Genomic DNA, 111,343 nt, shown 5'->3' on the forward strand with positions numbered 1-111,343 from the left:
TCCAACACCGTCACCCTCCTCGTGTCCGGCGGCCGCCTCGTGGGGGCGTTCGACGCCTGCGTCTTCGCGCCGGGAACCCGGCACGGCGCTCTCGACGTCGACGCTATCAGAAAGATCGACCGGGGAGAATGCACGGCAAACGAGGCGTTCCTCCGTGCCGGCGTGGACTACGCCTGCCCCCCGGAGCACCGGACCGGGACGCTCGCCATGTTCGCGGCGATGGAGTGCGCCGCGATGCTCCTCATGAGTCCCGATGCCGCGGTGGCGCTTGCCGGTTCGATGGGGCCGATGATCGCGCCCGGCGTCCGGGACATCCTCGGGCGGCCTGTGGTCGTCTACGACGAGTGGTGCGCGGCACGCGGCCTGGTCAGGATCGCCGCCGACGTCTTCGGGGGGAAGAAGGAGATCCTCGGTCTTCCGGTCGATCTCTGATGTCCTATCTGAGGCGCAGACGGTAAATAGGTGAAGAACAGATGAAAATACCAGGGATTCGGGTACATGAAAACGGACTGTTTCAGTATTCTTGATCTTATGCTGCACACGGCGTCGCGGGTGGAAGAAACCGCCCGATTGGTAGACCAGGACGAGGCGGCGCGCTTTCTCGACGAGGTCATCTCGGCGAAACGGATCTACGTCGTCGGCGCCGGCCGGTCGGGGCTCGTAGCAAAGGCGTTTGCCATGCGGCTCATGCACCTCGGGTTCGAGTCGTACGTCGTCGGGGAGACGATCACCCCTGCTTTCACGGGCGGCGACCTGCTGGCGGCATTCTCGGGCTCCGGGGAAACAAAGTCCGTGGTGGAGACGTGCGAGATAGCCCACGATCTCGGCGGGCGCATCGCCCTCGTCACCGCCACACCTGAATCATCCATCGGGCGCATTGCCGACACCGTCGTGACCCTTGGAGAGAACCATCTCCGGAGACCGGACGTCCCGCACGACTTCGAGGTGCGCCAGCTGACCGGACAGTACCGCTCTGCCTCCGCCACTGCCACCACGCCTGCAGAGACGATCTTTGAGACCGCCGCTCTCGTCTTCGCCGATGCTATCGTGGCCGCCCTGATGGAGGTGCGCCACTGTACGCTCGACGAGATCAAGGGGCGCTGGGCGAACGTACAGTGAACGGGCGGAAAAACCCGGCAGAACCATGGGTTTGTGCGGGTTTCGCGGGAGGCCTCTCTCCGGTGGAGGTGCCAAAGCACTCTCCGGGGTGGATGCCTGCAGGGTTGGGATCCTCCCTCGCCGGCAGCAGTCTGGCCGAATAAGGCGCTCTATCCGCAGTTTCACGGATATCTGCCCCGCCGGGGGCTTTCCGCGCCTTTTTTATACTATCCCCCTCTGATAGGGCTCTGCCTGCAGATTATTTATATTATTAATCATGTAAAATTATGAGGGGTTTCCATTGAGAGAGCTACGTATCCATGGGAGAGGTGGTCAGGGCTCTGTCACAGCGGCCGAGCTGATCGCAGTCGCCGCGTTTGAGAGCGGCGTGTACTCGCAGGCGTTCCCCGCCTTTGGCGTGGAGCGCCGTGGAGCGCCTGTTCAGGCGTTTGTCCGCTTCAGTGACAGTAAAATCCGGCTTCGCAGCCAGGTATACGAACCTGATTACGTCATCGTACAGGACAGCACCCTGATCAAGGATGTAAACGTCTTTCAGGGGCTGAAAAAGGGTGGTATCGCCATTATCAATACTGAAAAGGCTCCTGATAATCTTCCGGAAGACGTCAGGGTGCTGACCCTCGATGCAACGAAGATTGCGCTTGAAGTGCTCGGCGTACCGATAACCAATACCACTCTGATCGGTGCGTTTGCCGCGGCGAGCGGCGAGATCGAGCTCGATGCCCTTGAAAAGGCTCTGCGCCAGCGGTTTGCAGGGAGCCTGGCGGATAAAAATGTTGCAGCCTCCCGGCGTGCATACGACGGAATCGGAGGTGGTGCCTGATGGCGCTGAACGTCGGTTGTGCCGCCAGGCCCGGCAAGGCCCGGAAGAACAAGACCGGTTCGTGGCGGGTGTTCCGGCCGGTCTTCGAGTCTGAACAGTGCACGAAATGCGGCATGTGCGCCCTCGTATGCCCGGAAGGGTGCGTCATTGAGACCGAAGAGGGAGAGTTTGTGCCCGACTACGAGTACTGCAAGGGCTGCGGCATCTGTGCGGAAGTCTGTCCGAAGAAAGGAATCAGAATGGAACAGGAGGAGAAGTAAATGCTGCAGATCACCGAAGGTTCCCACGCAGTCGCAGAGATCGCAAAGTTCTGCCGCCCGCAGGTCGTCGCCGCATACCCGATAACGCCGCAGACGCACATCGTTGAGGCGCTCGCCGATATGGTGGCGAACTGTGAGCTCGATGCCGAATACATCACCGTAGAGAGCGAATTTTCCGCGCTTTCGGCCTGTCTCGGGGCGAGTGCGGCAGGCTCGCGCGTCTACTCGGCTACCACCTCGCAGGGGCTCGCCCTGATGTTCGAGGTCTGTTTCAACGTCGCCGGGATGCGCCAGCCGATCGTGATGTCGATCGTCAACCGGTCGCTCGGTGCCCCCCTCTCGATCTGGAACGATCAGCAGGACTCCATCTCGCTGCGTGACTCGGGCTGGCTGCAGTTCTACGCCGAGGATAACCAGGAGGCGACGGACCTGCATATGATCGCCTATAAGGTCGCCGAAGATCACGACGTCCTTCTGCCGGCGTTCGTCTGCTTCGACGGTTTCATCCTCTCGCATACCTACGAACCGGTGGATATGCCCTCGCAGGAAGAGGTGGATGCATACCTTCCGGCGTTCACCCCGTATCACCGGCTCGATGCAAAGGATCCGATCAGCATGGGGATGTACGCGACTCCCGACTACTACATGGAGTTCCGCTACGAGCTCGAGCGGGCGATGCAGCGGTCGATCGATGTCATAAAGCGTGCTGGAGCTGAGTTCGCCGAACAGTTCGGCCGCGACTACAGTGCGCTCGTCGAGAGTTACCGGCTCGACGACGCCGAGATCGCCTTCATTGCCATGGGATCGATCTGCGGCACCGTCAAGGACGCAATCGATGAGATGCGGGATGCCGGCAAGAAAGTCGGCCTTGCAAAGATACGCACCTACCGGCCGTTCCCGACCGAGGAACTCACCCGGGCGCTCGCCGGTGTTTCGACGGTGGCGGTGCTCGACAAGAACATCTCGCTCGGCAGCGGCGGCGCCGTCGGCACCGAGGTGAAAGCGATGCTTGCCGGTTCGGGCATCACCGTGCTCGACTACATCATCGCCCTCGGTGGCCGGGACGTGCGGAAGCGGGACATCGCCGCGATCGTCGATCTCGCAGATAAAGGAGTTGGAGATATGTTCTACGGACTGCGGACGGAGGTGCTCTGATATGGCGGAGCATGTAGCGGGATGCGAACTCTTTGAGTCCGGGCACCGTGCCTGCGGCGGCTGCGGCCCTGCCCTTGCGGCCCGGCTTCTGCTGAACGCGACCGGCGAGAACGCGATCGTCGTCGCCTCGACCGGGTGTATGGAGGTCTTCTCGACGCCGTATCCTGAGACCGCGTGGAAGGTCCCTTGGATCCACTCGCTCTTCGAGAATGCTGCTGCCGTCGCCTCGGGCATTGAGGCGTCGCTCAAACGGCAGGGGCGCTCCGAAAAGGTTCTCTGTGTCTGCGGCGACGGCGCCACCTTCGATATCGGGGTGCTCTGCATCAGCGGCGCCTTCGAGCGCGGCCACGACATCACCTACATCTGCTACGACAACGAGGCCTACATGAACACCGGTATCCAGCGCTCCGGTGCGACGCCGTACGACGCCAGCACCACCACAAGCCCTGCAGGTGCGTGCTCGACCGGAAACCAGAGGCCGAAGAAGGACATGCCCGCGATCCTCGCCGCCCACGGGGCGCCGTACGTGGCGACTGCGTCCATCTCCTACCCGCAGGACTTCATGAAGAAGGTGGAGAAAGCGCTCAATACCCCTGGCCCCTGCTATATCCAGGTGCACGCACCCTGCTGCACCGGATGGGGCTTTGAGGCAGGCGAGACGCTCAACATCGGCAAGCTCGCCATCGAAACCGGGATGTGGGTGAACTTCGAGATGGAGAACGGTGAGGTCACGAAGGTCAAGAAGGTGAAGAGAAAGCCGGTTGAGGAGTACCTGAGCCGCCAGAAGCGGTTCCGCCACCTCTTCAAACCCCAGCGCCGTGACGCCGAGATCGCCAAGATCCAGGCGATCGCCGATCGGAATGCCGAGAAATACGGCATCGATATCAAGAAGAAAGAGTGACGGGGTATACCCGACCCCCGAAACCATCTGTTTTCTCTGTTTTTCGTCCGGGAGAGGAGCGGCCGTTACTCCTCGCGTATCCGGGTGAGGAGATAGGGGAAGAGCAGCACGATCCCCATCACCACCCAGATGGTGCCGAAGGTATTGAGGAGTATTTCACGTCCTGGATCGTAAAACCGCAGTTCAGCAAGGGTAGTCCTGTCCCAGACAACCTCGATCGTCTCGTTCTTTGTCATCTGCACCGCTCCGCCGGGGCTGATCATGCCGAGCAGCGGGTTTCTGACGTCAAGGCCGGGAGGGAGCGTGACGGTGACGGCATATGGCTGGCTGAAGAACGCCTGCAGGTGGTTGTCCCGGATAAGTCCCTGGTAGGAGACGGTATAGTTCCCCTCCGGAAAGGTGATGGTGCCTGCATCGGCCTGCTGGAAGTCGACGGCGCCATCCTCGCCGGTCACCGAGACGTCCTCGACCTGGAGTGGAACGCGTTCGCCGAGCGTCCCGAAGCCCCAGAACGCATACTCATCTCCTGAGGTCTCAACGGTCGCACGGTATGCGGTTCCGTTCTCCAGCACCCGGTACTCCGCAGAGAGGGCGCCGGCCGGAGCGGCCAGGATTATAAGTGCAATGCAGAGAGCAAGGACTGCAGATCTGCATCGATCTCGAGGGGAGGTTCGCACTGTTTCACCACGGTTTCAGGGTCTTTCAGCAGGTGCCCGGTGACCACGCAGACGATCCGCTCGTCACGGTCGATGATGCCGCTCTCGACCAGTTTGCGCACGCCTGCAACCGATGCCGCCGACGCCGGCTCGACACCGATTCCTTCTTTGCGTGCGAGGTCGCGCTGCATGGCGAGGATCTCTTCGTCCGTCACCGATGCCGCCGCGCCACCGGTCTGGCGGATGGCCGGGAGCGCTTTTTCAGCGTTGACGGGAGCGCCTATCCTGATGGCGGTTGCGACGGTCTCGGGGTTTTGTTCCGGGATCAGTTCGGCGAGGTTCTGCTCGATGGCGTTCACGACCGGGCGCGACCCTTCTGCCTGGATGCCGGTCATCATGGGAAGATGGTCGATGAACCCGAGGCCGACGAGTTCCTGCAGGCCCTTGTGGACGGCTGAGATGTTTCCGGCGTTGCCGACGGGCAGCACCATGCGGTCGGGAACATTCCCGTGGAGCTGGTCGATCACCTCGAACCCGATCGTCTTCTGGCCTTCAAGCCGGAACGGGTTGACCGAGTTTAAGAGATACAGCCCGTGCGAGATGCAGAGGTCGTGCACCATCTCGAGAGCACGGTCGAAGTTGCCGCGGATGGAGATGACCCGGCCGCCGTGCATCAGCGCCTGGGCGACTTTGCCGAGCGCCACCTTCCCGGCGGGGAGGAGCACGACGGCGGGGATTCCGGCCTTCGCGGCGTAGGCCGCAAGGCTCGCGGAGGTATTGCCGGTGCTGGCGCAGGCGACGCTGGTCTTGCCGAGCTGCAGCGCCATGCTGACGCCGACGGTCATGCCCCGGTCTTTGAACGATCCGGTCGGGTTCATGCCTTCGTGCTTGGCATAGAGTTCGGAGAGCCCCATCTCCTCGCCGAGACGCTTGAGGTGGTACAGCGGCGTCCCGCCCTCGTGGAGCGTGACCGGGTCACCCCTGACCGGGAGGAGTTCGCGGTACCGCCATACGGAGAGAGGCCGCCGGTTCCACTCCTCTCTGCTCACGCTGATGGTATCGATGTCGTAGGAGACGGCCAGCAGGTGGCCGCATCGCTCGCAGGTATAAATGATCTGGTCGGGTGCATATTCTGCATCACAGTGAACGCAGACGAGACGGTACATAGAGAAATGTTGTGCGCAGGGATACGTATAGATATGGGCGCCGGTGTGTGCCCGTCTGTATCTAATGCTGATCAGGCGGTTTCCCGCTCCCCGCCGTACCGGACGCGTGCGGCGGCCAGGAAGAGCAGCCACAGGAGCATGAGCCCTGCGGCGGCGGTGAGTGTCAGGTGTTCGGGCCGGACGAGATCCAGCAGCCCTGCAGCGATCGTCGCCGCCACGGTCAGGGCAAGGAGGACGGTAAATGCTCCCGGCCTGATATCGAAGTTGCTCGAGGTGCGGATCGTCCCGCAGGCACGCACGCGGCTGAAGGGGTAGAGCCAGGCGACGCCGGACGGGGTGCAGGTATCCTCCATAAGGTGGAAGAAACACCCGCAGAAGAACGCGATGCCGAAGGCGGGCAGCACCGGGAGCGGCTCCCACCCGACGTACGCGAAGAGCGCCCAGATGTAGGCGAGCAGTATGCCGGTGGTCAGGCAGATCCCGGTGATCGAATGGAGCAGGCCGCGGTGCTGGTGCCGGTAGCGCTTCCCGAAGATCGCCAGAAAAACCAGCGATAGCGGGTAGTAGATGAGATACCTGATGGTATACCCGAAGATCGGGAGAACGATGGCTGCAGTGTTGATGATCAGGCCGCGGACGCCCGAAACCCCGTGTATGCGGCTGTGAAAGATGGCGGCATCCTCAGCATCGGCGTCCGGAGCGAGAGCCCCGATGAATGCCCCGAGCAGGCTGACGAGGGTCAGCTCGATTCCAAGCGTCGGCACCTGGGGCACCAGGAGAACCCCGGCCGAGAAGAGGCTGATGCGTACATGTTCGACCCCCCGCATAGATCTCTCTATTTATTGACGAGCAATCTGTGATAAAGGTCACTTTTGCGGTCTTTGAGGGCCGGGATGCGACTGCGTGCCGCCCGGATCCGGTCCCGGTCGAGCTCGGTGAAGATCAGCCTCTCGTTCGTATCGCCGCGTGCAATGATAGAGCCGTCCGGATCAGCCGCGATAGATCCCCCGCAGGGCAGATCGGGTTCCTCTCCGCCGGCGGCGTTGATCCCGAGCACGTAACACTGGTTCTCGAGCGCTCTCGCCGTGACGAAGAGTTCGAAGTGCCGGAGCCTGCTGCACGGCCAGGCCGACGGGACGAGGATGCAGTCCGCTCCTGCATCTGCGTAGATCCGGAAGAGTTCGGGGAACCGCAGGTCGTAGCATACGGCAATGCCGAAGGTCATCCCGTCCACCGTGAACGTGGCGGTCTCCTCGCCCGGCGTACAGGAGCGGTCCTCCCCGCCGGGAGAGAAGAGGTGGATCTTTGCATACGTGGCAACGACCGTGCCTGCATCATCGATCGCGACGGCGGTGTTGCGGGGTTTTCCGCCCGTATGCTCCAGGAACGAGCCCAGAACGGCGATACCGTGATCGCGCGCCGTCCGGCGAAGAGCGGAGACGGTCGGCCCTTCCAGTCCTTCTCCGCTCCCTGACGGCACGTGCGGCGACCATCCGGTGGTGAACTGCTCCGGGAAGCAGACAAGCGCCGCTCCCGCGTCGGCGGCCCTGCCGGCAAGCACGTCCGCCCGGTGCAGGTTCTCGGCCGGTCTGTGGCCGAGGCCTGCCATCTGGGCGATGCCGATCGTCGTCATCGCTGTACCGGGGTTTTTTCGGACTCCCTGCTCCCCAGGATCAGGGCGATTGCCCCGATGACGACGAGGCCTGCCAGCACGACCATGATGTACTGTGCAAAGGGTATGGATATCTGGAAGATCATCGCTCCGATGATGATACCCCCGGCGATGATGCTGAGACTGGTGAGTATTGCCCCCTGTGTTGTCAGATCTGATGTATCCATGGTGTTATCCTCCTTTGAGCAGCGGGAAGGCTGTCTGGATGCCGAGTATGACGAACTGGACTGCAATCGCAATAAGCAGCATGCCCATCAGCCGGTTGATCGCCCTGTACTCCCGCTGCCCGATGTGTTTGGTAATGGAGTCGGCGTTCTTCATCATGTAGTACGTGATGAGAACCGATACGATGACGGAGAAAGGCACGATGAGCAGTGCGAGGGGGTTTGCGGCCATCGCTTCGTTCATCAGGACAATTGCGGTGGTGATGGCGCCGGGCCCCGTGATCATGGGGATGGCCAGCGGCATGACGGCGATGTCGTCCGCCTCCTGCCCTTCGTACTTCTCGGTTGCCGTCATCTTGGTACGGGATGTTTTGGCATAGACCATCTCCATCCCGATGCCGAAGAGCAGCAGCCCTCCGGCAATCCTGAACGCCTCGATGGTAATGCCGAAGAGTTGCAGGATCCAGCCCCCTGCGATGGTGAATACGAGGAGAACGATCAGGGCGAACCTGCTCGATTCCCATGCAATCCGGATTCTGCTCTCCCGGTCCATCGTATCGGTGAGTGAGACGTAGATCAGCGTGGCGGTGAGTGGATTGATGACGATGATCATCGAAGAAAAGCTTAAGAGCACAAAGCTCAGCAGATCATCCGCCATTATCCATACGTGCGGCAGATTTTGATAAAGGGTTTTTGGTTCCGCGAGGTCTCCTGCGGGAAAAACTGGGTGTCGGCGCAGCTCCCCGCCCGAATGCAGCGGCGTGCCGCATCTCTGCCTCCTGCCCCCTCTCCCCCGCATGCGATTGCTCCTGCGGTCACCGGATCGGGGGCGGCCGGAGAGGTACGGCTTCTCGCTTCACATACCGTCAATCGGACTGAGGAATCTCCCGTACCGTGAACAGACTCCGAGAGGTGTGATTGGTGCGGTGAGCAGGGACGTATATTCCCGGTCGGGATGAAAAATAGTGGAAACGTCCCGCCGGAGCGGGACTGACGATGCGCTTACTCGTAGAGTACGCTCTCGTCGATCCGGGTATAGTCGACCAGCTCGGCGGGGGTGAAGTGGATGCCGATCTCGCGGTCGGCGCTTGCCGGCGAGTCGGATGCGTGGATCACGTTCCGTCCGATATCCAGTGCGAGATCGCCGCGGATGGAGCCGGGCGCCGCCTCGGCGGGGTTCGTAGCGCCGACGATCGTGCGGACGATCGGCACCACGTTCCTGCCCTCCCAGACCATCAGGAAGCAGGGTCCGCTCATGATGTACTGCTTCAGGCCCGGAAAGAAGGGCTTTTCGAGGTGTTCGCGGTACTGGTCGGTGACGCGCTCCTCGGGGAGGAGCTCGAGCTTGGCGCCGACCATCTTGAGGCCTTTTGCCTCAAAGCGGGAGACGATATCTCCGACGAGGCCGCGCTGCACGCCGTCGGGTTTCACCATGACGAAGGTGCGATCCATCGCAGGGTCACTCCTTTCCGCGTGCCTTGCGGCCTGCTGCTGTCCACTCTACCCGGCGGGGCACCCTGCGGAGCGAGTAATTGCTCTGGCACTTGGCGCTGCAGAAGTAGAAGATCGTCCCGTCCCGGCGGACGTACATCTTGCCGGTGCCGGGTTCGAGCTGCTCGCCGCAGAAACTGCAGACATACGTTTCAACCATTCTCTTCACCGCCTCGAGAGTTTCTTGGCTTCGCGCTCGGTCTCGAGCAGCGAAAGGATGTCGCCTTCCCGGATCGGGCCGACCGTGTTGCGGGTGATGATACGCCCTTTATTCGGCCCGTCGAGGATGCGGCACTTCACCTGCTGTGCCTCACCGTGCATCCCGGTGATGCCGATGACCTCGATCACTTCTGCGGGCGTTCCGTCGATTGCCATAGTAAACTACCTCACTCTCTCAGTGCGCTGACCTGCTTGGCAATCTCTTCAACGAGTTCCTTTGCCTTGCCGGGTTTCACGATTGCAGCAGCCGCGGAACCGACGTCGAGGCCGCTGGCAGCGCCGATGTCGTTCTGCTTGCTGATGTAGATGTAGGGGATCTGCTTCTCGTCGCAGAGCGGCGGCAGGTGCATCACAATCTCTTCGGGCTCAACGTCTGCGCCGATGAGAACCAGCTGGGCAACGCTGCGCTCGATTGCCTTGGTGGCCTCGTTGGAGCCCTTCTTGACCTTGCCGGTATCTCTGGCGATCTCGAGGGCTTCGAGTGCTTTATTCTGGATCTCATCGGGAATCTCGAATTTCACGTATACTTTTGCCATAACTCACCTCATTCAGGAGCGTAACTCTCCGTCATCATTCATCAGCTGATGATCGAATGTAGCTGTATTATTTCAATGAGAAGAGGGATAAAGGTTTGTTATTGCCCGCATCCACGGGCACCGGAATTTCGCATGCACGCTTCCGGGACGGCGGCAGCCCCGTCAGATGACGAGCCGGTAGATGCTGACGCCCTGCTCGTCGTAGATCTTTTCGAGTCCCTCGTCCGGAAGAGAGACCTGATACTTCTCCCGCTCGGCATCGCCCACGTAGAGCAGCGTTGCGTTGTACTTTCGCATCAGCTCCGTCGCACGCGCGGGCTGCTCGTATATCGCCCTGACGTCCCCGGTCCGTTCATTGATGACCGCCCAGTCGTTGCGCCACATATACTCATGGAAGGGCATGCCGATGATCGTCGGAATCCCGGTGAACGAGGATATGCGCGAGTAGTAGGTGTAGTCTCCGCCTTCGGCCTCGACGATCTGCACGGCCCCGTCAAGCCCGCGCAGATATGCCACCGCCGCCGCGTCTCCGGGATGCGCCTCGTCGAGATAGGCGAGGCCGTCGAGCGTGTGGGAGCCGTAGCCGAAGTCGACGTTGATCGCGAACGGGGCGGCGAGCAGGAGCACCACGGCGATCGCCGGGATTGCCCGCCGCGAGCGCTCCGAAATCCTGTCCATGATTCCCGACGCATCCAGCCACCCGGCGACGATGGCGAAGCTCGCGGTGCCCATCAGGATCCAGGCCGGGATATAGAACTTGAAGATCGTGTTCATCCGGAAGTAGGTCTCGCCCATGTTGTCCTTGAGGTAGAGGATCTCGGTGATGAGGACGATTGCAAGACCGAGAACGGCGAGCACCTCCGTGACCGAGTGCCGGCGGCGGGCGATGAGGTACGTCAGCGGGACCGCGGCGATGGCGGCAGCGGTGTAGCCTACGAGCAGGATCGGCACCGCGGCGAGGAGCAGGTAGAGCGGCTTTTTGAAGATGTCGCGGACGCAGTAGGCGATCAGAACGGCAAGGAAGAAGCCGTGGACGAGGAGAAACTCGGACGGCACGGACGGCGTCTGCACAATCCCGATTCCGCCTATCCCGGCGCTCTGCAGCTGCAGGTAGTAGGGAAGGTAGAGCGCCACCGCGAGCGGCGGGACGGCGGCGAGCAGCATCCACGGCCGCTCCGCACCGAAGGGATCGCCGCGGTAGCGCCACAGGATGAGCAGGCCGAAGACGACGGTGATCGGTGCGTAGATCAGCACGTCCCATGTGTTGATCCCGGGCATCGAACCGAGGCTCACCGCCGCAAGGCCGCAGACGAGCCATCTCCCCCTCGCCGCAAGATCGCCCCACCGGAGGAGCGCGAAGACCAGGATAAAGAGCAGGAAGATCTGGTTGAAGATCCCGATGACGTGGGGATGCGTGTCGCCCCAGAGCATCGAGAAGATCGGGTACTCGTTGATGGTGTTCGTGATCGTCCGCGTGCTCTGCCAGAGAACGTCGAACCAGGTGCTGCCGATCAGGATCTGGTAGATCGCGGAGGGGTTCGGGATGAGGAGGACCAGAAGCGGAAGCCACCGGTGCCGCTCCAGGATCAGGTGCCCGAGCGCGTAGAGGGAGACGGCGGCAAGACCGAAGACCGTCGGGAGGATGAGGTTGAAGGTCACCGGCGACGGGACGGCGGTGACGATGCCGAATGCCCCGAAGATCCAGTAGCCGAGATAGTAATACATGCTCAAGGAGCCGCCCGAAAACCATGGGTCGAGCGGCGGCACCGTCGGATCGCGCATGATCGACGCGAGGAAGGCGTGGTCCATGAACTTCTCGGCGTACGAGATGGTCGGGTTGATGTAGCGCACCTCGAGCATGAAGAGGAACGGGATCAGAAAGACGAGATCCCACATCGCACCGCTCTTCAGCCGTTCCCGCGTATAAAATCCCCTGTAGCCGCCGTGCCCGAGCATTGCTGCGAAGGGGGCGAGGGCGAGCCATACCGGGAGGTGGGCAAGACCCAGGTACCAGGACGCGGCGCTGAAGAGCAGGATCGCCGCCGGGTACGCGGCGGCGGGCGCCAGGCGCCCGAACGTGCGGTCGAGGGCCGGCCATATCGCGAGCTGGAGGGTTTTTACCCCGATCAACCAGGCCAGGACAAACAGAATCTGCGCGTCACTCACCGAATGACTCCTCCACGGTGATCTCTTTGTGGAATGCCCTGCGCATGAGGGCCACCGACCAGTCGCCGAAGTAGTAGATGGATGCAACACCGCCGACCAGTGTGACCATGTTCTTGATCAGGTGGTCGACGACCGCAATCAGGGTCGCCGTTGCGGCCGCTGTTCCCGCAAGTTCGAAGGTGAGGGCGAGCGCGAGCTCGTAGGTGCCGACACCGCCGGGTGTGAGAGGGACGGCCTTGACCAGGTTCCCGACGACGATGGCGAGCACGATCACCGCAAAGGGGATGGTCTCCTGAAACATCAGCACGACGGCAACGCAGACCAGAACGTCGATGATCCAGATGAGGAGGGACGATATGCTGAGCACGGCGAGCGCTCTGGGGTGAAGCGACGCCGTCCGCACCTCGTCGAGCATCCGCAGGAGTATCCCGAGGTACTTGTTCTCGGAGCTGAGCCTGCCGGAGAAGAGGAGGAAGGCGAAAAATGCCCCTCCCACCGCGATCGGCAGCACAATGACGGTGATGAACCAGTCCGGCACGTTGAGGACGAACGGCAGTGCAAGCAGGCCGAGAACCGCCACCATCAGGACGTCGAAGATCCGCTCCACCACAATGGAGGAGAAGCCCTGCGAGTAGGTTGCATCGTCCTCGTGCTTGAGGATCAGCATCCGCACGAGGTCGCCGAGGCGCGCCGGAACCACAAGGTTCGCCGTCTGCGAGACAAAGATACAGGCGGTCGAGAACCCGAGGGTTTCATCGATATTGAGCCCCTGCAGAATGTAGCGGTATCGCGCTCCGCGCAGAACCCAGGCGGCCAGGCAGACGATGATGGCGAGGAAGAGGTAGGGGAGGACGATATGCTCGAGGGTGAGGAGGAGGTCGTCCCAGACCCGGTAGAACATGTAGGCGAGAATGCCGACTGCAATCAGGGTGGGGAGGACTATCGCGCTAATTCTTTTCAGCATGGAGCTGCCACCACAGGTGCAGAATCGCCGATCCCATCTCAAGGACATCTTTCGGCTTTACCGTCGTCCCCTCGCCCTGCCGCCAGCGGACCGGAAACTCGCTTATTCGGTATCCGTTTCGCTGTGCACGCACCAGCACCTCGGTGTCCCAGAACCAGTGGTTCGACTCGACCGACGGGAGCAGGGTGAGGAGGCGGGCGCGGTTGAATGCCTTGAACCCGCACTGGTGATCGTAGAGGTGGCTTTTGAGGATCGTCCGGACGAGCCGGTTGTATCCCCTGCTTGCGATCTCCCGGTCGCCGGTCCGGACGATGTTGCTCTCCGGAAGCAGACGGGAGCCGGTAGCGATATCGGCGCCGTCACGGATTGCCGCAATGAGCTCGGCGAGGTGCTGCATATCGGTGGCGAGGTCGACGTCGTAGTAGCAGACGATCGGCCCGTGCGCCCCGGCAAAGGCGCGGGCGAGTGCTTTCCCCCGTCCGAGCCGCTCGTCGCCGTGCATGAGCCTGACGCGCGGATCGCTCTCTGCACATTCCCTGACGAACTCTGCACTTCCGTCGCTGCTGCCGTCTTCGGCGACGATCAGTTCGAACCTGCCCGGCGCGATCGCTTCCAGATGTTCGATCGACCGGGGAATGGCAATGGTGAGTGCCTCGCGGTCATTGTAGACGGGAAGGACGCTGCTGACTTCGATCTCGCTCATGATTCACGCTTCTCCATGCGCCTTGCGACCTCTTCGGCTGCTATCACCGACCCTTCCATGCTCCGTTCCGGGTAATTCGGAGGGCTGAACATGCCTGCCATGAAGAGTCCGTGCTGTTCATAAGCAGGGAGCCTGTCTGCAAATCCTGTCGTATAGATGGGGCCTGCGAACGGATCGACCGTCATCCGCGTCCAGCGGACTTCGCGCTCTTCGACACCGAATCGCCTGCAGAAATCCGTCAGCATCGTCTTTTCGAAGCCCCCGGGGAGGGTCCCGGTGAAGTAGGACGCAAGGTAGATGATGCAATCGCCATTGTACCACTCCTGCGGGGCGAAGTTTGCATGTGCGACCACGGCGCCGTATGGCGCAGGGTCTTTCATATTCAGCCAGTAAATACCTTTCGTAACATCCCGGTCGAGAGCAAGGGTTATACAGGCCGCACCCTGGTAGGGTACCGGTGCGATGGGCAGCCCTGCTATGCGTGCCGTCTCCTGCGGCGGTATGGTGGCGAGGACGCGGTCGTAGGGTATGCCGTTCACGAGCCACCCCGACCCCTGCCGTTCGATAGTCCCGGCCGGTGTGCCGGTGGAGACCGTGCAGCCTTTCTGCCGTATCTCCTCCTCCAGGCGGTCGATGAGGAGCTGAAATCCGCCTTTGAGATAGCCGAGCCGCTCTCCCCCCGCTCCCCGGTCCGACCTGATGGCGATGCGGGAGATGAGCCAGGCCGCCGAGACCTCGTCGCGGTGGTCTCCGAACTTGCTCCGCAGGAGCGGTTCGAAGAAGGATGCATAGATCCCCTGACCGAGGTGTTCGAGGATGAACTCCCGGGCGGTGATCGAGTCGAGCGAGGCTGCATCGAAGCGTTTCGACCTGAGAGTGAGCCATGCGAGCCGTGCTTTGTCGAGCATGGAGAGATAGGGGTACTGCAGGATCTCTTTCGGGGTGGTCAGCGGGTAGATGGTGCCGTCGGCGTAGTAGCCGGTGGTTCCGGCCAGCCATTCGAGGCGATCGCCGATACCGAGGTCATCCAGGAGAGCCATGAGACGGGTATCGCCGGCAAAGCAGTGGTGGTAGTACTGTTCGATCCGGTAGCCGTTGATATCGTATGATGCCAGACAGCCGCCGAGGTCAGGTCTGCTTTCGAGGAGGTCGACCTCTGCGCTCCCGGCCAGTCTCCGTGCAGCCACGAGCCCGCATAATCCTCCGCCAATCACGCAAATCTTCATGTTTCACCCTGGATGTATAAAACCATGAGAAGGTTTTTGAGGTATATAATATAAAACGTCTTTATACATAAACGTCAATATTACCTGTTAGCCGAATAGAGGGTGTGTAACCAGATGAGGGTCTTTTTCATAGGATTCGGTCAGGCCGGTGGCAAAATTGTCGATATGTTCATGGAACAGGACAAAAAGATGCCTACCCAGAGTTTCCGGGGAATCGCCGTAAATACGGCGCGGACTGACCTGATGGGTATTAAGAACATCGAGATGAAGGATCGTCTCCTGATCGGGCAGACCGTGGTGAAAGGGCACGGCGTCGGCACCGACAACGTCACCGGTGCCAGAGTGACGGCCGACGAGATCGACAGCATCATCAACGCAATCGACTCCCGGGGCACGCACGATGTCGATGCGTTCGTCATCGTTGCGGGTCTTGGCGGAGGTACCGGCTCCGGGGGATCGCCGGTGCTTGCCCGGCACCTCAAGCGGATCTACCGCGAGCCGGTCTATGCTATCGGCATCCTGCCGGCGCCTGAAGAGGGGCGGTTGTACTCGTATAACGCCGCGAGGAGCCTCAGCACCCTTGTGAACGAATCGGATAATACGTTCATCTTCGACAACAGTGCCTGGAAGAACGAGGGCGAAAGTGTCAAGGATGCATATGCCCGCGTGAACGACGAGATCGTGCGCCGGTTCGGGGTACTCTTCCGCGCAGGCGAGGTCGGCGTGGCCGGGGTCGGTGAGATGGTCGTTGATTCGAGCGAGATTATCAATACCCTGCGCGGCGGCGGCATCAGCAGCATCGGGTATGCCATCAGTGAGCGGATCAATCCGCGTGTCAAGCAGAAGCAGGGCTTCCTCGGCGGTTTCATGAAGAAGAAGGAGAAGTCCGAAGAGCTTTTAACCGGCGAGGATAAGTCTGCCAAGATCATCGCGCTCGTGCGGCGTGCCATGCTCGGACGCCTCACGCTGCCGTGCGACTACTCGTCTGCGGAGCGGGCGCTGGTGCTTCTGGCAGGCCCTCCCCAGGAGATGGATAGGAAAGGCGTTGAGAAGTCGAAGAGCTGGGTCGAGGAGAACATCGCCGGTGTTGAGGTACGCGGCGGCGACTACCCGGTAGCGAGCGACTACATTGCAGCGGTGGTCGTCCTTGCGACCATCGAAAACGCCCCGAGGATCAGCGAGCTTCTGGAGATAGCAAAGGCAACCAAAGAGGATGTGATTCGAGCGAAGGATAAGCGCTCGTCTATGTTTGACGAAGGTATCGAACCGTTATTCGAATGAGGTGACGCGTGTGAGAGGACTACATAGAGCAATTATTCTCCTGCTGGCACTCGTCTGTGTCGCGCAGGCAGCATCGGCATTTACTATCAAGACGGAGACGATCACCCCCGCCAGCGGTCCACTGGAGCCGGGGCAGCAGGTGACGGCCCACTACACGATCGACTATGCAATGCTTACCACTACGGGAAGCAATAGTGGTGACGATGAGGAATTTGTTTTCCACACCGAACTCCAGAATCCGGTCTGGAAGTTCACCATCTACCGTGACGGTGTCGCGATAACCTCGTTCACGCGGGGCGGCTTCGCCCCGAAGGTGACGGAGTTCGAGCTCGATTACGGGGGTAATGCCGAACTTGACCTCCAGTTCAGTGGAACCGTGCCGTCGACGACCACCGGCACGGTGGAGGTTATCAAGATTGAACATGTCAGGAGCAGCAACGTAGAGGATACGCACGTCGTTACCCGTGACGTCGTCAGCCAGGCGGATGTTCAGAACCAGCTCACGCTCCGTGAGAACCAGCTCGCTGACCTGAAGGCAAATATCGATCAGAGGGCTGCCGACGGCGTCGACGTCTCTGCCGCCCAGGCGAAGTACACCGAAGCGGCTCAGGCCATCGACAGCGCCAAGGTAGCAGGCGCAGCGCAGGCCGCAACGCTTCTTGCCACCGCCAAGACCAATATGGACGAAGCCACGACCCTGCTCGACAAGGCCTGGGCGGAGAAGGATGTCGGCGATGCTGCAGCAGTGATCAGCCAGGTGGACGAACTGATCACCTACTTCAAGGATAACCGCTCGATGGGCAGTGACGCGAGGGTCGTTGCCATCATCACCCAGCGGGAGAGCGCCGTGCAGTATTATACCACCGCCTCGGACGAACTCGGAAAGGCGAACTATGCTGCTGCCAGGACAAAGGCAGTCGATGCAGAGAATAAAGCAACCGAAGCGTACAACGACGCTACTGCCCTGCAGAAAGAGATCGGCGAAGGGTTTTCATTCAACTTCGGGAGCAGTCTCCTCTACATCGGTGCCGGCATCGTCCTGGTACTGATCGTCGTGGGCGCTGTTTTCGTCTATCGCAAACGCGGAAAGTGGGACGAACTCGGATAAATACGAAGACTCCCTCTATTCTTTTCTGAAATCTTTCCCGCGATCTGCACGGGGCGGCGATCGCGGTACTGCTCCGGGAAACATCCGGTCATCCTCGTGCAGGTGATCGCATGGGTTGTGTGCGTCCCCCTCCACGAAGGTTCTCGTATCGGTCTGGGATCCGAAACTGTCGGAGCAGATCCTGTCACCGTCCAGAGACGCAGGCATGGTACACCGGAACCAGAAAAACCGGAGCAACGATCGCCATCGGTCGAGCCGCTACCCTGCATTGCTTCAGTTCTGCTGAATCCGCTCTCATCTCCGGAGACCTCCTCCTCCGCCGATATGATGCGATTCTTCCGGCCGGCCGGCAGCATGGCTTTGTTCTGCTCCCTTCCCCAATAACGGCAACGGAAAAACCTCGTGGTGTTCCTCACGAGACCGTCTCCACAGTCCGTTCTCATCCCGGTGATACGTGCCGGCAACCCTCTTCGTGCATTGCGCTCTTCTAGAGCAGATCCCACAAGTATTCGTGGATGGGACGATCGATCTGGATCGGCGCATTCCTCTCGGGTATATCAGGAAAAAGGAGGTGCATCAGAGGCAGAACCTGCAAGCACGGAGACCCCCGGGGGTATCGCGTGGGGGGGAGGATGCGGGAGGGGGCAAGCCCCATATACGCTACCGTACCCTATGGGTGCACCGAAATTCCTGTTGCTATCGGCGGGGTCCAGGCACGTGATGAGATCCCATTTATTGCTCCGGATGGCCGCAATCCGGGGTATTCGGGGCACGGCTTTCCCCTGGGTATCGTCATGACTGCCCCCGCCCCGTGAGGGGCAGGGTTGATGAGGTCTGTGGATCTTCGCGGGAGACAGGGGGGGAGACCCCCACCCCGGGGGCGATAGTCGCCACGGTCCACGGCACGGGGAGACGCCCGGGAAAAAGGTCGTCCCCGGGCCAAGCCTCATCAGGGGAAAAACGCTTGGATCCCCTTACTTAAGGTTAGCGCTAATGGGGACAAGCCCCCTCCTGCCAGAGAGTATTGGGATAATCTCCCAATCAGAATGCCGCGAGAGGGGAGTCTTTGAGAAGACACCGCGGATGGCTATCCGAGCAGAACCAAAAAAAAGTGAGTGCGAGTGATCAGCCTGCAGCGTTCTCTGCAAGCCCGGGTTTTGTGAAGATCTCGAAGTTCATGCTCCCGAGTTTCCCGGTGCGGGTGACGTAGTACTCGGCCAGTCTGTCCTGGTTGTCATAGTACGAGAACCAGTAGTTGATCTTGTACGGTGTCTTCTCGTATCCGGTGAGTGCAGGATAGGTGTCCTGATCGTAGGTTATCACCATATCGAAGTTCTGTGAATAGATGGAGCCCTCGTCGATCTTGCCGCCGTAGTACTGGAGTTTCTGCGACGCATTCCCGCGGTAGTACCAGGGGAGCGGCCAGTAGTTCTCTGACGCGATGGCGACCCTGTCGGAGGCGTCGATCAGTGCCATCACCGTGCGGAGGTCTTCGGAGTTCTGCACCTGCACGATCGGTTCGTTGATGTCGGCGGGTGTGAACGCGACGTGCCAGGTCATGGTGATGAGGAAGACGCTCAGTGCGACGGCGACGATCGCTTTCCTCGTCGTCATCCGGTAGACGGCCACAAAGATCAGGGGGAGCAGCTGGTGCAGGATCAGCCACGGCACCTTCTCGCCGATATAGGCGTAGGCAGCGAGGGAGAGCACCAGCCAGTAGACGGAGAAGCGCATGAACTCGTCCTGCCGGTCGATGATGCGGGTGCCCGCCACTGCATCCAGGCTCTGGAGCTCTGGCCTTTCCGGGCGTCCGAGGCGCCGCCTGAGGCTCTGCACCAACCTGGCGGCGCGTCCGTCGCCTCCCAGAAATTGAACCGTGCCGAAGACCGCAAGAATAAAGATCGGCACCTCGTACAGGAGGAAGAGGATGATGTACATGAACGGCGGGCCGCCGAGCCGTTCCTGCTGGTGCATCGCGGTCCAGTGTTCGATGGCCCGGAGCCATCCGTCCGCGAGCACATCCGGGTGCGCTCCGAAGGAGGAGTAGAGGGCAGCCATAATGCCCACGGTGACGAGGCCGCCGAGGAGCAGATCGGTCTTCCACTTCCCCGGAAGTTCAAGCCGTCTGGTCGCGATCAGGTACAGGAGATACGACCCGAAGATCACGACGACGATCGGCATGTTCTCCTTGCTCGACATCCCGAGGCCTACCGCTGCGCCTGCAATGAGTGCGTACTTCGTCTCCCTCCGCTCAAAGTAGTAGAGGAGCGCGACGAGGAGCACCATCGTGAAGAATACGATGAATATGTCGTTTCTGAGGAACCGCGAGAAGTAGACCATATCCGGGGATACGGCGATGAAGAGCGCTGCTATGAGTGTCTGCTTCGTATCGAGGTACCCGAGTCTGTAGATCGGGTAGAGGAGCGGGATGAGCAGGAGCCCGAGGAGCGATGGGATGATCCGCCCGACGAGATCGGCGTCGCCGAGGAAGGAGAACATACCTGCTGTCGTATAGTAGAGCAGCGGCCCGTGGTACATGGGGTCATACGTGTACACCCCTTCGGTCAGCAGGCGATACGAAAACCACGCGTGAATAGCCTCATCGTGATGAAAGAGTTTTAAATCCAGCTGGTAGAACCGCAGGAACAGGGCAACCAGAAAAATCAGGAAAAAAAGTCTCTCGTATGAGAGCTGTCCACGGATCCTGTCGTAGAATCCAGCGGCCGTCACGCCGCTCTCACCTCAGCTTTCCAGGACGATCTCAATGCCGATGTCCTTGGGCACCTGAATCCGCATCAGCTGCCGGAGGGCGCGTTCATCAGCATCGATATCGATGAGTCTCTTGTGTACGCGCATCTGCCACCGATCCCAGGTGGCGGTGCCTTCGCCGTCGGGGCTCTTGCGGATGGGTACAACCAGTCGCTTCGTCGGCAGCGGGATTGGGCCTGCCAGATTGACGCCTGTGCGCTCTGCAATCTCTTTGATCCGATTGCATACCATCTCAATCTTCTCAAAGTCCGTTCCGGAAAGACGTATTCTGGCCTTTTGCATGATGTCCACCAAAAATATTGAGAGATTGGGTTATCTCATCTGCTTGGGGGTGATATCCATGCACATGCCTGCGGCGATCGTGGAGCCCATATCACGGACTGCAAACCGTCCGAGCTGGGGGATCTCCTTGACCTTCTCGATGACCAGGGGCCGGGTCGGCTTGATCTTGACGATTGCCGCATCGCCGGTCTTGAGGAAGGTGGGGTTCTCCTCCTTGACCTGACCGGTGCGTGGGTCGAGCTTCTTGACGAGCTCGATGAAGGTGCAGGCGATCTGTGCGGTGTGGCAGTGGAAGACCGGGGTGTAGCCGACGGTCAGTGCGCTCGGGTGGTGGAGCACCACAATCTGAGCGGTGAACTCGTCTGCTACGGTCGGGGGCACGTCGGCCGGGCCGCAGACATCGCCGCGGCGGATGTCGCCCTTGCCGATACCACGGACGTTGAAACCGACGTTGTCGCCGGGGAGTGCCTCGGGCTGCTCCTCGTGGTGCATCTCGATGGTCTTGACCTCACCCTCCTTGTTTGCGGGCATGAAGTTGACCTTCATGCCCTTCTTCATGATACCGGTCTCGATACGGCCGACGGGCACGGTTCCGATACCGGAGATGGAGTAGACATCCTGGATGGGGAGACGCAGGGGGAGGTTGGTGGGCTTCTCAGGCTCGGTGAGCGCGTTGAGTGCCTCAAGGATCGTGACACCCTTGTACCAGGGGGTGTTCTCGCTCTTCTTGGAGATGTTGTCGCCCTGGAACGCGCTCATCGGGATGAAGGGGACGTTTGCCGGGTTGTATCCTACCATCTTGATGAGCTGAGTAAGCTGCTCCTTGACTTCGTTGTAGCGCTTCTCGTCGTATTTGGCGGCGTCCATCTTGTTGATGCCTATGATCAGCTGGGTGATGCCGAGCGTACGTGCCAGGAAGACGTGCTCCTTGGTCTGCTCCATCACGCCGTCGGGTGCGGCGACGACGAGCAGTGCGGCGTCTGCCTGGGATGCTCCGGTGATCATGTTCTTGACGAAGTCACGGTGTCCGGGGCAGTCCACGATGGTGAAGTAGTACTTGTCGGTGTCGAACCTCTTGTGGGCGATATCGATGGTGATACCACGCTCACGCTCCTCCTTGAGGTTGTCCATGACCCATGCAAACTCGAAGGAGCCCTTACCCTTGGACTCAGCCTCTTTCCGGTAGTTCTCAATGATGTGGGGCGGTACCGCTCCCGTCTCAAACAGCAGCCGACCGACGCTCGTCGACTTTCCATGGTCAATGTGGCCAATAACTGCCAGGTTAATGTGCGGCTTCTCAGTTGCCATAATGTATCCTCCACTCAAGATAGGTCTGTCAGCTCGAACAGCCTGCTTAATCGAGTATCTTATACGTAGGACGTTCTGGATATAAAGCATTTCCATCAGCACAACGGGGGTGCAATTTCAAAAAAGTCTGTATAATCGACAGAATCTTATTCTTCCGAGATGTACGTTCTTATTGCGATGAAGGTACTTGAATTTCACCGGGATGAGCAGCGGGACCGTGCTACGGTAACGTGCGCAGGCAGGGAAGTGTCGGTACACTCTCACTGCGGGTACTGCCGGCACTGTAAGGGTGTTCGTGTCGGCGGCAGGACGATACCGACGCCGCAGCAGCAGGCGGTCTCGGGTGTGAAGCAGGGGATGAGCCCGGACGAGAACCTGCTCAATGCCGCCGTCATGTTCAACACCCTGGTCAGGGACGGGTCGGCGATCGAGTGCAGCGACGATGAAAACGCCGGATTCAGCTCGTTATACCGATACTGATTCCGGAGAAAGGCGACGCGGGAGTGGCTAGTTCTATTCCCGAACAGCGCCTTCTCCCGGTGCGATGCCGAACTCCTTTTGGATCTCGTCTCTGAATTTGTCAAATCCGATCTCGTCGAGCTGATCGCCGAGCAGCCTGTTGCTCCAGGCGCTCCGGTAGACCCAGTAAACTATCCTGTCGACGACCTCGACGACCTGTTCCTCGGTCTCCACCTCGATGAGGTTGCGCCCCGTTCGGGGCTCGGCGCCGCGCCGCCCGCCGACGACGATCTGGTAGTGGGCAAACTCCGATTTCAGCAGTTCATAGGGACAGGAGTGGATACAGATGCCGCACTGTACGCACTTGCTCTCGTCAAGCACCGAAACACCGTTTTTGAGAGCAATGGCGCACTCACGGCAGTACTCGACACAGGTGCCGCAACCGGTGCAGAGCCCCTCGATGCGAAGCGGTCGGATCCTGCCGATAATCCCGATCTCGTTTAAGAGAGGGCTGCTGCACATGTAAGTACACCCGGAGATGGAGATGCGGATTTTTGTCGGCACTCGTTTTCCGAATACCCGCTCGTCGATCTTCCGTGCAAGGTTGATCGTCTCGATGTTGGCGTACTTGCAGCGCTCTGTTCCCGGGCAAGCCATGATGTTGACGATCTCGTCACGCTCGGCACCGATCGGCGTCCCGTTCTCTTGCAGCGCGCTGCTCGCATCCTCCAGGCGGTCCGGGTCGACGTGCGGAATCTCGACGGTCTGGCGCATCGTTATGTGGACCGTACCGTCGCCGAACTCTGCAGCGATCCGCGCAAGACCGCTGAGCTGTTCTGCCAACAGAACTCCCGCCGGAATGCGAAGCCGGATGGTTGCAAAATCTGCGTCCCGCTCGGTTATGACTCCTCCCTTTGCGTGGAGACCGAATTCATGCATCATCGTTAGCAGTACTAACTGCTACCTGCATACAAAAAGGTGTTCATAGAAGCGCCAGGAGCACGAGCACTCCGGCGCGGGTGATCTCATGGGTGGCGCCGACGACGTCGCCGTTCACGCCCCCGAAGAGGTGCCGGCCAAGGAGCAGCATGGCGACGACGATCGCACCCGTGGCTGCGATGGCCGCTCCGGGCGTGGCGGGCGGCAGCGGCAGGAGGAGCAGCGGCAGTGCGAGAACGGCGGCAAAGACGAGGAACGACCGCCGGGCGAACCCGTGCAGGTAACTGTGGATGCCCGTCCGGAACGGCGTACCGAGAACCGTCATCCACGCCATCGCAAGCTTGGCGCAGACCTCGGCAATCAGGATGGCAGCCCAGATCGGCGTCGCCGTCTGCAGCCCGGCAAAGGCGAGGAGCGTGACCACAATTCCTGCGGCCACGGCACCGGCGCCGGTATTCCGGTCGGTCATCGCCCCGATCCTTTTATCGCTGCTCCCGTGCGCCATCAGGCCGTCGCCGAGGTCGAGCAGCCCGTCGAAATGGTTTGCCCCCGAGAGGATGAGCACGGCGGCGAGAGCCACTGCCGCTCCCAGCGCCGGCGAGGTGATCGGGAAGACGAGCAGCGCCGCGATGCCGCCGGTGACATAACCGGCAAGCGGGTAGAGGTACGACCGCCTGGCGAACTGCTCGAAGTCTGCGGCCTGCCCCAGCGGGAGTGTCGTGCAGAACTGCAGGAGGGCGAGGATCGGTTTCACATGCATTCACTGTAGAGGCGCGAGGTACACCCGGCGATCAGTCCGGCGACGGCGTCGTCAAGGAACGGGCCAAGCGTTGCGAGAATTCCCGGTTTTTTCTGGTCGTACCGGGTGAACTCGAAGCGTGCATACGTCCCTCCGATCACTTCGGCGATCGCCATGCCGATGATCTCGTCGGAGAGCAGGAAGACCGGGTCGTCCGCGATCTCGGAGTTCTGCCGTTTCCAGTAGAGCTCCTCCTCCAGCAGAAGCGCTCCGAGGAGCAGGGAGGAGACGTTCGGGTCGTCCAGGGCTTTTGTGATCTTCTCGTGGAGCCTGACGGCCGCAGCATCGGCATCGAGGCCATGCGGCACATAGAGCTCCATGGCGGAAGCGACGACCGCGTCAAGCCCGATCCCTTTCTCGAGCAGCCTGCGCTCAATCTCAAACATACTCACCAGTGTTGATGAGCAGGCTATTTGCTCGTTTGCATTTGTGCGAGGGCGCGTTTGGCATGGCAACCCTCTTGTAGCGCGGATAGATACACTGTTAGTGATACGCTATGCCGTTTCTCTCGGAAACTCCTGATATCACGACAAAAAACCCGCTGATGGCGCTGGTCATCGGCAACACGATGCTCTCCACGATCCCCGGGGTCTCGGGGGCCGGCCCGAGTCCGGAGAAGACGCTGCTGACCCCGAATCTCGATGCCGAACTGGTAGCAACCGGTGCCATCACCAGCGTGCCCGCCCGGCCGAACACCCCCACCGGCTGCCCGACGCCGGCGTCGATCACCCGCTCCATGATGGAACTGACCGGTCGTGCACCGCTCTTCATCAATGCAGGCCTCGTGCATCAGCCCGCCGTCCCCTGCCTGGACGTCTACGGCAGCCCCGGCGGCGACCCGCGGCGCGGGGATGCGGTGCCCCTGGCCGGGGACCTCTTCCGGCGCGGCGAGATGGTCGGCCGGCTGCTCTCGCAGTGCAGCGATCTCCTGGTGCTCGGGGAGTGTGTCCCGGGTGGGACGACGACCGCGCTCGCCGTCCTCCGGGCGCTCGGCTACGAAGCCAGCGTCAGCAGCAGTTACGTGGAAAATCCGGTGACGCTCAAAGAAGAGATCTGCCGCGAGGTGCTTGCCCGTATTGAGGCTGCGGGGGTGCACGAGCCGCTGGATATCCTGCGGCTTGCCGGGGATCCGATGATGGCGGTTGCCGCAGGCATTGCCAGCACGTACGGAGGCCGCGTTCTCCTCGCGGGCGGCACGCAGATGCTCGCCGTTGCGGCCGTCCTCAAGGAGCTCGGCCATGAGCCGCCGCACCTTGCGACGACGGTCTACGTCAGGGACGACCCCTCCGCGACCTTCGCCCGCACCGTCGGCGAGGTCGGCACGGTCGCCTACTACGTCGACCCGAACTTTGCCCATCTCGGCCACGTCGGCCTTGCCCGCTACTGTATCGGCGAGGTCAAGGAGGGGATGGGCGCGGGGGGTGCGATGGTGCTCGCCCACCTGATGGGTTTTACACCCGACGAGATTGCCCGGACGGTCTTCGACTTTGTCAGCGCATACTCCTGACAAAGGACTATTTACGTAAATACACGTACATGATCTGCAATGCTTCCCATCTATGTGGTCAATAATTACGGGCAGTTCAATCACCTGATACTCCGCTCGCTCCGTGATATGGATGTTGAGGCCACGATGATCTCCAACGAAACCGCGCCCGCCGAGGTGGCCGAAGGCTGCCGGGGCATCATCCTCGGCGGCGGCCCCATGATCGAACGCGCCGGGCGTGCTGCAGAATACCTCGGCCTCGGCATTCCTGTGCTCGGGATCTGCCTCGGGCTGCATATCATGGCTACCGGGCGGGGTGGAACCGTGGTCAAGGGGGCGAGCGGCGGTTACGGTGCGGTAGGCGTCGATCTCGTCTGCAAGAACGATCTCCTCGCCGGATACCCTGACCGCATCCGTGTCTGGGCGTCGCACGCGGATGAGGTCTCGGTCATGCCCGGCGGGTTCACCCTGCTTGCCCGTTCGAATATCTGCGGCGTTGAGGCGATGGCCGATCTCGAGAACCGGCTCTACGGACTTCAGTGGCATCCGGAGGTCAGCCATACCGAGAACGGTCGCCTGGTCTTTGAAAACTTCGACCGCATATGCCGGGAATAGACGAACTGGCCGCCGCCGTCGGCCGGGCAGGGTTTTCCTGCACGGGGTGCAGCGAGTGCTGCCGGCAGGTCGCGGACGACTCAAACCTGGTGGTGGCAAGCCCGCCTGAGATCCGGGAGATCATGGCCGCTACCGGCATGGCCTGGGAGGATATCGCCGAGCCCTACCCCGACTTTATCGAAGACGAGAAGGGAAAGTGCTATACCTTTGCCTGGTGCATCAGACGCAGCAATGATGCCTGTATATTTCTTGAGGGCGGGCGCTGCACCATTTATACCCACCGCCCCTGGATCTGCCGGACGTATCCGTTTATGCTCGAGGGGGAGGAGCTGCTGATCAGTGAGTGCCCCGGGGTGGGCTCTCCCCTGTCGCCTGGGGAGGCACAAACGATTGCCCGCCTTCTGATATGGCGGCAGGCTGCCGAGCACCGGGAAGAGGAGTGCATCCGTGCACACTTTGCGCGGGACGCTCTCCCCGGCGGCCGGCGGACCGTCATCGATAGTGAAGGGGTGAAGGTGCTCGATGGCTGAGATCCGGATCGTGGGGACGGCGCACGTCTCGGCAAAGAGCGTGCAAGAGGTGCGGGACGCCATCGAAGAGTTCGAACCGGAGATCGTGGGAGTCGAACTCGATCCGGGGCGGTATGCATCGCTCCGGGAGGAGCTGGCCGAGCCCACAATCTCGGATATCCTGAAAGGTGGCAACTTCGCGCGGTTGATCGTCCAGTGGGTGCTTGCCTACCTCCAGCAGCGGATCGGTGCCGAGACCGGTGTCAAGCCGGGCGCCGAGATGCTGGCGGCCGTTGAGGAGGCCGAGGCGCATCAGAAACCGATAGCCCTGATCGATCGCGATATCCGTATCACCCTTACCCGGTTCTGGGGGCTGATGACGATCGTCGAGAAGATCAAGATGATCGTTGTCCTCATCGCATCCGTCATCGGCATCGGCGGCAAGGAGATCGACGTGGAGGCGCTGACCGAGCAGGATGTGGTGAGCGCGGCGCTTGAGGAGTTCCGGCATTTCTCGCCGCATGGTGCACAGGCGCTCATCGATGAACGGGATGCCTACCTCGCTCATCAGGTCATCTCGCTCTCGAAGCGCTACGACCGCGTTCTGGCGGTCGTCGGCGCCGGCCACGTCAAGGGTGTCGGCCGTTACCTCGAGGCGCCGGAGACGCTCCCACCGATGAGTTCTCTCATGGCCGACGTGAAGTCGTTCCCGTACGCAAAGGTCTTCGGTATCGGTGTGACGCTGCTCTTCCTCGTCCTGCTCGCCGCGATTGCCTTCTCCGGCGTCGGGCTCGACGTGCTCATGGAGGCGCTCCTCTACTGGGTCCTGATCAACGGCACTCTCGCTGCAGGGTTTACGCTTGTGGCGGGCGGCCATCCGCTCTCGGCCCTGACTGCGTTTGCGGTCTCCTGGATGACGTCTTTAAACCCGCTCATCGCCGCCGGCTGGTTCGCCGCTATTGTGGAGGCGAAGATCCGCAAGCCCACCGCCGGTGAGCTGCGGAAGATCATCGAAGCGGAGAACCTGACGGAGATGCGGAAGATCCCGCTCTTCCGGGTGGTGATGGTTGCGGCGCTTGCCAATGTCGGGAGCACGATCGGTACGTTCGCGTACTTTATCTTCATCTTCCCCTTCCTCGGGATCGATCCGAAGGTGGTCATCCTCCAGGGCTTCGAAAACATCATGCAGATGATCGGCGGCATCTTCTAATACTTCCTTTCCTCTCCGTCCATCTTCTCCTCCCTGTTTCCGAAGTTTTTTACCTGATGAATTCCCATCATCCAAACATGAGTCCGATTGGCGGAACCATGAATCTCGGTGTTACGGTGATTCGGAGCCGACACAGTGTCAGAAAATACAAAAACGACCCGGTAGAGGATAAGATCGTCACTGACGCTCTTGATTGCGCTCGTCTGGCTCCTACCGCCCGCAACGAACAGCCCTGGCTCTTCGGCACGGTGAAGGATCCGGAGACCTTGCAGAAGATCGCGGATATGGCGGATAACGGGAAGTTCATCGCCGATGCGCCGATCTGTTTCGCGGTCTTCGGGAAGCGGGATGCCAAGTACTACCTGGAGGACTGCTGTGCGGCGACGATGCAGCTGATGCTCGGGCTTCAGGCCTGGGGCGTCGGTTCGTGCTGGGTGGCCGGCGAGAAGAAGGAGTACGCCGATGATGTGCGCAGAATGCTGAACGTTCCGGATGAATATGTGCTGGTTTCGCTGATCCCGGCAGGATATCCGGCAGAGATAACGATTGCGAAGAAGAAGGTTCTTGACGACATCGTCTTCTCGGAACGATACGAAGAAAAGTAATCTCTCTGCCGATATCCTATTTTTCTCTTCTTTTCTGGCAGGACCGCATCCTGGCTGCAGTGCGCCGACATCTGTGGAGCGCCCCTCCCGCAGGTAGCGGACGGCGACGCACAGGGGATGCGCAACCTCTCTGGCGTGAATCTGTCACAAACGGGACTGGATCGTTTTGAAACGCCGCTTTACGGAACGTATGGTGGAGGGGGTTTTGGTCGGGATATTGAATGGCTGGTTGGCGCGGCTCCTTCGCAATGGTTAAATTTATAAATGTTGGAAACTAATTTCCTTCCTACGGTACAGATCCGTGAACCGCTGCCCGTCGGTCTTCGCCGTCGGGCGATGCGGTGCCCGGGATCTGCCGCGTACCGCAAACGGCATCGATCGGCGCTGCGCCGCAATGCTGTCATCCCGGTACGGGTATCCTGCAGAAGGCTGCTCGTGAACCTGAAGGTGCATACCAATGGCAATTGATACAGGTGATACTGCATTTATCCTGATCTGCACGGCTCTCGTCATGCTGATGACTCCTGGCGTGGGGTTGTTCTACGGGGGTCTTGTACGGCGGAAGAATTTCATCTCGATGATAGCACTGGCGTTCATCGCTTTCTCGGTGGTTACGATCCAGTGGGTTGTCTTCGGCTACAGCCTGGCTTTCGGCTCCGATATAGGCGGGCTCATCGGAAGCCTTGAATACGTTGGCTTGAGCGGCGTCGGGATGGACGGCGAGGGCATCCCGGACCTGCTCTTCATGGTCTTCCAGCTCGTCTTTGCTGGCCTGACACTGGCAATCGTGACGTCCGGTGTGGCCGAGCGGGTGAAGATCAGTTCGTTCATCGTCTTCGGTCTCCTCTGGACGACGCTCGTGTACGACCCGCTCGCTCACTGGGCATGGGGCGGTGGCTGGGCAGCTCAGCTCGGCGCGCTTGATTTCGCCGGCGGAACGGTCGTTCATATCAGTTCCGGGTTCGGGGCGCTCGCGCTTGCCCTCGTCATCGGCAAAAGGGTTGGATTCGGCACCTACGGCATGGAGCCGCACAACATCCCGATGACGCTCCTCGGGGGCGCCCTCCTCTGGTTCGGGTGGTTCGGTTTCAACGCCGGAAGCGCTCTTGCCGCCGATGGCCTTGCTGCAAGTGCCTTCGTGGTGACCAACATTTCGGCCGCAGCCGGCGCGCTCGCATGGCTGTTCGCTGCCTGGGTCCGTGGCAAGCCGAGCTCCGTCGGGATGATCAGCGGCGCCATCGCCGGCCTTGTAGCTATCACGCCGGCAGCGGGCTTCGTCGATCCGATGAGCGCGATCGTCATCGGTGCCGTCGCCGGTGTTCTCTGCTACGCTGCCCTGCTCTTCCGGGTCGGCCGTGGCCTCGATGAGAGCCTCGATGCCTGGGCGGTCCACGGCGTCGGCGGTGTCTGGGGTGCGCTTGCGATGGGTGTCTTCGCAGTCGCTGCTATCGGCGGCGTCGACGGTCTGCTCTACGGCAACGTCGGGCAGTTCATCATCCAGGTCGTCGACGTGGTCGTGGTGGTCATCTACGCATTCGGTGTCACGTTCATCCTTGCAAAGATCGTCGATCTGACGATGGGTCTGCGGGTGAGCGAGGAAGAGGAATACGTCGGTCTCGATATCTCCCAGCATGGAGAGTCGACCCAGGTGTGAGGTGGTTCCATGAAGATGGTTGTTGCAATTATCAGGCCCGAGAAGTTCGATGCCGTCAAGTCGGCGCTCGAGGTGAACGGCATCGTCGGCATGACCGTGACCGAGGTGCGGGGACGCGGAGCCCAGAAGGGCATCTCCCTTCAGTTCCGCGGAAAGACGATGCCGGTTGACCTGATCCCGAAGATGAAGATCGAGATGGTCGTCAGTGACGATGCGGTCGAGACGGTCATCCGGACGATCCGGGAGGCGGGGAGGACCGGTAAGTACGGCGACGGCAAGATCGTCGTCATGCCCGTCGAAACGGTCTACAAGGTCCGGAACGACGAAGCCGGGGAACCCTCTGTTTAAGTTTCCTCTCTTTTTTTACGGCGGTTTGCCGTCTTCGTGTGCTGGCCGGGGCGGGGCGGTTTCCGGCGGGAATAAATACATTTAAATCAAAGCGAAAGCAAGTTCCTTCTAACAGAGCACCCGCCCGGTTCTCCTGCGTTTCGCGCAGGCCACACGCATCTATTCGCACGACCCTCCTCTGGAGCGGAGCCTCCGGTCATTGGGTAGGGAATGTGCGTATGTACACGAAGACCCGGCAGTGCCTGCTGCTCCTGGAGTGGTGCTACAATGACAATTGATACAGGCGATACCGCATTTATCCTGATCTGCACGGCTCTCGTCATGCTGATGACCCCTGGCGTGGGGCTCTTCTACGGGGGTCTTGTACGGCGAAAGAATCTGATATCGATGTTTGCCCTCTCGTTCGTCGCCTTCTCGGTGGTCACGATCCAGTGGGTTCTCTTCGGCTACAGCCTGGCTTTCGGCTCCGATGTAGGCGGGGTCATCGGGAGCCTCGAGTACGTGGGCTTGAGCGGCGTCGGCATGGACGGTGACGGCATCCCGGACCTGCTCTTCATGGTCTTCCAGCTCGTCTTTGCCGCCGTAACGCTCGCGATCATCACATCGGCGGTTGCCGAACGGGTGAAGATCAGCTCGTTCATCGTCTTCGGCCTCCTCTGGACGACGCTGGTGTACGACCCGCTCGCTCACTGGGTCTGGGGCGGTGGCTGGATGGCAGAGCTCGGCATCCTTGACTTTGCGGGAGGCATTGTCGTGCATATCTCCGCCGGGTTCGGGGCGCTCGCGCTTGCCCTTGTCATCGGCAAGAGAGTCGGGTTCGGGGAGTACAGCATGGAGCCGCATAACATCCCGATGACGCTTCTCGGGGGCGCCCTCCTCTGGTTCGGGTGGTTCGGGTTCAACGCCGGAAGCGCTCTTGCCGCCGACGGCCTTGCCGCGAACGCCTTCGTGGTGACCAACATCTCGGCTGCGTCCGGTGCCCTGGCATGGATGGCTGCTTCCTGGATCCGCGGCAAGCCGAGCTCCGTCGGGATGATCAGCGGCGCTATCGCCGGGCTCGGTGCGATCACCCCGGCCGCGGGTTTTGTCGGCCCGCTGCAGGCCATTATCATCGGCGTTGTCTCCGGTCTCCTCTGTTACTATGCCCTGCTCTTCCGGATCCGGCAAAGGTGGGATGAGAGCCTTGATGCCTGGGCAATCCACGGCGTCGGCGGTGTCTGGGGGACGCTCGCGATAGGCATCTTTGCGATCGCCGCCGTCGGCGGGGTCAGTGGGCTGGTCGAGGGGAGCTTCAATCAGCTGCTGCTGCAGGCTGTCGGTGCCGGCGCGACCGTGCTCTATGCGTTCGTCGTTACGTTCGTCCTTGCAAAGGTCGTCGATCTGACGATGGGCCTCCGGGTAAGCGAAGAGGAGGAGTACGTCGGTCTCGATATCTCCCAGCATGGAGAGTCGACCCAGGTGTGAGGTGGTTCCATGAAGATGGTTGTTGCAATTATCAGGCCCGAGAAGTTCGATGCCGTCAAGTCGGCGCTCGAGGTGAACGGCATCGTCGGCATGACCGTGACCGAGGTGCGGGGACGCGGCGCCCAGAAGGGCATCTCCCTCCAGTCACGCGGGAGATCGATCTCCGTCGATCTTATCCCCAAGATCAAGATCGAGACGGTCGTCAGGGACGATGCGGTCGAGACGGTCATCCGGACGATCCGGGAGGCGGGGAGAACCGGGAAGTACGGCGACGGGAGGATCATCGTCATGCCCGTCGAGGTTCTGGCGAAGGTCCGGATCGATGAGACGGAGGCCGACTGATACTCGCCCCCGTCTCCCGTTTTATTTTGGTGCGGCAGAACCGCTGCTTACGTGAAGTGCGGCAGGATCTTCTCCTGCGCAAACGCCAGAAACTCCTGCTGCTGCGGGCCGATCTGGTGGATGCAGATGTGGTCGAATCCCTTCCCGATACCGTCCGCAATCTTTTTGATCACGGGTTCGGGATCAGGGCCGCAGGGGACGTGCGCCGCGACGTCCTCCTCGGTCGCCATCCGTGCGATCTGTTCGTAATGCGCCGGTGTCGGCAGGATCCTGTTCATCTCTCCCGTGTTCGCCGCTATCGGCCACTGTTCGTACGCCGTCCGGCGTGCCGTCTCCTCGGTCTCGCCCCAGCAGACCGAGATCTCGAGGTATGCGGGTTTTCCCTCGCCGCCCGTCTTCCTGAAGGCGATGAGGCTCTTCTCAGCCTCCGTCCCTGCATTGATGAACCCATCGCCGATTCTGCCGGCCGCCGAAGCGCTGATAGGGCCCTCGGCGGCGATGCAGATAGGCGGGAGTTCCTCCGGGAGGGTATAGACCTGCGCATTCTCGACGGTGTAGAAGTAGCCGTAGTAGGTCTTCATGCCGCCCTGCCAGAGCGTCCTGATAATGTCCACCGCCTCTTCGAGCATCTCGGTGCGCACCGGTGCAGGAGGCCAGCGTTCGCCGAGGATATGCTCGTTCAGGTTCTCACCGGTACCGAGCCCGAGCATGAATCTGCCCGGCATCATGGCCGCAGCGGTCGCGGCGGCCTGGGCGATGATCGCCGGATGAATGCGCATCGTCGGGCAGGTGACGCCGGTCGCCAGTTTCAAGTCCGCCGTCACCTGCGAGATCCCGCCGATGGCGGCCCAGACGAACGGGCTCTGCCCTTCCCGGTCGATCCAGGGATGGTAGTGATCCGATATCATGGCGAAGGGAAATCCCGCATCCTCAGCCTGCCGTGCGGCACAGACCAGATCCCGCGGCCCGTGCTCCTCGCTTGCCAGCTTGTAGCCTATCTCAACCATGCCGTTCACCTCTCCGAAGGTGCCGCCGGGCCGGAAGGGTGCACCCGCTCTCCAGAGTCTCTGGCGCACGTGTTCGACCCGGGCTTTTCTTTCGCTACCTCCGGCACGGGTATGCTTAATAGTTTCCCCATCCGGGAATTCGCAGCGCTATCTCTAAAATCTCCAGTCAACCCGTGTCGGGAGAACGATCTCCCTGAACCGGTGCTCGAAGTAGCGGTCGGTCATCCCGGCGATGTAGTCCCTGACAATCTCCGGGGCGGCGGCACCGGCAAGGTACCTCCGGCTGGTCCATGCCGTATCGATAAAATCGGTGTAGATCGGTGAGGTCTTCCGCTCATCTTCGAGATCCTCGCAGAACGCGGAGAAGACCGCCTCGTACATCTGCTGGATCTTAGGGTGCTGCGCCGTCACCTGCGGATGGTTGTAGATATTTTTGTAGTTGAACCGCTTCAGCTCCGCAAGTGCCTCTGCAACGGCAGGGCTGTATCCGATGCTCGGCCGGTGGGTGCTGTCGCTCGCTTCGATCACGTCTTTGATGAGCGTATCGATGATGGCCGGGTTGCTCTCGCCGAGCACCTCCCGCACACGGTCCGGCAGCACCGTTGCATCGTCGATCAGGCCGACCTCCTGTGCGTCCTGGATATCGCGGCCGATGTATGCGATCGTATCTGCAAATCGCACGACGCAGCCTTCGAGCGTCATCGGAGCAGACTCCTCACCTCCCTGGATGAGGCTCTCGATCTCCGCATCGAACGAGTCCCAGGTCTTCTCCATCTGCGGCGCAATGCCGCTGTCGTACGCCTCACCGTTGTGGCAGAGGATCCCGTCGAGGACCTGGAGCGTCAGGTCTTGATCCTCAATCTCGTCCAGAAACCGGACGCCCTGGACGTTATGCCGGAACGCACCGATCCCTTCCCGCTCGCAGATGAGAGAGAGGCACGCCTCACCGGTGTGTCCGTAGGGGATGTGCCCGATGTCATGGCCGAGGGCGATCGCTTCAATGAGGTCTTCGTTTAAGCGGAGAGACCGGCCGATGGTCCGTCCGATCTTCGATACCAGCTGGACGTGGAGGACGCGGTGGGTGATGTGGTCGTTCTGCACCAGGTAGAAGACCTGCGTCTTGTCGATGTACCGGGCGTAGGCTTTGGTGTGTACGATCCGGTCGGCGTCGCGGGAGAACCGGGTCCGTATGTCGTCTTCCTTTCTGCCGTGTCGCCGCATCCCGTCTGCGCTCTTCGTGGCGAACGGAGCATACAGAGCCTCTTTCGCCGCGATATAGGACGCAATCTCCTGTTTGGTGCCCGTCGGCAGATCGCGGTGATAGGGTTTCTCCGGATCACGAGAAGTATCTGAAATCATCCTGCCGGTCCTGCGGTGAGGGTTTCATCTGTTCATCCAAAACTGCCTCATGCTCGCCGCCTTCCCGCTCGAGGCCGTAGTTGCGGCGGAGGAACTGCCTGACGTTCTCCGACTCGATGCAGCCGGTATCCAGCTGGGTGACGATCTCATCGATCTGGTGCACCTGTTCGAGGATCTTCGGGGTGCTCGGCGAGTCGTCGAAACTGGTGAGGGCGAGGATGACCTGGAGCGGGTTTCGGATATGGTCGCCGAGAATGGCAAACTGCTCGATGTTGGTCTCTATCTGGGCGTAGGCCTCGCGCTCCCGCTGTTCCATCTCCTTTCGGACGGTGATGTCGTGGGCGACCCCCTGCACGCCGACGATGACGCCGTTCTTGACGATCGGTAAGGCGTCTATCTCCAGGTAACTGATCCTCCCGTCGATCCGCTGCATCTGTGTCTGGAACCCCTCCACGTTCTCGCCCGAAAGAACCTTCGCAAATGCATCCTTTGTCTGTTCCCGGAATGGTGACGGGACAAATACGAGGCTGTTTTTGCCGACGATGTACTCCGGCCGGTAGCCGATGATCTTCTCTGCGGCCGGAGAGATGTAGGTGAACTTCTCCTCGGTATCGAGCATGAAGATCATATCGAAGCTCCGCTGGGCAAGTCCGCGGAACTTCTCTTCACTCTCCCGCAGCCTATCCTCGATCCGTTTTCGCTTCCGGATGTCGCTCTTCTGAAAGAGGATGATGCCGAGGAGGCCGATAAGACAGCCGATAGCGCCGCTGACGATCTCCAGGGGTACCGCAACGGTGGAGGGCGGCCGGTTGATGATACTGCTTCCCGCAGGTATGGCCGTTTCGGCGATGCCGAACCGGTCGAGCTGCTCCTGATCGAGGATGGGGTGCTGCTCGACGGTGTGGACGATGGGGATCGCGGCGGCGTCCTCTCCCTGGAGGATGCGAAGCGCCAGACCGGCTGCAGTCCTGCCCTGCTCCCTCCCGCTGACGATCATGCCGCCGAGGACCCCCCGGCCGAGATACATCTCAAAGACACTGTACACCGGGACGGAGGAGACCGGGGCGATCTCGCTGCACGCATCCCCATATGAGTAGTAGACGCCGTTCGGATCCTGATTATACGACAGCAGGAGGACGATGCTCGTCTTCGGGAGATCTGCCACCTGTTCCCGGATCTCCGGGATCGTCATGTTATCGAGGAAGACGAACTCGAATCTCCCGCGAAAATTCTCGGTATCCTCAAGAAGGCGTTTTCTGTTTGCGATCCCGGTCATCGTTCCGTCGTTGACGACGACGACCTGCGAGACGGCGGGGTGGAGACGCTCGGCAAGTGTGAGCGTTCCCGCGATATCGAGTGTCTCGACCACTCCGGTGACAAGAGAGTCATTCTGGAATCTGCTCGCATCAAAATAATTGACCCCGCAGAAGACGATGGGGATGCCGGCGAAGATTTCGGCGTGATGGGCGAGAGCGAACTCAAAAGCCGGGTCGTCACAGGTGATGATCACGTCGGGCGGCGTGCTCGCGTACTTATACCGGTACAGGTCTGCAAGGTGGTCGAAATACGCGTCGTTTTCGATCCGTTTGGTGTCCATATGCTCGATCCTGAGATTCACCCGGACAGGGGCGCTTTCTTTGAGGACGCTATCGATACCTTCCTGTTCGAGCTCTACGAGATCCATTCCGGGGTGGTATGAGTGCAGGACGAGGACTTCCGCCTCCTCCGCGGCGACCGGCTGGCAGCAGAATGAGACCGCTGTAAGAACCAGTATCAGCAGAAGCGTGGCACGGTAGTGGATAGCGGTGTGTCCCCCCTGCATGCTGGCCTGTGTCTGCACCGTGTCGCCGTTCATGGTTCTGATCCAGGGTGAAGCGGGCAGCCGCTTCTCTAACCTAGTTCTCCCCTTTTGTCAATATATATCTCACGTTTTACGTTCCCGGCAGATATCGTGCTTGCTGTGAAATCCTCTGACAATGCATCGATTGTCCAGGGCTGTACCCGGCAGCCCCGGCAGAACCCGGCCGGATGTATGCTCCCGTTCGCTCTGTTTCCGTTCACCACCGGAGAGCATCGATATGGCTATGGCGGCAACAGGGTGGGCTGGTAAAAACCGATACCTGTTTCCGGGGCGGCTTCGCGCTCATCGGTCAAGTAAAACGTAAATATTCGTAATCAGGGTGTAACCCGGCCTTCTTTCAGGGTCGGGAGAGGGCGGCCTTCCATCATACGCACGGCAGGGCGTGACCGAGCAGCACAAATACCATCCGGGAAAATCTATGCGGTATGGAAAAGCCGTATCTCCAGGTGGCGCTCGACCTGCTCGATCTTCCGCGTGCCGTTGCCATCGCAGAAGAAGCCCTGCAGGGCGGAGCGGACTGGATCGAGGTCGGAACGCCCCTGATCAAGAGCGAGGGTATGGCCGCGGTCAGGGCGATGCGGGAGCGTTTTCCGGGCCACGAGATCGTCGCCGACATGAAGGTCGCCGACACCGGTGCGCTTGAGGTGGAGATGGCGGCGAAATCCGGCGCAAGCATCGTCTGCATCCTCGCAGACGCCGACGACGCGGTCATCGCCGAGGCCGTCCGTGCGGCGCGGAAGTACGGCGTCCGCCTGATGGCCGATCTCATCAACGTCGCCGACCCGGTCGCCCGCTCGCGTGAACTGGAGGCGATGGGCGTGGACTACATCAACGCCCATGTGGGGATCGACCAGCAGATGATCGGCAAGAGCTCGCTCGATCTCCTCGCCCGCCTGGCGGGTGCGGTGCAGATCCCGATAGCGGTTGCCGGCGGGCTCGACGCCGCCACCGCTTCTGCGGCGGTGCAGAGCGGGGCCGCGATCGTCATCGTCGGCGGCAACATCATCCGCTCTGCGGACGTCGCCGGATCGGCAGAGCGCATCCGGTCCGCCATCGACCGCCCGGAGAGCAGGCCGCCGCAGGCGGAGAGCCCCGATGCCGCCGTCCGCCGCCTCCTCGAAGCGGTCTCGGCGCCGAACATCTCGGATGCCATGCACCGGAAGGGGGCGATGACGAACCTCGTCTCGATCTGCGGCAGGGTAAAGATGGTCGGCAGAGCCGTGACCGTCCGGACGATCGCAGGCGACTGGGCAAAACCCGTCGAGGCGATCGACGTCGCCGGGGAGGGCGACGTCCTCGTCGTCAGCAGCGACGGCGTGACGAACGTCGCCCCGTGGGGCGAGCTCGCCACCCTCTCCTGCAGAAACCGCGGCATCGCCGGCGTGGTTATCGACGGGGCGGTACGCGACGTCGACGACATCAGGGCGATGGCATTCCCGCTCTTTGCCAGGACTGCCGTGCCGAACGCGGGGGAGCCCAAGGGCCTCGGCGAGATCAACACTGAGATCGCCTGCTGCGGGCAGGAGGTCCGCCCCGGCGACTGGATCGTCGGGGACGAGAGCGGGGTCGTCGTCGTCCCGAGAGAGCGGGCATACGAGATAGCACGGCGGGCGGTAGAGGTGAAGAAGACCGAGGAGCGGATCCGTGAAGAGATCCGCCGCGGGCGATCGCTTGCCGAAGTTATGGAACTTCTTAAATGGGAGAAGCGGTAACCTCCTTTCTGTGTCCGGACTGAGCCGGCAGGGGGCGAACGAGTGCCGTTCGCCCTCCCGGCCGATATCGGTGTGTGTCTCCGGGAGATAGCAATCATGTTGCGCGACTTTAAAGAGACGTTCAAAGAGGTTGCCCAGGGAGTAGGGCCGATAGCCCTGCTGATCCTGATTGTTGAGGCGACGCTGCTCGAGGCTTCGGCAGCCTCGCTTCTCCAGTTCACGGTCGGCACTCTGATGCTCCTCTTCGGGATCGCTTTCTTTCTTCTGGGGGTGAAGGTCGGGCTGCTGCCGATGGGCGAGGCGATCGGCTCGGATCTGCCGAAGAGAGGGTCTCTCCTCCTGATCGTCGTGATCGCATTCATCTTTGGTTTCCTTGCCACCGTCGCCGAGCCGGACGTCCGCGTCCTGACAGGCCTGATCGAGACCGTCTCCGGGGGAGAGATAGCGCCTGCCCCGCTGATCATCGTGATTGCGACAGGAGTCGGTTTCTTTGTTGCCACAGCCATGCTCCGGATCATCTATGGCGTACCGATCGCGTACCTGTTCGCTGCAGGATACGGCACGGTGATCCTCCTCTCCTTCTTCACGTCGGAGGACTTCCTCTCGATATCTCTTGATGCGGGCGCCGTCACCACCGGCCCGGTCACCGTGCCGTTCATCCTGGCGCTCGGGATCGGTATCAGTTCGGTTCTCGGAGGCAGATCGCAGATATCAGACGGGTTCGGGCTGATAGGGCTTGCCTCGATCGGCCCGATCATCGGGGTGATGGTTGTGGGGGTGCTCTCGGCGTGAGAGAGGTGGCGCTCCTCGCCGGGATTGATCATGTCATGATCAACGTAGCAGCAGCCCTGCTTCCCCTGCTCGTCTTCTTCATCATCTTTCAGGTCACGCACCTGAAGCTGCCGACGGAGTACGTCACGGGTCTCCTCAAAGGCGTCCTGCTCGCCTTTGTCGGCATGGTCCTCTTCCTGCAGGGTGTCGAAGTGGCATTTCTCCCCGCCGGACAGGCGATAGGTGCCTATCTCGGCAGCCTGGAGCAGAAATGGGTCATCATACTCTTCGGCTTCCTCCTCGGTTTCCTCGCGACCTACGCCGAACCGGCCGTGCGGGTCCTCTGCTACCAGATCGAGCAGTCGTCGGCCGGGTCCATCCGCTCCTCGCTGATACTCTATACGCTCTCGACCGGGGTTGCGATAGCCGTCGCCCTCGGGATGGCCCGGATTGTGTACGACCTCCCGTTTCTGGCCATCATCGTCGTCGGCTACCTGCTGGCGATCGCCCTTCTCCGCTACGCCGACCGGGATTTCATCGCCATCGCCTTCGACTCCGGGGGTGTCGCCACCGGGCCGATGGCGGTGACGTTCCTGACGGCGCTTGCCGTCGGGGCTGCCGCTTCCATCGGGGGACGCACAACTATCGCCGACAGTTTCGGACTCGTGGCGCTGATTGCGCTCGCCCCGATCCTGGCGGTTCTCCTCCTCAGTACGCTCTATCGCAAAAAAAGGTGCATTGCATGATCTGTGAAGGCTGTAAAGAACTGATTGTAACGATTGTGAAGAAAGGCTGGGCGGAACAGGTTATCCAGGCATCCCGCCGGGCGGGCGCGGAAGGGGGAACCGTCATCATGGGCCGCGGCACCGGGATCCACGAGATGCAGACGCTGCTCGGTCTTCCAATCGAGCCCGAAAAGGAGATCGTCCTGACCATCGTCAACCCTGAACAGACCGACGCGGTCTTAAGAGCGATCCTTGAGGGCGCACAGCTCGCAAAGCCCGGGATGGGGATAGCGTTCGTCATCGAGCTTCAGCGTGTCGCCGGGCGGGTGCATATGCTGCGGGATGATGAGCCGACCGGCTAGATGCGGGCCGTCCACTCTCTCCCATTAATGGAACGTCGAAGCTTTCAGGAGTTCTCCGCCGCTTCCGAGGATCTTGCGGATGGCATCCTCCACCTGGTCTACGCGGAGTATCAGCACGGCGGCATCCCTGCCGCTGTAGGCGTAGGCGTACTCGATGTTGATTGCGGCATCCCCGAGAACGCCTGCAATCTCCGATAGCCCCCCCGGCTCGTCCCGCATCTTCACCCCGATCACGTCGGTGAACGATACCCGAAACCCGAGATCGGTCAGCCTCCGGTGGGCATCCTCCGGCCGGTCGACGAGCGCTCGCACGACGCCGAACCCGTCGGCCTCGGCGATGCTGAATGCAAAGATGTTGATGCCGGCCTCTTTCAGGGCACCGGCGACCGCTGCGAGCCGTCCCGGTCTGTTCTCGGAAAAGATTGAGATCTGTTTGATGATATACGATTTCTCCATCTACATCGACCTCCTGTCGATGACCTTCTTGGACTTCCCCTCGAACCGGGGAAGCGTTCCCGGCTCCACCAGCTCCACGCCCACGGCGACGTTGAGCGTGCTGCGCAGCCTGTTCTCCACCTTCTTTTTTAAGACCATCAGGTCGGTGATCTTGTCGGAGAAGGCCTCCTCGCTGATCTCCACCCGCACGAGCATGGTGTCAAGCGCCCCCTGCCGGTCGACCACGATCTGGAAGTGTCTGCCGATCCCGGGGATCTCCAGGAGCGCGTGCTCCACCTGCGACGGGAAGACGTTGATGCCGCGGATGATCAGCATGTCGTCCACCCTGCCGGAGATCCGCCGGATGCGCGGGTGCGTCCGGCCGCAGGCGCAGGGTTCGTCCTCGAGCACCGTGATGTCGCCGATCCGGTAGCGCACCATCGGAAGCGCCTCTTTCTGGAGCATGGTGATGACGAGTTCCCCCTGCTCCCCGGGTGCGAGCACCTCACCCGTCCCGGAGTCGATGACCTCGACGAGGGCGAGGTCGCCCCAGATATGGATCCCCTGCTGCTCGGTGCACTCCGAAAACATCGGCCCGGAGAGCTCGCTCGTGCCGTAGATGTCGTAGGCCTTGATGCCGAGCCAGTCCTCGATCCGCTCGCGCATCTGCTCGGACCAGGGTTCGGCGCCGAGGATCCCGGCGGAGAGATCGGTGTCGTCTCTGATGGAGATGCCCATCTTTTCTGCGACCTCGCCCATGTGGAGGAGGTACGAGGGGGTGCAGGCGATCGCCGTGACGTGCAGGTCCTGCATCAGCTCGATCTGCCGCTCGGTGTTCCCGACGCTCGTCGGCAGAACGGTCGCGCCGATCCGCTCCGCACCGTAGTGCGCCCCGAGCCCGCCGGTGAAGAGGCCGTAACCGTAACTGACCTGGATCACGTCGCCCCGGCCGAGCCCGCAGGAGGTGAACGCCCGGGCGAGCGACTCGGACCAGTTCTCGATGTCGTGCCGGGTGTAGCCGACGACGGTCGGCTTTCCGGTCGTTCCCGACGAGACGTGGTAGCGGACGAGTTCGTCCCGGGAGGCCGAGAAGATCCGGTCCGGGTAGTTGTCGCGAAGATCCCCCTTGTACATGAAGGGGAGTTTCGCCGCGTCCGCGAGCGATCTGATATCGTCGGGGTGGACGCCCTGCTCCTTCATCCGGGCGCGGTAGAACTCGCTGAAACTGTAGAGCCGGTAGACCTGCGTCTTGAGCAGCCGAAACTGCAGCCGCTGCAGCTCGTCCCGGGGTATCTCCTCCATCCGGGGGTTCCAGGGCGGCATCAGAGCGCCCCCCGCCGGTCGACGATCCGACGCGCCTTCCCCTCAAACCGGGGGAGCGAGCCCGGCTCGACCAGTTTCACCGTGGTGCGCAGGCCGAGCGCGTTGTGGAGCGCTCCGGCCACATGCTTCTGAATCCGTGCAAGGTCCTGCAGTTCGCCCGAGAAGCCCGCCCTGCTCATCTCCACTTCGATCGTCATCTCATCTAGATGTTTGACGCGATCGATATAAACCATGAACTGTTCCCCGACCTCGGGAAGCCCCAGCAGCACATGCTCGATCTGAGAGGGGAAGACGTTGATGCCCCGGATGACGAGCATATCGTCGCTCCGGCCGGTGATCCGTGCAATCTTTCTCCCCCTGCCGCACGGGCAGTCCTCCTCCATCAGCATGGTGATGTCGCCCGTCCGGTAGCGCAGGAGCGGCATCGCCTCTTTCACAAGCGGGGTTATGACGAGTTCTCCCCGCTCGCCGGGTCCGAGCACCTCGCCCGTCGCCGGGTCGATGATCTCGACGAGATAACTGTCGTGCCAGATGTGCAGTCCGTCGCGCTCAGGGCACTCGAAGGCCACGCCGGGGCCGTACATCTCGGAGAGCCCGTAGGAGTCGAAGGCGGTGACGCCGAGGCGCCCCTCGAGTTCGCTGCGCATGCTCTCGGACCAGGGCTCGGCGCCGAAGATCCCGGTCTTGAGCGTTGCAAGCTCCGCGCCGGTCGACTCCGCAACCTCGGCGAGGTGCATGGCGTAGCTCGGGGTGCAGTGAATGGCGGTGACCCCGAAGTCCTCGATCATCTCGATCTGCCGCTGTGTGTTGCCGGTCGCGCTCGGGACGACGGTCATCCCGACCTTCTCGGCACCGTAGTGGAACCCGAGCCCGCCGGTAAAGAGCCCGTAGTTGACGGCGTTCTGGAAGACATCCTCATCAGAGAGGCCGACCATCACCAGGTTCCGTGCAATGAGCTCCGACCAGCTCTCGAGATCTCCCCGGGTATACCCGACGACGGTCGGTTTCCCGGTCGTGCCGGAGGTCGTGTGAATGCGGACGATCTGCCGGAGCGGCACGGCGAGGAGCCCGAACGGGTAGCCGGCCTGCAGTTCTTTCTTTGTGGTGAACGGAAGTTTCGCCGCGTCCTCAAGGGTTTTGATGTCTCCGGGGGCGACGCCCGCTTCCTTCAGTTTGCTGCGGTAGAGCGCAACGTTTTGTGTCTGATGGAGCGTCCACTTCAGCCGTTTGATCTGCAGCGCCTCAAGGTCCGCGGCGCTGATCGTCTCCATCGCGGTATTCCAGAACATATCGGATTGCACGTCCCTGGTTGTCAGATGGCCCCGCATCGGGAGATATCCGGTCGTCGATACCCCGATGCGCGGGGGCTCATACAGTACAATTGCCCGCCGCACGCAGAAAAGGTTTGTCAAATGCTAACACGGTGCACGGCGGGGGATGCCGCTGCCTCTTCCCTGCTTTTTCCCATAGATCGATGGATTCATCAATGAAAAACCCCCACTTCTTCCGTTAAGAGCGACGGAGATACGAAAAAATGGACGAACCGGCGATACCCTGGCTGCCGGTCTTCGGGTACGGCAGCCACATCAAGGCCACTGCTAAAGAGCTGATCATTGCGCAGGGGAGCAGCAGCAGCCGGTATCCGCTCGGCGCCGTGGAGCATCTCCTCCTTGTGGGCGGGCACACGCTCCATACATCGGCGGTGGTCAACCTGCTCAAAGCCGGTTCCGCCATCTCATTCTTCGACATCGAGGGAAAACCGGTCGGGTATCTCCGTCCGCCCGGCTATGCTCGTGACGAGTGTATCCGCGAAGCGCAGAACCGGGCCGCCCCGCACCGGTACGCGCATGCTGCCGCAGTCGCTGCCGCAAAATCCCGCCTCCTCTTTATCGAAAAGGCCTGTGAGGCGTCGGACGATGCGATCCTCTATCAGGGCGAGCACCTCCTGCTGCACCAGAGCACGGGCGAGCTGGAGCACATGATCACCATGGCCGAGCTCCGCCGCCTGCACCGGCTGACGGCCGACATGTACTACGAGATCCTCTCCCGGATGGTGCCGGGCGGGCTCGGGTACCGGCGCCGGGCGTCACGGCCGTACCGTGATCCGGTCAATGCCATGCTCTCGCTCGGGTACTCCATGCTCTTTGGGAACTGCTGCGTCTCGGTCATCGGCGCACACCTCGACCCGGACAGGGGCATGCTCCACGAAGGGGCGGGAAGCCTTGTGTACGACATCATCGAACCGCTGAAGGTGACCATGGTCGACCGGGTCGTTCTCGGTTTTGCGCGCGAGCTTGCGCCGGAGGACTACGAGTGCGGATTGAACCGGTGCTACCTTGCGGACGGGTGCGCCCGCAGGCTCACCAAGGCGTTCCATGCCTCCATCGACCAGAAAAGCATCGATACCCAGGTTTCTCTCCTGCTGGACGCCCTCATGCAGAATCGCGAGTATCAGGTGCTGTACTGATACGGCTCGCGCACGATCGAAAATTCCTGGTATGCCGTGAGCGGTCTCTCCTGCTGGGAGAGTTCCCGGATAATGGCGCGGGGACACCCATACAGCATGGAGATGAACTTGTCGAGCAGGACGGGCTCGCCCGTCGCGACGATGCGGACGCGCCCGTCGGGGAGGTTCATGACTTCGCCGCAGACCCCGAGGTTCGTAGCGATCCTCCTGATGCACGCCCGGAACCCGACGCCCTGAACCCTGCCTGATATGAAGAGTTCGAGCGTCCTCACAACCAGTGCTCCTGGATGATGCGCATCGAGAGGTCGAGTTCGTCGTAAACCTCGTCCCGGATGGCCGAGTCCCGGATGTTCAGGGCCTCCGAGATGGCCATATCGACGATCTCCCTGCACCGGTTCTCGTAGCGTTCGGCGCAGATCCTGCAGGCCATATCCCCGAGAACGTATGCCCTGCGGGAGAGCGGCCGGATGATCCGCGCCTCTTCGAGGGCGCAGAGTAGCATCCGGTCCGCAAGTTCCTCCTGCCCGGCGCGCTTCGAGAGGAGGAAGAGCTCGGTGTAGTAGGTTGCCCTTTTTGCCCGGTCGGGTGCCGACCGGATGGCGCGGTCCAGCGAGATCATGTCTTTTGTCGTGTACTCCCCGGTGCGGATCTTGTTGCGCGAATCGAGGATCTTGCCGTAGACCGAGTTCTTCAGCGTCGGGGGCATCGCCTGCTCGAGCTGGATCATCAGGTTGTAACGGATCCGGTCGTCCGCAATGTTCGAGACCAGGTCGACCGCACGCTCCTGAACGGCGGGTTTCCCGCTTTTGCGGTAGAGCGCAAAGAGCATCTGCGCCATCCTCTGCTGGGACATGGCGGTGATGAAGGGTATCTGGACATGGCCGCTCGTCTCGTCCATGCCGCTCAGCACGTCACTGATATCCTCTTCGTCCCCGTATGTCTCGGCGAAACGGGCGATCTCAAAGAGCATCGAGAGGCGGACGTAGGGTGATGGAATGCTGACGACCGTATGGCACATTGCCGAGAGGATCTCTTTGCGCTGCGCCGGTTCGGTCACCATATCGAAGACCGCAGCGAGAGCATCGACGTACTCGACGGGATCGGTAATCCTGCCGACCTGCTCGACGGCAGTCTCCACATCCCCTTCCTGCCGGTCTACGGCGTGGATCGCCTTCAGCGCGTATATCAGGTTCTTTCTGACAAACGCTTCACGCTCTTTCTCGACCAGTTCCAGCGTTGCCTGTGCCTCTGCATAGTATGCTCGCGCATCCTGGACGTTCGTGCCCACCATCAGCCCGGCAAGATCGGCGAGCATCACCGACCGGATGTAGGCTTCGGGGATCGTAGCAATCGAACCTTTCAATTTCCGGATTATCTCTTCACCCCGCTGCATATTGCCGAGGGTGGTATAGGCGCTCACGATCCGGTACATCCCCGAATACTGTGCGTAAATGTTCCCGATCTGGTCGAAGAGCCGGTACATCAGCTCCAGCACGGGCGGCGTTGCGAGTGCCCCATCGATCGTTTCGAGGAGGTATGCCGTCACCTCGTAGGGGTCGGCGGAGTCAAACTCCCGCGTGAAGTCACCGAAGTAGGTCAGTATCCGCTGGAGCATTGCGTTCCGCTCGTACTCGCCGTCGATCTCCAGCGAGAAGAACGCCATGGGGATGGCAAAGACCGGGTCGCCGTAGACCTGGGTGTACTCGAGCATGATGTCGACGTAGCTGGCGATCTTGATGGAGATCTCCTCGCGGGGCGTGTTGGTCTTCAGGAGGTGGAGCGCAAGGTCGAACGGCTCCATCATGTGCTCAAAGACCCGGGCTCGCCCCTGGCTGACCTCCTCCGCCATCCGGAGGCTGCCGACCCGCACGTAGCCTTCGATGAGCGGATCGATCAGTTGCCGCTGCAGGGACGGGTCGGTGATCTGGGCGAGGATCTGGGTCGCCTCGTCCAGCGCCTGGAGCGAGAGCTGCTCGATGCCGTACATGATCAGGCCGTGGATGACCTTCCCCATCGCAAAGAGACAGTAGTCCTTCTCGAGGAGCGAACTCGAGAGCACCCGCATGCCGTGCAGCAGGTCGAGGTCGCCGTCCTCCACCGCCAGCACCGCCGCATGATCGATGATCCCTCCCATCGCCTCGGTCCTGGCCTGCGGGTTCTGGATCTCGCAGGTGAGGCCGGTCGCCCGGCGGAGCAGGTCGCGGTTCTTCTGGGTCACGCCGATCCTGGCCATCTCCACGACTATCATCGAGATTGCCTGCTCGCGGAGGTTCTGCTGGTTGATCTGGGCTGCCAGGTTGACGAGCGACGACGGGTCCATCTGCATGATGAACCCCCGCTCGATCAGGATGCTGTTGCATTCCATGAGGAGATGGTCCTGAGCGTGGTGCGACCGGACCAGTTCCTTTATAGCAGGGATATGCCTGATGATATCCTCGAACGAGTACTCCTTGCAGAAGTCCGTCACCGCCTGGTGGATCAGGGAGTCTGCAATATCGATATCCAGCATCGCAAGGATATTCTCTTTGACGAGATCGATCTCGTCGCGGTTGATCCCCTCTTTGATCAGGCGGACGCTGGTATCGAAGAACTGGGCGTTGATCCGCTGGACGCGGCTGCTCGCCTTCTGCATTACCTCGATCGCGTGATAAAAGTCTCCCATCCGCGAGAGTGCGTCGGTGATCTGGCGGTAGAGCTGGGTTGCCTTCGGTGCGTCGCAGGATGCATCGATGAGCGGCGTGATGTCCAGCAGTATCGACGGGTTGCCGCTCTTCTCCACCACGGCGATCCCGGAGAGGACGATCTCCTCGATGGGCAGCTGCCCTTCGCCGCCGTGCCGGGCGTTGAACTCGAACGCCCTCTCCAGGTACCAGCGCTCCCCGCTCCGCTCCGCTTTCTTTAAGAGTTCGAGAACGATCGTCTGGCCTGCGTAAGGCCGCTCTTCGTCGACCTTCAGCAGTTTGGCATAGATCTGCTTCTTGTCCCGCTGCCGGTCGAGGAGGTGCTCGGTCAGGATGGCGAGCACCTCCATGAGCCGTTCTTCGGGCATATCGGAGACCGCGTCGAGGACGTGCTCGATGTCGGCGATCTCTTTTTTCAGGGAGGATTTCCAGGTAGCGTCCACGATATCCGCGATGCAGTGCGTGCGGCGGATCTTCTGGTTGATCTCGGCGGCGCTCCGCAGGCCGGTGATGACGGTGTCAAGGTTCCCCTGCTCGATACCGATGGCGGCGATGGCGCGTGCGATATCTGCATGGAGACGGGACTGTTTGGAGATGTCCCCGATCTCCGCGAGCATCTCGAGAGCGCTGTTCATGATGGTGATGCTCTGCGAACGGGTTCCAAAATCGATGAGGAGGGGGATGATCTCGATGAGGATGGCGGACCGGTATTTGCGGATACTTATATGGTGAAAAGTCTCCCCGCCTTTCTGGATATAGTGAAAGTCACGGGTGTTGACGCCTGCCTGAAACAGGTCGCGGGATACTTCGGCCAGGATCTCCGACTGGTGGCTTTTGCGGTCGAGTTTATCGGCGAGGGTGAAGATCGCATCGAACCACGCATCGTCGGTGGTGTCCCGGTAGACGCCGGCTGCCCGCCGGATGAGGTCGTAGACCTCGGATTTCTCGGGTTCGATCAGCTGGCGTAAGAGGTCGGGCTGGTTTGTATCGAATGCCGCCTGGACGAGGGTGGCGTTCATCTCCTCATAGAGTGTTTTCTTCTCTTTGCGTGTCTGGGTTTCGGATATATCCCTGACAACCTTTTCAATCTCACGCACATCCCCCTTCGAGACTGCGGAGGTTATTTTCTGTTTCATCTGTGGATCACCAGTCATTTTGATCAGCGCTCTCCCGCCAGGTTCTGTATCATGCATGTCCGCTATTGAATAAAAATGTTGCCCTCATACCACTTGAATGTTCGCAGAGCAAAATCGGCCAAATATCGCCGAAATGTTCTGATTACGGGTTTGGCCGGGGCAGAGGATGTCCCGGCCGATCCAAGGTTTCAAGAGGTGGGATCCCGGAGGCGATCGGGTGCCCGCATCACGGCATACCGATGGCCTGCCGTATCTCCCGGTGCAGGCTCTCGGCAACAGCCGCATCCGCAGACTCGACCAGGATCCTGACCATCGGTTCGGTGCCCGACGCCCGGACGAGCGCCCAGACATCCTCCCGGACGATCTTGAGGCCGTCTATCCGCTCCTTCGCATCGTTTGGGAAGCCTGCGTCCACTGCTGCGACGAGCGCCGCCGGGTCAGGAATCCGGATCTTGTCCTTGATGAGGTGGTATGCCGGCAGCCCGTCGGCGGCGGAGGAGAGCCTCTCTCCTCCGCGTGCGGCAAGAACCGCCACCATCATGGCGGCGGTCATTCCGCCGTCCCGGCAGAACTGGTGGTCCGGATAGATCAGGCCGCCGTTTCCTTCTCCGCCGAAGGCGACCTCGATACCCTCGCCGATCAACTGCAGCATCCTCCGGGCGACGTAGATGCTCCCCACGGGGGTGTAATCAATGGTGCACCCGTTCTGTGCCGCCACGTCCTCGACAAGCCGGGAGGTGCTGACCGGTGTTACCACAACACCTTTGCTCTGCTTGCAGACGTAGTCTGCAACGAGGGCGAACTCCCGGTTCTCCTCAACATACCGGCCTTTCTCATCGACAAAGACCGCTCTGTCGGCATCCCCGTCGTGGGCGACGCCGAAGTCGGCACCCAGGCTCACCACCATCTCCGAGAGGCCCTGCAGCCCTTCGGGTGTCGGTTCGGGGAGCCGGCCCGGGAAGGTGCCGTCCATCTGTGCGTTTATGGTATGGACCCGGCAGCCCATCCGTGAGAGGATCAGCGGCGTCGTGATCGAGGCGGGGCCGGAACCGGGATCGACCACAACGGTCATGCCGGCGCCGATCTGCTCCGGGAAGTGACCGACGATGCCCCGGATGTACTCCTCGATCATATGGGGCGCCTCTGCCTCGCTTCCTACCCGGTCCCAGGACACGGCGCCGGCGCCGCCCGAGAAGTACAGGTCTTCAACCCTGACGGTATCCTCGTCGCCCATCTCGGTGCCGTCGGCATCGATGATCTTGACCCCGTTGTACTCGGGGGGGTTGTGCGACGCCGTGATCACGGCGCCGCCGTCGAAGTGCCGCCGGACCACGTACTGGAGTGCCGGCGTCGGCAGCACCCCGAGGTCCACAACGTCGCACCCGACCATCAGCAGGCCGGCCTTCACGGCGTGGGCGAGTGCTTCACCGGACGTCCGGGTATCTCTTCCGACGGCGATACGCCCTCTGCGGACCGTGCCGAGGGCCGCGCCGATCCCGAGGACCAGCTCGGGCGTCATAGTCTCCCCGACCACGCCCCGCACGCCGTTGGTTCCGAATAATCGTTTTGTCGCGCTCATACCGATTCCGTCTCCGGGTTGTGAATCTCACGCTTCAGCCGGTCGATGGCTGCCATAACGGCGGCGAATGCCTCCTGCCGGTGCTCTGCCAGTATAGCAAGATAGGTTATATCTTCTCCGGCATACAGTCTCCCTTTCCGGTGGTGGAAGCGGACGCCGATGATCCCCTCGACGCCCTCCATATCCTTTCTGATAGACTCCATCGTCGCATCGATGCTGTCGTCGAAGTCCATGTAATCGGTCCGTTCGTCGCCGGAATATTCGCGGACGATGCCGTTGAAGGTGAGGATCGCGCCTGCCCGGGAGACGTCGCACGCCGCTTTCAGTTCTTTCACCAGCCCCTCGATGGTGTAGTAATCCTCGAAGCGATCGAGGTCTGCGATGACATCCTCAACGGTCGGGTTTCGCAGCAGGACGTTCTCGGCGGCAAGATCGCCCATGACAATCTTCGGGAACGGTTTCGATTTGAGCCCTTCGATGATGGCGTACTCGATCCCTGCGTCGCAGAGGAGATGGAGCGCCTGGTCGAGGTCGGAGTCCCCGATCACGAAGACGGTCTTCTCTTCATCGATACCGCTTGCTATAGCAGCCCCCGCTTCATAGTACGCGGTCGTGTCTTTTCCGCCCTCCATGGCAAAGGTATGGTGGCCGAGGTGTTTGACCGCACCGACGCGGCCGCGTGTGCTCAGTGCCGCGATGAGGTCGCGGGCAAAATACGTCTTGCCGGTGTTCGAGAGCCCGACAATATGGATGACCTTCATGATGATTCCTCTTCCTCATGCTCTTCTGCAGTCTCTTCTTCGGCGACGCCCGATTCCGTCCGGGTCTTGAGGATGACCGAGGCCGCTTCGGCAACGCCCCGCATGACGTCGGTGATCCGATCCTCGATATCGATCTCGTCGTCGATCTCGAGCGCCGTTCCCTCGACCTCCAGGAGGAACCTGGCGACTTCGCTCGCCTCAAAGAGGATCTCGTCGAGCTCGTCGGCGGTGAAGAACCCGCACATCGCCCCGTAGAAGAATGTCGCTCCTGCTTTTTTTACCTTCTTTTTGAATGCGCTGCGTGCCTGGTTCACCGCCTGGGGCGAGTAGGTGTCGAGCATGAAGGGGCAGAGCTCGGGGAGGTGTTCGCCGATGTAGGTCATCTCGGAACCGTTTATCGTCTTGAAATCCGCACAGAGGCGGGCTATCGCCCATTCCCGTGCGGTGACGTAGGTGTGTTTGCGCAGGAACTGATTGACCCGCTCATAGGTGGCGCCGTCGACCTTCTTGAATTTCTGGTACTTGTTTGGGTCTTTCTGGTCTGCTGGTTCGCTCATTTTCTATTTACCCTCTGTCTGTTTTTGTATTTCAATGGCGGCGGTTTTCGGGTGCGCACTAGTGCAGCAGGATACGGTTCTGCCGGCGGCCGATCCGCCGTGCCGGGCGTCTCCGATGCGGCCCGTGCGCCGGTGGCGCAGAACGGACTGCACTGCTCTATGAAGGTATAGCAGCGCGTGGTTTATACGCTCTTCTGTTTTCGTATGCGGCTGCACAGGAGATCGCTTCCGGATGGGGCTGACTGCGTCGTATTCCCGCGAGTTCTTCCGCAGCGCCATGACCGAAGGGGGCGGTGACCGGGGGCCTTCCGGACATTCGCGAAGATCTTTCCCGGAGTGCATACCGGTAGCACGGCCTCTTCGGCCCGGGACGTTCACGTTTCTCCTGCGGCACTGCACGTGCCCCCGAATAGAACCGAGCAGGTTTCGGAGAGTCCGGCCGATCTGCACTGCCGTTGATCGCGGCTGGCCCGTGGATGCCTCGCTGTTTCGTGGAGCATTCCTGTTCTCCACCCGGGGTGAAAGCGGGCTGCCCGTCTGCCGGGATACCGTTTCTGTGGATCTGCCCCGCGGTGTTCGCGGCGCCGCCGACACTATGGGGGCGGGGCGTTTTCTGCAAAACCCGCGCCGACGGTACGGCAAGGCTTGTTTGCGGAGCTGGATTCGGTTTCACGGTGTGCCGGCCCGGAGGCCGATTCTCCATCTCCGAAACCTGTCCGGGTGCGGTTCCGTGTCTGTCCAATACTTCTCTCCTCATCCATCTTTCGGTCATGGTGCCGGTCTGGATGTCCCGACTTCCGGGTATGGGTGGGCTCTCGCTCTGGCGCCGGTCCTCCTTCGGGTAGGTTCTCTCCGGACATTCGGTCGGCTCCGTGTCTTCTGTTTTCTGGCTGCCTCCGGCATTGAGGTTACAGCGGCGGTTTTCCCACTGCAGTATTCGGTTTATCGACCGGCCGTGCGGCGGCGGGAGATCGATCGACGATCCCTTCATCGTGAACGTATAGCAGCATATGGTTTACCGACCGTCCGATCCGGGCTGCATCGCGATCCGATCTCGTCCGCGATCTGCCGATCGGGCGCATCGCAGCACGTTTCGATCCTGCTATGGCTGCGTGGCCATCTCCTTTTCTCTGGCGGTCCCTCCCTCCGCGATCTGATGGCCCGGAATCGGCCTGCGCGTGAGGTTCCCGGAAGCGAACTGAAACTATTTCGGAGGTTGGCTGGATCTGCGCTGCCATTTCCGGGTGATTCCCGGATCTGCGTGGGGGTGCCCCCTGTCGCTCCTCTCCGCATGCGATCTGCCCCTCCAGCCTCCGGCCGGGGCAGCCTTAGACGCATAAATGCAGGAACCGCCTGCATGAGGGGTGCCGGGTGTTTCCTGGGGCACTGCCGAAGCGTGCTGTGATCCGGATTCTCGTCTTCGATCTCTGAACGCCTGTGCGGCGAGGCTTGCGGTTCGGCATTCGTCCGTGGGTTTCGGGCGGCGAATCGGAGAATTGCTTTCGCTTTTCTTGCGTTTTCCTTTGTCAATTCTCGAAATGTGCCCTTTTTGCCCTGCTCGGCTTTCAGGCAGTTCAACGAGCGAACGGGCGATCTTCTTCGGTCTTTCCGTGTCGCGAGCTCTTTCTCCCTGCCCGGTCCTGAGATCTCCCTTTGCTCTGTGGGGATCGCTCCACCATTTCCGCCCCGTCACAATCGAAACCCGGATCGCGGAACGTCGTCGTCATTCGGTGGACGCCTCGTCTTTCCCGCTCGTCCCGTCCCACTCGGCCTGCTCCGGAAACACGTCCTCATATCGCCTCTCTAACGCCGGATCTCCTTCTCGCCCATAGTCAGGTTCATCCGTACCGCCGATCTGCCCTCTATCGGCTTCTACAGCGATCGTTTATATATGGGCGGCAGGAGCCTCTCGCGTCGGAGCGAAACGTCTCTGCCGGCACCCGATCACTTTCGCTCCGCACGGCCGGGAATTATTATCCCGGGCGTGAATTCTCTTTTCGGGGTCCTTCCCCGGGATCCCAGGGCGACGGCCCATACCTCCTAAACTTCGAATGAAACCACGATCAACTCCGTTCCGGCCATCCCATTCTTTTTCGCGGGATGGGTGTGAATCTCTTCATACTCCCTGCTTTTTGGCGTTTCTGCTGCCGAACCGATGTGCAGTATCAGATGCGCGGCACGGCTGTATCGTGACGGCGCACCACGGCGGGCAGGCGCCCGGACTGCCCTGTTCCGAATCCGGCGTTCGGCTGCGCCGGCAAGTGTCGCAGAACAGATATTCTGCGACAAATTTATGTGCGTTGGAATTTAACCAATTAAACGATGGAAAACGGCTTTTTCGAGGAATGGCTCAATCGCTTCGCATACTACCTCCGGATGCGGAATTACTCGCCGAAAACGGTCGAAAGCTACGACCAGACGGTCCGGCAGTTCGCCCGCTACGTCTGGCTCCGCCGGTCCGCCGACGGCGATGCCGTGTCATACGACGAGGATGATTTTGCGCACGCACGGCTCGATGCATCCGTCGCAGTCACGCCGGCACTGGTCACGGACTTCCTCTCCTACCTCGCCGGGCAGGGGTATCAGCCGCGGACGCTCCACCGCGTGATCTCGACGCTCTCGTCGTTTTACTCCTATCTCTACGCGCAGGGCGCCGTTCCGGCAAACCCGATGCTCGGCACGGAGCGGCCCCGCATCAAGAATCAGGAGCTCAAATACCTGAAGCACAGCCAGGTGCTCCGGCTCATCAACACCATCGAGGATGCCGAGGACCGTCTCATCGTGCGGCTGATCTACGCCACCGGCGTCCGTGTCTCCGAGCTCTGCACTATCGACGTCGAGGATATCGATTTCGAGGAGCACACCATCCGCGTCAAAGGCAAGGGCGACAAGATCCGGGTTGTCTTCATCGACGAGGAGACGCTCGCCGAGGTCGAGCAGTACATCGGCAATACGATCGTCGGCCCACTCTTCGTCGGCCAGCAGGGCAAACACATCTCGCCCCGCACGGTGCAGCGGATCTTCAAAAAATACGCGCCCGACGGGATCACGCCGCACAAACTCCGCCACTCCTACGCGAGCGAACTCTACCGCCGCTCCAAGAACCTCCGCGTCGTGCAGGAGAATCTCGGGCACACCTCGATCAAAACGACCGAGATCTACCTCCATACGGACATCGACGAGCGTAAACGCGTGTATCGGGAGTTCTTCCCCCTCTCGAAGAACGATCGCACTGAGTGATCGATCGTGTGGGATAAACCGGATGCTGCTATATTCGAGGGGGCTATCAGAGCAGATCGCCGTCCCGGTGCCTGCCGGCCGGTCGGCGTGAGCCGTCGCCGCACCGCGGGAGGCCTCGTGAGCAGCATACGGTTTATCGGCTCTCCGCTATGAGCTGTGAGCGCCCGTCAGGCAGGGAGGGCGTTTCTCACGAGCGCTACCCTTCGATACGGGGATTTGCGCGTCTCCCGCGTTCTTCCCCTGACCGCGCTTGTCCCGGCGTCTCCCCATGCCGTGGACCGTGGTGGCTAAGCGCCCCCGGGGTGGGGGCAGTCATGGCGACACCCGGGGGAACGCCGTGCCCCCCGAATACCCCGGATTGCGGTTATCCGGAGCAAGAGATGGAACCTCATCAAGTGCTTGGACCCCGCCGATAGCAACAGGAATGCAGTACACCCACAGGATACGGTAGCGTATATGGGCACGTCTCCTCCCCGCCCTGCGAAGATTCCCGCATCGGTTCCGCTTTCCGGAACGCTCGCGGCGATCCCGGGCCGGCCGCATCTCCCTGCTCTGCCTGCATGATTACTCCTGGCCGGACGCCTCCCGGAAGAGCAACTATGAAATGCATGGACGACCATTCTGTGTGATATGCGCTACATCGTCACCGGCGGTTCCGGGTTCATCGGGTCGAACCTCGCCGACGAACTGGCACGGGAACACGACGTCGTCATCATCGACAACATCTCGACGGGACGGCGTGTGAACAGCGAACACCTCCTCGAAAACGAGCACGTGACCTTCGCCGAGGGCAGCGTCACCGATCTTGCGCTCCTGCAGGATCTCTTCGCCGGCGCCGACGGCGTCTTTCACCAGGCGGCGATCCCCTCGGTCCCCCGCTCGGTGAACGACCCCATCTCTTCGAACGAGGCGAACGTCACCGGCACGCTGAACGTCCTCGTCGCGGCGAAGGACTGCGGTGTCCGCAAAGTCGTCGCCGCGTCGTCCTCCTCGGTCTACGGCGACACCCCGGTGCTCCCGAAGCACGAAGGGATGCAGCCAAATCCCCTCTCCCCCTACGCGGTCTCGAAGCTCGCGGACGAGTACTACGGTAAAGTCTTCTCCGAGCTCTACGGCATCCAGACCGTTTTTTTGCGCTACTTCAACGTCTTCGGGCCCCGGCAGGACCCGAATTCCGAGTACGCCGCCGTCATCCCGAAGTTCATCACCCGGCTCCTCGAAAACCGGCCGCCGACGATCTACGGCGACGGCGGGCAGACCCGCGACTTCACCTTCGTCCGCGACGTCGTGCAGGCGAACATCAGGGCGATGGAGAGCGATGCAGAGGGCGTCTTCAACATCGCCTGCGGCAGGAGGATCAGCTTAAACGACCTCGCCGCCACCCTGATGGATATCATCGGCGTCCGGGTCGACCCGGTCTACGAACCGGCGCGGGCCGGGGATGTCCGGGACTCGCTTGCCGACATCTCGCGTGCCCGCGAGGCCTTCGGCTACGACCCGCAGTACACCGTCGAGGAAGGGCTCGCCGAGACGGTGGACTGGTTCCGTCGGCACTAATCTCATTTGAGTGCGTAGGAGGTGCGGGGCGTCTCCAGTAGCCGGCGGTTCCTGCTCCTCGCCACCATCTGTTTTACCGAGTACGTCAGGCCGCGAAGACTGCCGCGCATCATCCCGAGCGCCGGGAGCGGGTCGTCGAGCGAGAGGATGTCGTCGTAGGCATCCGGGTAGCGGAGAAACTCCCGCACCGCCGCCCCTTTCTTCCTGCTCTTCAGTGAGGAGGCCAGCCAGAGAAGATCCCCGGTGACGAGCCACCGGCACCGCACGCCGACCGGGTACTCCATCGCCGGCGCGACGTCCCCCTCGCAGACGAGCCGGTGGAGGTAGTAGGGAAAATCAACCCCTGCCGCCACCGGCAGGGCGAGCGACCCCCAGAACCTGCCGTTCACCTCCATGAGTTTCGGCGTCCCGTCGCGTGCGTCCACCTTGAACTCCACCATGGCGACGCCGTGCCACCGGAGTTTCTCCAGCAGCCGGACGGCGGGCTTATGCAGGTCCTCACGGTAGATGCTCTCCCGCATGGTGCTCACGCCGCCGGCTACCGGGTACTCCCGGAGCCGCCGGTGCATGAAGAGAACCCGTGGCTCGCCGTGGTGGGTGAGCATCTCGACCCCGTATCCCTCTCCGGGGATGTATTCCTGGATGAGGGGCATCTTTCCACTCCTCTCAAGAATCTTTGCGGCGATCCCGGGGAGCTGCTCCCTGGTCTTCACGTAATTTTCATCGGTGACCTTGAGCGTGAACGGCCTGCCGTCTCTCCAGAGCGTCTTTGACCGCGACTTCACGACGACGGGGTACTCGATCTCGCCTTCGATCTCCGCAAGGTCGTCCATGCTCTCGACAAAATACGTCTTCGGAACCGGAACCCCTGCCTCGATCGCGGCACGGAACGTCCGCGCCTTATCCTGGGTCAGCAGCATCCGGTCGTAGTCCGGGTACGGCACCCGGGTGTACCGCTCGAGCCTCGTCTTGTAGTAGGAGATGGGGAGCGTGGTGATCTCGCGCGACGCATAGATCGCGTCGTAGTCCTCCTGCTGCAGGAAGTCTTCCAGCCAGGTAATGAATGCATGGCAGTCCTCCTGGGGATCCGGATGCACGACGCTCTTTGTGACATGCTTTGAAAGCGACGACGTCGACATCCGGTAGTGTTCGCCGGTATGGACTTCGATGCCTCTCCTGCCGAGCGACCGGGCAATCGCGAGGCTTGCCCGTTCGCCCCCGTCAGTGACAAAAACCCTCATATATGCACCAGTTGTTTGAACCGGGCTGCGCAGAGGCTGTAGCCGTTTGCGAGGAGATGGTTGCTGCACCGTCCGGTACACCGCCGGTCCGCCGAGAGCAGCGCTCTCCTGACCTCCTCGGGGTCGTTGCCGTCGATATCGATCTGCGTCACCACCCTGCCGATCTCCCAGCATGCGTGTGCATCGCTGCCGGTGACCGGCCGTTTGCCTGTGGCGGCACAGAGCGCCTCTGCCCGGGTATTCTCCTCCTGTCGTGATTTTGCATTGATGACCTCGACGAGGTCGACGGACGGGACGAGCGTCGCCGGATCGCAGCGTCTCCGGTAGGGGTGGGGAAGGACGACGAGACCGTCCTGGTCACGGATCCTGTCGACGACCTCGTAGAACGGTTGCGGTGCGATCTCCGTCTCGAGGAAGAGTCCGATGACGTCTCCCCAGTCGGTCTTGATCTCCATGCCGGGAACGACACAGATCTCATAGCGCCGCGATGCTCTCTGGATCTCGGAGCGTGCACTGGCGTATGCCGCCATCGTGTTGTGATCGGTTATCGATAGTACCCTGATATTGCGTTTATCTGCTGTTTTAAGGATTCTCTGTGGGCTTGCAAAAGAGTCGTACGAGTACTTCGAGTGTATATGCAAGTCCATATTCACTGTGATGCTCCTCGCGTCAGCATTATCTGGCTCATTTATATAGTTTTCCCTATATTCTTCTCCCTCGATAGAATCATCCGGCGCCGGGCTGCCCGGGAGGGTGCAGTTTCCTGCACCCGGGGTTTGCTCGTGTTCATCAGGGGTACAGGGCAGCGTTTCAAAACTTTCTGCACGACGGCAGGGGGAGCGCCGTCCGCGGTCTCCATCTCTGCTCCCGGATCGTCACCGTGCTGCCGGCGGAAGGTATCCGTGTATTTTTATTGATCTGCGAAGTATGTTCTATACACCCATCCCCGGAGCCGGACTCTATGAAGACACTCATCCTTGCAGGCGGGAGCGGCACGCGCCTCTTCCCGCTCTCCCGCGAACGCTACTCCAAACAGTTCATCCCGCTGGTCGACGACGAGTCGCTCTTCCAGAAGACGGTGAAGCGTGCACTGCTCTTCTCCTCGCCGCAGGAGATCGCGATCGTCACCAATACGGATCAGACCTTCCTGATCCGCGACCAGCTCGCCGAGATCGGGTGCGATTGTCTCGTTCTCGCCGAGCCGGCAGGGAGGAACACCCTGCCTGCCGTCTACTATGGGATTCGGGAGATCTCGGATCCGGGCGATCCCGCGACCGTTGCGGTGCTCCCCTCCGACCACCTCATCTCTGCGGAGAGCGAGTACAAAACCTGCATCCGGAGGGCGGAACGCCTGGCCACCGACCGGCTGGTGGCCTTCGGCGTCCGCCCGACATCCCCACATACGGGCTACGGCTACATCCGCCCGGGCCGGGACATCGGCGACGGTTATCTGGTCGACGCCTTTGTGGAGAAGCCCGACGCCGAGACCGCCGAGCGCTACGTGGCGGACGGCTACCTCTGGAACAGTGGGATGTTCCTCTTCGAGACCGATCTCTTCTGTGCCGAGTGCGAGCGGCACGCACCGGAGGTCTGCCAAGCGTTCGAACAATCCCTCGATGCTGCCTACGGCCAGACGCCGTCAGTATCCATCGATTATGGGATTATGGAGAAGACCGACCGTGCTGCGGTCGTCCCGCTGGCGGCGGACTGGAGCGATCTCGGGAACTTCGACGCGCTCTATGCGGTTCTCCCGAAGAACGGGGGCGGCAATGCCGTCCGGGGGGAGCATATCGGGCTCGATTCGCAGAACAACCTGATCATCAGCGACCGCCTGGTCGCGACGGTCGGCGTTCGCGACCTGGTTGTTATCGAGACGAAGGACGCGGTGCTCGTCGCCTCCCGGAGCAAGGCGCAGCGGGTTGGCGAGGTTGCAAAGATGCTGAAGGAGCAGGGGGACGATCGTGCCGAGTTCCACACAATGGTGCACCGACCGTGGGGTTCGTACACGACCCTCGAGGAGGGGCAGCGCTACAAGATAAAAAGGGTCACCGTCCCGCCGAAGAAGCGCCTCTCCCTCCAGATGCACCACCACCGCTCCGAGCACTGGGTGGTGGTGAAGGGTACTGCCGAGGTGACCGTCGGGGAGGAGCGCTACCTCCTCCGGAACGGCGAGAGCACCTTCGTGCCTGCCGGGACGCGCCACCGCCTCGCGAACCCCGGGCTGCTGCCGCTCGAGCTGATTGAGGTGCAGATCGGCGAGTACACCGGCGAGGACGATATTCTCCGCTACGAGGACGACTACGAGCGGGCGGATGTGCAGTGATCCCTCGCCGGTTTGCCCGGTTTTTTTTGTGCGGCCGCTCCCAGAACCATTATCTTATCCGGCGCAGATACCATATGACAGAACCAGCGCTCGATCGATGAGCCGGGGGGAGTTACTCTTGGACGTAGGTGTCATTGGTGTCGGGGTCATGGGGAGAAACCATGTCCGCGTCTATTCTGAGTTAAAACGGGTCGGTTCACTCTATCTCTATGATCTCAACCAAAAGGCGGCAGACGACCTTGCCCGGAAGCACGATGCCACGGCCTGTGCGGATCTCGACGAGATGCTGCGCCGGGTGGATGCCGTCAGCGTCTGCGTGCCGACGCGGTACCACTATGCAACGGCACAGCAGGTGATCGCCCGGGAGGTTCCGCTGCTGCTCGAAAAGCCGATCTGCTCGACGGCGGCGCAGAGCCGGGCGCTTCTCGCAGAGATCCCGGAGGATCTCACGGTCGGGGTCGGGCACATCGAGCGGTTCAACCCGATCGTCGGGGAGATCCGGCGGATCGTGACCCGGCCGCTCTACGTGGAGTTCAAGCGGCACAACCCTGCCTCCGGGCGGATCACGGATTCTTCCGTTGTCGAGGACCTGATGATCCACGACATCGACATCATGAGGAACGTCCTCTTCGACGGCGCCTACGGCCTCTCCAGCGTCGGCACCACGGACGTCTGCAGCGCCCTCTTCACCTTCGACGGAACGCCGGTCTACCTCTCGGCGAGCAGAAAGTCCTCCAAGAAGATCCGCTCGGTCTACATCGAGCAGGAGGACATGACGATCGAGGGCGACTTCATGACCCAGGAGGTCTACGTCCACCGTAAGCCCGGACAGTACGCCTCCGAGAACGAGCGCTACGTCCAGGAGAATATCATCGAGAAGGTGCTCGTCAACAAGGTCGAGCCCCTGAAGGTCGAGCTCGCGACCTTCCTCGATTGCGCAAAGCAGAATAAACCGTTCCCGATCACCCCCGACCAGGCCGCGACGAACCTTGCGATCTGCGAGGAGATCGCCCGATCCTTTTGAGCAGGTACCACCATGACATCTCTACTCCAGTCCCAGATCGACAGACGAGGCTCCATCAGAACCATCGGCGTCATCGGCATGGGCTACGTCGGGATCCCGGCGGCGGTGCTCTTCGCCGACGTCCCGCAGTTCGCAAAGGTCTACGGCTTCCAGCGCGCCTCCCCCTCTTCCGGCTACAAGATCGAGATGCTCAACGGGGGCAAGCTCCCCCTGAAGGGCGAGGAGCCGGGGCTCGAAGACCTCATCAAAAAGACCGTGGACGCCGGGACGTTCCACTGCACCGCCGACTTCTCGAAGATCGCCGACTGCGACGCCGTCACCCTCGCGATCCAGACGCCGTTTGCGAATCCGAAAGACCTGATCCCCGATTTCCGGCCGCTCGAGGAGGGCCTGCGCCAGACCGGCCGCTACCTCGCCGAGGGCACGCTCGTCGTCCTCGAGTCGACGATCACCCCGGGCACGACCACCGGGATGGCACGGGAGATTCTCGAGGAGGAGTCCGGACTCGCCGCCGGCGTCGACTTCGCCCTCGCCCACGCCCCCGAGCGGGTGATGGTCGGCCGGCTGCTCAAAAACATCCGGGAGCACGACCGGATCGTCGGCGGGATCGACGATGTATCGACCCGGCGGGCGATCGAGCTCTACGCACCCGTGCTGACGCTCGGCAGAATCATCCCGATGACCGCGACCGCCGCCGAGGTGACCAAGACCGCCGAGAACGCGCTGCGCGACCTGCAGATCGCCGCCGCGAACCAGCTGGCGCTGCACTGCGAGGCGATGGGCGTCAACGTCTACGACGTCCGCGCCGGGGTCGACTCCCTGAAGGGCGATGGGATCACCCGGGCGATCCTCTGGCCGGGCGCCGGGGTCGGCGGCCACTGCCTGACCAAGGACACCTGGCACCTCGAGCGGGGAGCGCAGATGATGGGCGGCGACCTCGACTATCCCCACGGCGCCGACTCGATCTTCGGCGTCGCCCGCGCGATCAACGACTTCATGCCCCGGCACATGGCGGCCCTGACCGAGGCCGGACTCGAGCGGGCCGGAAAATCCCTCGCCGGTGCGAAAGTCGCCCTCCTCGGCTGGGCGTTCATCAAAAACTCCGGCGATGCCCGGAACACCCCCGCCGAGCCGTTCTATGACCTTATGCAGGAAGCCGGCGCGACGGTCACCGTCCACGACCCGTACGTCGAAGACGACGTCGGCATCCCGGTCGAGACCGACTTCGACCAGGTCCTCGCCGGCGCCGACGCGGTCGTTGTCTTCACCGGCCACGACTGCTATGCCTCCCTCGACCCGGCCCGCGTGAAGCAGGTGACCGGCCACTCCCGCCCGGTGATCGTCGACGGCCGCAACGTCCTCGACCCCGACGCCTTCATCGCCGCCGGGTTCGTCTACAAGGGGATCGGCCGCGGCGACAAGAACAGCCACCCGGTGGACGGATGAAGATCGTCTCGGTCGTCGGCGCCCGGCCGCAGTTCGTCAAGTGCGCTCCGGTCTCGCGGGATCTCCGTCGCCGGCACGATGAGGTGCTCGTCCACACCGGGCAGCACTACGACCACGGGATGTCCGCGGTCTTCTTCGCGGAACTCGCCATCCCAAAGCCCGACTACAACCTTGCCGTCGGCTCCGGCTCGCACGGCCGCCAGACCGGGGCGATGCTCGCCGCGATCGAGGATGTTCTTATCAAAGAGGAGCCGGATCTGGTGCTGGTCTACGGCGATACGAACTCGACCCTCGCGGGCTCGCTCGCGGCGGCAAAACTTCATATTCCTGCCGCCCACGTTGAGGCGGGCCTCCGGAGCTTCGACCGCACGATGCCCGAGGAGATCAACCGGGTGGTGAGCGATCATGTCGCAGACCTCCTCTTCTGCCCGACCGGGACGGCGGTGGCAAACCTCCGGAGCGAGGGCGTGACCGCCGGCGTCCACCTCGTCGGAGACGTGATGCTGGACGCTCTCCTCTATAACCGCACGATCGCGGAAGAGCGCTCGCAGATTCTCGAAACGCTCGACCTTGCCGCGGGCGGCTACTGCGTCGCGACGGTGCACCGGCAGAGCAACACCGATGATCGACGGGCGCTCACCCGGCTTGTCGACGCTTTCGCCGCCCTCGCGGAACCGCTCGTCTTCCCGGTGCACCCCCGCACCGTGAAGTTCCTCAGAGAGTTCAACCTCTACGACCGGCTCGCATCCGCCTCGCATGTCCGGCTCATCGAGCCGCTCGGCTACCTGGACATGCTGCAGGTGCTGGCGCACGCCCGGCTGGTCCTCACCGACTCGGGCGGCGTCCAGAAGGAGGCTTACATGCTCGAGGTGCCCTGCATAACCCTCCGCGAGAACACCGAGTGGGTGGAGACGGTCGAGGACGGCTGGAACACGCTCGTCGGCACCGATACGGCGGCGATCATCGCGGCGGCCAGCGAGTTTGCACCGGCAGGCGGGCAGCGCGCCGTCTTCGGCGACGGCAATGCGAGCCGGAAGATTGCCGAGATCATTTCGAACCTGGAATAAGTAGGCTGCCCGGTGCAGGCCTGCTCTTTTGGATCAGGCGGTTGTGCCGATCGTCCGGCCGTCTCTCGGGGTACAGCACGGGCACCTGGCCGTAGCGAAATACAATTTCAGTGGCGTTGAAATTCATCAATCACGGTGAAATTTGGTTTGAAAAAATGCCAATTTATTTATACTATCTTTTTCATTTGCCGGGGTTTTTTGCCGTCCCGAACCCTTGCAAAAAACGATCCCCCTGTGTTAAATCCGGATCCTATCGAATTTCCTCGGTTTTTGCAGAACGATACTCTTTTATTTGATCCCGTGTGATACCTGCATAGGTGATTGCACGATGCCCCCGATCAACAACCCCCGGCAGAGACGGGCTTCTCCGCCCCTCGATCTCGAGAACCCTGCCGCAGCCCTCAAAGCGATCGATGCCCTTCTTGCCGCAGATCCGGAGGATGTTTCCGCGCTGAACAACCGGGGACTCGTTCTCGGACGCCTCGGCAGGTACGACGAGGCGATCGCAGCCCTTGAAAAGGTCATCGCCCTCAACGCCGACGACGCCGCTGCCTGGAACAACACGGCCGTCGTCCTCGCCCGGCAGGGGAAACACCGCGACGCAGTAGCGGCTGCCGAGCGGGCGACCGGCCTTGATCCGGCCAGCGTTGAGGCCTGGATAAACTACGGCAAGTGTCTCGGCAAGACCGGCAAGTTCTCCGAAGCCGCGAAGGCGTTTGCAGCGGCGGACCGGATCGACCCCGGTGCCCGTGCGCGGATGCCGGGCTGGGTCGAGATGGTGCGGTAAACCGGTATCTTCGACTCTGTTTTCTCTTTTACGGATGCGGCTCCGAAAAACGCTGCGGCATGATTGAGAGATCTTCGTCCGCTACCATCCTCACCCATCGCCGATGCATTGTGTCCGCGGGAGCAGCGTGGGGAGGGGATTTGGGCTCCCTCCCCCTGTCCCCACCCCCGCGAAGATACTTCCCACGGTCCGCTTGCCACAGCTGGCGCAATGAACGCGGGTAGAGTTGTGGGGCTAGAATAGCATCGTGAAGGTCCGGCAGAAGGAGCGATACGGCCTTTCTCTGCGGCAGAAGGCGGCCCTGCCCCTTTTCACGCCGCCGCGATATGCCTGCGTGCGGCCTCGGTGATCTCCCGGCCCTGCGGCGTCCGTTTGACGAATCCGATCTGGATCAGGTAGGGCTCGTAAACCTCCTCGACCGTCCGGACCTCCTCCCCGATGGCGATCGCGATCGTCTTGACGCCCACCGGCCCGCCCCCGAAGTCGCGGGCGATCACCGTGAGGATCCGCCGGTCGACGTCGTCGAGGCCGAGCGGGTCGATCCCGAGCATGTCCAGTGCGGTGTCCGCCGTCGCGGCGTCGATACTCCCGTCGCCGCGGACGAGCGCGAAGTCCCGGACCCGCCGGAGCAGCCGGTTTGCAATCCTCGGTGTCCCGCGGCTCCGTTTCGCGATCTCGAGCGCCCCGTCCGGGGTGATCGGCGTCTGCATGATCGCGGCGCTCCGGAGGACGATCCTGACGAGGTCCTCGACCTCGTAGAGGGTGAGCCGGAAGATGAACCCGAACCGGTCGCGGAGCGGCGAGCCGAGCAGCCCGACCTTGGTCGTCGCCCCGACCAGGGTGAACTCCTCGAGCGGGAGCTGCACCGCACGCGCGCCGGGCCCTTCGCCGATCATCACGTCGATGCAGGCGTCCTCCATCGCCGGGTAGAGGATCTCCTCGACCACCGGGTTTAGCCGGTGGATCTCGTCGATGAAGAGGACGTCGCCCCGGGAGAGCGCTGTCAGCTGGGCGGCAAGATCGCCGGGCTTGTCGAGCACCGGCCCGGTGGTGCTCCGGATGGCAACCCCCATCTCCCGGGCGACGATCTGGGCGAGCGTCGTCTTCCCGAGCCCCGGCGGGCCTGAGAAGAGGATGTGGTCGAGGGTCTCGCCGCGCCGTTTCGCCGCCGCGATGGCGATGGCGAGCGTCTCCTTGATCTGTGCCTGGCCGACGAAGTCCTCGAACCGCGCCGGCCGGATCGTGGCGTCGTCCTGCTCTTCGGCGAGGACCTTGGGTGAGGGGAGTCTCTCGGTCATGGGATCAGTGCTCCCGCAGGCGGGCGAGCGAGGCGCGGATCAGGCTCTGCACGTCCGGATGCGCCTGCTGCGGCAGGACGGCGTCGACCGCCTCCTGCGCCTCCCGCGGTGAGAACCCGAGCGATATCAGGGCGCTCACCGCGTCGCCGGCCTCCGCCGCCCGTCTTCCGGCGCCGCCGCTGGCCGCATGTTTCTTCATCTTCTCTTTCAGCTCCAGGATCAGGCGCTTTGCGCTCTTCTGCCCGATCCCCGGGATCCGGGTGAGCACCTTCTCATCGTCGCCGACGATCGCCATCGCAAACTCCTCAAACGAGATCTGCGAGAGGATGTTCATCGCGATCTGCGGGCCGATCCCGGAGACGGCGATCAGGATCCGGAAGAGCTCGAGTTCGCTTGCGTGGAGGAACCCGTAGAGCTGGATGTCGTCGTCGCGGACGACCATGTGGGTGTGCACCCGGACGGTGCCTCCGGTCTCCCGGAGTGCCTGCAGTGTCGGCTGGGTGACGGAGACCCGGTAGCCGACGCCGCCGATGTCGATCACCACCCACCGATCGCCGGTGGATGCCAGTTCTCCTGCAAGATGGGCTATCATGGGTATCGCAGCATATTCATGTGGCAGAGAGCGACGGCGAGGCCGTCCGCGGCGTCGTCGGGCTTCGGGATCTCCTGCAGCCGCAGCAGCCGGCGCATCATCTCCTGCACCTGGTGTTTGTCGGCACGCCCCGACCCGGTGACCGCCTGCTTGATCTGGTTCGGGGTGTACTCGGCGATCGGGATCCCCCGCTGCTCCGCGGCGAGGAGGAGGACGCCCCGCGCCTCGCTGACGTGCATCGCGGAGGTGACGTTCCGGGTGAAGAAGAGCTGCTCGACGGCGACCCATGCGGGTTCGTGCTCGTCGAGGATCGCCGAGATCCGGTCGTAGACCTCCCGGAGGCGCTGCGAGGTGCTCCGATCGCTCCCGGTCTCGATGCAGCCGAACGCGAGCGGCGTCGGGTAGCGGTCGCCTCTGCTGATGACGCCGTATCCGACCCGCGCCAGCCCCGGATCAATCCCGACGATGATCGTGCCCGTCACTCCTCTTCATCGTTGCATGATCACTGCGTTCTTATGCTAGATACCTATTGTGCATGCGGTCCGGAAGTATTCCGGAGCGGGGCGGGTTTTTCGGGTGGTGGCAGGAGGAACCGGCGCCTTCCCCGCTGTGTCCCTCCGGGATGGCTGTGCTCGCCTCCTCCCGCGCCCTCCCCCCACGCGAAACCCCCAGAAATACCGAGCTTTCAGGCTCTGCCTCGGATGAACTTTTTTGCCGATCCCCCGAAAGGCGTGTGTCGATCCGGATCGATCGTTTCATCCCCGAATCCTCTGTGGATGTGCTCGATCTCAGTCTTCCCGGAGACGCTGCAGGATCCACGCTTCCATCTCCTGCGCCATTCCGAGCAGCACCGCCGGATCCCGCAAGGCCGTGACGTTTTCATCGCCGCGATGAGCGGCATCAAACCCGAAGATCCAGTATTCGCCGCTGTCGTCACGCCTCTGGAACGTCACGCCTCCATGGACGGGAACGGTTCCTGCAAACTTCTCGGTGTCGACCTCATCGACAAACGAGATTGGAACTGCACAGTATCCGCAGAGATACCCGCAGTCGTTATTTCGGGTGACGATGCAGTTTCCCACTTCACAGCAGACGGTGAAGTACGGACTGGTCTTCATGAGGCTGAATCTCTCCGTCATGCAGCAGATCTCCCTTCCGTACGCAGGTGATGGATCAGAGGGATCTCTTTTTCTGCGGGGAAAAGGATTTTTGCCATCAGCTGCACCCCCTGTCCGGGGGGTTTTCTCTCGCTTCGTCCTCTTTTACCCCAGGGTGCATCCGGTCGGAATACCCGCACCTTTTCATCGGCTACAGCAGCCCGATACGAGGGTCATGCTGCCCATACATCCATTCTTTCTGCCAGGCCTTTCCGGCATGGGCAGGGGTGACCTCCCCGAACAACAATGATTATATTCATAATAATAATATTAATAATCATTATGAGGTTTTACGGCAGGGAGCGCGAGCTTGAACTCATGGAGCACCTCTATGCCAGAGCCCCGTCCTTTCTGGTCGTCACCGGCAGGAGGAGGGTCGGCAAGACCGAATTGATACTGGAGTTCTGCAGAGGGAAGCGGGCTCTTTACTTTTACGTCGATGCGAACAAGAGCATCGAGGATCTGATGGAGGAGTTTGGGCGGCTGATGGCCGATACCCTCAATCTCCCCGGCTATATCAGGACCGACACGCCGGAGGCGTTCCTGGAGTTTCTCTTTTCGCTAAAAGATCCGCTGATCGTCGTCTTCGACGAATTCCAGCGTTTTGTGAAGATCCACCCCTCGTTCATCTCCCAGCTGCAGCTGTTCTGGGATCTGAAGGGGCGGGATTCTCGTCTCTGTATCATCGTCTCGGGCTCGTCGGTCGGGATGATCCGGGAGATCTTCCTTGCAGGGGGCGCTCCCCTCTTCAAGCGGGCCGACAATATCCTGACGCTTCGGCCGTTCGGCCCGCTCGACTGCCTGACCATTCTCGGCGACCTCGGCGTAGAGGACCCGGACGACCGGCTCGACCTCTACCTCCTCTTCGGCGGGACGATCTACTACTACACCTTCCTCGAGAAGTACGGGTGCACCGATCTTGCGAGCGCCCTTGACCGGCTTCTTCTCGACGATCTCGCCCCGCTTCGGCGGGAGATGAACGACGTTGTCGTCGAGGCGTTCGGCCGCGAGCACGCGACCTACTACGAGATCCTTGCCGCCATCGCTGAAGGGAAGGTGACGCAGAAGGAGATCGCTGATTTTGTCCGCCTCCCCCCGACGTCCCTGCCCCCGTATCTGCGCGACCTTGTCGACCTCCTCGGGGTCGTCGAGTACCGCATCCCGGTCACGGAGCGGGGGAAACGGTCGAAGATGGGCCGGTATCTCTTCTGTGACAATTTCTTCCGGTTTTACGCCCGGTACATCTACCGGAACATGAGCCTGTACAAGAGCGGCCGCTTCGATCTCATACGGGAACGGATCTTCCGGGAATGGAAGGGATTCTCGGGCTGGGCGTTTGAGGAGATGGTGCAGAGCCTTCTTTCCCGCGACCTCGCGGATCGGTACGACGCGATCGGCCCCTGGTGGAACCGCCGGGGCGACGAGATCGACCTCGTCGCTCTCGGGCAGCAGGGTTCCCTCGCCATCGAGATCAAGAACCGCGATCTCACGTATTCCGAGGCGCTCCGCCTTCTTGCAACCCTTTCGGAGAAGATCCCTCTCGTAAAATGCCTCCCGCGCCCGGTAGCCACCGGCATCGCCGCCCGCACTGTCGATGAGAAGGAGGTTCTCAAGGAAGAGGGGTTCTCTATCGTTGATCTCGCGGACCTCGGGCTCGGGGCGTGACGTCCGCTGACACCCGCAGCCAGGTCCCGGTCGCAGATATCGGGTGAAAAGAGAAATTTTTCTGGTGCCGATCAGTCTTTCGCGTTCGGCATCTCTGCGAGGTATCTCTTGAGCGTCGTTACCTTGCTCCGGATGGACGCAAGCTCGCAGCTGAAGAAGGAAGCGATCTGCCGCGCCAGGGGTGACCCGCCTTTCGCCGGCCGGATCAAGCCCGCCTCCCGGCATGCGGCGTAGACGATGCATGCGCTCCAGAGGTCTGCGTCCCCCCGCATGAGCGGTGCTGCCGGGTGAGCGGCCAGTGCATCGACGATTGCGCCGCAGCGTCTCCTGACCGTGTCGTACCCGAACCGGGCACAGAACTCCTCGCACCGTGCGAGGACCGTTGCAGCCTGCAGCACCCATGCATCGGCGCAGTCCTGAGAGATCTCAAGGGCACGCCTGGCCAGCGCCACTCTGCGCTGTCCGGTCGCCTCCATTGCGTCGTAGGCGATCTGCTGCGCCTGCGCAAGCGGGGTGTCTGCGTGGGCGGATGGCAGGCCGCCGTCTTCGAGCACCCTTTTGAGGTAGGCGTTCGCCTCGTCGATTGATTCGAACGTCTGATCTTTCATCAGCGCCGTGACGCCAATAAGCGACCGCTCGATCGCCGCCCGCATTGCCCCGGGGTTCGGTTTCTTCGGTGTTATGAGCGTTATCGAACACTACTTCCATTGCGTAATACTCTTCTGAAAGCGCCCTCTCCCATGCCCGGCGGAATGACGTTACGCCGTCCGGTATCCCGTTCCTTTCCTGCGGATCATCCCGATCTTCCGCATATCGGTGAGCAATCCTTTCACGAAGTCAAGGTCGAGATTCAGGGTTGCCTCCGCAAGATCTCCGGAATCTGCGAAGACGTCGCTTTGCAGAGCCGCGAAGATCTCATCGGCAGAAGCGGTTCCGTGCCCTTCGAGAGCGTTCATTACCCTCGAGATGACTGTCCTTTTTGCGTGGACGTTCTCGCGGAATGCATCGTATGAGTCAAGGTCGACCTCCATCTCGTCGATGAGCCCGTTTACATCTGCAACATTCAGCCTGACGATCGCTTCCAGGCTGAACTCCAGGCGATAATCGGGCTCGGAGATGATCTCCGTGCTGGTCATGATGGCATATCTCCTCCGGGTTTCGAGTCCGGCATCTCCGATCATCTCCACGGGAAGCGTGGTAACCATGTCTGCGGGATCGACGTGGCTGCGCAGGGTTGCTCTTCCATCTTCGGTCCGTTCGATCTGCCTGTTCTGTTCGAGGAGATCGAAGATCCTGTGGGTAAGGATGATATTCCCGATCTCTTCCTTCGCCTCTTCATCACCAGCTCCCTTCCCCCGGAGCGCCTTATAGAGCCCGGGCATGTCCTTCTTCGGCATGATCGGGGGAATTGTTTCGCCGGGCGGGTGCTGCTGCAGGAACGATGCAATCTCCTCTTCGTCCCGTCTCAGTGAGGCGAGGCTTCTCCTGAGCCACGACCGGGCATCTTTGTCTTCCCCGACCCGCGCGATCTCCTCCTCGAGTGCGGCTTTGAGGTTCCGGATCCTGCCGACCACGACGACCGATTGTACCAGGTTCTCCTTGCGCACGAGGCGGACCGGTATCCCTTTCTTCCGGAGCACCTCCACGACCTGCCTGGCGTCGTCCGGATCGTACACTACCAGCGTCTCTTCGAGTGCCATAGTCTCTCCTTGCCTATCAGCCCCTATAAGACCGGAGGGTGCCGGGCATCATTCCCCTGCCTGCCGCTCCGCGACGCCGGCGGTCCTCCGTGCGTACCGCTGCGCAGCCGGGTAGGCCGGTGCAAGCACTTCAGCAAGGTTTCTGCCTCCGACCGAAAACGGGGCTTCGCCGAGGATCTTCAGCGCCGATCCTTCACTGCCGGCCTCCCCGGTTATCGTGATGGCGAGCCCGTCGACGGCATCGCCTCCCTGCCAGAAGCGGACGGTGGACGGTGGGGCGCTCTCCGCCGTCGGCGGTGTCCCGGAACGGCGCTCCCTGAGCGCTGCAACGACCTCCTCCCTGCTCCGCCCCCGGAGGGCGAAGAGGAGGAAGGGGTCTTCGTCGAACCGCTCTGCGAGGAGGTAGTAGACCGCTGCGATGTGTTTACAGGGGTTCTCCCAGTCCGGGCAGGTGCAGCCGGTCTCGAGATCGTTTTTCGAGGCTGGGAAGAGGTGCGCTCCTGCCTCCTCGAAGACCGTCTCGATCTCGTGGGGCACAACGCCTGCCAGGAGTTCTGCCGCATAGACCGCCTGTGCGCTCATCCGGTCGAAGACTCTGTTCCATGCGGCGTCGGTGAGCGGGCGGAGGCGGATGGTGACGCGGTAGGGCCGCGCGGACGAGCCCTGCACCTCTGCCTGTACTGCTCCGTCCGCGACTTTGATGCCGATCACCTGCCCCTGCCGGGCATACCGTTTCCCGCGCTGCAGCCGCGCGGCGTTCCCCACCTGCTCGAGCGCCTTGATGAACCGCTGCGACCACCACGCTTCGCCGATCGATCCCCGTTTGCTCCGCGCCTTGATGCCGCCGGACACCTGCCGCGGGCTGGATTTTGGGTAGTAGTTCCATGAATCCATGCTATCAATCCTCCACCGCATCCCGGCGCAGGGTCAGAAGGTCGCGGAGCTGGTCGGTGGAGAGCGAACTTACCCAGTCCTCCCCGGTCCCGATGACCTGGTCGGCGAGCGCCTTCTTCTCTTCGATCAGCGTGTCTATCCGTTCTTCGAGCGTTCCTGCGGCGATCATGAGGCGGACCTGGACGTCGCGGGTCTGCCCGATCCGAAACGCGCGATCGGTTGCCTGGTTCTCGACCGCAGGGTTCCACCACCGGTCGAGGTGGAAGACGTGGTTGGCGGCGGTCAGGTTCAGCCCCGTGCCCCCTGCCTTCAGTGAGAGGATGAATATATGCGGCCCTCCCGGCTGCTGGAACCGCTGCACCATTGCGTCGCGCTCCTTCTGCGCCGTCTTGCCGTGCAGGTAGAGGACGGCCGTGCCGAAGCGTTCCCGGAGGTAGCCTTCGAGGAGGGTCCCGAGCTCCGCAAACTGCGTAAAGATGAGCGCACGCTCGCCTGCGTCCAGCACCTCTTCGAGCATCTCTTCGAGGCGGGCGATCTTGCCGGAGCGCTCTCCGAAGGCGGAGCGATCGTGCAGGAAGAGCGCCGGGTGGTCGCAGATCTGTTTGAGGCGGGTGAGCCCGCCGAGGACGATCCCCCTGCGCTGGATCCCCTCCGCACTCTCGGCGCGTTCGAGCATCTCCTGCACGACCGCCTCGTAGAGCGTCGCCTGCTCCGCCGAAAGGCTGCAGATCACCTTCATCTCCATCTTCTCCGGCAGGTCGCTGATGATCGAGCGGTCGGTCTTCATGCGGCGGAGCACGAACGGCCGGATCAGTTCCCGGAGCCGGGCGGTCCGGGCAGGGTCGCGGTAGCGTTCGACCGGCACGGCAAACCCGGACTGGAAGGACGCGAAAGGCCCCAGGTATCCGGGGTTTAAAAATTCCATGATCGACCAGAGCTCGGTGAGCCGGTTCTCCACCGGCGTGCCGGTCAGCGCGATCCGCCGCGGCGCACCGATCGCCCGGACCGCCCGCGCCTGTTTTGTGGCGGGGTTTTTGATGTTCTGGGCTTCGTCAAGGACGATGCAGCCCCAGGCCACGGAGGCGAGGCTCTCCTCGTCGCGGACGGCCAGGGGATAGGTGGTGATGACAACATCGGCAGCGGCGGCCTCTCCGGCGAACGCGTCCCCTGCAGCCCTGCCGCTGCCGTGGTGAACGGCGACCGCAAGGTCCGGCGCGAAACGGGCGAACTCGCGCCGCCAGTTCCCGACGATCGACATCGGGCAGACGAGGAGCGTCGGTGCTGCCGGGCAGCCCCGCTCTCTCTCGGCGAGGAGGTAGGCGATCACCTGCACGGTCTTTCCAAGCCCCATGTCGTCGGCGAGGCAGGCGCCGCATTCGTTCTGCGTAAGAAACGAAAGCCACGCAAGCCCGCGCTGCTGGTATGGGCGGAGGGTGCCTGCAAACGCTGCAGGCTGCGGGACGGGCTCGATCGTCACGCCGTCGAGGAACCCGCGGAGCCACCCCTCCGCTGCGACCTCGCTCACCGCCGGCATATCCGGATCCGCCCCGGCGGCGATCCCGAGGAGGTCGGCGGCCGTCATGGTGCCGGAGGCGAACTTCTTTCGAAAGGCGGTGAGCGCCCGCTCGATCCCGCCGCCGTCAACCGACATCCACCGGCTGTGCATCCGCACCAGCGGGACCTTCAGGTTCGCGAGGTCCTCGAACTCTTCGGACGAGAGCACGCGGTCGCCGAGGGCGACCGTCCAGTCGAACGAGACGAGCGCATCGAGGCCGAGCTGCCCTCCCTCCCGGGCAGGCTTGACCTTGAGCCGGAGGGCCGGCCGGGATGCCGTCTCCTTCCACCATGTGGGAAGGATGACACCGAAGCCGTTCTCGATGAGGAGCGGCGCCCATTCGCTGAGAAATGCGTGGGCTTCGCCGGTGCTGAGCGACACCGCCGCCGGGCGCCGGGATGCAAGGCTCGCCTGGAGCGCAGGGTAGATGCGGGAGGCACGTCCGAGATCGATGAGGAGCCGGTCCTGCGGGTCTTCGAACCGCTGTGCAAGAGAGGTGCATGCCTCGCCGCGCCGGTTCCAGACGTCGGCGGCCGGGATGACGATCCCGGGGTCGTCGACTGCCTGGAGGTGGAACGAAAGCCGCCACCGTTTGCCGTTCCCCTCCGGTTCGTCGAGGCGGAAGCAGGCGCGGAGCGGTGCAGCCGCGGGTGAGAGCCAGTCTTCGAGTTCCCTGGAGAACCGGGTGAGCACCTCCTCTGTGCCGGTGAGCTCCTTCCGGCGACCCGAGAGCATCTCCACCCACTGTTCGGCGGGCGGGACGGTCTTTCTCGGCCTGCCCCGGGGCTTTGGCAGGAGCGGCTGCTCTGCAAGAGCGCCGGTGACGATCGTATGGATTGCGTGGTTGAGGAACGCCGTTACCAGTTTTTCCGGATCGGGCAGGGCTGCCTCTTCTCCGGCGGCCCAGAACCGGCAGGCCGGCGGGAGGGATGCGGCGAGCCGGGCTGCGTGGTCGTGCTCTTCTCCGCGGAGCAGGGCTTCCCAGCCGCGGGCGCCCGGCACGAACGACTGCCGTGCCACCAGTCCAAGGGCGAACCGTGCCGCCTCCGCCCAGAACCGGAGCGTGGCCCCGTGCCCGGCTCCGGTCGGGAGGCCTGCGAGGAAGGCGATGGCCGCCGACCCGTGCAGGCTGACGGTAGGGACGAGATACGGAGCGCAGCCCGCCTGCTCCGGCACGACCGAGCCGGGTTCGCACTCCGGTGAGGGGAACGGGTCCTGCCCGGCGGCCGGGAGCAGGATGGTGGCCGACCCGGGTTCGCCTGCGGCCGGTCCGTCGAGCGCCACGGCGAGCGTGTCGTGACCGGCCGCGAAGGGGTGCGGGAGGACCGGTGGTTTCTTCGGTCTTCTGCCCCGCCGCTTCGGCCCGCTTCGGGGAAGGGCAGCGTCCTCTCCCCAGATGCGAAACGTCGCGGCCGGTCCGTCGGTCCAGATGCCGTGGAGAGTTATCATACGATCGGTGATCTCCGTACGTACTTTCCCTGCAGGGTCTTTAGCGTTGGGAGGGTGCCCTTCCTCTTGAGGGTCTCTCACCGGGAGAAGAGCAGGATACCCGTCTCCGATGCCCGGCGGGCGAGCGGGTTGTCCATCTCGCGGACGGTGTAGGGGAAGAGGTCGACACCGATCCCAATATCGGAGAAGTACGTGAGAAATGCAGAGATCCGCTCGAGAAAAGGGCGTTCGTCATCTGCGAGGACTATCATGACGTCGACGTCGCTTCCGGGAACAGCCCGTTCCTCCGCAAACGATCCGAAGAGAACGACGCGAAGGACGTTCGGGTCCGACGTCAGCCTGTCGACCGCCGCTCTGAGCCGCTCAAGGACAAGGGCCGTATCAAGCCAGAAGACCGTCACAGAATTGAATGATTCTTTCTGCACCACCGACTGCATCGTCCGCATCCTCCCGACCGAAATAATCTGCCGGCTTTCCCCGGGGAAACCCGTCCGGATAGCGTGCAGGGACGTACGAGCGGTCGAGACTGCGTGCGATCCCGAAGAGATTCTGCGGCACGTCGTGCCGCTGCTGAAGGCCTTTGAGAAGATCGACGACGAAAACGGCCCCACGCAACTGCTCCGCGTCTCTGGTAGACTGCCTTTATCGCTTTTTCGGCAGCCTGCTGTGAGATGAAACACGCCCACTCGTAAAATCCGGTGTCACGGGCCTGCCGGGCCATGACAAGGTCCCGCCGCGCCTGTTCCATCCAGTCCGCACTCCGCTCCGGCATATCGGTCAGACTCATGGTATGATACGGCGGGCAGATATTTGAAGATTGATATCTCCCGCGCCCTCTTCGCCGGTCAGCCGCGTGCCCCCGGCTCTTTTGGGAGATATTTTCTCAACGCCCTCACTTTGTTTCGGATCGACGTGGTTTCGAGACCGAAGAAGCCGCCGACCATGGCCTTCGCCTCCCGGGTCAGGCCTGCGTCCTGGCTTGCGGCGTAGACGATTGCAGCGCTCCAGAGGACGGCGTCCCCCCGCGTGAGCGGTGCTGCCGGGTGGGCGGCCAGAGCATCGACGAGCCGACTGCAGTCTTCCGCCAGCGCGGGGATGCCGCACCGGCTGCAGAACTCCTCGCAGATGAGGAGGATCCTGTCCGCCCGCATCTCTCCGGCGGTCGGAAGGCGTACGCGTCCCTGCACCAGGTCGGCAAGTTCCCTGCGCACAATCTCGTTGTCCGGATCAAGCCCCAGCATCAGGATGACCTCCTGCATGAGGTAGGCCATCAGTCCGTTCCTATCGTCAGGGTTCACTCCTGCGTCGAGCGCCTGCGCGAAGAGGCGGCGGGAGAGTTTGCGGAACTTCTCCGGGTTTGTTGCGGCTTTCCGGAATGCAGCCTCCGCACCGGTGAGGGCTGCGATGATCCCGTCGGCATCCCTGATACGGCCCGACTCCTGCAGGCAGGTCACGAACCGGCAGAGGACGGGAACGGCGTTCTCCACCCATCCGGTCGCGGGAAGCGGGTTCTCTGCCATATCCTGCAGGAGACAGGCTTTCGCGAGGGGGCCGTCCCAGTCTCCGACTGCCCGGCCGTGCGGTCCGCACATGTAGACGCAGAACGGAATGACGATGTCTTTCGCGATAGAGGCGGCATAGTCTCCGCGTTCTCTCCGCTCCTGCTCAAGCGTCCTGCGGATCTCGGGGTCCAGATCATCGCAGATGGCGTCCATCGCCTTCCATGCTTTTGCCTCTTCGGGCGAACGCGGCCCCCTGAGGCAGGCGATCAGCGGCGAGGTGCTGCGCACGACCGGGCAGATTGGGCTTTTTGGAGGCAGGACGGGTGCGGTGCCGATCACCTTCAGGTCGAGGCGGGTCGCCTGCCCGGCGTTGCATTCGTACGAGAACGCCGTTCCCGGAGAGAGCAGGCGGCCGAGCGGTATTGCCGTGCCGGTTTCTTCCCCGCTGCCGAGGGTAAAGGCGCCCATACGCCCGTAGCCTTCGCTCCATGCGTCGCGGATCAGGGCGTCGAGGTCCTCGAGCGTCGCATCGGCTCGCGCGACGACGACCAGCCAACAGGACGGGTCGCGGCGCCCCTGAACCCGGATGAGGAGCGACGGCTTCTCGCCCGCAGGCCAGCCGGACGATGCGAGGCACTCCTCGACGTGCCGGAGGACTCCCCGCTTCTTCACCGGTTCCCTGCAGAGCAGGCAGGTGCCGGGTACGCTTCGCGGTGCCATTTCAGGAGGTGATTCGCCTCGAACCGTAATAACCGATCTGTTCCGACAGCGCTATCTACCCTCTGCGGACACCGATCTGTATGCCGAAACGAAAGAGAACCGCATCCGCGACTCCCCTCCTCGACTCGCTCAGCGCCGAGCAGGCAGCGATTGTCCTCGCGCAGCTCGTCCGCGCCGATCCCGCCCTCGCGGTGCGGGCGGAGGACGTTGCCCGCGACCTTCTCCAGGCCGTCGATGCCGAGGCGGTCGCCGCATCGCTTGCGGCCGACCTTGCCAGGATCGCGATCGAGGACGTCTGGAAGACCTCGGGCAGGATCCGCGACGGTGGCTACCTCTACCCCTCCGAGCGGGCGTGGGAGATGATGGACGAGGTGGTCGCGCCCTATACGGCAGAGATGGCGGCCTGCCTCCGGCGCGGCATGGTCGACGCATCGCGCCTCTATTGCGCAGGCATCCTCCTCGGCATCCGGCAGTTCGAGCGGGAATCAGGGTCAGCGCTCCTCGAAGAAGAACCCGACTACTGCGACGACGCCTTTTATACCATCCGGGAAGAGTGGGAGGAGGCCGTCGGCGATGCCGACCAGGCCGACCTGCTCGCCCGCTTCCTCGAGGAGAAGGGACTCCTGTGAGCGCTCGCTGCCCGGGTCATTGCAGGCCGGGCAGAGTGTTCGTTGAGTACGAAGTAGTATACTTCTGTCTCAACATCTTTTGGAGTTAGGGGGAGAAGATTTGCATTCGTTTCCGGTGCCGCTGTCATCGGTTCTTCTCTGTGGGGCTCTGGGAGAGCGATCTCTTTTTGGCACGAGCCCCACTGAAGGCGGTGTTCGCTGGCCCGGAGCCTCCGGCGGAAATGTTAATGGGAGAGAGATGCCACCTATGGACGAGGGACATTCGAATGAGAACGGCGGAGGAACTCGTCCGGTACGCACTCGAGCGGCTCCGGACCCTCGAGGGCTTTGACAGCGTCCGCTTTATTATCCTCTACGGCTCCGTTGCCGAGGGACGGGCGAAGGAGAGTTCCGACGTCGATCTCTGCATATACTACGACGGAGACCGCGAGGAGGGCGAGCGGTTCCGGTTCTTCGCGCTCTCCGAACTCTTCGACGATCGGTACGATATCCAGATCTTCGGGAATCTGCCGCTCTATGTCCGGATGGAGGTGCTGCGGGGACGCATCGTCTACTGTCCCGACGAGCGGTTCCTCTACGACGTCGCTCTCGAGACGATCCGGGAGTTCGATGCGTTCAAGCACCGGCTGTACGACTATATCGGTAAGCAGGCGATCGTATGACGAGCGGTGTCCGTGACACAGTGATCCGCATCAAACTGCAGGAGATGGGGGAAAGCATTGCCCTGGTCAGGGAGCACCTGCCCGATTCCGTCGACGCATTCCTGAATCTCGGTATTGTCAGGGACGGCATCTACAAGCGCATCGAGTACGCCATCGAGAACGTCTTCGATATCTGCGCTATCCTGAATTCCGACCTCCATCTGGGCGTCCCCGGGGCGGACGAGGATATCCTTGAACACCTCGTGCAGCACGGCGTGGTCAGTCCCGTGATGCAGCAGAGACTCAAAGCGATGAAGGGATTCCGGAACATCGTCGTCCACCGCTACGGGGCGATCAACAACGCGCTCGCCTTCTCGATACTGCAGGAGCATCTCGGTGATTTCGCTCTCTTCCGGCAGGAGATCGAACGCTTCCTGCACTCGACCGGAGAAGATCCGATCGCCTGAACGGCGTTGCCGCATCGCAGGGCTGAAAACTCTGCGTCGACGAGACCATGATCCGGAATATATCTGCGTAGTCTTCCGGAGCTCTTCCACCGGTTCTTCGCGATCAGATGGTTGGAGAGATCGATCGCAGCCTCGATGCCGACGATGAGGTGGTACTTTGCGGTGGCGATCAGGTGCGGGTTCCTGATAACGACGTCCTTTTGCATCCGGCCGCGGTCGTGCAAGTGCCCGCACGCCTGAAGAAGCTGCGACGAGAGTGCGGTGATCTTCTCCTCATCGTACGAGACCAAGCGCTTCCCTCCGGTACCGCTTTCGGTAGTAGGCGAAGTCATGATACTCGGCGTAGATCCTGCATACAAATTCGCAGCGTACCCGCTCGTCGCGGGAGACGAGCACCTCTCCGCTCTGCAACACCGAGTACGCGAACGGCAGGGGCGCAGCATTCAGGACTCTGACATCGATGGGCACTCCCGCGATCTCCCCCAGATCCAGTTCGAGCGTCGTCTCATACCGGAGCGGATCTGAGACTCCGCTGCTGCCGTCCTGCAGGAAGATGCCGATGTCGATATCGCGGAAGGCACCGCGTGGAAAAGACCCGAACACGTAGGCAAAGAGAATCTCCTCTCTCTTCGACAGCAGAGCGGCGAGCCGGTCGGAAAGCCGCTGCTTTCTCCTCAAAAGAGAGATCGCGGGGTCTCATCGTAGAGTGATTGGCGTCGGTGATAATGAGCTTTTCCGCGTCGGTGTTTGCTTCGCCAGTCTGCCCTCGAGAAAGTTTCTCTATAGCGGATTTTCAGTTGCTTTCGGCCGGACAGACCTGCGGGATACAGTCACATTCTCCTGATTGGTGTATCCGCGGTATCGGGGTCGATACCTTTTCTACAGGGCAGGACACCCGGACGACCTCATGGAGAAGATCCGTGAGGCAGAAGATCTGCACGACGAAGCGTCTATCGATGCCGGCAGATCACGGTTGTTTCCCTGACGGAAATTCCGAGGTCGGTCCCGCTCCCGAGATCTCCGGTTGTTAGCGGTCAGCCTCATCGAGAACTGCACGGATTGCCCGTTTGAGTGCCGGGAGGTCATCTTTTATAGTCAGAAACACCGCTTCGTAATCCACGCCGAAGTAGTGGTGGCTTATCTTATCCCGCATTCCCGCCGCTTCTTTCCAGGGGATCTCCGGGTGTTTCCGTCGCATCTGTACAGAGATGTTCTTTGCTGCCTCACCGATGATGGTGAGCATACGCTCGATCGCGGCGCGTTCAAGCCGGTGATTGGTGAGATCCGCCGCCGACGAGATATCCTTCGAGAATTCCTCGATGTTCTCGATGGCGTCAAGAATGTGGCGGAGATACACAGGGTCCTTCGGCGTCATAGATCACCACCGCATCACGGTGTATTGTATCGGCGAGGTAAGGGCTCACAGCGTTCTCGGTGACAAGATCCACGTCTCTATGGAGAGCTTTTTTGATCTCGTCCTCTATCCGGACGATTTCAAAGAGGCTTTTTTTCCGGGCGAACCGCACCAGAATATCGATGTCGCTCTGCGCACCGGCCTCACCTCGTGCATAGGAGCCGAAGATTGCGATCCGTTCGGCATCGTTCCGGGTCAGTATCGCAACGATGGTCTCACGGGCTTTTTTTGTCAACGTATACTTCGCCATTTCTCCGGAGCCTCAGATGTTTTTCGGTGGTGAGTATTTCTCTCAACCCGGTATCAGTCTTTTGGAAGGTGAGAGACTTCTCTTTGGACAAAGCCGATGGCACCTATTCGGCATACTCCCCGGACCTTCCGGGGTGCGTGGCTACCGGGGCGACCCGCGAGGAGACGGAAGAGCGGATGCACGAGGCGATCGAGCTCCATATTGAAGGTCTCAAAGAGGACGGGTTCCCGGTGCCGCTGTCACGGTCTTCGGCTGTTCTCTGTGGCGGTCAAGTAGGTGAGGGTACGCCGCTCCCGACGGCGGCCGGAACCTGCAACCAGCCCCTCCGCGTTAAGCAATCTTTAAATAGCAGGATTTCCAGCCCGTTCCGCCGGAATTCCGACCCGTACAGAAGCCCGCAGACGGCCGATCCCGGGGCGAGCCATACTCAACATCCTTGACAAATTACTCGCCCTCATATCGCCGTTGTAGCCTCGCGATCCTGCCGTTTTTAGCCGATCAGGCGCCATTCTGTCGGTTTTTGCGGAAACCCGATTTCGGGATCCGGGATCGCCCGTAAAATTGGAAAATATCCGCAATCCGGGCTTGTTTTGATCGCGGGTGAGGGCGCCTCTTCGGCCGGGCACCGGGATGCCGATCCCGGACGATACGTGGTGGCTGCAGCACCGGGGTGTTCCCGTGCGGTGGGCGCCCCTCGTGCCGGCGACTCCGGGAGAAGACTCTCAGACAGGGCTGGAACCGGCCCCGGGTGGCAGGCGAGCATCCCACCCTTCATCAAAGCCCGCCCGCAGTACACGGTGATGCACCCTGCCGCATGGCTCCGCAGAGGGGCATGCACCAGGGCCGGATCGTGTACAGTGATTACCCGCTACAGCAGAACATGGATCGATGAACAGTCATTGGCCCGGTGTCCTCCCTGATCCCTCCGTCCAGGTCCCCGGGCGACATGCGCTGCGTGCCGGCCGACCCGGCCGCTTCCGGCACCGCACCCCTGTACTGCATGCACCGCGACCTCGCCCTCTCCGAAGACGGTTCGCAGAGCAGAACATCCGGTTCGCCGTCACCGACATTCCCCCGGGCGCTGTCGGCAGGGTAGTCAGCGGGGAATCGTGAAGGTGTCGGTCAGGGATGAAGAGCGGGCGACCGAAGGCATGGATGATCGAAGGAACGCCACGATATGATGACTTCATAATCTACGCACATTTCCGATGGGGCAGACAGTCCCCCAAACCTTATAGGAGATGTTAATAAACAATTAGACATATGTCTAAAAAAATAGACATTACAGAACATGATCTCATGGTAATCGCCCTCTTTTCCAATGGGTACGATCGTGAATACTACATCCGGGAGATCTGTACCTATCTCCCTCTCAGTCACGGGACTGCACAGACCATCCTTGTGCGGTTGGAACAGAAGCATGTGCTTGCATCATCGCAGCGCGGAAGGACCCGGCTTTTCCGGATAAAACCCGGTGAGATTGCCAGGCAGTACTTCGCTCTGGCCGAGATCTACAAAAAGATCCGTTTTCTGGAAGAAAACCCGTATGTCTCGGAGATCATGAACAAAGTCTCCTCGTGCGCGGAGGGCACCGTCCTTCTCTTCGGGAGCTATGCCAGAGGCACCGCGACGGAGGAGTCCGATATCGACATCTTCGTTGCAGGAACCATCGATGAACGGGAAGTAGCAAAGATCGAGAAGCTGTACGACGTCGAGGTCAACACGGTGGTCTACCCGACAGATGCGTTCGCTTCGCGGGATCGCGCCGATCCGCTCGTTATCGAGGTGAAAAACAATCACATCGTCTGGAAGAACGCGGAATCGTTTGTCCGCGAGGTGATGCCGTGAGAGATCGGCTATCCTGGTGTGCCGGGGTCAAAAACGGCATCGTGTTTGTCGAGCCAAGCGACAATCTCGCGGGTGCATATCTGAAAAAAGCTGAAGATGCCATGGACGCCATGCACTCCGTTGCTTCATTCGACTGGAAGATCTCGGCGGGCTATTACTCCCTGTATTTTTCCCTCTACGCCGTACTGATGAAGATCGGGATACGGTCTGAAAACCACACCTGCACCATCGAGGTCATGCAACGGCTTCTCGGCGACTATTTCACCTCCGAGGAGTGCGAGATGCTCGAGAAGGCGCGACGGGCACGTGTAGAGACGCAGTATTATGTCGCGAGCAGTGTCTCCGAAACCGTTTCCGGTACGCTTACAAAACGGGTGCCCCGGTTTCTCGTAAAGTGCAGGTCGGTCGTCGACGGGCTCGATGAAAAGCAGGTACTGCACTTGCGGGGGCTGCTATCCAACCTGATCGAAGGCGGCAGGCATCCCCGATGACGCAGCCGGGCTCTCGCGGTTAAGCAACGCTTAAATAATAGATTTTCCAGCCCGGTCCGCCGGAATTTCGACCCTCACAGAAGCCCGCAGGCGGCCGATCCCGGGGCGAGCCATGGTAGACATCCTCCGGAAATTACCTTCGCTCATATCGCCGATATGGCCTCGCGATCCTGCCGTTTTTCGGCTATCCGGGGCCATTTTGCCGGTTTTTGCGGGAGCCCGATTTCGGGATCCGGGATCGCCGCTACAATCGGAAAATATCCGCAATTAGGGCTTGTTTTGATCGCGGGGGAGGGCGTCTCTTTCACCGGGCACCGTGATGCCGATCCCGGACGATACGTGGTGGCTGTAGCACCGGGGTGTTCCCTTGCGGTGTGCGCCCCTCGTGCCGGCGACGCCGGGAGAAGACTCCCGGACAGGGTCGGAACCGGCCTCGGGATGGCAGGCGAGTAGTCCGTCCGTCACCGAAGCCCGCCCGCAGTACGCTGTGATGCACCCTGCCGCACGGCTCCGCAAAGGGACATTCTGGAGCCGGATTGTGTACAGTGATTACCCGCCACAGCAGAACATGGATCGATGAACCGTTATTGGCCCGGCATACTCCCCGAACCCCCGGGCGCCATGCGGTGCGTGGCTACCTGCGGGCCAGCCAGGAGACGGTCGACTCCCAGGGAGGAACGAGTTCCGATGCCGCTGTCACGATCATCGGCGGTTCTCTGTGGTGGTCAAGGAAGGAGATCTCCTTTCACCTGGTGCCCGATTGAAGCCTGTGTTTATGCTTCCACCGGTGCCTATGCACTATGTTCCCCGATTAACCTGCGTGCTCATCATCGAGCATCTCCCTGACCGCAATCTGAAGATCGGGAATCTTGTGCAGGATGACGTCCCACACAATCTCGTTATGCACCCCGAAGTATGCGTGGCTCAGAATATCCCGCATGCCTGCGATTTTTCTCCAGGATATGGTGTTTTGTTCCTGTTTAAGCGATTCGGGAATGCATTTGACGGCTTCACCGATGACCATGAGGTTTCGGATCACGGCATCCTGCACGAGATCGTTCTCCGTGAAATCCTCGTAGGACATACCCTGTGTATACCGCTGAACCCTTTCGCTAGACGTCAGAATATCACGGAGATAGAGTTTATATTCCCGGGGCATACCTGACACTCTGGAGAATATACGGCACAAGATCCGCCTTTACGGTGTCGCGGTCGACGAGGTCGACTTTTCTTCCGAAGAGATCTTCGAGGAAGAATTTGAGGTCCATATACGTGTCGAAGGAACGCCTCCCCTCTTCGAACTCGATAAGGATATCAATATCGCTCTCCTCGCGCTCTTCACCCCGGACGAAGGATCCGAAGACCCCGATCCGCCGGATCCCGAGATTCCTGATCCGCGCCCGGTGATCCGCCAGAGCTGCGAGGATACTCTCTGCCGTAAGCATGTGCTATCACACTCATGTTACTCCCCGATCTGGATAACGCTTTTCCCCCGGCTGCCGGCTCCGGGGAGAACTCTTGTGCATGCCAACCTTTCCCCTTCCGGTTTGCTGTCTCCACATGCACATCCGGCAGGTGGGAGACCCCTTTACCTGATTGACCGGGGGCATCCGAAAGCGATACGCTGCAGTCACCGAAGGTCTTCGGGGCGAGCATCCTCATGGATAGGTCACATTTATTGTCCTCCGGATCCAATACATCGAATATTCGGGGATGCTTTTGCATGCTGATCACGTTTGCGATTTACAATGACGGTGAGTTCTGGTGTGCCCGCGGTATCGGGGTCGATATCTTTACGCAGGGCAGGACACTTGACGAACTTATGGAGAACATCCGTGAGGCAGTAGGTCTGCACTATGAAGAGTCTATCGATGCTGGGGAGCAGATCACGATTGTTTCCCTGACTGAGTTCCAGGTTGGTTCCGTTGCCAAGATCTCCGGTTGTTAGCGGCCATGCTCTCCTGAAGGTGCTCAGGCTTCACTTGGGTACGTCATCCTGCGGCAGCGGGGCAGTCACGTGCAGATGGCGAAGAGCGCCGGTGCCGGAGAACACACGATAACGATTCCTCTTCACAATGAGATAGCCCGCGGCACCCTGAATGATATTCTCGCAAAAGTATCGCAGTGGAATGGTATTCCAAAAGAAGATCTCCTTGAGATGCTCCGCTAGGCACGTTGCCGTACCCCCCTGCCTGGAAAGGGTTCCCGCTCCACTCTCTGCTCCCGGGAGACGATGTCTGGTTTGCCGTCCTCTCGCTATGCCAATCGTTGCAGTGCATCCGGCCGGCAGGATGCATCGCTCTCGACGGCGGCCAGCATCTGCAACCGGCCTTTTCCTGGTAAAGGAACGCTTAAATACCACGATTTCAGCCCCGTTCCTCCGGAATTTCGACCCGCACAGACGCTCTCTGGCGGCCGATCCCGGCGGGGTGAGGGTATCCATCCTCTGGAAATTACTCTCGCTCATATCGCGATTATGGGCTTATGATCCTGCCGTTTTCCGGCGATAGGGCGCCATTGCTCCGCTTTTTCCGGGAGCCTGATTTCAGGATCGGCGAATGCCGTCAAAACCGTGAAATACCCGCAATTCTGGCTTGTTTTCATCGCAGGGGAGGGCGGGGAGCAGCCCCGGCCGCGACAGCACCCGAGCCCGGTCACCGGAGCCGGTCTTCCCGGCAGCCACGCAGGGTGGGTGGGCATGCTGCCCTGCATCGAGACGCACCTTCCGGATCTGTGCTGCACCGTAGCGGCCAGACCCGGGGCACACCGGAACCGAATCGCGTATGTTATCACTAACCGTGACAGAATGAAGATCGATGAGCCGTTATTGGCCGGGTATCCTCCCCGACCCCGCTGTCCGGACCTTCGATGACATGCGGTGCGTGCCGGCGAGCCCGGACGTGTCCGGCACCCTGCCGCTGTACTTTATGTACCGCGGCCTCGCCCTCTCCGGGGACGGCTCGTCGGTGGCTTGCGGAGCAGAACGTCCGGTTCGATATCACCGTCATTCCCCCGGGCGCTGTCGGCACCGAGTACGTCACGGCCAGGGGGCACTACCATCCGCTCACGCCGGCGGGCATCGGCTTCCCCGAGCTCTACCAGGTGCTCGCCGGCGAGGCGCACTACCTCCTCCAGCAAAAGGATCTCAGTGACATCGTCGCCGTCACGGCGAAGGCGGGGGTGTTCGTCCTCATCCTGCCCGGCTACGGGCATGGAACTGGAAACCCGGGAAGGGGAAGCATATCTCTGTCGTGGCCATGTCCGGTTACCCGGCCGGACCACCGGCGCTTACCGATCGCCTTACGAGCTTGTTGACTAACAAGGAGTCTACTTTATACTACCCCGGAGAAGCCCCCGCCGGGAGCGGATGCTCTGGATCGCCAACAAAAATGCTCGGGGCTGTTATTCATACCAGCAGATCCGTCACATACCTGCAGAGCTCGGTGCTTATATATCTCCCGGGTCATATCTAGATGTGAGGAGGGTAACAACGATGGGTGCTGTAAAAGAGCAGTATATTGTCGATGAGCATGGGGAGCGTGTTGCAATCATCCTGCCTCTTGATGAGTACGAGCAACTGCAGGAGGACCTCCACGATCTGGCCGTGGTGGCGGAACGACGTGCCGAACCGACCATCACGTTCGAAGAATTGAAAAAGCGGCTTTGAGTCTTCATGGCTTCGTATGAGATTCTCTTCAAGGCAAGTGTCGAGAAAGACGTAGCGAGTGTGCCCCGTGAGAGTGTCTCACGTATCCTGAAGAAGATCGAAGCTCTTTCCGAAACACCGGTGCCACACGGTGCCCGGAAGCTCAGCGGCACTCCAATCCCTCTACCGGATCCGGGTTGGTGAATATCGCATCATTTATGAAGTCTGCCACGAGCAAAGGCAGATTACAATCGTCTCTGTCCGTCACCGCCGCACTGTATACCGCGGGCTCTGATCCAATACATTTTCTCATCCTTCTTACAGCATTGTGCCTTGCTCCGCACGATGCTCCTCCCCGATCCGGATAACGCTTTTTCCCGGGTGCCGGCTCTGGGGAGGACTCTTGTGCACGCCAACCTCTCCCCTCTCGGTTTGCTGTCTCCACATGCATATCCGGCATGTGGGAGACCCCTTTACCTGATTGGCCGGGGGTATCTATCAACGATACGCTGCAGTCACCGAAGGTCTTCGGGGCGAGCATCCCCGCACTCGTGAAAGAGAAGCCCTCGCCGCATGGTTCACCGCAAGGGAGCGAATTAAGTATGCGTAGGTCTTTACCGTAACATATATGGAGGGATTCCGTGATATGCTCCCCGGAGTGTCGGGATCTCCGGTGGTTTGGCCATCTCGCTATGGGAGGGGACGGAAAGAATGAAAGTGAAAGACTGCATAAAGATGATCGAGGCAGACGGATGGTACCTGGTGGTGACCCGGGGGAGTCACCGGCAGTACAAACATCCGTCAAAACCGGGGAGAATTACCATTGCCGGACACCCGGCAGACGATCTGGCTCCAGGGACATTGAATAGCATCTTGAAGCAGGCAAGACTGAAAGGGAGGAATGAGTAATGCACCGATTTCTTGTTATTGTTGAGAAGGCCGACGGCACTTATTCGGCATACTCCCCGGACCTTCCGGGGTGCGTGGCTACCGGAGCGACCCGCGAGGAGACGGAAGAGCGGATGCACGAGGCGATCGAGCTCCATATTGAGGGTCTCAAAGAGGATGGGTTCCCGGTGCCGCTGTCACGGTCTTCGGCTATCTACGTGGCGGTCAAGTAGGTGAGGGTACGCCGCTCCCGACGGCGGCCCAGATCCGTGGTCGGGCTCCCCAGGTTAAGCAATCCTTAAATAGCATGATTTCCGCCCCGTTCCTCCGGAATTTCGACCCGCACAGAAGCCCGCAGACGGCCGATCCCGGCAGGGGTCAGGGCATCCATCCCCCGTAAATTACTCTCGCTCATATCGCGATTATGGGCTTATGATCCTGCCGCTTTCCGGCGATCCGGCGCCATTGCTCCGCTTTTTCCGGGAGCCTGATTTCAGGATCGGCGAATGCCGTCAAAACCGTGAAATACCCGCAATTCTGGCTTGTTTTCATCGCAGGGGAGGGCGGGGAGCAGCCCCGCATGCGAGCCCGGTCGCCGGAGCCGGCCTTCCCCGCAGCCACGCACGGTGGGTGGGCATGCTGCCCTGCATCGAGATGCACCTTCCGGATCCGTGCTGCACCGGAGTGACCCGACCCGGGATGCACCGGAACCGGATCGCGTATAGTATCACCGACCATGACAGAATGAAGATCGATGAGCAGCTATTGGCCGGGTGTCCTCCCCGACCCCTCCGTGCGAACCCTCGACGACATGCGGTGCGTGCTGGCCGACCCCAATGTGTCCGGCACCATGCCGCTGTACTGCATGTACCGCGACCTCGCCCTCTCCGAGGACGGTTCGCCGGTGGCTCGCCGAGCAGAACATCCGGTTCGCCGTCACCGTCATTCCCCGGGGCGCTGTCGGCGGGGAGTACGTCACGACCAAGGGGCACTACCAACCCCTCACGCCGGCGGGCATCGGCTACCCCGAACTCTACCAGGTGCTCGCTGGGGAGGCGCACTACCTCCTCCAGCGAAAGGACCTCCGTGACATCGTCGTCGCCACCGCGAAGGCGGGTGAGTTCGTCCGCATCCCGCCCGGCTACGACCATCAATCCCGGGCAGGAGGATCCGCGTGACGGCGAACCCGGGTCTCGGCCGGGTTTTCGAGTGAGTATGCGCTCTACGAGCAGATGCAGGGCGGAGCGTATTATGAGATGGGGGGAGGCGTGTGGGTGCAGAACCCGCGCTATCCGGCGGTTCCTCCGGTACGGATGATTGCTGCCGGGGAGGTGCCGGAGCTCGGCATCAGGCATGGGAGGGGGATCTATGCGATGGTGTCGCAGCGGGAGGATCTGATGTATCTGAATACGCCGGAGAAGGTGGTGTGCTATACAATCCCGGCCGGGGTTGCCCTGCCGGTATAGGGCCGGTCATTCGCTCATCCCTGTAGCGGATGGGGCGGTGCGATGAGGATTGTGAGGCAGGATTTAGGCGCTGGCGGGGATAAAGGGAGGGCGACTGAAGGCATGGATGATCGAAGGAACGCCACGATCTGATGACTTCATAATCAGCGCACATTTTTGATGAGTGAGTGTGACAGGAATGTGATAGTCACATTCCTGATCACATTTGATGTACCTCTGATAGACGTACCTTGGCTGATGACGGAGGTATGCGGCCGCCATGCCGGCTGTCCGCAATTGTCCGGATACTGCTATCAGGATCCGGGGCAGTTTCTCTGATTTATGGCAGTTTCGTCCGTTGATTACAGGTTTTGCACATCTCCTTCAGTCAGGGTTCCGTCCGCGATTGTCCGCGATTGTCCGCAATGACCGGAATGACGGATTGAGCAGATATCGCCGCAGCCTCCCCTCCCGTTTCACGGCAATGATACCCATTTCGGCAAGCGTGGAGAGATCGCGCCGGGCTGTCCGTGTGGTGCATCCGTAGATGTTTCCGTACTCCTCTGTCGATATGGACGGATGGGTCTTGAGGTACTCGAGAACACCCCGCTGCCGCTCGTTCAGCAGATCTGGGTGTTCCAGAAGCACGTTGAGTGTTGAGCGCGTAAAGGTGACGACGAAATCACTGCCGGTCTCCCGGAACTCGGGTTCCGGGAGGCCGTCCCGTCTGCATGCGGCGATCATACTGAGTGTACCCGAGCCCCACTGCTCTATATATCCGGCAAAGAACAGGAGTCTTGCGAGGGTTTTGTTTCGCGGTCGCGAGGCATGCTCGACTCTCAGGAGATCCACCGTGACGCCGTCCGGGAGTTTGCCTGGACTCCAGATCTGCACCCTGCTATCGAAGAACCGGATCTGGACGTTGCCGGAGACAGCGTAGTCACGATGGCAGACGGCGTTGATCACCGCTTCCCGCAGAGCATCCGGTGGATACTCCCAGTGCTCCTCCCGCTGCATCTTTCCCGGGGAAACCCATGCAGCCTTCTGGGCCGTCTCTTCGATGAACTTGCCGGCATCCACAATGACCTGGTCGATCCTGCCACGCAAAACCCTCATGGAGACGTTCCCCGGTGCGTACGGCATCTTGACGGCGATTCCTTCCATACCCGGTGGGTGAAGGTTCCTCTCTCCTTGAGCGAGGCGAATATGACCGGCACGGACAATCAGTAAACCACGTCTATAGAAGGGTGTACCAGAGTGAGAAAATCTACCCGGTTAAAATCCCGGTCGTTTGTTGCGAAATAGTCGATATGGTGCTTGCGTGCAGACGCAGCATGAAGTGCGTCAGAGAATAACAGCCCGTACTGTTGCGAGATGTGGAGCGTATCGATCAGGATATCCGAGGTGTCGAGGACTATGAGATTGTACTGTTCCAGTACTTCCCTGGTTATGGTATATGGAGTACTTAATGTGCTCAAAATCTCCGGGTGTTTCTTGCTATAGGCGATCGCTTCTCGTGGTGAGAGATGCTTCTCAATATATATCTGGGTGAGAAGGGCTTTGTGGAAGAACTCGTCAATGACAGTGGAGTTGATATAACCCGTAATACGTTCAGCCTGCATCGTTTCGAGAAGTGTTTCGCATGACGGAGAGAAATTGCGTGTTGGTATAGGCGTAGAGGAGGATATTGGTGTCAAGAAATACCGACCCCTCCTTCAATTCGGATATGTTCATCAGTACAGCTCTTCAAGATCTTTTTCGGCGAGTTTCAGGATATATTCTTCAGGGGCATAGAGTTTTGTCATCTTTTTAGGCCGGTTTTTCAACCTGACTATCACTTTCTCTTCCCCATTTTTCAGAGGTTGATCGAGCTGGATTGTCATATTATTGATCAATGTTCCATCGACCTCTACAGGCATCGTACCACTCCGTGGATCACTATTAGGATCGAGGAGTATAAAGGATTCCTCCACACCATTGCCACGACCCTCGAGAACGTGCCTGAGGGGTAGCGGGTGCTGTGTTGCACAATTCCCCAAGGATCCACGGCCGGCCCGCTGCCGGAGCACGCTGAGCACCCGGGTCTTCGCCGCCTCCCGGTCGGGGTGGCCCGGTGCCATGAGCCGCCGGTGGAATTCCGGGTGAAGAACCCAATAAGTGCCACGTCCAGTCCCGCCTCGATCCAGATAGCCCCGCACAAGTCTCGCCTTTGCCAGAGGCCGGCAGTGGTCAATAGTGCCGCTATGGTGTTCCTCACGGGAGCGGGGGATGTGATCCGCGGAATGGCTATATAGTGTCATAGCCAATCCTCACGTGGAGGGATCACATGTCAGATACTCGTCTCCGCTACACAGTCCTTATGGAGCAGAATGAGGAAGGGGGGTACACCGTAACGGTGCCGTCCCTCCCGGGATGTATCAGTGAGGGGTCTACCTGGGAAGAGGCGCTGGCACAGATCGAGGAGGCGATCACGGGGTATATCGAGGTAGCCCGGAAGCTCGGTAAGCCGATTCCGGTCGAAGTATCCGTGCCTCTGAATACGAGCAACGCAGGGACATGAAACTCCCGAGAACCACCGGGGAGAAGGTCGTTAAAGCCCTGAAAAAAGCCGGCTTTGAGGCGGTCGGTATCCGGGGCAGCCACCATTACCTTCACCATGCACAGCGCGGCGTTATCGTCACGGTTCCTGTGCACTCCGGGAAGATACTCGCTCCAAAGACGCTTCAGGCGATACTATTCCAGGCCGGGATCTCGCCTGATGAGTTCAGGGCGCTCTTGTAGCCATTTCTCCACCCTTTCTGTTGTGGGCCTCCTGCCTCCCGGAACCATGAGGATTTCGTAATCCGCAGATACTCATCCCTTCTGTTTGTCCTTTCTGTGAGGTCGGAGCAGCCGCTCTCGCCAGTCGGCCTACATCTGCAACCGGCCCCTCCGGGTTAAGCAATCTTTAAATACCACGATTTCCAGCCCGTTCCGCCCGAATTTCGACCCTCACAGATGCCCACAGACGGCCGATCCCGGGGCGAGCCATACTCAACACCCTTGAGAAATTACTCGGCCTCATATCGCCGCTATAACCTCGCTATCCTGCCGTATTTCGGCCATCCGTGGTCATTTCGCCGATTTTTTTGGGAGCCCGATTTCGCGATCCGTGTTCGCCCGTAAAATCGGAAAATACCCGCAATTCGGGCTCGTTTTGATCGCGAGTGAGGGCGCCTCTTTCACCGGGCACCGGGATGCCGATCCCGGACGGTACGTGGTGGTTGCAGAACAGGGGTGTTCCCCTGCGGTGCCCCCCTCTCGCGCCGGCGACTCCGGGAAAATACTATCGAACAGGGCCGGAGCCGGCCCCGGGATGGCAGGCGAGTATTCTGTCCTTTATCGAAGCCCGCCTGCAGATCACTGCTGCACCCAGCCGCACAGCCCCGCAAACGGGTGCACCAGAGCCGGATCGTGCACAGTGATTACCCGCCACAGCAGAACATGGGTCGATGAGCAGCCACTGGCCCGGCGTACTCCCCGACCCCTGCGAACCCCGGGCGACATGCGGTGCGTGCTGGCGAGCCCGGACGCCGCCGGCACCACGCCCCTGTACTACATGTACCGCGACCTCGCCCTCTCCGAGGACGGTTCGCCGGTGGCTCGCCGAGCAGAACGTCCGGTTCGATATCACCGTCATTCCCCCGGGCGCTGTCGGCGGGGAGTACGTCAAGACCAAGGGGCACTACCATCCCCTCACGCCGGCGGGCATCGGCTACCCCGAACTCTACCAGGTGCTGGCCGGCGAGGCGCACTACCTCCTCCAGCGCAAGAACCTTCGTGACGTTGTCGTCGTCACGGCGAAGGCGGGGGAGTTCGTCCTCATCCCGCCCGGCTACGGGCACGTGACCGTCAATCCCGGGAAGGAGAACCTCGTGATGGCGAACCCGGGTCTCGGCCGGGTTCGCGAGCGAGTATGCGCTCTATGAGCAGATGCGGGGTGGAGCCTACTACGAGATGGAAGGTGGGGTCTGGGTGCGGAACCTGCGGTATCCGGGGTTTCCTCCGATGCGGGTGATTGCGGCGGAAGAGGTGCCGGCGCTCGGCATCAGGCATGGGAGGGGGATCTACGAGATGGTGGTGCAGCGGGAGGATCTCTCGTATCTGAATGCTCCGGAGAAGGTGTTCTGCTGCACAATCCCGGCCGGGGCCATCTTGCCGGTATAGCTCATTCGCTTGTGTTACTGGCATAGTAGAACCGTTCGCTTTCATCTGCACCTCGCGTAGCATGCCTTCCCGGGAAGGCTATCAGGATGACCGGGAAGAAGGCCGCCTGAGGAGTTCGGTCTCACGAGACGAACCTGGATGTGAAGTGGATCTGCAAAATTCTGCAGTGGATTGAGCGGTGTGATGAGGATTGCGAGGCCCGGATTTGGGTACTTGGAGGGCTGGCAGGCGAGGAGCGGAGATCTTCAACGATCAGCGCCGGGGCCGGCGGGATGGTGGCGGAGGCGAGGAGATAGAACTGCAGGGGACTCTCCGGGGGGTACATCCGCCGGACACGGGATCAGTCAGCATCGGCACCTCTCCCGCTTGAGAGATCGCTTGCCTCTCTTTCCAGATATCTCCTCCCCTTTTCGGTCAGGCAGTATTTTTGTGTCGGGCTTCGGGGTGAATCCGGCTGCGTCATCTCAACAAACCCTGCCTGAATCGCCGGTTTCAGGTAATCGTACAGGAATGTGGGACGGTGCTTGAGTCCCAGACAGTGCATTGCATCTTTCGTCCTCAGTGGCTCCTTCATCAGACAGATCATGAGGGCATATACTTGTTCGGTTACTTGTTCGGTTACTTGTTCTTCAGCCTCTTTTCCAGTTTTGTGCGGCATTCCGGGCGGGATGTTCTCCGCAAGAAAAACAGTAAACCGAACTTTCATCCCGATCTCTTCAATCACAGGCTCGGGCAGGTTTTGCCTCTCTGCCTCGTCCAGAATGCGGCGAAACCCGCTACCCCACTGCTCGATCAGACCCAGTTCCCGGAACACGCGAGCTATGACGCGGTTGCGAATCTTAGATACACCCTGCCTCACATCCTCGATGGTCATGCCCGGAAGCAGAATTCCTGGATTTTCTATCTCTACCCGGTCGTCATAGATGGCAACCCGGAGGGGTGCACCGATCTGGGAATAATCGGCATGCACTATAGCGTTGATGGCCGCTTCGCGCACAATGGTCATGGGAATGCTCCAGACATCGCGACGGCGAATTTCCGATAGATCCGCCCCCCTCATCGCATGTTTTTTGATAAACTCAATGACACGCTCGACGGCAATAGGCAGATGTTCATGAATCTCGGTATGATCAAAGATGACATTCTTTGTCGTGCCTGCAAAACGTCCGCATTGTATCCAGGCATCAGGAAAATGCCCTTCGCGATCTCTTCCGAAGAGCAGCACCGCGCCGATGGTCGGAACAAGTCTCCCCTGCAGCGGTGTCAGCAGTTTTAGCGTGAGCATCTCCTTTTCGCTGAGTTCTCGCTGTCCTGCAAAGAGCGCCCGGGCAACTGTCAGATCCAGCGCATCGGCGGTCAGTTCGGGCAGGGGCAGTTCGTCGAAGGCCGTTCCTCGAGCACTGCGCTCCAGTTCTGCGATCAGTTCTTTATCGGCTTTCCTGTTTGTTGAACCAAGGCGGACGTACACACCGTCGGCAGGACCTTCTTTCCGTATCCAATGAGGTCGGGAACCGCTGGGGTACACCTCCACCGCGAGCAGGGTTTTGTCCTCAACAGCGATCAGTTCCACATTGGGCACAAGCCGCGGCTCGATACTGTCAGCAATAAGATTGCACAATCGTTCTTCCTCATCCAGCGGGCTTGCAACTCCCAGTACCTCTTTTGAACCGTCTTCCACTCCGATAAACAGACGTCCCCCGGCCGTGTTGGCAAACGCAACCAGTGTCTTGAGGATATTCCTGGGAGACGAAAGGTCTTGCTTGAACTCCAGCGTTTTACCTTCAGGCATTGAGAGCAGCTGGGTGACCGGGAGATTCATGGGACCTCCTTTAGGGTGACCATGCCCGTTTTTCGTTTGCCATCTCCGGAATGGGATAGTGCCATCACCTGAACGGTTTGCATTACTGCGCCATTAATCTGAGGGTTACCGGATGGACGTGATCGAAACAGACGGGCGACCGCTCTTCCCTGAGGCCGGAGCAATAACGGCATGGTAAGCGTTATTTTGTCTCAGGAATTTTCAGGTACGGCCCTCGTGGTCAGCCTTTTTCCCTTCGATCCCCAACTCTCATCCGGGAGGGTACCGGGATGATGGGGGGATATGACCACTTGAGAGCCCGGTCATACAGAAAAACTTGCATGTAAATCGGATCTGCCGGTTGCGATGTTCCGTCTGGAGCGGAGCTCGAGAAGACGGAAGGTCTTCGAGTGCGGGAGGTTCTCGACGTTCAGCGCCGGGATGGGGGGGCAGCGACCGTGAAGGTATTGGGCAGGGGGTGAAGGGAGGGTGACCGAAGGCATGGATGGTCGAAGGAGTGCCACGATAGGATGACTTCACAATCCGCGCACATTTTCGATGTGAATAGACCGGAATGTGAAGTTACCGTCCTGATCACATTTGCTTCACGCGATAAGTATACGTCCCCCCTTTTTCCTTCAATGCCAGCCTGCGGTTCGTCTTTTGGAGTTGTTACACTTTTCGGACTTCATGATTGAGTGGTCGATCAGGCGAGATCGCCCGGTATCCCAAGAACGTCGTCTGCTTCAAAGAGTCTTGCCATACAGTGTAGCAGAGACTGCTGCATATCAAAAGATATATCTCTGCCGGTTCTCTACTCATAAATTACTACAGAATGCCGCAAAAAACCGAAAACTGGGTGCCCGAAACAGGGAGTGCGTGAGGAGAAGGCAGGAGATATGATCGCAAAGAATAACCATGAGATCAGAGATCCGATCTACGCGTTCGTCCATATGGACTCGGGTGAGCGGCAGGTTCTGAACTCCGCACCGGTCCAACGCCTTCGCCATATCCATCAACTTGCATTGACCAGCTCGGTCTATCCGGGTGCAACCCACAGACGGTTCGAACACTCGCTCGGCGTCATGGAACTGGCAACCCGGATCTATAACTCCGTTATGGAAAACGGATCTGCCGATATCTTGGATATCGACGGTGAGTACGAGAAGACGTATTATCAGCGTGTTTTGAGACTGGCCGCTCTTGTCCACGATATCGGCCATGCGCCCTTCTCCCATGCTTCAGAGGACCTTTTTCCTCGGAACTGCGATCACGAGCTGATGACGCTCCGGCTCATCGAGAGTGAAGAGATGGAGAAACTCTGGAGGAAGCTGAAAGTCCAGACAGAGGATGTGGCAAAACTCGCCCTTGGGCCGAAGCATTACACAAAGGATATCTTTTCAAACACGGAAGCAATCCTCTCGGAGATCATTACGGGAGACACCTTCGGCGCCGATCGGATGGACTATCTTCTGCGGGATTCGCACCATACCGGGGTCGCATACGGCAGGTTCGACCACTATCGCCTGATAGAGACTCTCACAGTTCTCCCGAAAGCTTATGAAGACGGATCGACGGAGCCTGCCCTCGGCGTGGAGGGCGGGGGGCTTCAATCGGCAGAAGCACTCCTGCTTGCTCGCTACTTTATGTTCAGCCAGTTATACTTTCACCCCGTCCGGCGCATCTATGATATCCATCTGAAAGAGTTCTTACGTGCATGGCTTGACGGGGGCTGGTTCCCGACGAACGTCGCGGAACATCTCGATCTCACCGACAACGAGGTGATGTCTGCTATCTGGAAAGCCAGCAGAGACCCGGGGCTTCCCGGGCATGACGCCGCACAGAGGATCGTGATGCGAAACCATTACCGGGTGTTGTATACACGAAACCCGAACGATATCCTGAAGAACAGGGAGGCGGGACTTGCTATCTATGCGGCGGCATGTGCAGAGTTCGGCGAGGAGAACGTACGTCACGACAGACCGAAGAAATCGGCAGGGCGCGTGATCTTCCCCGTCCTCGAACTCGATGAGAGGATTGTCTCTTCCCTCTCAAAGTCCGATACCCTTCAGCATGTACCTGAAGCGGCGGCGGATACGGTCTATATCCGCTCGACGCTGCTCGATGCCGGGAGAAGATGGCTGAACAAATACCGCGAAAGTATTATTGAATCTGCATTGAAATTGGAGGACGAACTATGAAACAGATACAGAGGGACGGACTGCTGTTCGAACTCATAGACGAGCTCACGAAGTACGGAAGCTGGTGCGGCGAGACGCATATCCAGAAAGCTGCTTATTTCCTCGAAGAGATGCTGGGCGTATCCCTGGGGCTCCCGTACATTCTGTACAAGCACGGCCCCTTCTCCTTCGATCTCTCGGACGAACTGGCATCGATGCGGGCCGATGCCCTCCTCGCATGGGAGATCAGACCCGGACCGTACGGAAACACCCTCAAGACGACGCGGGAGAGCGAGAGGTTAAAGGCGAACGTACCCCGGACGCTGGAGAGGTACCGGCCCGCAATAACCTTTGTTGCCCGGAAGTTCGGACAGAAGGGAGTGAAGGACCTCGAGAAGATCTCGACGGCACTGTACGTGACGAAAACGATGCAGGGCGAGGGTTGCGACGCCAGGGCACGGCAGATCGTCGGACTGAAACCTCATATCTCATTCGATGAGGCGAAAGAGGCGGTTCGCTTCGTCGACGAGATGATGGCGGAAGCGGAGCCGGTGATCAGGAGCGTTGCGGGAGAGACGGTCTGAGCTTCCGGGATGACGAGCAAGTGACCACTCGCTTTACAATGATTCTGCCTGGTTCATCAAGGGTGAAGATTACATACAGTTCCCCTTATGGCCTTTTGTTTGGATTAGAACGGAATAATGGCAGTGCATCGTAGAGAGGTTTCTTAAATTCTTTTATTTTCCTTTCACCTTCTTCGTGCCATAATAGAAACTGTGGTAATGTTATTAAGACAGGCCTGGGGTTTTTATTGGAAACGCTCGCATCGAATATGATGTTTCCAATAGGAGTTACGCAGAACTCTTGCTCCTCCGCTCAGAGCGCATATTTCGGATCGTGCACGTACTCCGTGATCGCTGTCTTCACAATGTCCCATTTCGCCTGATAGATGGTAATATCCTGCCGTTGCTGCACCGCCTCCAGCCGGATATATGCCCGGAGTGAGCAGTTAATGTGATTGCGTTGACCGGCCTCCTTGCGGATTTTACAATCCTCGACACAGCAGAGTTCCTTCAACGCCCGGTGAAAATTCTCGATCGACCAGCAGATCGCCTGCAGGTTCCTTCGATCGGTCAGATCCATGGTGAGACAATTGGTCGCCCAATACTGGTCTTTCCCGGTTTTGTTGACGGTATGAAACACTTTCACGAACCCATACTTCTTCATATGGACAACCATGCCGTCGTCAGGAACTTCAAGCGTTTCTACCGGTCGGTTCTCCGTATCATCCGGATTGACCATCCGGTTCTTTTTGATCCGGGTAAACCACTGCCACCCCAATCGGTCGAGGCATTTCAGGTTGTCAATGCCCGAATACCAGCTGTCAAACAGAACAAATGCAGGCTGAAATCCCCGTGCTGCGGCAGTCTTGAGCATCGCCCGGAGATGATCGTTCTTGGTGAGGTGGTCGGTGTCGAAGTCGTAGATCCGGTAATCCACCGGATATGTATGCTCGCCGTCGGTCCAGACCAGGGTAACGAGACCAATCCCTTTGATGACCTGATGCTGGTTGCCGCTCCACTGGTAGTAGGTCAGCGCCATCTTCTCGGAATGGACTTTATCGAGGACGGTATCGTCGACAATGAGCCAGCCGGTGCGTTTCTCGATGAACGGTTCAACCTCCTCCCAGAGCGTCTCCGGGGGTAAGGACTGTCGTGTGAGAAAGCGGTTGAACGTATCATGCGTCACTACAAAACCGTCTTTGCAAAAGCATTCGGCGGCTTTGACGCAGGAGACATCGCACTGGGCAGCTACGAGAAAGTTAATGTAATCTCTGTCTGATATCCGGGAAGGACGAACCACGGAAATATATTCAGTGATTATTATATATTTATCTTTGGGTGCATGGACGGAAGCGCGTAACTCCTATCCAATAGAAAGATCTGATATCTTCAATTCGGGATTACTCATCTCGAATACCCAGACGTACTGAGGGACATCGGCTCTTGAGAAGGTATTTGTGATCTGCTCTGGATATTTTGTTCTATCTGTAAACCAAAATTTCACTCTCTGTGAACGCATTAGATATGCCCTATAGATGATTTTTCCATCTGCAATTATTCCACGGATTTTGTCGTCGAATAATGCAATTGTTTCTACCGTCTTGGTCAGCAAAAGTCTAACGAAATTGTAGTGATACGTGTTTTCCGGAAGTATAACAACCGCTTCTAACAGGCACGTGTCGATGAAGTCTCGCGGAATTGTTATGAACGGGGATGCACTTACATCGTGTACAATAAAAGTATCTATTTCCCCGTTATCATCCAAAGTATGTCCGATTGCGACAACAGCATGGCAATCATCGGGCGGATTTCCGCTGTCATGCTCGGTGGCAGGGTAACCTGGAATATTCAATAGATCTGCGTACTTAAATACTAGATAAACGGGTATCTCCGATTCGATGTAGGGGTATAACACACTAGAATCCATCAGATTGTAGTTCTTTTTCTCCCGCCATATGTGATCGTACAGATGCTTCAACTTACATTCTTGCTTGCATTCGCCACTTTCGAACTTTCTTTCTATGTCGTCGTATAAGTCCTGTTTACAATTTCCATAGTAATAGTAATAGGAATAGCCCAGTTTTTCGATTAAGCGGTCAAAATCACGAGCCTCTATCGGTCTACTGCCGTTCTTTTTCGGTAGGTTGTCGATTATTTCGTAAAGGGAGAGATACTGCCTGCCCAACTCGTTGGAAAGAGACGTAAATATTATCCACATGCTCGCCGGAGCACACCAGGACAGCCGTTGATCGGGGATAATGTAAGGAACTGTCCTGATCACCGGATCGCTAAAATCATCGGATTTATACATCTTCTGACATGTTACGAAAAAATTTTCCTTCTCCGGGATCGGAAGGAAAGCATCGCTGACTGTCGGCGAGATTGGTCGAAAGTCGATATGCCCTATGTGCCTGTGACGGCTATATGAGTCATGATTGGAAGATGAAATATCTACATACCATCTCGTGGCTGCCAGATGGGCTCTGTTTAAAGATTCGGAATCGAGATCAACTATCTTTTGCGAGAAGAGTTTCTTTTCTGCTTCCCACTCTTTACAATTAACAGAATGAATAACCAAGCTTTTTCTTAATTGCCCGTCGTACGACGTTTCGGAGATCCGATTCAGGATTGATTCAGCCTGAGAAACGAACGATTCGTTATATCGACCCATACCTGGTCAATCGGTTGGGAGTGAATAACGAATTGCGTTACTCTGCCATTCCATCATGTTATCGAACAGGTCCCAGCAATCCTGATTTAATTCATCGAATAATTTATTTTTATCCAGGTATCTTTTATCCGATAATTGAAGTTCAGATTCCAGAACAATTTCAAGCCATACACACTTGACAGGAAAGCCTGTTTGATTTTCGGTGTTCACTCTATCAGGTGTATGATTGGCCACCTTTCCCATAACCAATCAACCTGATATTTTGATTTTGCTCTTTTTAGCCAGACCTTCCTCGATCTCTTTCTCCAGCTGTTTGGTCTCTTTTTTTCCCCGGATAATATTTGCATATGAAGCTTTAATCGGGAGGAAAGTTGCCCGGTTGCTTTGTGTCATAAGTACCATCATATCATTTTATGATATATAACCATATTCATTTGCCTCAAAAGGGCTGCCGTAAAAGGTCCTCTCGACGCATGCATTACGGACATTTGGCTAATTCGGCCGCTCAAATAAATTAATCTGCTGTATTGTTATCATGGATGGGTTCGTCGTACTGTTGCAGTTGCCAAGCCACGGACAGGCACCGTGCACCAAAAAGGACAGTGTGAATATTCCGATCAACTCGACGATCAGGATAGCAACAAGGGCGATATACACCTTGTTATAGAACTCGAGATCACGATCGAGATCTTTGAGGAACAGCCACCCTTTGATAATGACCAGCGTCGTAATTACAAAGACCGGGTACGTAACGAAAAGGCTGGAATCATTCAGTAAGCCGTTATTAAAGGAATAAAAGAGACCTACGGGGAGGAAAAATGCCGATATCCCGCCAAAAGCCAGGCCCACCCGTATCCAGTTCAATAGCCGTTTGGGAACGTCGTGCCTGTGCGTAACTCTCAGCGTCCGCTTTGCGGCATCGCCCTTAAACGAAAGATATGCGCGCCTTCCGCTTTTATGGCCGACCAATACCCTCTCTCGGACAAGCCTCATGAGTTCGTCCTTATCGAGTTCCGCTCCGTCCCGGTCGACTATGTCCACAGTGTCATCGAAGTCGAAATGCTCTGCCGCCTCGATTATTACGTAGGAATTTACCTGGTCAGCCATTTCAAAGTGAAATCTGACATACTTCGCGTTTTCATATTTGGCTTCCTCGTCATCATTCGAAGAGGGAGAGAAGTTCTGAAATGTGATGGTGCGTCGAGACCGTGGCTTTAACTCCCGGTTTTGCGGCAGATAGATGTTGATGAGATAGTCCGAACAACCTTCCCGTCCTGCTTCCTGTGCCTTTGCGAATTCCAGAAGTTCGCCGTTCGTATCGGTGATCTTTAAAAAAGGCTTGTACTCCCCGAGATCATACTGTATAATATTAATACACTCTGTATCTTCATTCGAGAACGTGATCTCGCTTATTGCCGTGTACGACGAAAGCGTTTCGAACCGAAAGAGATAACGAACCCTCTCAATCTTTGTCTTAACATATTCTTCAGCCATACCACGCGACCCGGTTAAATCCTGAGAAGGCTATCCCATATCAATGGAAAGAGGCGTTCTCATAAATATCTTCTTATTTCCGGTTGTGGAAACGCCCCCAATCGCAAAATGGGTCGTTTTGCCTATCAGATGGGTGAACGGAGATGATATGAGCCGTAACGCCCCTGGTATGAGTTAAAGAGACGTGACAACCGAACATATCAGCGGCGATTGTCCTCAACCGGCCCATCCGAGTGAAGCAATCTATAAATAGCAGTATTTCCGCCCCGTTCCACCGAAATTTTGACCCGCACAGAAGCCCGCAGATGGCCGATCCCGAGGTGAGCCATACTCAACATCCTTGAAATATTATCCTCGATCATATCGTCGCTATGGCCTCGCGATTCTGTCGTTTTTCGGCTATCCGGCGCCGTTTGTCCGGTTTTTTCGAAGGCCTGATTTCGCGATCCGGGATCGCCGCTAAAATCGGAAAATAGGCGTAATACGGGCTTGTTTTGTTCGCGGGAGAGGGCGTTTCTTCGGCCGGGCAGCGGATGAGGGCCTCCACCTCTCTGGCCGGAGGGGCGGCCCCTCCAGCCCCCTCCCTCGATGCGATATCTCTGTGAATGTCCGTGCTCGCAGGTCTGCCCCTGGTGCACATCTTTTCTGCTGATTGATCCGGGAAGAGTGCTTCGATCCGGATCGATCTCTCCATCTGCGGACAGGTTTGGAACGTGCTCGATGAGTACCAGCTCCGTCTGGGAGTATTCCGCCGAACTAGCTGGAAAAGGGTGATCCGGCCATTTGGTGCAGCAGGGACATGCCCTCCCCGCGCCCACTGTGCATCTTCCACGATCAGCATCCCGGACTTCAGGAGCGCACCCCATCTGTCTGCGAAGCTCACCTGTGGATCACTGCTGCACCCAGCCGCACAGCCCCGCAAACGGGTGCACCAGAGCCGGATCGTGCACAGTGATTACCCGCCACAGCAGGACATGGATCGATGAACCACCACTGGCCCGGCGTACTCCCCGACCCCTGCGAACCCCCGGGCGACATGCGGTGCGTGCTGGCGAACCCGGACGCCGCCGGCACCGCACCCCTGTACTATATGTACCGCGACCTCGCCCTCTCCGAAGACGGTTCGCCGGTGGCTCGCGGAGCAAAACGTCCGGTTCGCCGTCACCGTCATTCCCCCGGGCGCTGTCGGCGGGGAGTGCGTCACGGCCAAGGGGCACATCTGCTCGCGCCGGCGGGCATCGGCTACCCCGAGCTCTACCAGGTGCTGGCCGGCGAGGCGCACTACCTTCTCCAGCGAAAAGATCTCAGTGACGGTGTCGTCGTCACGGCGAAGGTGGGGGAGTTCGTCCTCATCCCGCCCGGCTACGGGCACGTGACGATCAACCCCGGGCAGGAGGACCTCGTGATGGCGAACCCGGGTCTCGGCCGGGTTTGCGAGCGAGTATGCGCTCTACGAGCAGATGCGAGGAGGAGCATACTACGAGATGGAAGGTGGGGTCTGGGTGCGGAATACGCGGTATCCGGCGGTTACTTCGGTGCGGGTGGTTGCTGCCGGGGAGGTGCCGGAGCTCGGCATTAGGCATGGCAGGGAGATCTATGAACTGGTGTCGCAGCGGGAGGATCTGGCGTATCTGAATGCGCCGGAGAAGATCCCGGACGAATTCTGCGAAGCGTAGATTAATCGGCTTCACTCTCTGCCGGGGTCGTTCTCGGCACGTGTGGTCGACGAGTTCCTCATGAAGCCAGCCCCTGGTAACTATCGTTTCTTTTCGATGCGGTATGGTGCGCGTTTTGTGAATTCGGGGAAAATTTTTCCCTGAAAGATGAAGTGCAGTTCACGGACGGAATCGCAGATATCACCTGTTCCACGGCAGAAGGATGCCGCTTCCCATTTTTGCCGCGCTTTTCCGGAACAGGTGATTTCAGAATCCTTATGTGCCCCTCGCAGAAAATGGTAAACAGAAATTTTTCGCTGATCTGGATATCGGTTTTTGGGTGAATACGTATGGATATAGGGGTTATTGGCGTCGGGGCGATGGGGAAGAACCATGCCCGGATTTATTCGGAACTGAAGTCTGTCAGTTCGTTGTACATTTTCGATCTCAACACGGCGGCGGCGACGGAGCTTGGCAGGCGCTACGATGCCACGGTCTGTGCCGGCCTTGACGAGATGCTGCGCCGGGTGGATGCGGTGAGCGTCTGCGTCCCCACGCGTTTCCACGCTTCGGTCGCATCGGATGTGCTCGGCCACGGCGTGGCGATGCTGCTTGAAAAGCCGATCTGCTCGACGGCGGAGCAGAGCCGGGAGCTTCTCGCAGAGATCCCGGAGGATCTCACGGTCGGGGTCGGGCACATCGAGCGGTTCAACCCGATCGTCGGGGAGATCCAGAAGATCATGCGCGATCCCCTCTACGTGGAGTTCAAGCGGCACAACCCCGCCTCCGGGCGGATCACGGACGCCTCGGTCGTCGAGGACCTGATGATCCACGACATCGACATCATGCGCAACGTCCTCTTCGACGGCGACTACGCCCTCTCCAGCGTCGGCACCACGGACGTCTGCAGTGCTCTCTTCACCTTCGACGGAACGCCGGTCTACCTCTCGGCCAGCCGGAAATCCTCGAAGAAGATCCGGTCGGTCTACATCGAGCAGGAGGACATGACGATCGAGGGCGACTTCATGACCCAGGAGGTCTACGTCCACCGAAAGCCCGAGCAGTATGCCTCCGAGGACGAGCGTTACGTCCAGGAGAATATCATCGAGAAGGTGCTCGTCAACAAGGTCGAACCCCTGAAGGTCGAGCTCGCGACCTTCCTCGACTGCGCAAAGCAGCATAAACCGTTCCCGATCACCCCCGACCAGGCGGCGACGAACCTCGCGATCTGCGAAGCAATTATTCAATCATTTTAGGCAGGCATTCCCATGACATCTCCACTCCAGGCACGGATCGATAAGAAAGGACCCATCAAAACCATCGGCGTCATCGGCATGGGCTACGTCGGGATTCCGGCGGCGGTGCTCTTCGCCGACGTCCTGCACTTTGAAAAGGTCTACGGCTTCCAGCGCGACTCGCCCTCCTCCGGCTACAAGATAGATATGCTCAACCGGGGCGAGTCTCCCCTCGATCCCGACGAGCCGGAACTCGCCGACCTGATCCGAAAAACCGTGGACGCGGGTACGTTCCGGTGCACCTCGGATTTCGCGAAGATCGCCGAGTGCGACGCCGTCGCCCTCGCGATCCAGACGCCGTTTGCGAACCCGAAAGATCTGATCCCGGACTTCCGGCCGCTCGAGGAGGGGCTCCGGCACGCCGGGAAGCACCTCACCGAGGGCACGCTCGTCGTCCTCGAGTCGACGATCACGCCCGGCACGACGACCGGCATGGCGCGGCAGATCCTGGAAGAGGAGTCCGGGCTCGTCGCCGGCGTCGACTTCGCCCTCGCCCACGCCCCCGAGCGGGTGATGGTCGGTCGGCTGCTCCGGAATATCCGGGAGCACGACCGGATCGTCGGCGGGATTGACCCGGTCTCGACAGAGCGGGCGATCGAGCTCTACGCACCGGTGCTGACGCTTGGAAAGATCATCCCGATGACCGCGACCGCGGCCGAGGTGACCAAGACCGCCGAGAACGCCTTCCGCGACCTGCAGATCGCCGCCGCGAACCAGCTGGCGCTACACTGCGAGGCGATGGGCGTCAACGTCTACGATGTCCGCGCCGGGGTCGACTCCCTGAAGGGCGAGGGGATCACCCGGGCGGTCCTCTGGCCGGGCGCCGGGGTCGGCGGCCACTGCCTGACGAAGGATACCTGGCACCTCGAACGCGGAGCGCAGATGATGGGCGGGGCGCTGACGTATCCGCACGGCGCCGAGTCGGTCTTCGGCGTTGCCCGGGCGGTCAACGACTTCATGCCCCGGCACATGTACAACCTGACCGTGCAGGCGCTGCACCGTGCGGGCGTCCGGCTCTCCCAGGCCACCGTGGCCATCCTCGGCTGGGCGTTCATCCAGAACTCGGCCGACGCCCGCAACACCCCTGCCGAGCCCTACCGCGACCTCTTGAGAAAGGCCGGGGTGCGGGTAAGAGTTCACGATCCCTTCGTCGCCGACGAGCCCGGTCTTGCCGTCCTGCGGGAGATCGAGGATGCTCTCCGGGACGCGGACGCGATCGCGATCTTCGCCGGCCACGACCTCTACTCCCGGCTCGATCCGGCCATCGTGAAGGCGCTGACCGGCAGCACCCACCCGGCAATGATCGACGGGAGGAACGTGATCGATCCGGATGCGTTCATCGCCGCCGGGTTCGTCTACAAGGGGATCGGCCGGGGCGACAAGAACAGCCATCCGATTGTGGAGTGAGTACATGACGATCCCCATTGCACAACCGGATCTCGGCGAAGAGGAGATCGCCGCCGTCGCAGAGGTGATCCGCTCGGGCATGATCGCCTCCGGCCCGAAGGTCGCTGAGTTCGAGCGCCGGTTCGCCGACTACTGCGGCACGGAGTATGCAATCGCGACCAGCAACGGTACGACCTCCCTGCACGCAGGGATGCTCGCGGCCGGGATCGGGCCTGGTGACGAGGTGATCGTCCCGGCGTTCACCTTCTTCGCGACGGCGAGCAGCGTCTCTATGTGCGGCGCAACGCCGGTCTTCGCCGACGTCGATGAGTGGACGTTCAACCTCGATCCCGCCTCGGTGCTCGAAGCCATCACCCCGAAGACGAAGGCAATCATGGGCGTCCACCTCTTCGGCCAGCCGTTCGATGTTGACGCCGTCCAGGAGATCTGCGACGACCACAATATCCTTCTCTTCGAGGACGCCGCCCAGGCGCACGGTGCGGAGTACCACGGCAGGCGCGTCGGCGGCCTCGGCGGCCTCGGCACCTTCGGGTCGTTCTCCTTCTACCCCACGAAGAACATGACGACCGGCGAGGGTGGGATGGTGACCACGAACGATCCCGAGATCGCGAGAAAGACTCGGCTGCTCGTCAACCACGGCCAGGCCGAGAAGTACCTCCACACCGCCATCGGCTACAACTTCCGGATGACCGATATCGGCGCCGCCATCGGCCTCGTGCAGCTCGGGAAACTCGAAGGGTTCAACGAGCGGAGGACCGCAAACGCCCGCTACTACGACGAGCACCTCACGGCGCCGGGCGTTGTTACGCCGTATGTTGCGCCCGGCGGGCGGCATGTGTACCACCAGTACGTCGCAACCGTCGGCGACGAATGCCCTCTTACAAGGGACGAACTGATGGCCTACCTCGGTCGGCAGGGAGTCGGATCCGCGGTGCACTACCCGATACCGGTCCAGGATCAGCCGGTATACCGCGCAGGACAGGACGCCGTGAAATGCCCGGTCTCGTCGCAGCTGGCCCGGCAGGTATTGAGCCTCCCGGTGCACCCGGGTATCGGTATCAAGGAGCTTGAACAGGTCTGTGACGCCGTGAACAGGGTGAAGGAGGCCGGCAGGTGAAGATTGTCTCTGTCGTCGGCGCCCGCCCGCAGTTCATCAAGTGTGCTCCGGTTTCAAGGGAGCTCCGGCGCCGGCACGAGGAAGTCCTCGTCCATACCGGCCAGCACTACGATCACGGGATGTCGGATGTCTTCTTTGAAGAGCTCAGCATCCCGAAGCCCGACTACAACCTGCATATCGGCTCCGGAAACCAGGGGCAGCAGACCGGGGCGATGCTCGCCGCAATCGAGGATGTCCTGCTGAAGGAGAAGCCTGACTGGGTGCTCGTCTACGGTGACACGAACTCGACGCTTGCAGGTGCTCTTGCGGCTGCGAAACTCCATATCCCGGTGGCTCATGTCGAGGCGGGCCTCCGGAGTTTCGACCGCGCCATGCCGGAGGAGATCAATCGGGTGCTGACTGATCACGTGTCAGACCTGCTCTTCTGCCCGACGGAGACGGCAGTGAAAAATCTCGCGGCCGAGGGCATAACCCGGGGCGTGCACCATGTTGGCGATGTGATGCTGGACGCGCTCCTCTACAACCGGACGATCGCAGAGGAGCGCTCACAGATCCTCGCCACGCTCGATCTCACCGAGAAGGGCTACCTCGTTGCGACGGTGCACCGGCAGAGCAACACCGACGATCCACGGGCACTCGGTAGTATCGTGGACGCCTTCACCGCCCTCGACGAACCGCTCGTCCTCCCGCTGCACCCCCGGACCGCGAAGTACCTCCGGGAGTACAACCTCTACGACCGGCTCGCCGCCGCGCCGCACGTCCGCATCGTCGAACCGCTCGGCTACCTCGATATGCTCCAGCTGCTCGCCGGCGCCCGGCTCGTCCTCACCGACTCGGGCGGGGTGCAGAAGGAGGCCTACATGCTCGAGGTGCCCTGCGTCACCCTCCGGGAGAATACCGAGTGGGTGGAGACGGTCGAGGATGGCTGGAACGTCCTCGTCGGAACCGATACGGCAGCGATCACCGATGCGATCCGCGGCTTTGCCCCGTCCGGGAAGCAGCGTGCCGCCTTCGGAGATGGGGGCGCGAGCCGGAGGATAACGGAGATTGTGAGGGATTATGATGGTGGCAATGGGGTTAAAAGTGTATGCAAACCCTCTGTTCAGCGATAGAATGAATTTGACTATGTCAACAGTATTATATAATGGGGATTTCCTATGATTCAGAATTTACTGAAAGAAAAGATCGTCTGTGTCGTTGGCCTTGGATATGTCGGCTATCCGCTTGCTGAAACGTTCTCACAGCACGTTACAACGATCGGCTTTGATATCGATGCAAACAAGATACGGGCAATCAACGAGAACCCGAAGAGCACCATTCTCGCCACGACCGACCCGTCAGAGATTCGACGGGCAGATTTTGTTATCATCGCTGTACCCACCCCGGTGACGAAGGCCAAAGATCCGGATCTCTCGTATGTCCGTTCTGCGGCCGAGGTCGTGGGACGAAATCTCAAGAGAGGGGCTATCGTCGTCTTCGAGTCCACCGTGTACCCTGGAGTGACCGAAGAGGTCGTTCAGCCGATTCTTGAGTGTGAGTCCGGCTTTACCTGCGGTAAAGACTTCAAGATAGGTTACTCTCCTGAGCGGATAAATCCCGGTGACGACGCCCACACTCTGAATAAAATCACCAAGATTGTCTCCGGCATGGATGCAGAGACTGCAGAGACCCTTGCCACTCTGTACAGCATGGTCACCACGGTTTTTGTGGCAAAGGATATCAGGACGGCAGAAGCTGCGAAAGTAATCGAGAACGTCCAGCGCGACCTCAACATCGCCCTGATGAACGAACTTTCGATTATTTTCAGCAAGATGGGGCTTGACACCCGGGCCGTGCTCGAAGCCGCCGGGACGAAGTGGAACTTTCACCAGTATCGCCCTGGGCTTGTCGGTGGCCACTGTATCCCGGTCGACCCCTACTACCTAGTCTACAAGGCTGAAGAGCTTGGCTACCATCCACAGGTGATTCTCGCTGGCCGAGCGATTAACGACTCGATGCCCCGGCAGGTTGCCCAGATTGCGATTAAAGGGTTGAATGAGGCAGGGAAGGTCATCAAGGGTTCAAAGGTTCTGATCATGGGTCTGACCTATAAGGAAAATGTTCCCGACACCCGTGAGAGCCCTGTGGAGGAGATCGTCAGGGAGCTTGAAGAATTCCATATTGACGTATATGGCTACGACCCGCTCCTCGGGCCCGCGGAGATCGGACACTTCGGTGCAAAGCCACTAGCGAAACTCGATGGGCAGACCACGCAGACAGACTGCATCATCATTAACAGCCCTCACGATGCGTTTAGATCTCTGGTATTTCGAGATCTACTGGCACTCTGCAACGGCAAACTGGTTCTTGTGGATGTAACAGGACTGTTCAGGAACGATGCTACCATTCGGAACAGGTGTTACTATCGGACTCTTTAAGAGATGCTACTTGAGACTGGAAGAGTTATTCTGATAGAAATGATGGGATATACGTATTGCATTTTATCTCTGTTATCTTCACTTGGATGCTCTTGCTCATGGGATTTATTGGTAGTGACCGGAACAGAACCTATGTAAGTCAATCCCTGTTACTTGTTGTGAGGCAATGAGTTTGAAGCAAAATATTATGATGATGGAACTGCTTCAGCAGGATACCAATATCTGGGATCTCTTTGCTAGGAATGAGGAGTATGACCTTGGCCTCCGTGACGGCTTCGATCGTTTCCCCCATTATATGAGTTCGCACCGAAACCCCTTCGAGCCCAGTGTATCAGAGTACCTGCACGAACGCGGCTATCGAATTGAGTTTCCGGGGGGTCAACCTTTTGCTGTTTGTCTGACTCATGATATCAATTTGGTCTATCGGTCTGCCCTTGCCAAAGGATACGGCACCTTAAAATCCCTTAGAATGGGAGATGTCCGGAATGGCCTTCAAACAGCTACTCAGATCCGATCAAGAAAGCTTCCGCTACACAATTTTCGGGAGATTAGGCCCTTGAGGAGGAATATGATGCTCAGTCGAGTTTCTACTCCCCCGCCCCGGGAACTGGGACTATTCCTATGACATCAGGGATCTCGAGGGAGAGATCGGGATGATCGCCGACGCAGGCTGGGAGGCCGGCCTCCACGGAGGCCACCAGGCCTACTGCGACCCCGCAGCCCTGGAAATTGAGACGAAGCGACTGGAGGCGGTCATCGGCTGGTCGATTGTCGGCTACCGGAATCACTTGCTCAGGTTCCTGATCCCGGAGACCTGGGAGCACCTCAATCGTGCTGGGTTCCGATATGAGACTACTTTCGGATATCCCGACTGCATCGGGTTCGGGTACGGGATGTTCTATCCCTTCAAGCCATATGACCTCCAGGCCGGTTGCCAGATCGATATCCTTGAGATCCCTCTGACGATCATGGACGGCACGCTCAACCGGTACATGCGGCTTGACGCCGGAAGGGTCTTTGTTTTGGGGGGGGTCACTCGCCGCCTCATCAATGCGACAGAGCGTTGCCACGGGGTTATCACCATCCTCTGGCACAAAATTACCTGGAAGGGGAGTGACTGAAGTTTGTATGAGAAGGCGCTGCGATAACTGCAGGGAGGGGGGGCGTGGATGACGAGTGGTGAAGAACTAATGAACTGTGTAGCGTTTCACTGACTATTGGATATATGGATGAAACTACATACTTGAGGGTAGCACTTATGGGGTTCTATTTACGGAGTTGAGAGGCAGATGACTATTGAGGGGATATCAAGATTTGCAGTAATTGGCGCTGGAAACGTTGGAAAGGCTATGGCAGCGCATTTGTCTATTTTAGGATACGAGGTAAACCTTTTCAACCGAACAGAAGAGAATATTCTCCCTTTAAAAAAGGATAATGAAATAAGTGTATCTGGAGTAATTGAAGGGCGTGCAAAAATTGGTCTAATTACTTCTGATATTCGTAAGGCTATTGAAAATGTAGATATTATCATGGTGACGACCCCTGCATCAGGGCATAAAGAGATTGCAGATCTACTTGGGCCAAATTTACGTAAAGATCAAATTGTCGTGTTGAACCCGGGGAGAACGCTGGGGGCACTTAAATTTTCTCACATTTTGCACAAATACAAAAAAGAAAATGTTGTGTCTGAAACTCAAACAATACTGTATACTACAAGATTCTGTGATATGAAATCAGAAATATTTGCCATAAAACGTAGGGTGCCACTCGCTGCTTTTCCGGCGTGCAGGACAGAAGAAATACTTGATTTGTTTAAAGATATTTATCCGGAATTCACTGGGGCAAAGGATTCCCTTGAAACAGGGCTTGCAAATGTAGGTGCAATACTGCATCCAACGCCAACTCTCCTGAATATAGGATGGATTGAAAACAGTAAGACCCCTTTTAAATATTATTATGAGGGGATAACGCCATCGATTGCAGGATATCTTGAGTCAATTGATCGTGAAAGAGTCACGGTTGCACATGCCCTCGGCTACAATATTCCTTCGGTAACAGAGTGGCTCCACGAGGCATATGGAATCATTGGTCGGGATCTTTACGAAACCTTACAAAATAATGAGGCTTATCAAAAGATAGATGCCCCTCAAAAGATCAGACATCGATATATTTATGAGGATATCCCAACGGGTCTGGTCCCGATCTCCTCAATCGGCAATAGGATGCGGATTCCAACCCCTCATATTAATGCTGTTATAGAATTAGCTTCGAATATTACCAATACTAACTTCTGGCAGTGCGGGAGAACGCTTGACAACTGTGGGTTTTCTGATATGACGATGGAAGATTTAATCGATTATATTTATTATGGTAAAGGATAGTAATAATGCTTAGTTTAAGACCATTAGATTATTAAGAGAGTGATATTCAATTAGGTGGTAATATGCACAATAAAATTCTTGCTGCAACTAT

121 protein-coding genes and 1 pseudogene (2 of these 122 only partly in view) are annotated in these 111,343 nt (G+C 60.1%); 62 read left to right on the forward strand and 60 right to left on the reverse strand.

Annotation, left to right across the window (positions count from 1 at the left end; all coding sequences use genetic code 11):
* From FGU65_RS10990 to porB, 6 genes are all read left to right on the forward strand, one after another.
* A protein-coding gene (locus FGU65_RS10990) for a methanogenesis marker 12 protein (protein WP_301664517.1) crosses the window boundary here: on the forward strand, positions 1-432 show its 3' portion. 441 nt of this gene lie to the left of the window's left edge; the window shows 432 of its 873 coding nt (coding positions 442-873); the start codon falls outside the window, past its left edge; it ends in the stop codon at positions 430-432.
* Between the two features lie 99 nt (positions 433-531).
* Positions 532-1,119, forward strand: a complete 588-nt coding sequence (gene hxlB / locus FGU65_RS10995) for a 6-phospho-3-hexuloisomerase (protein WP_301664518.1) — start codon at positions 532-534, stop codon at positions 1,117-1,119.
* A gap of 280 nt (positions 1,120-1,399) precedes the next feature.
* A complete protein-coding gene (locus FGU65_RS11000; protein WP_301664519.1) occupies positions 1,400-1,939 on the forward strand; it encodes a pyruvate ferredoxin oxidoreductase subunit gamma in 540 nt (179 codons plus the stop codon).
* Positions 1,939-2,199, forward strand: a complete 261-nt coding sequence (locus tag FGU65_RS11005; RefSeq protein ID WP_301664520.1) for a 4Fe-4S binding protein — start codon at positions 1,939-1,941, stop codon at positions 2,197-2,199. The genes FGU65_RS11000 and FGU65_RS11005 overlap by 1 nt, the downstream gene beginning before the upstream one ends.
* Positions 2,200-3,354 carry a pyruvate synthase subunit PorA gene (gene porA, locus FGU65_RS11010; RefSeq protein ID WP_301664521.1) on the forward strand — a complete coding sequence of 385 codons (1,155 nt, stop codon included), beginning with the start codon at positions 2,200-2,202 and terminating at the stop codon, positions 3,352-3,354.
* A gap of 1 nt (position 3,355) precedes the next feature.
* Positions 3,356-4,255: a pyruvate synthase subunit PorB gene (gene porB / locus FGU65_RS11015; protein WP_301664522.1), complete on the forward strand. Its 900-nt coding sequence runs from the start codon at positions 3,356-3,358 to the stop codon at positions 4,253-4,255.
* 65 nt (positions 4,256-4,320) lie between these two features.
* Here the strand turns inward: porB and FGU65_RS11020 are convergent, their stop codons facing one another.
* The 14 genes from FGU65_RS11020 to FGU65_RS11085 form a co-directional block, all read right to left on the reverse strand.
* Complete coding sequence (locus FGU65_RS11020) at positions 4,321-4,827, reverse strand: DUF5803 family protein (RefSeq protein WP_301664523.1); 507 nt, start codon at positions 4,825-4,827, stop codon at positions 4,321-4,323.
* Between the two features lie 41 nt (positions 4,828-4,868).
* Positions 4,869-6,077: a threonine synthase gene (thrC, locus tag FGU65_RS11025; RefSeq protein WP_301664524.1), complete on the reverse strand. Its 1,209-nt coding sequence runs from the start codon at positions 6,075-6,077 to the stop codon at positions 4,869-4,871.
* A gap of 71 nt (positions 6,078-6,148) precedes the next feature.
* Positions 6,149-6,904, reverse strand: coding sequence for a metal-dependent hydrolase (locus FGU65_RS11030; protein ID WP_301664525.1), 756 nt, complete (start codon positions 6,902-6,904; stop codon positions 6,149-6,151).
* A gap of 8 nt (positions 6,905-6,912) precedes the next feature.
* Positions 6,913-7,710 (reverse strand): nitrilase-related carbon-nitrogen hydrolase, encoded by a 798-nt coding sequence (locus FGU65_RS11035; RefSeq protein ID WP_301664526.1) that lies wholly within the window; start codon positions 7,708-7,710, stop codon positions 6,913-6,915.
* Positions 7,707-7,916, reverse strand: a complete 210-nt coding sequence (locus FGU65_RS11040; RefSeq protein WP_301664527.1) for a hypothetical protein — start codon at positions 7,914-7,916, stop codon at positions 7,707-7,709. The genes FGU65_RS11035 and FGU65_RS11040 overlap by 4 nt, the downstream gene beginning before the upstream one ends.
* Positions 7,917-7,920: 4 nt before the next feature.
* On the reverse strand, positions 7,921-8,571 hold the full coding sequence (locus FGU65_RS11045; RefSeq protein WP_301664528.1) for a MarC family protein: 651 nt from the start codon (positions 8,569-8,571) through the stop codon (positions 7,921-7,923).
* Positions 8,572-8,915: 344 nt separating this feature from the next.
* Complete coding sequence (gene ndk / locus FGU65_RS11050) at positions 8,916-9,365, reverse strand: nucleoside-diphosphate kinase (protein ID WP_301664529.1); 450 nt, start codon at positions 9,363-9,365, stop codon at positions 8,916-8,918.
* A 7-nt stretch (positions 9,366-9,372) separates the two neighbouring features.
* Positions 9,373-9,564: a 50S ribosomal protein L24e gene (locus FGU65_RS11055; protein WP_301664530.1), complete on the reverse strand. Its 192-nt coding sequence runs from the start codon at positions 9,562-9,564 to the stop codon at positions 9,373-9,375.
* A 5-nt stretch (positions 9,565-9,569) separates the two neighbouring features.
* Positions 9,570-9,779 (reverse strand): 30S ribosomal protein S28e, encoded by a 210-nt coding sequence (locus tag FGU65_RS11060; protein WP_301664531.1) that lies wholly within the window; start codon positions 9,777-9,779, stop codon positions 9,570-9,572.
* A gap of 11 nt (positions 9,780-9,790) precedes the next feature.
* Positions 9,791-10,159 (reverse strand): 50S ribosomal protein L7Ae, encoded by a 369-nt coding sequence (rpl7ae, locus tag FGU65_RS11065; RefSeq protein WP_301664532.1) that lies wholly within the window; start codon positions 10,157-10,159, stop codon positions 9,791-9,793.
* 162 nt (positions 10,160-10,321) lie between these two features.
* Positions 10,322-12,325 (reverse strand): DUF2298 domain-containing protein, encoded by a 2,004-nt coding sequence (locus FGU65_RS11070; RefSeq protein ID WP_301664533.1) that lies wholly within the window; start codon positions 12,323-12,325, stop codon positions 10,322-10,324.
* The gene (locus FGU65_RS11075; RefSeq protein WP_301664534.1) at positions 12,318-13,289 is read right to left on the reverse strand and encodes a lysylphosphatidylglycerol synthase transmembrane domain-containing protein; all 972 of its coding nucleotides are present in this window, start codon (positions 13,287-13,289) and stop codon (positions 12,318-12,320) included. Before FGU65_RS11075 ends, FGU65_RS11070 begins: the two co-directional genes overlap by 8 nt.
* The gene (locus FGU65_RS11080; protein ID WP_301664535.1) at positions 13,273-13,992 is read right to left on the reverse strand and encodes a dolichyl-phosphate beta-glucosyltransferase; all 720 of its coding nucleotides are present in this window, start codon (positions 13,990-13,992) and stop codon (positions 13,273-13,275) included. Before FGU65_RS11080 ends, FGU65_RS11075 begins: the two co-directional genes overlap by 17 nt.
* On the reverse strand, positions 13,989-15,218 hold the full coding sequence (locus tag FGU65_RS11085) for an NAD(P)/FAD-dependent oxidoreductase (protein ID WP_301664536.1): 1,230 nt from the start codon (positions 15,216-15,218) through the stop codon (positions 13,989-13,991). The genes FGU65_RS11080 and FGU65_RS11085 overlap by 4 nt, the downstream gene beginning before the upstream one ends.
* A gap of 114 nt (positions 15,219-15,332) precedes the next feature.
* Between FGU65_RS11085 and FGU65_RS11090 the strand changes: the two genes are divergently transcribed.
* Complete coding sequence (locus FGU65_RS11090) at positions 15,333-16,499, forward strand: tubulin/FtsZ family protein (protein ID WP_301664537.1); 1,167 nt, start codon at positions 15,333-15,335, stop codon at positions 16,497-16,499.
* A gap of 10 nt (positions 16,500-16,509) precedes the next feature.
* Entirely contained in the window at positions 16,510-17,607 is a 1,098-nt protein-coding gene (locus tag FGU65_RS11095) for a hypothetical protein (protein ID WP_301664538.1), read from the forward strand.
* Between the two features lie 1,125 nt (positions 17,608-18,732).
* Here FGU65_RS11095 and FGU65_RS11100 read toward each other — a convergent pair.
* From FGU65_RS11100 to tuf, 3 genes are read right to left on the reverse strand one after another with little or no spacing between them, the layout of a single operon-like run.
* Positions 18,733-20,337, reverse strand: coding sequence for a flippase activity-associated protein Agl23 (locus tag FGU65_RS11100; protein WP_301664539.1), 1,605 nt, complete (start codon positions 20,335-20,337; stop codon positions 18,733-18,735).
* A gap of 12 nt (positions 20,338-20,349) precedes the next feature.
* Complete coding sequence (gene rpsJ / locus FGU65_RS11105) at positions 20,350-20,658, reverse strand: 30S ribosomal protein S10 (RefSeq protein WP_128693589.1); 309 nt, start codon at positions 20,656-20,658, stop codon at positions 20,350-20,352.
* A 30-nt stretch (positions 20,659-20,688) separates the two neighbouring features.
* On the reverse strand, positions 20,689-21,966 hold the full coding sequence (gene tuf / locus FGU65_RS11110) for a translation elongation factor EF-1 subunit alpha (protein WP_301664540.1): 1,278 nt from the start codon (positions 21,964-21,966) through the stop codon (positions 20,689-20,691).
* Between the two features lie 177 nt (positions 21,967-22,143).
* Between tuf and FGU65_RS11115 the strand changes: the two genes are divergently transcribed.
* The gene (locus FGU65_RS11115) at positions 22,144-22,446 is read left to right on the forward strand and encodes a hypothetical protein (protein ID WP_301664541.1); all 303 of its coding nucleotides are present in this window, start codon (positions 22,144-22,146) and stop codon (positions 22,444-22,446) included.
* Positions 22,447-22,479: 33 nt separating this feature from the next.
* Here the strand turns inward: FGU65_RS11115 and FGU65_RS11120 are convergent, their stop codons facing one another.
* From FGU65_RS11120 to FGU65_RS11130, 3 genes are read right to left on the reverse strand one after another with little or no spacing between them, the layout of a single operon-like run.
* Positions 22,480-23,367, reverse strand: a complete 888-nt coding sequence (locus FGU65_RS11120) for a ferredoxin-like domain-containing protein (RefSeq protein ID WP_301664542.1) — start codon at positions 23,365-23,367, stop codon at positions 22,480-22,482.
* Between the two features lie 40 nt (positions 23,368-23,407).
* Positions 23,408-24,124: an adenosylcobinamide-GDP ribazoletransferase gene (gene cobS, locus FGU65_RS11125; protein ID WP_367652383.1), complete on the reverse strand. Its 717-nt coding sequence runs from the start codon at positions 24,122-24,124 to the stop codon at positions 23,408-23,410.
* Complete coding sequence (locus tag FGU65_RS11130; RefSeq protein ID WP_301664545.1) at positions 24,115-24,549, reverse strand: phosphatidylglycerophosphatase A; 435 nt, start codon at positions 24,547-24,549, stop codon at positions 24,115-24,117. Before FGU65_RS11130 ends, cobS begins: the two co-directional genes overlap by 10 nt.
* Positions 24,550-24,659: 110 nt before the next feature.
* Here FGU65_RS11130 and cobT point away from each other — a divergent pair, with 110 nt between their 5' ends.
* From cobT to FGU65_RS11175, 9 genes are all read left to right on the forward strand, one after another.
* Complete coding sequence (gene cobT, locus FGU65_RS11135; RefSeq protein ID WP_301664546.1) at positions 24,660-25,670, forward strand: nicotinate mononucleotide-dependent phosphoribosyltransferase CobT; 1,011 nt, start codon at positions 24,660-24,662, stop codon at positions 25,668-25,670.
* Between the two features lie 39 nt (positions 25,671-25,709).
* Entirely contained in the window at positions 25,710-26,264 is a 555-nt protein-coding gene (locus FGU65_RS11140) for a GMP synthase subunit A (RefSeq protein ID WP_301664547.1), read from the forward strand.
* Positions 26,252-26,794, forward strand: coding sequence for a YkgJ family cysteine cluster protein (locus tag FGU65_RS11145; protein ID WP_301664548.1), 543 nt, complete (start codon positions 26,252-26,254; stop codon positions 26,792-26,794). The genes FGU65_RS11140 and FGU65_RS11145 overlap by 13 nt, the downstream gene beginning before the upstream one ends.
* The gene (locus FGU65_RS11150) at positions 26,787-27,983 is read left to right on the forward strand and encodes a TraB/GumN family protein (RefSeq protein ID WP_301664549.1); all 1,197 of its coding nucleotides are present in this window, start codon (positions 26,787-26,789) and stop codon (positions 27,981-27,983) included. The genes FGU65_RS11145 and FGU65_RS11150 overlap by 8 nt, the downstream gene beginning before the upstream one ends.
* Positions 27,984-28,060: 77 nt before the next feature.
* Complete coding sequence (locus tag FGU65_RS11155; protein ID WP_301664550.1) at positions 28,061-28,588, forward strand: nitroreductase family protein; 528 nt, start codon at positions 28,061-28,063, stop codon at positions 28,586-28,588.
* A gap of 457 nt (positions 28,589-29,045) precedes the next feature.
* Entirely contained in the window at positions 29,046-30,242 is a 1,197-nt protein-coding gene (locus FGU65_RS11160; RefSeq protein ID WP_301664551.1) for an ammonium transporter, read from the forward strand.
* Positions 30,243-30,251: 9 nt separating this feature from the next.
* Positions 30,252-30,590 (forward strand): P-II family nitrogen regulator, encoded by a 339-nt coding sequence (locus tag FGU65_RS11165; RefSeq protein WP_301664552.1) that lies wholly within the window; start codon positions 30,252-30,254, stop codon positions 30,588-30,590.
* Between the two features lie 267 nt (positions 30,591-30,857).
* Positions 30,858-32,054: an ammonium transporter gene (locus tag FGU65_RS11170; protein ID WP_301664553.1), complete on the forward strand. Its 1,197-nt coding sequence runs from the start codon at positions 30,858-30,860 to the stop codon at positions 32,052-32,054.
* Positions 32,055-32,063: 9 nt separating this feature from the next.
* The gene (locus FGU65_RS11175) at positions 32,064-32,396 is read left to right on the forward strand and encodes a P-II family nitrogen regulator (protein ID WP_301664554.1); all 333 of its coding nucleotides are present in this window, start codon (positions 32,064-32,066) and stop codon (positions 32,394-32,396) included.
* Positions 32,397-32,443: 47 nt separating this feature from the next.
* On the opposite strand, the gene FGU65_RS11180 is transcribed toward FGU65_RS11175, so the two are convergent.
* The 3 genes from FGU65_RS11180 to FGU65_RS11190 all read right to left on the reverse strand — a co-directional run bounded on the left by FGU65_RS11180 (position 32,444) and on the right by FGU65_RS11190 (position 36,617).
* Positions 32,444-33,403 (reverse strand): TIGR03557 family F420-dependent LLM class oxidoreductase, encoded by a 960-nt coding sequence (locus FGU65_RS11180; protein WP_301664555.1) that lies wholly within the window; start codon positions 33,401-33,403, stop codon positions 32,444-32,446.
* A 153-nt stretch (positions 33,404-33,556) separates the two neighbouring features.
* The gene (locus FGU65_RS11185; RefSeq protein WP_301664556.1) at positions 33,557-34,762 is read right to left on the reverse strand and encodes a deoxyguanosinetriphosphate triphosphohydrolase family protein; all 1,206 of its coding nucleotides are present in this window, start codon (positions 34,760-34,762) and stop codon (positions 33,557-33,559) included.
* On the reverse strand, positions 34,740-36,617 hold the full coding sequence (locus FGU65_RS11190; RefSeq protein WP_301664557.1) for an ABC transporter substrate binding protein: 1,878 nt from the start codon (positions 36,615-36,617) through the stop codon (positions 34,740-34,742). The genes FGU65_RS11185 and FGU65_RS11190 overlap by 23 nt, the downstream gene beginning before the upstream one ends.
* Positions 36,618-37,048: 431 nt before the next feature.
* On the opposite strand from FGU65_RS11190, the gene hxlA reads away from it, so the two are divergent.
* The 4 genes from hxlA (at position 37,049) to FGU65_RS11210 (ending at position 40,193) form a co-directional block, all read left to right on the forward strand.
* Positions 37,049-38,335 (forward strand): 3-hexulose-6-phosphate synthase, encoded by a 1,287-nt coding sequence (hxlA, locus tag FGU65_RS11195; protein ID WP_301664558.1) that lies wholly within the window; start codon positions 37,049-37,051, stop codon positions 38,333-38,335.
* Between the two features lie 96 nt (positions 38,336-38,431).
* Positions 38,432-39,127, forward strand: a complete 696-nt coding sequence (locus FGU65_RS11200) for a DUF1538 domain-containing protein (RefSeq protein ID WP_301664559.1) — start codon at positions 38,432-38,434, stop codon at positions 39,125-39,127.
* The gene (locus FGU65_RS11205) at positions 39,124-39,852 is read left to right on the forward strand and encodes a DUF1538 domain-containing protein (protein WP_301664560.1); all 729 of its coding nucleotides are present in this window, start codon (positions 39,124-39,126) and stop codon (positions 39,850-39,852) included. The genes FGU65_RS11200 and FGU65_RS11205 overlap by 4 nt, the downstream gene beginning before the upstream one ends.
* Positions 39,849-40,193, forward strand: a complete 345-nt coding sequence (locus tag FGU65_RS11210) for a P-II family nitrogen regulator (protein ID WP_301664561.1) — start codon at positions 39,849-39,851, stop codon at positions 40,191-40,193. The genes FGU65_RS11205 and FGU65_RS11210 overlap by 4 nt, the downstream gene beginning before the upstream one ends.
* A gap of 24 nt (positions 40,194-40,217) precedes the next feature.
* Here FGU65_RS11210 and FGU65_RS11215 read toward each other — a convergent pair whose 3' ends face one another.
* The 3 genes from FGU65_RS11215 to FGU65_RS11225 are packed head-to-tail and all read right to left on the reverse strand — an operon-like array spanning position 40,218 to position 43,240.
* The gene (locus tag FGU65_RS11215) at positions 40,218-40,649 is read right to left on the reverse strand and encodes an ACT domain-containing protein (protein ID WP_301664562.1); all 432 of its coding nucleotides are present in this window, start codon (positions 40,647-40,649) and stop codon (positions 40,218-40,220) included.
* A complete protein-coding gene (locus tag FGU65_RS11220; RefSeq protein WP_301664563.1) occupies positions 40,650-41,951 on the reverse strand; it encodes a phenylacetate--CoA ligase family protein in 1,302 nt (433 codons plus the stop codon).
* Positions 41,951-43,240: a phenylacetate--CoA ligase family protein gene (locus FGU65_RS11225; protein WP_301664564.1), complete on the reverse strand. Its 1,290-nt coding sequence runs from the start codon at positions 43,238-43,240 to the stop codon at positions 41,951-41,953. The genes FGU65_RS11220 and FGU65_RS11225 overlap by 1 nt, the downstream gene beginning before the upstream one ends.
* 245 nt (positions 43,241-43,485) lie before the next feature.
* Between FGU65_RS11225 and cas1 the strand changes: the two genes are divergently transcribed.
* Positions 43,486-44,418, forward strand: a complete 933-nt coding sequence (gene cas1 / locus FGU65_RS11230; RefSeq protein WP_301664565.1) for a CRISPR-associated endonuclease Cas1 — start codon at positions 43,486-43,488, stop codon at positions 44,416-44,418.
* Here cas1 and FGU65_RS11235 read toward each other — a convergent pair.
* From FGU65_RS11235 to FGU65_RS11255, 5 genes are all read right to left on the reverse strand, one after another.
* A complete protein-coding gene (locus tag FGU65_RS11235) occupies positions 44,403-44,690 on the reverse strand; it encodes an acylphosphatase (protein ID WP_301664566.1) in 288 nt (95 codons plus the stop codon). The genes cas1 and FGU65_RS11235 overlap by 16 nt on opposite strands.
* A complete protein-coding gene (locus FGU65_RS11240) occupies positions 44,687-48,235 on the reverse strand; it encodes a hypothetical protein (protein WP_301664567.1) in 3,549 nt (1,182 codons plus the stop codon). Before FGU65_RS11240 ends, FGU65_RS11235 begins: the two co-directional genes overlap by 4 nt.
* Before the next feature lie 226 nt (positions 48,236-48,461).
* Complete coding sequence (gene glmM, locus FGU65_RS11245; RefSeq protein ID WP_301664568.1) at positions 48,462-49,814, reverse strand: phosphoglucosamine mutase; 1,353 nt, start codon at positions 49,812-49,814, stop codon at positions 48,462-48,464.
* Complete coding sequence (gene mobB / locus FGU65_RS11250; protein ID WP_301664569.1) at positions 49,811-50,575, reverse strand: molybdopterin-guanine dinucleotide biosynthesis protein B; 765 nt, start codon at positions 50,573-50,575, stop codon at positions 49,811-49,813. The genes glmM and mobB overlap by 4 nt, the downstream gene beginning before the upstream one ends.
* Complete coding sequence (locus tag FGU65_RS11255; RefSeq protein WP_301664570.1) at positions 50,572-51,132, reverse strand: DUF5806 family protein; 561 nt, start codon at positions 51,130-51,132, stop codon at positions 50,572-50,574. The genes mobB and FGU65_RS11255 overlap by 4 nt, the downstream gene beginning before the upstream one ends.
* 2,322 nt (positions 51,133-53,454) lie before the next feature.
* Between FGU65_RS11255 and xerA the strand changes: the two genes are divergently transcribed.
* Positions 53,455-54,372, forward strand: a complete 918-nt coding sequence (gene xerA, locus FGU65_RS11260; RefSeq protein WP_301664571.1) for a site-specific tyrosine recombinase/integron integrase — start codon at positions 53,455-53,457, stop codon at positions 54,370-54,372.
* 630 nt (positions 54,373-55,002) lie between these two features.
* Entirely contained in the window at positions 55,003-55,929 is a 927-nt protein-coding gene (locus tag FGU65_RS11265; RefSeq protein WP_301664572.1) for an SDR family oxidoreductase, read from the forward strand.
* A gap of 2 nt (positions 55,930-55,931) precedes the next feature.
* On the opposite strand, the gene FGU65_RS11270 is transcribed toward FGU65_RS11265, so the two are convergent.
* Positions 55,932-57,170 (reverse strand): carboxylate--amine ligase, encoded by a 1,239-nt coding sequence (locus tag FGU65_RS11270; protein WP_301664573.1) that lies wholly within the window; start codon positions 57,168-57,170, stop codon positions 55,932-55,934.
* Positions 57,167-57,817, reverse strand: coding sequence for a PHP-associated domain-containing protein (locus tag FGU65_RS11275; protein WP_301664574.1), 651 nt, complete (start codon positions 57,815-57,817; stop codon positions 57,167-57,169). Before FGU65_RS11275 ends, FGU65_RS11270 begins: the two co-directional genes overlap by 4 nt.
* A 314-nt stretch (positions 57,818-58,131) precedes the next feature.
* On the opposite strand from FGU65_RS11275, the gene FGU65_RS11280 reads away from it, so the two are divergent.
* The 5 genes from FGU65_RS11280 to FGU65_RS11300 all read left to right on the forward strand — a co-directional run bounded on the left by FGU65_RS11280 (position 58,132) and on the right by FGU65_RS11300 (position 63,817).
* Complete coding sequence (locus FGU65_RS11280; RefSeq protein ID WP_301664575.1) at positions 58,132-59,493, forward strand: mannose-1-phosphate guanylyltransferase/mannose-6-phosphate isomerase; 1,362 nt, start codon at positions 58,132-58,134, stop codon at positions 59,491-59,493.
* Between the two features lie 118 nt (positions 59,494-59,611).
* The gene (locus FGU65_RS11285) at positions 59,612-60,517 is read left to right on the forward strand and encodes a Gfo/Idh/MocA family protein (RefSeq protein WP_301664576.1); all 906 of its coding nucleotides are present in this window, start codon (positions 59,612-59,614) and stop codon (positions 60,515-60,517) included.
* Between the two features lie 12 nt (positions 60,518-60,529).
* A complete protein-coding gene (locus tag FGU65_RS11290; RefSeq protein WP_301664577.1) occupies positions 60,530-61,963 on the forward strand; it encodes a nucleotide sugar dehydrogenase in 1,434 nt (477 codons plus the stop codon).
* The gene (gene wecB / locus FGU65_RS11295) at positions 61,960-63,030 is read left to right on the forward strand and encodes a non-hydrolyzing UDP-N-acetylglucosamine 2-epimerase (RefSeq protein ID WP_301664578.1); all 1,071 of its coding nucleotides are present in this window, start codon (positions 61,960-61,962) and stop codon (positions 63,028-63,030) included. Before FGU65_RS11290 ends, wecB (FGU65_RS11295) begins: the two co-directional genes overlap by 4 nt.
* Before the next feature lie 328 nt (positions 63,031-63,358).
* The gene (locus tag FGU65_RS11300; protein ID WP_301664579.1) at positions 63,359-63,817 is read left to right on the forward strand and encodes a tetratricopeptide repeat protein; all 459 of its coding nucleotides are present in this window, start codon (positions 63,359-63,361) and stop codon (positions 63,815-63,817) included.
* Positions 63,818-64,128: 311 nt separating this feature from the next.
* Here FGU65_RS11300 and ruvB read toward each other — a convergent pair whose 3' ends face one another.
* The 4 genes from ruvB to FGU65_RS11320 form a co-directional block, all read right to left on the reverse strand.
* Positions 64,129-65,115 (reverse strand): Holliday junction branch migration DNA helicase RuvB, encoded by a 987-nt coding sequence (gene ruvB, locus FGU65_RS11305; RefSeq protein ID WP_301664580.1) that lies wholly within the window; start codon positions 65,113-65,115, stop codon positions 64,129-64,131.
* Between the two features lie 4 nt (positions 65,116-65,119).
* Positions 65,120-65,707, reverse strand: a complete 588-nt coding sequence (gene ruvA / locus FGU65_RS11310) for a Holliday junction branch migration protein RuvA (protein ID WP_301664581.1) — start codon at positions 65,705-65,707, stop codon at positions 65,120-65,122.
* Positions 65,704-66,189, reverse strand: a complete 486-nt coding sequence (gene ruvC, locus FGU65_RS11315; RefSeq protein WP_301664582.1) for a crossover junction endodeoxyribonuclease RuvC — start codon at positions 66,187-66,189, stop codon at positions 65,704-65,706. The genes ruvA and ruvC overlap by 4 nt, the downstream gene beginning before the upstream one ends.
* 306 nt (positions 66,190-66,495) lie before the next feature.
* The gene (locus FGU65_RS11320; RefSeq protein ID WP_301664583.1) at positions 66,496-66,846 is read right to left on the reverse strand and encodes a hypothetical protein; all 351 of its coding nucleotides are present in this window, start codon (positions 66,844-66,846) and stop codon (positions 66,496-66,498) included.
* 300 nt (positions 66,847-67,146) lie between these two features.
* On the opposite strand from FGU65_RS11320, the gene FGU65_RS11325 reads away from it, so the two are divergent.
* Positions 67,147-68,529: an ATP-binding protein gene (locus tag FGU65_RS11325; RefSeq protein WP_301664584.1), complete on the forward strand. Its 1,383-nt coding sequence runs from the start codon at positions 67,147-67,149 to the stop codon at positions 68,527-68,529.
* A 71-nt stretch (positions 68,530-68,600) separates the two neighbouring features.
* On the opposite strand, the gene FGU65_RS11330 is transcribed toward FGU65_RS11325, so the two are convergent.
* The 8 genes and pseudogenes from FGU65_RS11330 to FGU65_RS11360 form a co-directional block, all read right to left on the reverse strand.
* Positions 68,601-69,182: a DUF6398 domain-containing protein gene (locus tag FGU65_RS11330; RefSeq protein WP_301664585.1), complete on the reverse strand. Its 582-nt coding sequence runs from the start codon at positions 69,180-69,182 to the stop codon at positions 68,601-68,603.
* Between the two features lie 105 nt (positions 69,183-69,287).
* Entirely contained in the window at positions 69,288-70,229 is a 942-nt protein-coding gene (locus FGU65_RS11335) for a hypothetical protein (RefSeq protein WP_301664586.1), read from the reverse strand.
* Positions 70,230-70,277: 48 nt separating this feature from the next.
* A complete protein-coding gene (locus FGU65_RS11340) occupies positions 70,278-71,123 on the reverse strand; it encodes an SWIM zinc finger family protein (protein ID WP_301664587.1) in 846 nt (281 codons plus the stop codon).
* A gap of 4 nt (positions 71,124-71,127) precedes the next feature.
* Positions 71,128-74,127 carry a DEAD/DEAH box helicase gene (locus tag FGU65_RS11345; protein WP_301664588.1) on the reverse strand — a complete coding sequence of 1,000 codons (3,000 nt, stop codon included), beginning with the start codon at positions 74,125-74,127 and terminating at the stop codon, positions 71,128-71,130.
* A 77-nt stretch (positions 74,128-74,204) separates the two neighbouring features.
* Positions 74,205-74,528 carry a nucleotidyltransferase domain-containing protein gene (locus tag FGU65_RS11350; RefSeq protein WP_301664589.1) on the reverse strand — a complete coding sequence of 108 codons (324 nt, stop codon included), beginning with the start codon at positions 74,526-74,528 and terminating at the stop codon, positions 74,205-74,207.
* Positions 74,509-74,742, reverse strand: a complete 234-nt coding sequence (locus FGU65_RS11355) for a HEPN domain-containing protein (protein WP_301664590.1) — start codon at positions 74,740-74,742, stop codon at positions 74,509-74,511. The genes FGU65_RS11350 and FGU65_RS11355 overlap by 20 nt, the downstream gene beginning before the upstream one ends.
* A gap of 61 nt (positions 74,743-74,803) precedes the next feature.
* A pseudogene (locus FGU65_RS15915) lies at positions 74,804-74,914 on the reverse strand (HEPN domain-containing protein); the annotation flags it as partial.
* Positions 74,915-74,972: 58 nt separating this feature from the next.
* Positions 74,973-76,349 carry a hypothetical protein gene (locus FGU65_RS11360; RefSeq protein ID WP_301664591.1) on the reverse strand — a complete coding sequence of 459 codons (1,377 nt, stop codon included), beginning with the start codon at positions 76,347-76,349 and terminating at the stop codon, positions 74,973-74,975.
* A gap of 80 nt (positions 76,350-76,429) precedes the next feature.
* On the opposite strand from FGU65_RS11360, the gene FGU65_RS11365 reads away from it, so the two are divergent.
* From FGU65_RS11365 to hepT, 3 genes are all read left to right on the forward strand, one after another.
* Positions 76,430-76,978 carry a hypothetical protein gene (locus FGU65_RS11365; protein ID WP_301664592.1) on the forward strand — a complete coding sequence of 183 codons (549 nt, stop codon included), beginning with the start codon at positions 76,430-76,432 and terminating at the stop codon, positions 76,976-76,978.
* A gap of 266 nt (positions 76,979-77,244) precedes the next feature.
* The gene (locus FGU65_RS11370) at positions 77,245-77,640 is read left to right on the forward strand and encodes a nucleotidyltransferase domain-containing protein (protein ID WP_301664593.1); all 396 of its coding nucleotides are present in this window, start codon (positions 77,245-77,247) and stop codon (positions 77,638-77,640) included.
* The gene (gene hepT, locus FGU65_RS11375; RefSeq protein WP_301664594.1) at positions 77,637-78,086 is read left to right on the forward strand and encodes a type VII toxin-antitoxin system HepT family RNase toxin; all 450 of its coding nucleotides are present in this window, start codon (positions 77,637-77,639) and stop codon (positions 78,084-78,086) included. Before FGU65_RS11370 ends, hepT begins: the two co-directional genes overlap by 4 nt.
* 273 nt (positions 78,087-78,359) lie before the next feature.
* Here the strand turns inward: hepT and mntA (FGU65_RS11380) are convergent, their stop codons facing one another.
* The 3 genes from mntA (FGU65_RS11380) to mntA (FGU65_RS11390) form a co-directional block, all read right to left on the reverse strand.
* Positions 78,360-78,764, reverse strand: a complete 405-nt coding sequence (gene mntA, locus FGU65_RS11380) for a type VII toxin-antitoxin system MntA family adenylyltransferase antitoxin (RefSeq protein WP_301664595.1) — start codon at positions 78,762-78,764, stop codon at positions 78,360-78,362.
* 349 nt (positions 78,765-79,113) lie between these two features.
* The gene (locus FGU65_RS11385) at positions 79,114-79,461 is read right to left on the reverse strand and encodes a HepT-like ribonuclease domain-containing protein (protein WP_301664596.1); all 348 of its coding nucleotides are present in this window, start codon (positions 79,459-79,461) and stop codon (positions 79,114-79,116) included.
* A complete protein-coding gene (gene mntA, locus FGU65_RS11390; protein ID WP_301664597.1) occupies positions 79,421-79,750 on the reverse strand; it encodes a type VII toxin-antitoxin system MntA family adenylyltransferase antitoxin in 330 nt (109 codons plus the stop codon). The genes FGU65_RS11385 and mntA (FGU65_RS11390) overlap by 41 nt, the downstream gene beginning before the upstream one ends.
* A 68-nt stretch (positions 79,751-79,818) precedes the next feature.
* Here mntA (FGU65_RS11390) and FGU65_RS16005 point away from each other — a divergent pair, with 68 nt between their 5' ends.
* From FGU65_RS16005 to FGU65_RS11410, 4 genes are all read left to right on the forward strand, one after another.
* Positions 79,819-80,190, forward strand: coding sequence for a type II toxin-antitoxin system HicB family antitoxin (locus FGU65_RS16005; RefSeq protein WP_437344450.1), 372 nt, complete (start codon positions 79,819-79,821; stop codon positions 80,188-80,190).
* A gap of 506 nt (positions 80,191-80,696) precedes the next feature.
* On the forward strand, positions 80,697-80,846 hold the full coding sequence (locus tag FGU65_RS11400) for a hypothetical protein (protein WP_301664598.1): 150 nt from the start codon (positions 80,697-80,699) through the stop codon (positions 80,844-80,846).
* A gap of 167 nt (positions 80,847-81,013) precedes the next feature.
* Positions 81,014-81,598, forward strand: coding sequence for a nucleotidyltransferase domain-containing protein (locus FGU65_RS11405; RefSeq protein WP_301664599.1), 585 nt, complete (start codon positions 81,014-81,016; stop codon positions 81,596-81,598).
* The gene (locus tag FGU65_RS11410) at positions 81,595-82,089 is read left to right on the forward strand and encodes a HEPN domain-containing protein (protein ID WP_301664600.1); all 495 of its coding nucleotides are present in this window, start codon (positions 81,595-81,597) and stop codon (positions 82,087-82,089) included. Before FGU65_RS11405 ends, FGU65_RS11410 begins: the two co-directional genes overlap by 4 nt.
* A gap of 267 nt (positions 82,090-82,356) precedes the next feature.
* Here FGU65_RS11410 and FGU65_RS11415 read toward each other — a convergent pair whose 3' ends face one another.
* From FGU65_RS11415 to FGU65_RS11425, 3 genes are all read right to left on the reverse strand, one after another.
* Positions 82,357-82,554: a hypothetical protein gene (locus FGU65_RS11415; protein ID WP_301664601.1), complete on the reverse strand. Its 198-nt coding sequence runs from the start codon at positions 82,552-82,554 to the stop codon at positions 82,357-82,359.
* Positions 82,555-82,900: 346 nt separating this feature from the next.
* Positions 82,901-83,248, reverse strand: a complete 348-nt coding sequence (locus FGU65_RS11420; RefSeq protein WP_301664602.1) for a HepT-like ribonuclease domain-containing protein — start codon at positions 83,246-83,248, stop codon at positions 82,901-82,903.
* Complete coding sequence (locus tag FGU65_RS11425) at positions 83,232-83,534, reverse strand: nucleotidyltransferase family protein (protein WP_301664603.1); 303 nt, start codon at positions 83,532-83,534, stop codon at positions 83,232-83,234. Before FGU65_RS11425 ends, FGU65_RS11420 begins: the two co-directional genes overlap by 17 nt.
* A gap of 278 nt (positions 83,535-83,812) precedes the next feature.
* On the opposite strand from FGU65_RS11425, the gene FGU65_RS11430 reads away from it, so the two are divergent.
* From FGU65_RS11430 to FGU65_RS11465, 9 genes are all read left to right on the forward strand, one after another.
* On the forward strand, positions 83,813-84,037 hold the full coding sequence (locus tag FGU65_RS11430; protein ID WP_301664604.1) for a type II toxin-antitoxin system HicB family antitoxin: 225 nt from the start codon (positions 83,813-83,815) through the stop codon (positions 84,035-84,037).
* 75 nt (positions 84,038-84,112) lie between these two features.
* Positions 84,113-84,259, forward strand: coding sequence for a hypothetical protein (locus FGU65_RS11435; protein WP_301664605.1), 147 nt, complete (start codon positions 84,113-84,115; stop codon positions 84,257-84,259).
* A gap of 698 nt (positions 84,260-84,957) precedes the next feature.
* Positions 84,958-85,404, forward strand: a complete 447-nt coding sequence (locus tag FGU65_RS11440) for a glucose-6-phosphate isomerase family protein (RefSeq protein WP_301664606.1) — start codon at positions 84,958-84,960, stop codon at positions 85,402-85,404.
* Between the two features lie 52 nt (positions 85,405-85,456).
* Positions 85,457-85,756, forward strand: a complete 300-nt coding sequence (locus FGU65_RS11445) for a type II toxin-antitoxin system Phd/YefM family antitoxin (RefSeq protein WP_301664607.1) — start codon at positions 85,457-85,459, stop codon at positions 85,754-85,756.
* Between the two features lie 130 nt (positions 85,757-85,886).
* The gene (locus FGU65_RS15920; protein ID WP_367652384.1) at positions 85,887-86,030 is read left to right on the forward strand and encodes a type II toxin-antitoxin system RelE family toxin; all 144 of its coding nucleotides are present in this window, start codon (positions 85,887-85,889) and stop codon (positions 86,028-86,030) included.
* A 416-nt stretch (positions 86,031-86,446) separates the two neighbouring features.
* A complete protein-coding gene (locus FGU65_RS11450; RefSeq protein ID WP_301664608.1) occupies positions 86,447-86,644 on the forward strand; it encodes a type II toxin-antitoxin system HicA family toxin in 198 nt (65 codons plus the stop codon).
* The gene (locus FGU65_RS11455; protein ID WP_301664609.1) at positions 86,644-86,856 is read left to right on the forward strand and encodes a type II toxin-antitoxin system HicB family antitoxin; all 213 of its coding nucleotides are present in this window, start codon (positions 86,644-86,646) and stop codon (positions 86,854-86,856) included. The genes FGU65_RS11450 and FGU65_RS11455 overlap by 1 nt, the downstream gene beginning before the upstream one ends.
* A gap of 603 nt (positions 86,857-87,459) precedes the next feature.
* Positions 87,460-87,801, forward strand: coding sequence for a glucose-6-phosphate isomerase family protein (locus tag FGU65_RS11460; RefSeq protein WP_301664610.1), 342 nt, complete (start codon positions 87,460-87,462; stop codon positions 87,799-87,801).
* A gap of 78 nt (positions 87,802-87,879) precedes the next feature.
* Positions 87,880-88,089 carry a hypothetical protein gene (locus FGU65_RS11465; RefSeq protein WP_301664611.1) on the forward strand — a complete coding sequence of 70 codons (210 nt, stop codon included), beginning with the start codon at positions 87,880-87,882 and terminating at the stop codon, positions 88,087-88,089.
* 363 nt (positions 88,090-88,452) lie between these two features.
* Here FGU65_RS11465 and FGU65_RS11470 read toward each other — a convergent pair whose 3' ends face one another.
* The 3 genes from FGU65_RS11470 to FGU65_RS11480 all read right to left on the reverse strand — a co-directional run bounded on the left by FGU65_RS11470 (position 88,453) and on the right by FGU65_RS11480 (position 90,188).
* Positions 88,453-89,232, reverse strand: coding sequence for an ATP-binding protein (locus FGU65_RS11470; protein WP_301664612.1), 780 nt, complete (start codon positions 89,230-89,232; stop codon positions 88,453-88,455).
* Between the two features lie 59 nt (positions 89,233-89,291).
* Positions 89,292-89,690, reverse strand: coding sequence for a PIN domain-containing protein (locus FGU65_RS11475; protein ID WP_301664613.1), 399 nt, complete (start codon positions 89,688-89,690; stop codon positions 89,292-89,294).
* Between the two features lie 111 nt (positions 89,691-89,801).
* Complete coding sequence (locus FGU65_RS11480; RefSeq protein WP_301664614.1) at positions 89,802-90,188, reverse strand: hypothetical protein; 387 nt, start codon at positions 90,186-90,188, stop codon at positions 89,802-89,804.
* Positions 90,189-90,394: 206 nt separating this feature from the next.
* Between FGU65_RS11480 and FGU65_RS11485 the strand changes: the two genes are divergently transcribed.
* From FGU65_RS11485 to FGU65_RS11500, 4 genes are all read left to right on the forward strand, one after another.
* Positions 90,395-90,628: a type II toxin-antitoxin system HicB family antitoxin gene (locus FGU65_RS11485; protein ID WP_301664615.1), complete on the forward strand. Its 234-nt coding sequence runs from the start codon at positions 90,395-90,397 to the stop codon at positions 90,626-90,628.
* Complete coding sequence (locus FGU65_RS11490) at positions 90,625-90,849, forward strand: type II toxin-antitoxin system HicA family toxin (protein WP_301664616.1); 225 nt, start codon at positions 90,625-90,627, stop codon at positions 90,847-90,849. Before FGU65_RS11485 ends, FGU65_RS11490 begins: the two co-directional genes overlap by 4 nt.
* Positions 90,850-91,559: 710 nt before the next feature.
* Positions 91,560-92,036 (forward strand): glucose-6-phosphate isomerase family protein, encoded by a 477-nt coding sequence (locus tag FGU65_RS11495; RefSeq protein ID WP_301664617.1) that lies wholly within the window; start codon positions 91,560-91,562, stop codon positions 92,034-92,036.
* 28 nt (positions 92,037-92,064) lie between these two features.
* Positions 92,065-92,274, forward strand: coding sequence for a hypothetical protein (locus tag FGU65_RS11500; protein WP_301664618.1), 210 nt, complete (start codon positions 92,065-92,067; stop codon positions 92,272-92,274).
* A gap of 340 nt (positions 92,275-92,614) precedes the next feature.
* Here the strand turns inward: FGU65_RS11500 and FGU65_RS11505 are convergent, their stop codons facing one another.
* Entirely contained in the window at positions 92,615-94,093 is a 1,479-nt protein-coding gene (locus tag FGU65_RS11505) for an AlbA family DNA-binding domain-containing protein (protein ID WP_301664619.1), read from the reverse strand.
* Positions 94,094-94,971: 878 nt separating this feature from the next.
* Between FGU65_RS11505 and FGU65_RS11510 the strand changes: the two genes are divergently transcribed.
* Both FGU65_RS11510 and FGU65_RS11515 read left to right on the forward strand, forming a co-directional pair.
* A complete protein-coding gene (locus tag FGU65_RS11510; RefSeq protein ID WP_301664620.1) occupies positions 94,972-96,273 on the forward strand; it encodes an HD domain-containing protein in 1,302 nt (433 codons plus the stop codon).
* Positions 96,270-96,836: a hypothetical protein gene (locus FGU65_RS11515; RefSeq protein ID WP_301664621.1), complete on the forward strand. Its 567-nt coding sequence runs from the start codon at positions 96,270-96,272 to the stop codon at positions 96,834-96,836. The genes FGU65_RS11510 and FGU65_RS11515 overlap by 4 nt, the downstream gene beginning before the upstream one ends.
* Positions 96,837-97,128: 292 nt before the next feature.
* Here FGU65_RS11515 and FGU65_RS11520 read toward each other — a convergent pair whose 3' ends face one another.
* From FGU65_RS11520 to FGU65_RS11540, 5 genes are all read right to left on the reverse strand, one after another.
* Positions 97,129-98,115, reverse strand: coding sequence for an IS701 family transposase (locus FGU65_RS11520; RefSeq protein WP_301664622.1), 987 nt, complete (start codon positions 98,113-98,115; stop codon positions 97,129-97,131).
* A 63-nt stretch (positions 98,116-98,178) separates the two neighbouring features.
* The gene (locus FGU65_RS11525) at positions 98,179-99,096 is read right to left on the reverse strand and encodes a hypothetical protein (protein ID WP_301664623.1); all 918 of its coding nucleotides are present in this window, start codon (positions 99,094-99,096) and stop codon (positions 98,179-98,181) included.
* Positions 99,097-99,735: 639 nt separating this feature from the next.
* Positions 99,736-99,879, reverse strand: a complete 144-nt coding sequence (locus FGU65_RS11530; protein ID WP_301664624.1) for a hypothetical protein — start codon at positions 99,877-99,879, stop codon at positions 99,736-99,738.
* 99 nt (positions 99,880-99,978) lie between these two features.
* Complete coding sequence (locus tag FGU65_RS11535) at positions 99,979-100,980, reverse strand: hypothetical protein (protein WP_301664625.1); 1,002 nt, start codon at positions 100,978-100,980, stop codon at positions 99,979-99,981.
* 358 nt (positions 100,981-101,338) lie between these two features.
* Complete coding sequence (locus FGU65_RS11540) at positions 101,339-101,674, reverse strand: hypothetical protein (protein WP_301664626.1); 336 nt, start codon at positions 101,672-101,674, stop codon at positions 101,339-101,341.
* A gap of 288 nt (positions 101,675-101,962) precedes the next feature.
* On the opposite strand from FGU65_RS11540, the gene FGU65_RS11545 reads away from it, so the two are divergent.
* The 9 genes from FGU65_RS11545 to FGU65_RS11590 all read left to right on the forward strand — a co-directional run.
* Positions 101,963-102,559, forward strand: a complete 597-nt coding sequence (locus tag FGU65_RS11545) for a glucose-6-phosphate isomerase family protein (RefSeq protein ID WP_437344448.1) — start codon at positions 101,963-101,965, stop codon at positions 102,557-102,559.
* A gap of 426 nt (positions 102,560-102,985) precedes the next feature.
* On the forward strand, positions 102,986-103,891 hold the full coding sequence (locus FGU65_RS11555) for a Gfo/Idh/MocA family protein (RefSeq protein WP_301664628.1): 906 nt from the start codon (positions 102,986-102,988) through the stop codon (positions 103,889-103,891).
* A 12-nt stretch (positions 103,892-103,903) separates the two neighbouring features.
* On the forward strand, positions 103,904-105,337 hold the full coding sequence (locus FGU65_RS11560; protein WP_301664629.1) for a nucleotide sugar dehydrogenase: 1,434 nt from the start codon (positions 103,904-103,906) through the stop codon (positions 105,335-105,337).
* A 4-nt stretch (positions 105,338-105,341) separates the two neighbouring features.
* Positions 105,342-106,454, forward strand: a complete 1,113-nt coding sequence (locus tag FGU65_RS11565) for a DegT/DnrJ/EryC1/StrS family aminotransferase (protein WP_301664630.1) — start codon at positions 105,342-105,344, stop codon at positions 106,452-106,454.
* A complete protein-coding gene (gene wecB / locus FGU65_RS11570; RefSeq protein WP_301664631.1) occupies positions 106,451-107,566 on the forward strand; it encodes a non-hydrolyzing UDP-N-acetylglucosamine 2-epimerase in 1,116 nt (371 codons plus the stop codon). Before FGU65_RS11565 ends, wecB (FGU65_RS11570) begins: the two co-directional genes overlap by 4 nt.
* Positions 107,567-107,611: 45 nt before the next feature.
* Positions 107,612-108,871: a nucleotide sugar dehydrogenase gene (locus FGU65_RS11575; RefSeq protein ID WP_301664632.1), complete on the forward strand. Its 1,260-nt coding sequence runs from the start codon at positions 107,612-107,614 to the stop codon at positions 108,869-108,871.
* Positions 108,872-109,524: 653 nt separating this feature from the next.
* Entirely contained in the window at positions 109,525-109,992 is a 468-nt protein-coding gene (locus tag FGU65_RS11580; protein ID WP_301664633.1) for a polysaccharide deacetylase family protein, read from the forward strand.
* Between the two features lie 168 nt (positions 109,993-110,160).
* Complete coding sequence (locus tag FGU65_RS11585; protein WP_301664634.1) at positions 110,161-111,252, forward strand: NAD/NADP octopine/nopaline dehydrogenase family protein; 1,092 nt, start codon at positions 110,161-110,163, stop codon at positions 111,250-111,252.
* A gap of 62 nt (positions 111,253-111,314) precedes the next feature.
* Positions 111,315-111,343, forward strand: partial view of a hypothetical protein gene (locus FGU65_RS11590; protein ID WP_301664635.1) — the 5' end (the start) only. The gene runs 1,603 nt beyond the window's last position; 29 of the gene's 1,632 nt are visible here — the first part of the coding sequence; it begins with the start codon at positions 111,315-111,317; its stop codon lies off the right edge, out of view.

This window comes from Methanoculleus frigidifontis (genome assembly GCF_030464345.1).
Classification (GTDB): domain Archaea; phylum Halobacteriota; class Methanomicrobia; order Methanomicrobiales; family Methanoculleaceae; genus Methanoculleus_A; species Methanoculleus_A frigidifontis.

Coding starts and splice junctions, on each gene's coding strand:
- FGU65_RS11165 (WP_301664552.1), top strand. CDS start 30,252: ATGAAGATGGTTGTTGCAATTATCAGGCCCGAGAAGTTCGATGCCGTC.
- FGU65_RS11495 (WP_301664617.1), top strand. CDS start 91,560: ATGAGCAGCCACTGGCCCGGCGTACTCCCCGACCCCTGCGAACCCCGG.
- mntA (WP_301664597.1), bottom strand. CDS start 79,750: ATGGCGAAGTATACGTTGACAAAAAAAGCCCGTGAGACCATCGTTGCG.
- glmM (WP_301664568.1), bottom strand. CDS start 49,814: ATGAGCGCGACAAAACGATTATTCGGAACCAACGGCGTGCGGGGCGTG.
- rpl7ae (WP_301664532.1), bottom strand. CDS start 10,159: ATGGCAAAAGTATACGTGAAATTCGAGATTCCCGATGAGATCCAGAAT.
- ndk (WP_301664529.1), bottom strand. CDS start 9,365: ATGGATCGCACCTTCGTCATGGTGAAACCCGACGGCGTGCAGCGCGGC.
- FGU65_RS11435 (WP_301664605.1), top strand. CDS start 84,113: ATGGCGAAGAGCGCCGGTGCCGGAGAACACACGATAACGATTCCTCTT.
- FGU65_RS11510 (WP_301664620.1), top strand. CDS start 94,972: ATGATCGCAAAGAATAACCATGAGATCAGAGATCCGATCTACGCGTTC.
- FGU65_RS11200 (WP_301664559.1), top strand. CDS start 38,432: ATGTTGCGCGACTTTAAAGAGACGTTCAAAGAGGTTGCCCAGGGAGTA.
- FGU65_RS11180 (WP_301664555.1), bottom strand. CDS start 33,403: ATGGTTGAGATAGGCTACAAGCTGGCAAGCGAGGAGCACGGGCCGCGG.
- FGU65_RS11360 (WP_301664591.1), bottom strand. CDS start 76,349: ATGGCACCGCGAAGCGTACCCGGCACCTGCCTGCTCTGCAGGGAACCG.
- hxlA (WP_301664558.1), top strand. CDS start 37,049: ATGGAAAAGCCGTATCTCCAGGTGGCGCTCGACCTGCTCGATCTTCCG.
- rpsJ (WP_128693589.1), bottom strand. CDS start 20,658: ATGCAAAAGGCCAGAATACGTCTTTCCGGAACGGACTTTGAGAAGATT.
- FGU65_RS11115 (WP_301664541.1), top strand. CDS start 22,144: ATGAAGGTACTTGAATTTCACCGGGATGAGCAGCGGGACCGTGCTACG.
- hxlB (WP_301664518.1), top strand. CDS start 532: ATGCTGCACACGGCGTCGCGGGTGGAAGAAACCGCCCGATTGGTAGAC.
- FGU65_RS11325 (WP_301664584.1), top strand. CDS start 67,147: ATGAGGTTTTACGGCAGGGAGCGCGAGCTTGAACTCATGGAGCACCTC.
- FGU65_RS11530 (WP_301664624.1), bottom strand. CDS start 99,879: ATGACACAAAGCAACCGGGCAACTTTCCTCCCGATTAAAGCTTCATAT.
- xerA (WP_301664571.1), top strand. CDS start 53,455: ATGGAAAACGGCTTTTTCGAGGAATGGCTCAATCGCTTCGCATACTAC.
- FGU65_RS11040 (WP_301664527.1), bottom strand. CDS start 7,916: ATGGATACATCAGATCTGACAACACAGGGGGCAATACTCACCAGTCTC.
- FGU65_RS11485 (WP_301664615.1), top strand. CDS start 90,395: ATGTCAGATACTCGTCTCCGCTACACAGTCCTTATGGAGCAGAATGAG.
- FGU65_RS11275 (WP_301664574.1), bottom strand. CDS start 57,817: ATGGACTTGCATATACACTCGAAGTACTCGTACGACTCTTTTGCAAGC.
- FGU65_RS11280 (WP_301664575.1), top strand. CDS start 58,132: ATGAAGACACTCATCCTTGCAGGCGGGAGCGGCACGCGCCTCTTCCCG.
- FGU65_RS11220 (WP_301664563.1), bottom strand. CDS start 41,951: ATGCCGCCCTGGAACCCCCGGATGGAGGAGATACCCCGGGACGAGCTG.
- FGU65_RS11155 (WP_301664550.1), top strand. CDS start 28,061: ATGAGTCCGATTGGCGGAACCATGAATCTCGGTGTTACGGTGATTCGG.
- FGU65_RS11170 (WP_301664553.1), top strand. CDS start 30,858: ATGACAATTGATACAGGCGATACCGCATTTATCCTGATCTGCACGGCT.
- FGU65_RS11210 (WP_301664561.1), top strand. CDS start 39,849: ATGATCTGTGAAGGCTGTAAAGAACTGATTGTAACGATTGTGAAGAAA.
- porA (WP_301664521.1), top strand. CDS start 2,200: ATGCTGCAGATCACCGAAGGTTCCCACGCAGTCGCAGAGATCGCAAAG.
- FGU65_RS11130 (WP_301664545.1), bottom strand. CDS start 24,549: ATGTTTGAGATTGAGCGCAGGCTGCTCGAGAAAGGGATCGGGCTTGAC.
- hepT (WP_301664594.1), top strand. CDS start 77,637: ATGACGAGCGGTGTCCGTGACACAGTGATCCGCATCAAACTGCAGGAG.
- wecB (WP_301664578.1), top strand. CDS start 61,960: ATGAAGATCGTCTCGGTCGTCGGCGCCCGGCCGCAGTTCGTCAAGTGC.
- FGU65_RS11370 (WP_301664593.1), top strand. CDS start 77,245: ATGAGAACGGCGGAGGAACTCGTCCGGTACGCACTCGAGCGGCTCCGG.
- FGU65_RS11045 (WP_301664528.1), bottom strand. CDS start 8,571: ATGGCGGATGATCTGCTGAGCTTTGTGCTCTTAAGCTTTTCTTCGATG.
- FGU65_RS11405 (WP_301664599.1), top strand. CDS start 81,014: ATGTCTAAAAAAATAGACATTACAGAACATGATCTCATGGTAATCGCC.
- FGU65_RS11465 (WP_301664611.1), top strand. CDS start 87,880: ATGGGGGGAGGCGTGTGGGTGCAGAACCCGCGCTATCCGGCGGTTCCT.
- FGU65_RS11565 (WP_301664630.1), top strand. CDS start 105,342: ATGACGATCCCCATTGCACAACCGGATCTCGGCGAAGAGGAGATCGCC.
- mobB (WP_301664569.1), bottom strand. CDS start 50,575: ATGAAGGTCATCCATATTGTCGGGCTCTCGAACACCGGCAAGACGTAT.
- FGU65_RS11575 (WP_301664632.1), top strand. CDS start 107,612: ATGATTCAGAATTTACTGAAAGAAAAGATCGTCTGTGTCGTTGGCCTT.
- FGU65_RS11320 (WP_301664583.1), bottom strand. CDS start 66,846: ATGACGGAGAGATTCAGCCTCATGAAGACCAGTCCGTACTTCACCGTC.
- ruvA (WP_301664581.1), bottom strand. CDS start 65,707: ATGATAGCCCATCTTGCAGGAGAACTGGCATCCACCGGCGATCGGTGG.
- FGU65_RS11555 (WP_301664628.1), top strand. CDS start 102,986: ATGGATATAGGGGTTATTGGCGTCGGGGCGATGGGGAAGAACCATGCC.
- FGU65_RS11005 (WP_301664520.1), top strand. CDS start 1,939: ATGGCGCTGAACGTCGGTTGTGCCGCCAGGCCCGGCAAGGCCCGGAAG.
- FGU65_RS11225 (WP_301664564.1), bottom strand. CDS start 43,240: ATGTTCTGGAATACCGCGATGGAGACGATCAGCGCCGCGGACCTTGAG.
- FGU65_RS11240 (WP_301664567.1), bottom strand. CDS start 48,235: ATGAAACAGAAAATAACCTCCGCAGTCTCGAAGGGGGATGTGCGTGAG.
- thrC (WP_301664524.1), bottom strand. CDS start 6,077: ATGTACCGTCTCGTCTGCGTTCACTGTGATGCAGAATATGCACCCGAC.
- FGU65_RS11185 (WP_301664556.1), bottom strand. CDS start 34,762: ATGATTTCAGATACTTCTCGTGATCCGGAGAAACCCTATCACCGCGAT.
- FGU65_RS11120 (WP_301664542.1), bottom strand. CDS start 23,367: ATGATGCATGAATTCGGTCTCCACGCAAAGGGAGGAGTCATAACCGAG.
- ruvB (WP_301664580.1), bottom strand. CDS start 65,115: ATGACCGAGAGACTCCCCTCACCCAAGGTCCTCGCCGAAGAGCAGGAC.
- cas1 (WP_301664565.1), top strand. CDS start 43,486: ATGGACGAACCGGCGATACCCTGGCTGCCGGTCTTCGGGTACGGCAGC.
- FGU65_RS11055 (WP_301664530.1), bottom strand. CDS start 9,564: ATGGTTGAAACGTATGTCTGCAGTTTCTGCGGCGAGCAGCTCGAACCC.
- FGU65_RS11460 (WP_301664610.1), top strand. CDS start 87,460: ATGTGTCCGGCACCATGCCGCTGTACTGCATGTACCGCGACCTCGCCC.
- FGU65_RS11145 (WP_301664548.1), top strand. CDS start 26,252: ATGCCGGGAATAGACGAACTGGCCGCCGCCGTCGGCCGGGCAGGGTTT.
- FGU65_RS11545 (WP_437344448.1), top strand. CDS start 101,963: ATGAACCACCACTGGCCCGGCGTACTCCCCGACCCCTGCGAACCCCCG.
- FGU65_RS11290 (WP_301664577.1), top strand. CDS start 60,530: ATGACATCTCTACTCCAGTCCCAGATCGACAGACGAGGCTCCATCAGA.
- tuf (WP_301664540.1), bottom strand. CDS start 21,966: ATGGCAACTGAGAAGCCGCACATTAACCTGGCAGTTATTGGCCACATT.
- FGU65_RS11085 (WP_301664536.1), bottom strand. CDS start 15,218: ATGAAGATTTGCGTGATTGGCGGAGGATTATGCGGGCTCGTGGCTGCA.
- FGU65_RS11480 (WP_301664614.1), bottom strand. CDS start 90,188: ATGGCACCGGGCCACCCCGACCGGGAGGCGGCGAAGACCCGGGTGCTC.
- porB (WP_301664522.1), top strand. CDS start 3,356: ATGGCGGAGCATGTAGCGGGATGCGAACTCTTTGAGTCCGGGCACCGT.
- FGU65_RS11160 (WP_301664551.1), top strand. CDS start 29,046: ATGGCAATTGATACAGGTGATACTGCATTTATCCTGATCTGCACGGCT.
- FGU65_RS11190 (WP_301664557.1), bottom strand. CDS start 36,617: ATGAACGGCGACACGGTGCAGACACAGGCCAGCATGCAGGGGGGACAC.
- FGU65_RS11150 (WP_301664549.1), top strand. CDS start 26,787: ATGGCTGAGATCCGGATCGTGGGGACGGCGCACGTCTCGGCAAAGAGC.
- cobS (WP_367652383.1), bottom strand. CDS start 24,124: ATGCATGTGAAACCGATCCTCGCCCTCCTGCAGTTCTGCACGACACTC.
- FGU65_RS11175 (WP_301664554.1), top strand. CDS start 32,064: ATGAAGATGGTTGTTGCAATTATCAGGCCCGAGAAGTTCGATGCCGTC.
- FGU65_RS11030 (WP_301664525.1), bottom strand. CDS start 6,904: ATGCGGGGGGTCGAACATGTACGCATCAGCCTCTTCTCGGCCGGGGTT.
- FGU65_RS11340 (WP_301664587.1), bottom strand. CDS start 71,123: ATGGATTCATGGAACTACTACCCAAAATCCAGCCCGCGGCAGGTGTCC.
- FGU65_RS11385 (WP_301664596.1), bottom strand. CDS start 79,461: ATGACGCCGAAGGACCCTGTGTATCTCCGCCACATTCTTGACGCCATC.
- FGU65_RS11535 (WP_301664625.1), bottom strand. CDS start 100,980: ATGGCTGAAGAATATGTTAAGACAAAGATTGAGAGGGTTCGTTATCTC.
- FGU65_RS11080 (WP_301664535.1), bottom strand. CDS start 13,992: ATGAGCGAGATCGAAGTCAGCAGCGTCCTTCCCGTCTACAATGACCGC.
- FGU65_RS11420 (WP_301664602.1), bottom strand. CDS start 83,248: ATGCCCCGGGAATATAAACTCTATCTCCGTGATATTCTGACGTCTAGC.
- FGU65_RS11580 (WP_301664633.1), top strand. CDS start 109,525: ATGATCGCCGACGCAGGCTGGGAGGCCGGCCTCCACGGAGGCCACCAG.
- FGU65_RS11560 (WP_301664629.1), top strand. CDS start 103,904: ATGACATCTCCACTCCAGGCACGGATCGATAAGAAAGGACCCATCAAA.
- FGU65_RS11265 (WP_301664572.1), top strand. CDS start 55,003: ATGCGCTACATCGTCACCGGCGGTTCCGGGTTCATCGGGTCGAACCTC.
- FGU65_RS11490 (WP_301664616.1), top strand. CDS start 90,625: ATGAAACTCCCGAGAACCACCGGGGAGAAGGTCGTTAAAGCCCTGAAA.
- FGU65_RS11450 (WP_301664608.1), top strand. CDS start 86,447: ATGAAAGTGAAAGACTGCATAAAGATGATCGAGGCAGACGGATGGTAC.
- FGU65_RS11075 (WP_301664534.1), bottom strand. CDS start 13,289: ATGCTGAAAAGAATTAGCGCGATAGTCCTCCCCACCCTGATTGCAGTC.
- FGU65_RS11140 (WP_301664547.1), top strand. CDS start 25,710: ATGCTTCCCATCTATGTGGTCAATAATTACGGGCAGTTCAATCACCTG.
- FGU65_RS11255 (WP_301664570.1), bottom strand. CDS start 51,132: ATGAGCGAACCAGCAGACCAGAAAGACCCAAACAAGTACCAGAAATTC.
- FGU65_RS11365 (WP_301664592.1), top strand. CDS start 76,430: ATGCCGAAACGAAAGAGAACCGCATCCGCGACTCCCCTCCTCGACTCG.
- FGU65_RS11455 (WP_301664609.1), top strand. CDS start 86,644: ATGCACCGATTTCTTGTTATTGTTGAGAAGGCCGACGGCACTTATTCG.
- FGU65_RS11345 (WP_301664588.1), bottom strand. CDS start 74,127: ATGATAACTCTCCACGGCATCTGGACCGACGGACCGGCCGCGACGTTT.
- FGU65_RS11585 (WP_301664634.1), top strand. CDS start 110,161: ATGACTATTGAGGGGATATCAAGATTTGCAGTAATTGGCGCTGGAAAC.
- FGU65_RS11430 (WP_301664604.1), top strand. CDS start 83,813: ATGCTGATCACGTTTGCGATTTACAATGACGGTGAGTTCTGGTGTGCC.
- FGU65_RS11500 (WP_301664618.1), top strand. CDS start 92,065: ATGGAAGGTGGGGTCTGGGTGCGGAACCTGCGGTATCCGGGGTTTCCT.
- cobT (WP_301664546.1), top strand. CDS start 24,660: ATGCCGTTTCTCTCGGAAACTCCTGATATCACGACAAAAAACCCGCTG.
- FGU65_RS11505 (WP_301664619.1), bottom strand. CDS start 94,093: ATGAATCTCCCGGTCACCCAGCTGCTCTCAATGCCTGAAGGTAAAACG.
- FGU65_RS11445 (WP_301664607.1), top strand. CDS start 85,457: ATGCTCTGGATCGCCAACAAAAATGCTCGGGGCTGTTATTCATACCAG.
- FGU65_RS11330 (WP_301664585.1), bottom strand. CDS start 69,182: ATGCGGGCGGCGATCGAGCGGTCGCTTATTGGCGTCACGGCGCTGATG.
- FGU65_RS11215 (WP_301664562.1), bottom strand. CDS start 40,649: ATGGAGAAATCGTATATCATCAAACAGATCTCAATCTTTTCCGAGAAC.
- FGU65_RS11090 (WP_301664537.1), top strand. CDS start 15,333: ATGAGGGTCTTTTTCATAGGATTCGGTCAGGCCGGTGGCAAAATTGTC.
- FGU65_RS11335 (WP_301664586.1), bottom strand. CDS start 70,229: ATGGCACTCGAAGAGACGCTGGTAGTGTACGATCCGGACGACGCCAGG.
- FGU65_RS11035 (WP_301664526.1), bottom strand. CDS start 7,710: ATGACGACGATCGGCATCGCCCAGATGGCAGGCCTCGGCCACAGACCG.
- FGU65_RS11540 (WP_301664626.1), bottom strand. CDS start 101,674: ATGGAGAGATCGATCCGGATCGAAGCACTCTTCCCGGATCAATCAGCA.
- FGU65_RS11300 (WP_301664579.1), top strand. CDS start 63,359: ATGCCCCCGATCAACAACCCCCGGCAGAGACGGGCTTCTCCGCCCCTC.
- FGU65_RS11470 (WP_301664612.1), bottom strand. CDS start 89,232: ATGGAAGGAATCGCCGTCAAGATGCCGTACGCACCGGGGAACGTCTCC.
- FGU65_RS11425 (WP_301664603.1), bottom strand. CDS start 83,534: ATGCTTACGGCAGAGAGTATCCTCGCAGCTCTGGCGGATCACCGGGCG.
- FGU65_RS11400 (WP_301664598.1), top strand. CDS start 80,697: ATGCGCTGCGTGCCGGCCGACCCGGCCGCTTCCGGCACCGCACCCCTG.
- FGU65_RS11060 (WP_301664531.1), bottom strand. CDS start 9,779: ATGGCAATCGACGGAACGCCCGCAGAAGTGATCGAGGTCATCGGCATC.
- FGU65_RS11515 (WP_301664621.1), top strand. CDS start 96,270: ATGAAACAGATACAGAGGGACGGACTGCTGTTCGAACTCATAGACGAG.
- FGU65_RS11475 (WP_301664613.1), bottom strand. CDS start 89,690: ATGCAGGCTGAACGTATTACGGGTTATATCAACTCCACTGTCATTGAC.
- FGU65_RS11440 (WP_301664606.1), top strand. CDS start 84,958: ATGACATGCGGTGCGTGCCGGCGAGCCCGGACGTGTCCGGCACCCTGC.
- FGU65_RS11270 (WP_301664573.1), bottom strand. CDS start 57,170: ATGAGGGTTTTTGTCACTGACGGGGGCGAACGGGCAAGCCTCGCGATT.